The organism is Streptomyces sp. NPDC058326 (assembly GCF_042879855.1).
Taxonomy (GTDB): domain Bacteria; phylum Actinomycetota; class Actinomycetes; order Streptomycetales; family Streptomycetaceae; genus Streptomyces.
The window spans coordinates 56652-168254 of the sequence record NZ_JBHVZO010000009.1; the positions used below are offsets into that span (position 1 = coordinate 56652).

The following is a 111603-nucleotide window of genomic DNA, read 5'->3' on the forward strand; positions in this document are numbered from 1 at the left end:
GCCGCGGGAAGGCGACGTCGGGCGCGCCGATCTGGAGGGGCACCAGCTCGTTGGCGAAGCCGGCGAAGGTGGGCGTCGCGAAGAGCAGCAGCATGATCGTGCCGTGCAGGGTGAAGGCCTGGTTGAACTCCTGGTTCGAGACGATCTGGAGCCCCGGCCGGGCCAGCTCGGCCCGCATCAGCATGGCCATGAGCCCGGCGATCAGGAAGAAGACGAACGAGGTCCCGAGATAGAGGTGGCCGATCTTCTTGTGGTCGGTCGTGGTCAGCCAGTCGATCACCACGCGGCCGTGCCGCTGCCGGGCCGATTCGGCGGTCGCGGTCACTGTCCCGATGCCCATGGCTGCCTCCGCCTCGCCGTCGTCCCGGCTCCGCGTCTCCGGGCGTCCGGACAGCGTAAGCATTGTGTAAGGGAAGAGTGAGCGCCTCGCGTGCGCGTCGCCGACGCAATTCCGGTCGGGTGTCTGGGAAGAGGGAATGGGGCCTTTCCTGTCGGCGCTTCCGTGCCCGCTCAGGACCTCTTCGTGTGAACTGCCCGCGCTCTCGCGGAATTACTGGAGAAACGGCCGGAAACCGTCTCTCCGAGCGATGGCGCTCAAGCCGAACAGGTGTCGGTAACTTGTGACACAAGCGTGACCGCAGAGGTACTAACGTGAGGATCATGGCACCCACATCGCGCACTCCCGAACCGCCCCGCGACAGCCCCGAGTCCTATGTGGGCCTCGACGCGGAAGGCGCCGCCCAGCTCGCGAGGACGAGGGGCTGGAGCACGGTCAGGTCCCTGCCGCCGGGCTCGATCATCACGATGGAATACCTCGTCGGACGCATCAACTTCGAGGTCGAGGACGGCAGGGTCACCCGCTGCTGGGTCGGCTGAGAGACACGCGAAGGGCCCCGGCCGATGACGGCCGGGGCCCTTTCGTCGTGTGTCCCGCGCGAGGCGGTGGTGGTCAGCCGCGGGTCGCCGGGGTACGGCGGCCGGCCACTCCCACGGCCTCCCGGACCGGCTCCTCCGAGCCGGCCGGACGCGGCGGGAAGAATCCGGGGCGCGGGCCGCCGGAGGCCACGGGCAGCGAGGGCACCAGACGGCGGCGGTCCCGCAGCCGCTCCCGCATCCCGTCGCGCACCGCGAGGATCCACGACTCCGCCACGGCGAGGACCGGCTCGCACCAGGGCAGCGCGAGAAGGATGAGGAGCCCCGCCGCCCAGCCGAGGAGGACGTCGCTCAGCCAGTGCGTGCCCAGGTAGACGGTGGTGAGACCCACGCCGAGCGCGACCACGGCGGAGAGCGCCGACAGATAGCGCCTGGCCCGCGGCGTGGTCGCCAGATAGGCGAGGATGCCCCAGGTCACCACCGCGTTGGCGGTGTGACCGGAGGGGAATATATCGCCGCCCGCGAAGAGCTCGGCGGAGCCGACCTGGGTCGCGTAGTGCGGTCCGAGGCGGCCGAGCCCGAGCTTGACCGCGCCGACCGACACGTTGAGCAGCAGGAGGGCGGCGCCGAGGCACAGCAGGGGGCGGAGGGTGTGCTGGCGCCAGGAGCGCCAGCCCAGCCAGGCGGCCACCATGACGGCCGTGGGGCCGCGCTGACCTAGGACGACGTAGTAGTCGAGGAAGCCGTGGATCCCGGGCCACTGCTGGTACGGCCGGAAGAGCATGATCTTCCAGTCGAGGGTCACCAGCCAGGTCGACAGGAGCACGGCGATGACCATGGCGAGATAGAACGCCGACGTCCCGCCGAAGAGGGCGAGACGCGTGCGGGTCATCCGCGGGACCTCTATCTTCGGCGGTTCCGGCTCCCGGTCCAGCCGGGCAAAGATGTCGGTACGCACCCAATCGACGTTACAGGGAGTGAGAAGCAGACCCGGTCGATCCGCTCCCTTCGTGATGTTGATGTGATGTGGAGTAGGTCTCAGTGGGCGGCCTATTACCGACGTCCGTCGGGAAATCCGATGACCTTCCGCCCTATTGCCGCAAGGGTCATTCCGGAAGGGTGTTTGAACGCGCGGGAATTACGTCAAACAGACGTCCGTACGGAATTCCATGCGACGCGCGCGCCGCTCCGAGTGGCGTACGCCACACCCGCGGGGCCGCCGGGGTGAGAGCTGCACCACGCGCTCGGGCCTCGGACTCGCGTACGCTGACGGCTCACTCGCCCGTCGATGCCGGGCCGCTCCAGGGGCATAAGCCCTGGTCGGGGCCCGCCGAGCGCGAGAGCTTCACTGGGAGGTACGTACATGTCGCGGACGAACACGGCCCAAGAGCGAACGCCCGCCGCCGCCGGCGGAGTCAACCGCTGGGTCGTTCTCCTCGTCCTCTGTGTCAGCCTCCTCCTGGTCGCCCTCGACGCGACCATCCTCCACGTCGCCGTCCCCTCGCTCACCGAGGACCTGCGCCCCAGCTCCACCGCGCTGCTCTGGATCGTCGACGCCTACCCCCTGATCTGTGCCTCGCTCCTCATCCTCTTCGGCACCCTCGGGGACCGGGTCGGACGGCGGAGGATCCTCCTCCTCGGCTACGCGCTGTTCGGCATCGCCTCGGCGGTCGCCGCGCTCGCCACCGAACCCTCGGTCCTCATCGCGGCCCGCGCGCTGCTCGGCGTCGGCGGCGCCATGATCATGCCCGCCACGCTCTCCATCCTCCGGGCGGTCTTCCCCGACCGGCGGGAGCGCGCCACCGCCATCGGCGTCTGGACCGCGGTCGCCGCGGTCGGGGCAGCGGCCGGACCGGTCCTCGGCGGCTTCCTCGTCGAGCACTACTGGTGGGGCTCCGTCTTCCTCATCAACATTCCGCTGATGGCGCTGATCCTGCCGCTCGGCCGCCGCCTCCTCCCCGAGTCCAGGGGGGCCGCCGACGGACCCTGGGACGTCCTCGGCGCGCTCATGGCCGCCGCCGGTGTCCTCGGCTGTGTCCTCGGCGTCAAGCGCGCCGGGGCCGGCGACCCGTTCCTCGCCCTGCCGACCGCGGGGCCGCTGCTGCTCGGCGCCGTGCTCCTCGTCCTCTTCGTGCGGCGCCAGCGGCGGCGCCCGCACCCGCTGATCGACATGGGGCTGTTCTCCCGGGCGGCCTTCACCACCTCGGTCGGCTGCATCGTCATCGGCATGCTGGCCCTGGTCGGCCTGGAGCTGATCGCCGTCCAGTACCTCCAGCTGGTCCTGGGCCTCACCCCCCTGGAGACCGGGCTCCGGCTGCTCCCGCTCACCTTCGCCGCCATGGCCGCGGGCGCCACCGGCTCGTACACCCTGCGCAGGATCGGGCCGCGCCGGATGGTCGGCTGGGGCTTCGTCCTCACCGCCTCCGCCGTGCTGCTGCTCACCCTGATGGGGCAGCACGACCGGCCGCTGCTGCTCACGGTGGGCTTCGTCCTGCTCGGCTTCGGCCTGCAGACCACGCTCTTCTCGGCGTACGAGTCGATGCTGAGCGAGGCGCCGCAGCGCAGCGCGGGCGGTGCTGCGGCGATCGGCGAGACCTCGTACCAGCTCGGCGCGGGCATCGGCATCGCCCTGCTCGGCAGTGTGATGAACGCGGCCTACGGCCCCGGGCTCGCCGCCGTCCCCGGGGTGCCCGAAGAGGCGAGCAGGGCCGCCGCGAACTCGCTCGGCGAGGCCTACCAGGTCGCCGACCAGCTCGGCGGCGCGGCCGGCAGCGCGCTCCACCAGGCGGCCCGGCACGCTTTCGTGAACGGGCTGCACATCACGCTCTTCGTGAGCGCGGGGCTGCTGCTCCTGGGCGCGGTGATGGCGCGGCGGCTGCCCCGGGTGATGGAGTGCCCGGTCGATTCGGTCGATTCGGTCGATCCGGTGGCTTCGGTGGCTCGGGAAGAGACGGCGGAGCCGGTGGTGCGGGGTCTTTCGAAGCGGGTGGAGTGTTCGGGGCCCTCGGAACCTTCGGGGCCCCCGGCGGCGGTCGCCGCTGTGGGACCGGCCGGGCTCGCCCTGTCGTCCGAGCCGCGGGTGCCCGCGTCCCGGGAAGCGATCGAGCCCGCCGGCTCGGGGCGTCCGGCGCACTGACCCGATCGTTCGGGAGGTGCCCGGCCGTACCGGCGGACCCGCTCAGCTCTGGTTGAAGAAACCGTCCTGCCGACGTCGGCCCGTCTCGCCGGTGACGATCTGGGTGTCGGCCGGGGTCAGCAGGAAGACCCGCGTCGCCACGCGCTCGATCGATCCGCGCAGACCGAAGGCGAGACCGGCGGCGAAGTCGACCACGCGCTTGGCGTCGTTCGGCTCCATCGCGGTGAGGTTCACGATCACCGGAACCCCGTCCCGGAAGAGCTCGCCGATGCCCCGGGCGTCCCGGAAGCCGTCCGGGGAGACGGTGGCGATCCGGCGGCCCCGCTCCTCGGCGGTGTCCGTGGCCACCCGGACGCGGGGGTCCGTCACCCAGGTGTCGCCGCCCTCGGCACCGTCGGCGTACTCGTCGTCGTAGTAACGCTCGTCGTTGTCCTCGACGAGTCCCAGCCAGGCACTCGCCTTGCGCACCGATCCCATGGACGCCTCCTTTCGCGCGGTCACTTGTGGTTCCGCATGTCCCTATCGTCGTCCATGATGCGGATCGCGCGCCAAGTGGTTGGGCGCCGCGCTGGAGATTCGTGACGGTACTGGTGCAGAACGTGAGCACCGTCTTCTGGCGATTCGTCAGGAAACATGCGGTATGCGGGAGCTGGGAGTGAGCCATGTAGCTGAAAATATGAAAGTCGGGCTGGAAGGGTGACGATGGGCGCGTACGGGTGAACGCACCCGCTCGCTACCATGCCGCGAGGCCGCTCGGCGGCGCCGCGCACAGCCCACGGGGGAGTCTCTTGTTCGGAATCGTCAGGCCCTGCGCACATCGGCTGACCGACGGTCTCAAGGTCGAGTGGATGGCCCACCTCTGCGGCCTCTGCCTGGCACTTCGTGCCGACCACGGCCAGTTCGCCCGTGTCGTCACCAACTACGACGGGCTCATCGTCTCCGTCCTGACGGAGGCTCAGACCGGAGCGGTCACCAGCGGCCGCCGTACCGCGGGCCCCTGCCCGCTGCGCGGCATGCGGACCGCTCCCGTGGCCCAGGGCGAGGGCGCACGCCTCGCCGCCGCCGTCTCGCTCGTCCTCGCGTCGGCGAAGGTACGGGACCACGTCGCCGACCGTGACGGCCTGTTGGCCCGGCGGCCCGTCGCCGCCGCGGCCCGCCGGGTCGCCCGCTCCTGGGACCGGGCCGGAGCCAGGACCGGCCGCGCCCTCGGCTTCGACACCGCCGTGCTCGTCGACGCCGTCGACCGCCAGACCGGGATCGAGGCCCTCGCCGGGCCCGGCACCTCCCTGCTCGCCGTGACCGAACCGACCGAGACCGCGACCGCGGCCGCTTTCGCCCATACCGCCGTTCTCGCCGGACGGCCGGGGAACGCGGAGCCGCTCGCCGAGGCGGGCCGGCTCTTCGGTCGCCTCGCCCACCTCCTGGACGCCGTCGAGGACCAGGCCGCCGACGCGGCGAGCGGTGCCTGGAACCCGCTCACCGCGACCGGCACCTCCCGCGAGGAGGCCCGCCGGCTCGCCGACGACGCCCTCCACGGCATCCGGCTCGCGCTGCGGGACGCCGAGTTCGCCGACGGCAAGCTCGCCCACGTCCTCCTCGCCCACGAGCTCCGCACCTCGGTGAACCGCGCCTTCGGCACGACGAGCTGCTCGCACATGGCGCCCGGGGCTGAGGCGGGGCAGGGCCACGGAGCCGTCCACGGCCAGGGGCCGGTGCCGGGAAACCCGTACGCTCCGAACGGCCCCGGCCCCGTCCCGGGCAACCCGTACGCCCCCGGTCCCGGCGGGCCCGGCGGCCCCGGTGGACCGTACGCACCCGGCCCCGGCGGCCCCGGTGGTCCCGGCGGGCCGCTCCCGCCCGGACCGCCGAACCGGCGCGGACTGATCGCCGGATGCGCCCTCTGGGTCGGTCTGGCCTGCACCTGCCAGATGTGCTGCGGGTCCTTCGAGGACCCCTGGAGCCGTCAGCGGCGCGACGGACTCTGCCAGCAGTGCGACCCCGGCAACTGCTGCGACTGCTGTGACTGCTGCAGCAACTGCTCCTCCTGCTGCGAGGGGGAGGGCTGCTGCGGCGACTGCAGCTGTGGCTGCGACTGCTGACGGCGTGTTGGCGGAACCTGATGAGACGACGGCTCGCAGCGCGGACATCCTTGACAGCGGGCCGTGTTGAGCGCCTAGCCTCGAAGGGCGGATCGGGCTGAGGGGCCCGATCCGTGCTCAGTGCGTGTGAAGGCGCACCCCCGTGTGCGATCCGCCTCTGGCATCCACGGAGTCATCGCCATGTCCGCGACCCTCGTCAGAACCCTCTCCACGGCCCTCGGCCGGCGCCACGCCGAGCGGCACCGCGCCGAGCGGCGCCACGCCGAGCGGCGCCACGCCCGCGGCGCGGCCGGTGCCCGGTGAGCACCCGTCCGTCGATCGTGATCGTCGGTGCCGGGCCGCGGGGCACCGGCTTCCTCGAACGGCTCGCCGCCAACCTGCCCGAGCTGTACGGCGACAGCCCCCTCGACCTCCACCTCGTCGACCCGCACCCACCCGGGCCCGGCCGGATCTGGCGCACCGCGCAGTCCCCGCTGCTCTGGACGAACTCCCGGGCCGAGGACGTCACCATGTTCACCGACGAGACGGTGGACCTGGCGGGCCCCGTCCGGCCCGGACCCACGGTCGCCGAATGGGCCGGCATCGAAGGACGCGCCTTCCCCACCCGCCCCCAGCAGGGCGCCTATCTGCGCTGGGTGCACGAGCGGGCCCGCGCCGCGCTGCCCGCCTCCGTCACCGTCCACGACCACCGCACCACCGCCGTGCGGATCGGCGGCCCCCGCGAGGGACGCCAGCGGGTCTGGCTGGAGGGCGGCGCCGCGCCCCTCCTCGCCGACCTCGTCGTCCTCACCGTCGGCCACCTTGACGCCGAACCCGACCCGGAGCAGCGGGCCCTGAGCGACTTCGCCGCCCGCCACGGCCTCGTCCACCTGCCGCCCGGCTTCACCGCCGACGCCGACCTCACAGCGCTGCCCGCCGGCGAGTCCGTCCTCGTCCGCGGCTTCGGGCTCGCCTTCGTCGACCTGATGGTGCTGCTCACCGAGGGCCGCGGCGGGCGGTACGAGGGCGAGGGCGACGCGCTCGTCTACGTGCCCTCGGGCAAGGAGCCGGTGCTGCACGTCGGATCCCGGCGGGGAGTCCCGTACCACTCCAAGATCGGCTACGTCCTCGACGGCGAACGGCCCCCACTGCCCCGCTTCTTCGGTCCCGGGCAGACCGACGCCCTGCTGGGACAGCGCGTACCGGTCGACTTCCGGCGTGACGTGTGGCCCCTGGTCGACAAGGAGCTCGGCTGGGCCCACTACCACCGGCTCTTCGCCAGCCATCCCGAGCGGACCACGCTCGCCTGGTCCGACTTCGAGCGGGCCTACGAGGCGGCGCCGCCGCGCGGGGCGGAACTGGCCGCCCTCGTCGCAGCGGCCGTCCCCGACCCCGCCGACCGGCTCGACCTGGAGGCCCTCGACGACCCCCTGGACGGCATCCGCTTCACCTCGGCGCACGCCCTCCAGCACGGACTGCGCGCCTACGTCACCGACGACCTGATCCGCCGTCACGACCCCGCGCACAGCTCCGACGCCGCCGTCCTCGCCGGCCTGCTCTCCGTCCACGGACAGCTCCTGCGACTCGGAGACCGCATCGACCTCGGCGGCTGGTGGCACGGCTTCTTCAACTGTCTCGCCTCCGGGCCGCCCGGGCCCCGGCTGCGCCGGCTCCTCGCTCTCTCCCACGCCGGAGTCGTCCGCTTCCTCGGGCCCCGGGTCACCGTCGAGGCCGACGAGGCACGCGGACGCTTCCGGGCCGCGTCCGCAGCCGTACCGGGGGAGTGGACCGAGGCCCGCGCCCTCGTCGAGGCCCGGCTCCCCGGCCCCACCCTCGAACTCACCGGCAGCCCGCTCCTCCGCGCCCTGTACGAGGAGGGCACACGGGCCACCACCAGCGGCCTCCTCGTCGTCGACCCCGTCGACGGCCGGGTGCTGGAGCGCGACGGAATCCCGCACCCGCGCCGCTTCGCGCTCGGTCCGCACACCACCGCCCGCACCGACAGCGCCTTCACCCGGCCCCGTACCGGAGGGGTTCCCTTCCGGCAGAACGACGTCACCGCACGGGCCGCGCTGACGTTTCTGCGCGACCAGGGGTGCCGGATCCCGGCGCCGCCGAGCGGCTGATCCCGCACCCGTCCCGCGCGGGCGCTCCCGGAGGCGAACGGAGTACTCCGGCACGACGCTCCGGGAGCACCTCGGGCTTCCCCGGCCCGTATGGAAGGCTGGAACACCATGAGCACGGATCCACAGCAGGACTGGCAGCACTGGCACGAGCAGCGCGAGGCCGCGGTCTCCTCCTCGTACGGCCCGCTCTCCCTCACGGGCACCCACTGGCTCGCGGACTTCCCGGAGGGGAGGCTTCCGGCCGTTCCCGGTGAGTGGCGGGAGGACGGCGCCGAGGTGCTCCTGTCGGCGGGCGCCGAGGACGCGCTCACCGTCGACGGCAGGCCCTTCAGCGGCACGGTCAGGCTCACCGCCGACCACGGGCCGATCCATGAGTCCCGGGTGGAGTCGGCCGGACGGCGGCTCGTGGTCCTGCGGCGCGAAGGGCACTGGGCGGTACGGGACTTCGACCCCGGCTCGGAGGCGCGCCGCGCCTTCCGGGGCATCGAGGCCACTCCGTACGACGAGCGCTGGGTGGTGCCCGGCGTCTTCCGCCCGTACGGGGAGACCCGCAGTGTGCGGGTCGAGAACGCCGACGGCAGGGAGCGCGGTCTCGGCCTCTCCGGGGAGCTGGTCTTCGAGCTGCACGGCGGCGAGCACACCCTGCGGGTGGCCGTCGAGGACGACGGCTCCCTGTGGGCGGTCTTCGCGGACGCCACCAGCGGCAGGGACAGCTACCGCTTCCGTTTCCTTCGCCCGGCGGCCCCCGCGGCGGACGGTTCGGTGACGGTGGACTTCAACCGCGCGCTGTTGCCGCCGTGCGCCTTCGTCGACCACTTCATCTGCCCGTTCCCGCCGCCCGGGAACACGCTCGACACCGCCGTCCCGGCGGGGGAGCGGCGGCTGAACCCTTTCTGACCAGGGCTTCGACGGGAGGCGGCAGGGATGACGGGTGCCCCCGGCCGGGACGGCGGGGGCATCCGTCCGTTCTGCGGTCTTGTGCGTCCGCTCAGGGAGGGCCACTATCGCTGATGGTGCATGTCAGGAACACGTCACCTGATGGCGCCTCACGGGCCCGCCAACCCACGGGCCCCTCCGCTTTCCCAGAAGGAGAACTGTGAGGAGCACTGTGAGGAACACCCGCACCCGTCTGCTCGCCCTCGTCGCCGGAATCGCGGCCGTGACGGCCGTCGGTCTCCCCGGCGCCCAGGCCGCCCCCGTCCCCGGCCCGGCCGGAGCCGCCCAGCTCGCCCGCGCCGACGCCGCCGTCGACGCCGCCGATGTCGGCGGCACCGCCTGGTACGTGGACAGAGCGGCTGGCCGGGTCGTCGTCACCGCCGACTCCACCGTCACCGACGCGGGAATCGCGAAGATCCGCAAGGCGGCCGGTGCCGACGCCGGAGCCCTGCGGGTCCAGCGCACCCCCGGCGTCTTCAAGCCCCTCCTCGGCGCGGGCGACGCCATCTACGGCAGCGGCTACCGCTGCTCGCTCGGCTTCAACGTGCGCAGCGGCAGCACCTACTACTTCCTCACCGCCGGCCACTGCGGCAACGTCGTGAAGACCTGGTACGCCAACTCGGCCCAGTCCACCCTGATCGGCGCCACCGTCGGGTCCAGCTTCCCCGGCAACGACTACGCGCTCGTCCGCTACGACAACGCCTCGCTCGCCCACACCGGGGGCTTCACCGCCGCCGACGCCTACGTGGGGGAGTCCGTCAAGCGCTCCGGCTCCACCACCGGCACCCGCAGCGGCACCGTCACCGGCCTGAACGCCACCGTCCACTACTCCGGCGGCGGGACCGTCCGCGGCATGATCCAGACCAACGTCTGCGCCGAACCCGGTGACTCCGGCGGCGCGCTCTACGACGGCACCAAGGCGCTCGGCCTCACCTCGGGCGGCAGCGGCAACTGCTCCACCGGCGGCACCACCTTCTACCAGCCGGTTCCTGAGGCCCTCGCCAAGTACCGGGTCAGCCTCTACTAGCCGACACACGGCACACAGCCCCCGGGAGCACAGCGGGAGGCCCCCGGCGCACCGGCGCCGGGGGCCTCCCGTCCGCGTCTCAGGCCCTGACGCCGTTCAGCTCACCGGCGATCGGCTCCGCCTCCGGCTCGCGCCTCAGCGAGGACATCACCAGGGTGACCGCCGCGCCGACGACCGCCCAGGCCGCGAGGACCAGCATCGGGCCGGTCATGGCGTTGCCCTTGAAGTACGCGATCGAGCGCGCCGCCCAGGTGCCCGCGCCCGGGGGCAGGGCGGGGCCGATCGCGTTCCAGAACGGGGGCAGCATCGGCAGCGGGAAGGCGCCGCCCGCGCTGGGGTTGCCGGCGACCACGATCAGGAGGATCGCGAGGCCGATGCCGACGATCCCGAAGACCGACTGCAGGGCGAGGGTGGCGGCGCCGACGGCGAAGACGACCAGGGTGCCGAGGCCCCACAGGGCGGCGACGCTGCCGGGCAGGGCGCCCAGGACCGGGCCGACGATGACCGCGCCGCCGAGGCCGCCGAGGACCGAGTAGACGGCGAGCGCGCCGAGGCGGATGATCGCGCGCTCGCGGTTGGCGGGCCGGGAGCCCGCGCTGATCGCCAGGATCGCGGCGCAGATGTAGCCGCCGACGCACCAGCCGACGACGAGGTAGAAGGCCGAGAGCCCGTCGAAGTCCGCCGCGGAGGCGGGGGCCACGTCGACCGTCCGTACGGTGCGCTGCTGTGCCGCCTCCACCCGGGTGAAGATCGTCTCCAGGGCGGAGGAGAGCACGGTGCCGCCGCCGGAGGCGACGAGCAGGGTGTCGGTGCGGCCCCGGGGGTCGACGATCAGGGCGCCGTCGATGTCCCGGTTCAGGATCTGCCTCCGTGCCTCGGCCTCGTCGGCGACGGTACGGGGGGCGAGCGGTTCGCCGGGGAGCTTCTCCAGCTGCCCGAGGAGCTGGGCGGAGACCTGTCGCGGCGCGACGACGCCGAAGGGCACGTCTCTCGGCTTGGGGTGGTGCAGGGCTCCGACGTACGAGGCGATGAAGAGGAGCTGGAGGGCGAGGACGCCGACGACCAGGAGGGCGGCTCGGGGCGTGACGGCGCTTTTCAGTTCGTCGACGAGGCTCATGCCCTCACGCTCCGGGGCGGAGGGTGTTTCCGCAGGTGGGAGGCGCCCGAATGGCTGAAGGGAGAGGGGCCGGTCTCGATTATCGTACGGACGTTCGAAATGGGCTATGGTGAAGAGCGAGGGGGTGGGAACACACGTACGAATCGATGCGGGAGTGCGGGAGGTGCGCCATGCCGGGATTCACGCACCTGCACACCGCGTCGGGCTACTCCCTGCGCTACGGCGCCTCGCACCCCGAGCGGCTCGCCGCCCGCGCCGCCGAGCGCGGCATGGACGCGCTCGCCCTGACCGACCGCGACACCCTCGCGGGCACGATCCGCTTCGCCAAGGCCTGCGCGAAGGAGGGCGTCCGCCCCCTCTTCGGCGTGGACCTGGCGTACGAGGCGGTCGCGCCGGGATCGGCGCCCGGGCCCGCCGGTCCCGGGGGTGCGCGGGACGTACGACGGGTGCCCGTCCGGGGCGGCGCGTTCGTCGACGAGTCCGCGCCCCGCGCCGTCTTCCTCGCCCGCTCCCGCGCCGGCTGGGCCTCCCTCTGCGCGATGGTCACCGCCGCCCACGCCGGGGGAGGCGAGCGGCCCCTGCTGCCCTGGTCCGCTCTGCGCGACGACGACGTGTTCGTCCTGCTCGGCCCCGCGTCCGACGCCGGCCGCGCCCTCGCGGCCGGCCGCCCCGACCGGGCCGCCCGGCTGCTCGCCCCCTGGCGCGAGAGGTACGGCGACGCGCTGCGGCTCATGGCCGTCGACCACGGCCGGACCGGCGCGGGGCCCGGCTCCCTGCGGCTCGCCGCCCGTACCGTCGGCTTCGCCGCCGAGCAGGGCGTCCGGCCCGTCCTCGGCAACGCCGTCCGCTACGCCGACTCCGGCCAGGGCCCGGTCGCCGACGTCCTCGACTCCGCCCGCCGCCTGGTCCCCATCGACCCCCGCAAGGAGCTCGACAGCGGCGAGGCCTGGCTCAAGGGCCTCGAAGGACCCGACGGCATGCTGGCCGCCGCCGAGCGGATCGTCGAGGCCGCCGGCTTCCGCCGCGACACCGCCCACCGGCTCCTCGGGCAGACCGCGGCGGTCGCCGCCGCCTGCCTGGTCGACCCCGAGGACGACCTCGGCATCGGCTCCGCCCACTTCCCCGAACCGCACCTCGTCGGCGCCGAGCACCGCACCGCCCAGCGCGTCCTCACCTCCCGGGCCGCCGCCGGCATGGTCCTGAAGGGGTACGAGAAGCGGCGCGGCTACTGGGACCGGATGCACCGCGAGCTGGACGTCATCGCCCACCACGGCTTCGCCGCCTACTTCCTGACGGTCGCCCAGGTCGTCGACGACGTCCGGGGCATGGGTGTGCGGGTCGCCGCCCGCGGCTCGGGCGCCGGCTCCCTCGTCAACCACCTCCTCGGCATCGCCCACGCCGACCCGGTCGAGCACGGCCTGCTGATGGAACGCTTCCTCTCCAAGCGCCGCACCGTCCTGCCCGACATCGACATCGACGTGGAGTCCGCCCGCCGCCTGGAGGTGTACCGGGCGATCATCGACCGCTTCGGCACCGCCCGCGTCGCCACCGTCTCCATGCCCGAGACCTACCGGGTCCGCCACGCGGTACGGGACGTGGGCGCGGCCCTCTCCCTGGACCCGGCCGAGATCGACCGGATCGCCAAGGCCTTCCCGCACATCCGCGCCCGGGACGCGCTCGCCGCCCTCGACGAACTGCCCGAGCTGCGCGCGCTCGCGGGGGAGAAGGAGAAGTACGGCAAGCTCTGGGAGCTGGTCGAGGCGCTCGACGCGCTGCCGCGCGGCACCGCCATGCACCCCTGCGGGGTGCTGCTCTCGGACGCCTCGCTGCTCAGCCGTACCCCCGTGGTGCCCACCAGCGGGGAAGGCTTCCCGATGTCCCAGTTCGACAAGGAGGACGTGGAGGACCTCGGGCTGCTCAAGCTGGACGTCCTCGGGGTGCGGATGCAGTCCGCGATGGCCCATGCCGTCGCCGAGGTCGAGCGGGCCACCGGCACCCGGCCGGACATCGACGCGATCCCGGAGGGCGACCCCGAGACATACCGGCTCATCCGCTCCACCGAGACCCTCGGCTGCTTCCAGATCGAGTCGCCGGGCCAGCGGGACCTGGTCGGCCGGCTCCAGCCCGCGACCCTGCACGACCTCGTCGTCGACATCTCGCTCTTCCGGCCGGGGCCGGTCGCCGCCGACATGGTCCGCCCCTTCATCGAGGCCCGGCACGGCCGCGCCCCCGTCCGCTACCCGCACCCCGACCTGGAGGAGGCGCTGAAGGAGACGTATGGCGTGGTCGTCTTCCACGAGCAGATCATCGAGATCGTCCGGATCATGACCGGCTGCCGCCGTGACGAGGCCGACCAGGTCCGGCGCGCGCTCTCGGATCCCGAGTCGCAGGGCCGGATCAGGCTCTGGTTCACCCGGCAGGCCTCGGCGCGCGGATACGCGGACGAGGTCGTCGCCCGGACCTGGGAGATCGTGGAGGCCTTCGGTTCGTACGGGTTCTGCAAGGCGCACGCGGTGGCTTTCGCCGTGCCGACCTACCAGTCGGCCTGGCTCAAGGCGCACCACCCGGCCGCCTTCTACGCCGGGCTGCTCACCCACGACCCCGGCATGTACCCCAAGCGGCTGCTGCTCGCGGACGCACGGCGGCGCGGGGTGCCGGTGCTGCCGCTCGATGTGAACCGCTCGGCGGTCGCTCACCGTATCGAACTGGTGTCTGATTCGCCGGTGCGGTGGGGACTTCGGCTCGGACTCACCGACGTCCACGGCATCGGCGAGGCCGAGAGCGCCCGCATCGAGGCCGGACAGCCCTACGCCTCCCTCCTCGACTTCTGGGAGCGGGCCCGCCCCCGCGTCCCCGTCGCCGAACGGCTCGCCCAGGTCGGCGCGTTGGACGCCTTCGGCGCCAACCGCCGCGACCTCCTCCTCCATCTCACCGAACTCCGGCGCGTCCACCGGGGAGCCGCCTCCCACGGCGGACAGCTCCCGCTCGCCCAGGGCGGCAGGACCGCCCCCGTCGGCCTGCCCGACCTCGACGAGACGGAACGCCTCAGCGCCGAACTCGGCATCCTCGGCATGGACGCCTCCCGCCACCTCATGGACGACCACCACGCCTTCCTCGAAGAGCTCGGTGTCGTCTCCGCCCAGCGCCTCCGCGAGACCCCGCACGGCCGGACCGTCCTCGTCGCGGGCGCCAAGGCCGCCACCCAGACCCCGCCGATCCGCTCCGGCAAGCGGGTCATCTTCACCACCCTCGACGACGGCACCGGTCTGGTCGACCTCGCCTTCTTCGACGACGCCCACGAGCGCTGCGCCCACACCGTCTTCCACTCCTGGCTGCTCCTGGTCCGGGGCGTGGTGCAGCGGCGCGGCCCCCGCAGCGTCAGCGTGGTCGGCGCCGCCGCCTGGAACCTCGCCGAACTCGTCGAGCTGCGGGCGTCCGGCGGCCTCGACGCGGTGGGGGAGCGCCTCGCCGAACCCGAGCCGCCCGCCGCGTCCGCCCCGTCCGCGGGGAGCGGCGACTCCGGCCGCCGCATCACTATGCCCACCGGCTACGAGATGAACCCCTGGGCCGACCTCAAGCCGGCGGGCGAAGGAGCCCCGAGCGGAAGGAAGCTGTGGCACAGCAGCCCGGGGAGCGCGGGATGATCCTCTGTGTACGGTTCCGTCTCGAACCGATGTGGGAAGCCCTCCTCCCGCAACTGGTCGACCTCCTCGGCGAGTTCACTCCGACCGTCGAGGCGGCCCCGCCCGGTGAGGCGCTCGCCGACGTCCGCGGCGCCCTGCGCTACTTCGACCGGACCCCGGCCGAACTCGCCTCCGTCATCCGGGTCAGGGCGCTCGCCCTGTACGGCGTCGACTGCGTCATCGGCGCGGGACCCAACCCGATGCTGGCCCGGATGGCCGCCCGCGAGGCCCGGCCCGGCGCCACCCTCGTCGTCGACGACCCCGCGGCCTTCCTGCGCGACCGGCCGGTCGCCCTGCTCGACGGTGTCGGCCGCGCCACCGCCCGCACCCTCTGCGGCTACGGCCTCGACTCCGCCGGCCGCGTCGCGGACGCGCCGCTCGCCGTGCTCCAGCGGCTCGTCGGCGCGAAAGCCGGCCGCGAGGTGTGGGAACGGGCCCGGGGCGTCGATCGCACCCCCGTCGTCCCGCACGCCGCCTCCCGGTCCGTCGCGGCCGAACGCGCCTTCCCGCGCGACGAGACCGACCGGACGGAGCAGCGCAGGGCCCTCCTCTCGCTCGCCGAGGAGCTGGGCGCCCGGCTGCGGACCGAGGGGCAGGTGTGCCGCGGCCTCGCCGTCACCGTGCGGTACGCGGACCGGACCACGACCACCCGGAGCCGCACCCTGCCCGAACCCACCGCCCACTCGGCGGCGCTCACCACCCTCGCGTACGCCGTCCACGACTCCTTCGGCCTCCAGCGGGCCCGGGTCCGCGGCATCGCCCTGCGCGCCGAGGGGCTGACGGGCGCCGAGGGGGCCGCGCACCAGCTGTCCCTGGACCCGGCGGACGAGAAGGCCCGGCGGATCGAGGCGGTGGCCGACCGGGCACGGGCGAAATTCGGCCCGAAGGCGATCCTGCCGGGCTCGCTCGCGGCCTGACAGCCCTGGTACCACGCCTTCTTGACGACACATCACTTTTTACCGACGCGTAACTTCCCAGCCGAGGCTACCGGTGCGTAGCTTGGCTGAAGCGCATCCCCACTTGTGGTCCGGACCGCAGGGCGTCACACCCCACCTTTCCCCTTGAGCCGCAAGGAGATCGCCCGATGCTGCCCCGGAGCCCCCGCACCCCCTGGAAGCACGTCGTCAGAGCGCTGTCCGTCCTGCTCCTCACCGCCGCCGCCACCCTCGCCCCGACCACCGCCGCCTCGGCCCAGGCCGAGACCGCCACCACCAGCCGGGGCTGGAACGACTTCTCCTGCAAGCCCTCCGCCGCCCACCCGCGCCCCGTCGTCCTCGTCCACGGGACCTTCGGGAACTCCGTCGACAACTGGCTCGTCCTCGCGCCGTACCTGGTCAACCGCGGCTACTGCGTCTTCTCGCTCGACTACGGCCAGCTGCCGAACGTGCCGTTCTTCCACGGACTCGGCCCCATCGAGGCCTCCGCCGGACAGCTCGACACCTACGTCGACCGGGTCCTCGCCGCCACCGGCGCCCCCGAGGTGGACCTCGTCGGGCACTCCCAGGGCGGCATGATGCCCCGCTGGTACCTCAAGTTCCTCGGCGGCGCCGAGAAGGTGAACGCGCTCGTCGGGATCGCCCCCGACAACCACGGCACCACCCTGCTCGGCCTCACCGAGCTCCTGCCGTACTTCCCCGGCGCCGAGGACCTGATCAAGGCCGGCACCCCCGGGCTCGCCGACCAGATCGCCGGCTCGCCGTTCCTCACCAAGCTCAACGAGGGCGGCGACACCGTGCCGGGGGTCCGCTACCACGTCATCGCGACCCGCTACGACGAGGTCGTCACCCCGTACCGCTCGCAGTTCCTGAGCGGCCCGGACGTCACCAACGTCCTCATCCAGGACAAGTGCGCCCTCGACCTGTCCGAGCACGTGGCGATCGGCACGGTGGACCGGGTCACCTTCCACGAGGTGGCGAACGCCCTCGACCCGGCCCGCGCGACCCCGACCACCTGCCTCTCGGTGATCGGCTAGGACCTACCGGCTCGTCCGCCCCCGCCGGACGAGCCCGAAGAGCACGGCCGCGCCGAGCGCGAGCAGGGCGGCGCCGCTCACCGCGAGATACGAGGTGACGGTGTCGCCCCCGGTCTCGGCCAGCTCCGCACCGGAGCCCGAAGCGGCCGCGGGAACAGGCGCGTTGGGGGCGGCCTCCTGGGCGGGAGCCGTGGTGACCGTGGCCGACGGGACTGGAGCGGCCGTGGTGGCCGCCGGGGCCGGGGCCGCCGACGTCTCCCCGGCGCCCGTGGCCGGGTCGTCGTCCCCGTGCCCGCCGTGCTCGACCGAGGACTCGCCCTGGCCCGCCTCGATCTGCTCGTCGCTCGGCGCGGAGGCGCTCGGCGCAGGGGCCGTACCGCCGTCGTCCTCACCGAACACCACGTCCGAGCAGGTGTAGAACGCCTCCGGGGAGTCGGAGCGCTGCCAGACCGAGTAGATCAGGTGCCGCCCGGACCTCTTCGGCACTGTGCCCTCGAAGACGTAGTCACCGCTCTCCATCCGCGGGTCGGTCACCGTCGCGAACGGCTCCGCCTCCAGGTCCGACCACCTCAGCGGCTTCGACGGGTCGTACCCGTCCTTCGTCACGTACAGCGCGAACGTGCCCCGGTGCGGCGCCGTCCCCCGGTAACGGAAGGTGTGCGCACCGGACTTCATGCCGCTCGCCGGCCAGTCGGCCCGCGCCAGGTCGAGCCCGCGGTACTTGTCGTTGCCCGCGCTGCACAGCTCGCCGTCCGGGATCAGCTCCCGGTGCTTCCCCGCGGCGTTCGCGATGTTCACCGCGTTCCAGTCGTAGAACGCCTGCGCCCCGCTCGCCGCCACCGCCGCCTTGCAGGCCGCCGACCGCGGAGCCTCGGGCCCCTCCGCGTAACAGGCCGAGACCCGGCTCACCGGATCGGTCATCGACCCGTGCGCGGACGCGGGAACGGAAGCGAGCCCGGAGAACGCGAGCACGGTGCCGGCGGTGACGGCTGCGGCGGTACGACGAGAGGTCATGGGGGGACAGCTCCTTCACGAGGGTGAGGCGGGGGGCTGCAAGGAAGCTAGCCGCCGCCGTCCGCGAAAAAGCCGGTGAAGAAGGGGAGACGCCGATTCTTAGGACCGCTTTAAGGGACCGCTAAGCGAGGTCTGAGGAACCGGCCGCCTACCCCAGCCGCCGGTAGCGCCGCTCCGGGCGTCCCGTCCCTCCGTACCGCAGGGTGATCTCCGCGCGGCCCGTCTCGGCGAAGTACTCCAGATAGCGGCGGGCGCTCACCCGGGACAGGGAGCCGGCCTCCGCGCACTCCGTGGCCGAGAGGCCCTCCGGGTGGGCGCGGAGGACCGAGTCGACCAGATCGGCCGTATGGGCGGCGAGGCCCTTCGGGAGTTCCCGGGAGCCGCGGGGGCGGGTGCCGAAGATCTGGTCGACGTCCTCCTGGCGGGCCTCGTCCAGCTCGTCGAGGCGGCTGCGGAGCGAGGCCACGTGCCGCAGCTGCTCGTGCAGCGCCGCCTGGCTGAACGGCTTGATCAGATAGTGCAGCGCCCCCGCCCGCAGCGCCGCGCGGATCGTGCCCACGTCCCGCGCCGCCGTGATGAACAGCGCGTCCATGCCCAGGCCCGCCGCACGCAGCTCCCGCAGCACCTGGACGCCGTCCATGTCGGGCAGGAAGACATCGAGCAGCACCAGGTCGGGCCGCAGCCGCTCGGCCGCCCGCAGCGCCTCCGCGCCGCTGTGCGCGACTCCGGACACCGAGAAGCCCGCCACCGCCGACACATAGCGGCAGTGCAGCTTGGCGACCATGAAGTCGTCGTCGACCACCAGCACTCTCGTCACGCCGACCCACGCTAGGTCCCGACCACAACGACCACAACGTCCGTTGGTTGCGGAAGAGAGACAGCTTCTTAACGCCGGGGCAACATGTGGGCCACCTCACACCCCCTTTCCCCTTCAACCTGAGAGGCGGCACACGTGCGGTTGCGCACTCCCTTCGCCCTCCTCGGGGCCGCGCTGCTCGTCCTGGTGGCTCCGCCGCTGCTCAGCCCCGGCAGCGGCTCCGACACCGGCACCCGGATACCCGGCCTGCGTTTCATGGTCCCGAACACCCCCGGCGGCGGATACGACATCACCGCCCGTACCGCGGCGAAGAACGCCGAGGAGGCGGACCTCACCGGCGACATCGAGGTCTTCAACCTGCCCGGCGCGGGCGGCACCGTCGGCCTCACCCGGCTCGTCGGCGAACGCGGCAACGGCCGGCTCGCCATGTCCATGGGCCTGGGCGTCGTCGGCGCCGTCCACACCAACCAGACCCCCAGGACCCTCGCCGACACCACCCCGATCGCCCGGCTCACCGAGGAGCAGGACATCGTCGTGGTCGGCAAGAACTCCCCGTACAAGTCCATCCAGGACCTGCTCACCGCCTGGAAGAAAAACCCCGGCAAGCTGCCCGTCGGCGGCGGCTCCTCGCCCGGAGGCCCCGACCACCTCGCCCCGATGCTGATGGCCCAGGCCGCCGGGATCGCCCCGAAGGACGTGAACTACGTGCCCTTCGACGGCGGCGGCGAGCTGCTCGCCTCGATCCTCGGCGACAAGGTCGCCTTCGGCGTCTCCGGCGTCGGCGAGTACCTCGACCAGATCAAGGCGGGCGAGCTGCGCCTCCTCGCCGTCACCGGTCCGAAGCGTGTCCCCGGCCTCGACGCCCCCACGCTCCGCGAGGCCGGACTCGACACCGAGTTCACCAACTGGCGCGGCATCGTCGCCCCGCCGGGCCTCTCCGACGCCGAGCGCGAGAAGCTCGTCACGCTGGTCACCGCACTCCACGACTCCCCGCAGTGGCGCGAGTCGCTGAAGACCCACGGCTGGGACGACGCCTTCCTGCCCGGCGAGGAGTTCGGCACCTTCCTCGACGAGCAGGACCGGCGCGTCGGCTCCGTACTGAAGGAGCTCGGGCTGTGAAGACCCCAGTGACGTCCTGGCTGCGCGAGCGTTCCGAACTCGGCGTCGGCGCCCTCCTCTTCCTCCTCGGCGTCCTCGTCCTCGCCGACGCCCTCACCCTCGACGCCGACCTCACCGGTCGCGGACCCGTCGGCCCCGCCACCGTCCCCCTCGTCGTCGGCAGCGGCCTGCTCGTCGTCGCCGTACTCCTCTCCGTCGACGTCCTGCGCGGCGGGCGCGGCGAGGCCGAGGCCGGCGAGGACGTCGACCTGAGCGAGCCCGCCGACTGGCGTACGGTCCTGCTCCTCGCCGGCGTCTTCCTCGCCTTCGCCGTCCTCATCGGACCCGTCGGCTTCCCGGTCGCCGGAGCGCTCCTCTTCTGGGGCGCGGCCTACGCCCTGGGCAGCCGCCATCTCCCTCGCGACCCGCTGATCGCGGCGGTCCTCTCGCTCCTGACCTACGTCGTCTTCGACAAGCTGCTCGGTGTCCCGCTGCCCGGCGGCCCGCTGATGGGAGTGATCTGACCCATGGATTCCCTGAACTCCCTCATCGACGGCTTCGGGACCGCCCTCACGCCGATGAACCTGCTGTGGGCCGCGATCGGCGTGCTCCTCGGCACCGCCATCGGCGTCCTGCCCGGCATCGGCCCCGCCATGGCCGTGGCCCTGCTGCTCCCGGTGACGTACGGGCTCGAACCGACCGGCGCGTTCATCATGTTCGCCGGCATCTACTACGGCGCAATGTTCGGCGGCTCCACCACCTCGATCCTCCTCAACACCCCCGGCGAGAGCGCGGCCGTCGTCGCCGCCATCGAGGGCAATCCGATGGCCAAGGCGGGCCGCGGCGCGCAGGCGCTCGCCGCCGCGGCCATCGGTCACTTCGCCGGTGGCATGATCGGCACGATCCTGCTCGTCGCCCTCGCCCCGACGGTCGCCGCGCTCGCCGTCGACATCGGCGCCCCCGACTACCTCGCCCTGATGGTCCTCGCCTTCATCGCGGTGACCTCGGTACTCGGCTCCTCCCGCATCCGGGGACTCGCCTCCCTGCTCATCGGTCTCACGATCGGCCTGGTCGGCCTCGACCAGATGACGGGACAGCAGCGCCTCACCTTCGGTTCGCTCCAGCTCGCCGACGGCGTCGACGTCGTCATCGTCGCGGTCGGCCTCTTCGCCATCGGCGAGGCCCTCTGGGTCGCCGCGCACCTGCGCCGCACCGCGGGGGAGGCCATCCCGGTCGGACGCCCGTGGCTGGGCAGGGACGATGTGAAGCGCACCTGGAAGTCCTGGCTGCGCGGTCCGCTCATCGGCTTCCCGTTCGGCGCGATCCCGGCCGGCGGCGCGGAGATCCCGACGTTCCTTTCGTACGTGACGGAGAAACGTCTCTCGAAGCACAGGGAGCAGTTCGGCAAGGGCGCCATCGAGGGCGTGGCGGGGCCCGAGTCCGCCGCCTCCGCCTCGGCGGCGGGGACGCTCGTCTCCATGCTGACCCTCGGGCTGCCGACGACGGCCGTCGCCGCCGTGATGCTGGCCGCGTTCCAGCAGTACGGCATCCAGCCGGGACCGCTCCTCTTCGAACGGGAGCCCGACCTGGTCTGGGGCCTGATCGCCTCGCTGTTCGTCGGCATGGTGCTGCTGCTCGCGCTCAACCTGCCGCTCGCGCCCGTCTGGGCCAAGCTGCTTCGCATCCCGCGCCCCTACCTCTACGCCGGCATCCTCTTCTTCGCCGCCGTCGGCGCGTACGCGGTCGGCGGGGAGGCGCTCGACCTGGTCGTCCTGCTCGTCATCGGCCTGATCGGCCTGGGCATGCGGCGCTACGGCCTGCCGGTGCTGCCGGCCGTCATCGGCGTCATCCTCGGCCCGGCCGCCGAACAGCAGCTGCGCCGCGCCCTGCAGATCAGCGACGGCTCGGTGACGGGCCTGGTGAACACCCCGTTCGCGGTCACCGTGTACGCCGTCGTGGTGCTGCTCCTCGCCTGGCCCCTGCTGAGGAAGGTGATCATCCGCCGTCGTAATGTGACGGTATAACAGACGCCTTGATCCGTCCCGCCGTCGCCGCGGACGTGCCCGCCGTGAAGGCCGTGACCGACGCGGCCTTCCACCACTACATCGAACGGATCGGTCTCGTACCGGCCCCGATGGAGTACGACCACACGGCGAACGTGGCCGCGGGGCGGGTCTTCGTCACGGGCGACCCGGTGACCGGCCTCGTGGTGGTGATCCACGAGGCCGATCACCTCTATCTGGACGAGATCGCCGTCCACCCGGACGCCCAGGGCACGGGTCTGGGCCGGCTGCTGCTCGACTGGGTGGAGCGGCACGCCGGGGAGCTCGGCCTGCCCGAGGTGCGGCTGCTGACCAACGCGATGATGTGGGAGAACCAGAAGCTGTACGAGCGGTACGGCTACGAGGTCGTCGAGCGGCGTGCGGACGGACCGTACGACCGTATTCACTACCGAAAGTTCCTCAACGCGCCCCCGATGGGGTGAGTTTCGGACAAGCGGCGACCGGATCCGATATCCCTGGCGGGCAGCGTCATCCCCCACCCCGAAAGGACCCCGCTCATGCGCGTCCGACTCGCCCTCGCCACCGGCGCCCTGCTGGCCGCCGCCGTCCCCCTCGCCCACGCGGAAGGGGCCGACGACCTCTCCGTCTTCGGCTACGGAACCGTCGGCAAGGACAGCACGGTCACCCTCTCCGGCACCTACCGCTGCCTCGACGACAGCGCGGGCCCCGTCTTCGTCAGCTCCACCCTCGTCCAGGGCGACCGCTCCGCCGGAATCGGCGGCACCAGAGCCGTCTGCGACGGACACCTCCACGAGTGGATCAACACCTCCGTCGTGAAGGACCCCGCCTACCAGCCGGGCGCGGCCCAGGTGCAGGCCACCCTCATGCAGCTCACGACCGGCGCGTCGGGCCTGCCGGAGCCCAGGTTCCTCGTCGTCGAGGACTCGGCCGTCGAACTCCGCTGACGACGGGACCCGCTACCGCAGTAGGTCGATCAGGCCCTCACGGCCGAGCTCCTCCAGCTCGTCGAGGGCCACGACGGCACACGCCGCCGCCTCCGGGTCGGAGGCGGCGAGCCCGCTCGCCACGAACTCGTCCTCGTCGAGCCGCAGCACCTCGCTGCCGTCCGCCGACACCCACAGGTCCAGGTCCAGGTCCTCGACCAGCACGCCCTGGCCGTCGAACACGGCCGGCCGGGTGATGTCGCAGTACCAGCCCTTGAGGACGCCCTCGTCGGACCACACCTCCTTGACGGTGAACCAGCGGTCGCGCCAGTAGTGCTCCACGAAGACGTCCCCCGGCTGGAACCGCACGAAGCCGAAGTCCCGTACGCCCTCGGCCGCCCACGGAGCACGCACCGAGAGCCGGCCACCGTCCTCCGCGAGCACCTCCGCCGGATAACGGATCTTCGTCCGCCCCGCCTTCGTCAGGGTGACCTCAACCGATCGTCCGGACATGCCGTACCTCCCGCGCTCCGACCTCGTAACCGAACCACTTGTTGATCGCCAGCATCGGCTCGTTCCCGGTGTCGTTCCCGGTGAACGCCTCCGTGCAGCCCGCGGCCCGGGCCCGGTGCAGCGACGTGTTCTTGGCCAGCTTCGCGAGCCCGCGCCCCCGGAACGCCGGCCCGGTGCCGGTCATCCCCGAGTTGTACCGGCCCAGACCGTCCGTCTGCGCCGCACTGAACGCCGCCAGGACGCCGTCCACCACCACGACCGTCGTCAACGCCCGGTCGAGCAGCGGGTGCTCCCAGGTCGTCGCCCGCCAGTGCGCGAAGTCGTCCAGCTCGACGCCCACGTCGCCCGGCTCGTCGGCCGACGTCAGCGCGTCCAGCTCGAAGAGCGGCCGAGGATCGGCCGCGAAGTCCTCGGCCGTGAGCAGCTCGACACCGGCCGGCGGCGCCTGCAGCGGCGGCAGCTCGGCGGTGGTGAGGTCCAGCCGGAGGAAGTAGGCGGAACGGCTGGGGGAGTACCCCCGCCGCGCGGCCCAGGCGAGGTTCTCCGGCGCGTCCAGGGCCCAGCTGTACAGGGTCCGCGCCCCCCGCTCGGCCAGATACTCCTCGGCGGCGCGCAGCAGCAGCGTCCCCGCACCCTGCCCGAGGTGGGCGGGGTCCACGTACACGTTGGCGTAGCCGATCCCGGGCTTCGGCGCGTCGTGCGCGATGCCGACCTGGGCGGTCCCGACGATCCCGTCGGCCTCGGTCACGGCGACGAGCGGGCGGTAGTGGCTGTCGGGGTGGGCACGGGCCCAGTCGAAGACGAGCTGCTCGGCGGTGCAGAGCATAAAGGGGAGGGCCGCTCGACGCACCCGGGCGAAACCCTCGGCGTCCTCGGCCCGCACATCACGCACGATCACTGTCATGGGGTCGCACGCTACGGGCCGGGGGCCCGCCGCCGCCTCCCCTTTTCCGGTGGGGTGGGGGCAGAATCGGCGGGGTGACACTCACCATCGCCGTGGACCACGAATCCACCACCGCTCCCTACGAACAACTGCGTGCCCAGATCTCGGAGCGGGCCCGGTCGGGCAGACTGCCGGTCGGATACAAGCTGCCGACGGTACGAGGGCTCGCGGAGCAGCTGGGCCTCGCCGCGAACACGGTCGCCAAGGCGTACAAGGCGCTGGAGGCGGACGGGGTGATCGAGACGCGCGGTCGTCACGGGACCTTCGTCGCGGCGGCGGGCGACGCGGCGACCCGCAGGGCCGCCACCGCCGCCGCCCAGTTCGCCGAGGAGGCCCGCCGCCTCGGGCTCAGCCGAGAGGCCGCGGAGGCGGCGTTGAACGAGGCTCTGAGGGCCGCGTACGACAGCTGACCTCGCCCGCGTGCCGGCGTGCGGCGGCCGACCGCCGGCGGGGGCGGCTACAGGTACAGCCCCGCCCCCGCCGTGCGCGGTTCGGGGAGGCCCGTCGGGGGCGTTCCGCGGCGCAGTGCGAACAGCTCCGCCAGCGTCGCGCCCTCGCGCGGCACGTCCTCCTCGCGGCCGAGCCAGGACACCGACTCCGCCCGGGTCAGCGGGCCCACCTCGATGCGGGCCAGACAGCGGCCCGGGCGGACCACCGCCGGGTGGAGCCGCTCCAGGTCCTCGTTGGTGGTGACTCCCACCAGGACGTTGCGCCCCTGTCCGAGCAGACCGTCCGTCAGGTTCAGGAGCCGGGAGAGGGCCTGCCCCGCCGTGTGCTTCGCCTCGCCCCTGATCAGCTCGTCGCAGTCCTCCAGGAGCAGCAGCCGCCAGCGCCCTTTGGCCGTGCCCTCGTCCTCCCCGATGGCGATGTCCATCAGATAGCCGACGTCGTTGAAGAGCCGCTCCGGGTCGAGCACGCAGTCCACCTGGCACCAGTCGCGCCAGGACCGGGCCAGCGTCCGCAGCGCGGACGTCTTGCCGGTGCCCGGCGGGCCGTGCAGCAGCAGGAGCCGGCCGGCGATCGACTCGGGCGTCACCTTCATCAGCCGGTCCATGGACTCGGCCACCGGCGCCGAGTAGTTGGGCCTGACCTCCTCCCACGTCCCGGCGCTGATCTGCCGGGTCGTCCGGTGCGGGCCGCGCCGGGGCGACACGTACCAGAACCCCATCGTCACGTTCTCCGGCTGAGGCTCCGGCTCGTCCTTCGCCCCGTCGGTCGCCTCCTTCAGGACGCGCTCGGCGAGCTCCGCGTCGGCGGCCGTGACGGTGACGTCCGCGCCCCGGCTCCAGCGGGAGACGAGGAGCGTCCAGCCCTCTCCCTCGGCGAGCAGGGCACTCCGGTCGTCGTCCTTCGCGGCCCGCAGCACCGTGGCCCCCGCCGGGAGCAGGGTCGCCTCGGGCCTGACCCGGTCCAGGGTGGTGCTGTGCGCGTGGGGCTGTTCCCCGGTCGCGAAGCGGCCGAGGAACAGCGCGTCGACGACGTCCGAGGGAGAGTCGCTGTCGTCGAGGTTGAGCCGGATCGGCAGCGACCGCTGGGGCTCCGACGGTACCGGTGGGGTGTCAGCCATGGCGCCCATGATCCGGCAACCGGGCATGGCGTGCACCGGGTTTTGAAGGGGGCGTTCCCCCAAGTCCGCTGGTCCGGCGGTACGTCAGATCCAGTGGCCCCGCACCGCGCCCCGGGCGCGCCGCGCGAGCGCGTACCCCTTCGTCAGGGCACGGTCGGCCGCGAAGTTCCGCCCGATCGCCCGGCCCTCGACGAGCCGCGTGAACTCCTCGACATCCGTCGAACGCCGCACGGTGACCCGCTCAAGGGCGTACGGACCCTGGCGGCGTCTGGCCAGCGCGTTGCCGACGGCGAGCGCCTGGGTGAAGCCCGCCTCCCGGACGGTACGGCGGACCCGGCGGCTGGAGTACCCGTACGGGTAGGCGAAGGAGACCGGGGCGGTCCCGAGCTCCTCGCCGACGATCTCCCGGCAGCGCAGCGTCTCGAACCGGAGCCGCCGCGCGTCGAGCTGGTCGAGCTGCGGGTGGGTGTGGCTATGACCGCCGATCTCCGTTCCCGCGTCGGCGAGTTCCCGCACCTGCGCCCAGTCGAGCATGGTGTCGAGGGCGCCGCCCGTCGTGTGCCGGCCGGGCAGCCAGCCGGTGGAGACGAAGACGGTGCTCACGAAGGAGTGCTGGGCGAGCACCGGAAGCGCGTACCGGTGCACGCCCTCGTACCCGTCGTCGAAGGTGACGAGGAGCGGACGGGCGGGCAGCGGGCCGCCGGTGCGCCAGGCGGCGGCGAGCGCGGCGGTGGTCAGCGGGGTGAACCCCCGCTCGGCGACCACCTCCATCTGTGCCGCGAAGGCCTCGGGGGTGACGGAGAGCCCCAGGGTGGCGGGGGCGGGATCCGGGGCGACGGCGTGGTACATGAGGACGGGCACGGCGGTGGTGTCGTTCACTGGGCCCTCCTCCCTTCGGCGGCCCCGGCGCCGCCTTCTCCGGTGCCGCTTTCCACGGTGCCGCTTTCCACGGTGCCGCTTTCTCCGGCGCCGCTCTCGCCGGTGCCGTGACCGGCCTCCCCGCTGCCGACGTTCCCGTTTCCGGGCTCCCCGACCCCGGCCTCCCCGTTCGTGGTCTGTTCGATCGGTCCCCAAGCGAAGGTCGTTCCGCTCCGCCGGGCCCGGAGCGTGCCCAGCGCGTAGCCGCCGGCCGCGACCGTCACCCCGGTCACGATCGCCCCGGCGCGGCCCGCGCCCCCGGAGCGCCCGCGCAGTGCGTCGCGCACCCCGCGCAGGACGCCGGAGGGCAACACCCGTGTCGTGTAGCGCCGTTCGGACTCCAGGCCCTTCTGCGCGCCGACGCTCCGAGCGACGAGCGCCTTGGAGAGCCCCTCGGCGTAGACCCGGGTGCGGAAGTAGCCGAAGCGCTCGCGGACCTCGGGCACCTTGTGGTGGATGACGGCCCGGTCGTCGATGAGGAGGATCGCCCGCGGGAGCGCCTTGGAGAGCCGGATGCACAGTTCGGTCTCCTCGCCGCCGAGGGGCCGCCGGTCGCCGTCGCGCCCGATGCCCGTGGCGAAGCCGCCCGCCGCGTCGAAGGCCGTACGCCGGAAGGAGGCGTTGCCGCCGAGCACGTTCCGGACGGGGACGCGGCCCGGAGGAAGGCCCCGGTACGTACAGCCGACGACCCAGTCGAACTCCTCCGGGAACCAGGCCGGGCGTCGGCCGGACGCCCAGGCGGGCAGGGTCCGGCCGCCGACGGCCATGACCCGCGGGTCGTCGTAGGCGGCGGCGAAGTGGTGGAGCCAGTCCCGCTCGGCGACGGCGTCGTCGTCGAGGAAGGCCACGAACTCGCCGCGGGAGGCGGCGATCCCGGTGTTGCGGCCGGCGGAGAGGCCGCGGGGGCCCGCGTTGGCGAGCACCCGCACCTCCTCGTTGAGCCGCTGGTCCGCGTACTCCTCGGTGAGCCGGGAGAGGAGCCGCTCGTTGTGGTCGACCACGAGCAGCGTCTCCAGCGGCGGCAGTGACTGCTTCCGGACGGAGTCGACGGCGGCGAGGATGTCCTCCCACCGTTCCTCTGTGTAGACGCAGATCACCACCGAGAAGCCGTTCGGGGACGTGCGGTCGTTCAAGACACCTCTCCCCGGGGGATGTTGACCGAGAACGGGGCGGGCCGGCGGCGGGCCGCCTTGGCGAGGGACTTCTCCCTGAGGATGACCTTCAGGACACGGATGCCGTCGCGCACGGCGTTGAGGTTGCTGACGCCGTGGATGCGGTTGTACTCGTGGCTCGGTACCTCCTGCACCTTGAGACCGGCGGTGACGACCCGGATGTTGATCAGGGTCTCGATCTCGAATCCGGTGCAGTCGAGGGTGATCTTGTCGAGGCAGTGGCGCCAGAAGGCGTTGTAGCCGTAGCAGAGGTCGGTGTACCGGGCGCCGAACTTGCGGTTGACGAGGGTGCAGAGGGCCCAGTTGCCGAGTCTGCGAATGGTCGTCATGTCGTCGGTGCCGCCGCCGTTGGCGAAACGGGAGCCCTTGGCGAAGTCGGCGCCGCCGACGAGGGCGGAGACATAGGAGACGATCTCCTGACCGTCGGCCGAGCCGTCCGCGTCGACCATGACGATGATGTCGCCCGTGCAGGCCGCGAAGCCGCTGATCAGGGCGTCGCCCTTGCCCTTGCCGACCTGTTTGACGACTTTGACGTCCGGCCAGAGTTCACGGGCGACCTCCACCGTGTTGTCGGTGGAATTTCCGTCGACGAGGACGACTTCATGAATCCATTCCGGCAACGTCTTGAAGACGTACGGAAGATTTTCTGCTTCGTTCATCGCGGGAATGACGACGCTCACCGGCGGAGTGATCGCCAGATGCGAGGTGATGGCCCGGTACTGGGCCGCTATTCGACTCGGCTCGGTCAATTCTCGGCCCGTGGCGGTCGGGCGCAGGAACGAGCTCATGGGTCTGGTTTCCCTCTCGTCCGGTGGGCCGCCCACCCCTTGGGCGGTCCGATGGTGTGTCCGGTTCGAAAGGGGGGTTCTCGCCTTGCCCGCGCGGAAAGGAACTCCTTGCGGGATCGGTGAGTTGGCATGTCCGGCCGCGCGGCACCCGCGACTCGGCGCACGTACGAACACCGAGCACGGCACCCCCCTACCGCGCCCCACCCCGGATTCATCGCGACGCCTGGAGCCCTCCCCTGAGCCGCTGTGCGTGATGGTCCGGTGCGGGTGAGATGTACGACGGTATTGATGAATGGGACTGTATGGCAAGTCCCGGATCCGTGGCCCGCTTTTCCGTAGTTTGGCGAAGCTTCGCCGGTCAGAAGTGCAACCGTCCCGATCGGATTTGATCAATCCGTTTACCTGCGAGGAACAGTGGGGCGTGATCGCACTTCTGTGCATTGCTGTGTGAATGTGTCGCGATCTCGTTCGAGCGCACCGCGGGACCGGAGCCTCCGGTTCCCGAGCTGGCCTGATCTCGACGGTCCCTGACGGAGGATCGGAAGGCGTTCACCCCCAGTTTTGACATGAACACTTCCGGCGCGGCGGATCCGATGCTACTACCTGGTAGCGCAGAGATCCTGCTACAGGGAGGTTCCATGAGGCTGTCCCGTATCACCGCCCTTTCGTCCTCGCTCCTGCTCGGTGCCGTCCTCGCCCTCACCGGGGCGGGCGCCGCCCAGGCCGCCGAGACCGCCGCACTCGACTACGTGGCGCTCGGTGACTCGTACTCCTCCGGGGTGGGCGCCGGGAGTTACGACAGCGCCAGCGGTGACTGCAAGCGCTCCACGAAGGCCTATCCGGTGCTGTGGAAGAACGCGAACGCCCCCTCCTCCTTCGCGTTCACCGCCTGCTCGGGCGCCCGGACCGGTGACGTGACCGCCAATCAGCTGGGTCCGCTCTCCGCCGCGACCGACCTGGTCTCCCTCACGATCGGGGGCAATGACGCCGGATTCGCCGACGTCATGACGACCTGTGTGCTCCAGTCCGAAGCCACCTGCATCAGCCGGGTGAATCAGGCCAAGAGCTACGTGGACACCACGCTGCCCGGCAAGCTCGACTCCGTCTACACGGCCATCAGGAACAAGGCACCCGCCGCCCGCGTGGTCGTCCTCGGCTACCCGCGCTTCTACCAACTGGCCGGCAGCTGCGTCGCCGGCCTCACCGAGAACGAGCGGAAGGCCATCAACGGCGCCGCCGACCATCTCAACGCGGCGGTCGCCAAGCGCGCGGCCGACCACGGCTACACCTTCTCCAGCGTCGTCCCCGCCTTCACCGGACACGAGATTTGCTCCGGCTCCTCCTGGCTGCACAGCGTCAACTGGCTCAACATCGGCGAGTCCTACCACCCGACCGCCGCCGGACAGTCGGGCGGCTACCTGCCCTCGTTCAGAAACGTGGTGTAACCCCCGCCGCCGCCCGCACCCAGGGCGCCGGGCCCGGCCGGAGCGGTGCTCGTGACACCGACCGGACCGGGCCCGGCGCCACGGTCCTTCTCCCGTACCGCCTGATACGCGAGAGCCGCCGCGATGAGGAGCGCGCCGACCAGCCCGGCGAGGAGCACATGACTCCGGCGCGGTGACCGCCTCCGTTGTGGCTGAGCAACCGAACGCGGCGCCGCCGGAGGGCCGTTGGGGGCGTCCACCGCCTCCGGCCCGCCCGGCTCGCCACCGGTGGGAGCCCCGCCCACCGGAGCGCCGGACTCCGTCCGAGGGGGCCGCGCCCCGCCCCCGGCCACCCGGCGCAACTCCTCCTCGGCCCGGTCCGCCGTCAGTGGACGCGCCCGGTCCGGATGTGTGAGGCCCTCGACCACCGCGCGGAGCGCCACGGTCCGGTCGTCCGCCGAGGGCAGGGCGGACACCGCTCCGTCGAGAAGCTCTCCCAGGGACCGCAACTCCGCCTCCGGCTCCGGCGCGTCCCCCGGAGTCGCACCGAAGCCGGTCACGGCGATCCGCCCGTCGTTGGCGAGCAGGACGTGCCGCGCCCGCACGCCCCGGTGGGGGGCGCCGGCCTCCCGCGCCGCCCGGAGTGCGGAAAGGACCTCGGCGCCGGTGCGTGCGGCCTCGCGCACGGGCAGTGGGCCGGCGGCCTCCAGCGTCTCGGCGAGGGTGAGGCCCCGCACGAGCTCGGTCACGACCCAGGGCCGGCCGTCCTCGGTGACCACTCCGAGGACGCGTACGACAGCGGGGTGCGCGATCCGGGCGGCGGCCCGTGCCTCACGCTCGCGTCGCGCGTACAGCAGTGGCACCTTGTCCGCGGGAAGTCCGGCCGGGGCCCGGAACTCCTTGAGGGCCACGTCCTGGCCGCTCGTCTCGTCCAGGGCACGCCAGACGGTGCCCGCCGACCCCTCGGCGAGGACGTCCAGAAGCCGGTAACGACCCGCGATCACCGTCATGGATCCACGGTAGCCGAGGGGTGTCCCGCCGGCGCCGGTCCGTCGGCCGCGCGGTGGGAAGGATCTTGGTGGTGGAGATCACACGGGTCCGGGTTCCCGTGGACGAGGTCCCGGAGTGCAGGATGGTTCATGACGGTTCGGCAGATGTTCGAACCCTGTCCAACTCGCCCTGGAATCAGATGGATTCGGACAGTGACCGTCAACCCTCGTACGAGTGCGCTGCATACCGTCGGCGGGATACACGGGTGTCATGGCGGGGCGATAGGGTTAACCTGCCCTGGGTCGGGTGCCCTTGTACGGGTGGGGAGTGACATGGAACAGATAGCAATGCGCAGCAGGCCTCGCGTGCCTGCCATCACCTGCGGGAGCAGCGCGACCAGTTCGCGGCTCGACCGCCATCTCGCGGTGCTCGGCGGACCCGCCGTGCCCCAGCGTGAGGTGGCCGAGGCGACGCTGCTGATGCGGGAGTTGACGACGCGTACGCACGAGGCGCCGGTGCACGGTCACCGCAGCCGCAGCGCGCGGGTCTCGCTCTTCGCCCCGCTCCGCCGTCTGCGCCGCTCCCTCTTCGGAACGCGCCGCTAGGGGGTGTCTTGTCGATCAGGCCGGGCTCGCGGCGTCCGGCACCGCACCTCGCCGCGTTGTCGTCAGTCGGCATGGCTCCGCCATGCCTCCTTCCTCCGCCTTGCGATGCACGGCACCAGACGCCGCTCCCTGATCCGGCCTGACCGACAAGACACCCCCTAGGACGTCGCCGGGTCGCGGCACCCGAGGTTCCCGCCCGCCGCGCCCGTACGACTCCGACTGCGACACCGCCGGACGTGTCCCCGCCCGTCCGGCGCTCAGTCGTACCCGGTGAAGGCCCCGACAAGCAGCCCGCGCTGACGGCCCCGAGCAGGCAGCCCGCGAGCTGACGGCACCGTCAAGCAGCCCGCGCGGTGTCAGGCGATCACGCCCGCGCTCCTCAGCTCCTTCATCTCCGCCTCCGTCACCCCGAGCCCGGTGAGCACCTCGTCCGTGTCCTGTCCGAGGGCCGGGATCCGGTCCATCCGGGGCTCCGGCGCGTCCGGGAACACGATCGGCGGCAGCAGTGCCCGCAGCGGCCCGACCGGTGACCCCACCTCCCGCCAGCGGTCCCGCGCCGTCAGCTGAGGATGCTCCGCGAGCTCCGCGACCGAGTTGAGCCGGGCGCAGGCGATGCCCGCCGCGTCGAGCCGGGCCAGCGCCTCCGGCGCCGTCAGCGGGGCGAGCGCCTCCGCGACCACCGCGTCCGTCGCCGCGCGTCCTGCCACCCGTGCCGCGTTCGTCGCGAACGCCGGGGCGTGGGCGAGTTCCGGGCGTCCGATGACCTGCTCGGCAAGCCGCCGCCACTCCCGGTCGTTCTGCACGGAGAGCAGCACCAGGCCCCCGTCCGCCGTCGGATAGGCGTCGTACGGCGCGATCACCGCGTGCGCGAGCCCCGTACGCGCCGGGGGCGTGCCTCCATGCATCCTGTGGTGCAACGGATGCCCCATCCACTCGGCGAGGGAGTCGAGCAGGGAGACCTCCACCGCCCCGCCCCGGCCGGTCGTCCCGCGCCGTACGAGCGCGGCGAGAACGCCGGAGAAGGCGTACATGCCGGCCGCGATGTCGGCCGCCGGGATCCCCGACTTGACCGGCTGCTCCGGCGTACCGGTCACGGACACCAGGCCCGCCTCGCACTGGACGAGCATGTCGTACGCCCGCCTGTGCGCGTACGGGCCCGCCGCCCCGTACCCCGAGACGTCCACCGCGATCAGCCGCGGGTGCGCGGCGCACAGGGTGGCGGCGTCGAGGCCGAGCCTGGCAGCGGCCCCCTGGGCCAGGTTCTGGACGAAGACGTCCGCGCCGGCCACCATCCGCCGGGCGAGGGCGAGGCCGCGGGGGTCCTTGAGGTCGACCGCCACGGACTCCTTGCCCCGGTTGCACCACACGAAATGGGAGGCGAGGCCCCGGGCGGCCGTGTCGTACCCCCGGGCGAAGTCCCCGCCGTCGGGGCGCTCGATCTTGACGACGCGGGCGCCGAGGTCGGCGAGCTGCCGGGTGGCGAAGGGGGCGGCGACGGCCTGCTCGACGGCGACGACCGTGATCCCTTCGAGGGGGAGTGGCTGAGTGCTCATGGAAGCCCTGCCTACCCTGCGGGAGCGGTCCTTGTCACCGGGACGTGCGTCACGGGGACGTGTGTCACGGGGGCCGGGTCAGCCCCGGGCGTAACGGCGTACCGCGAGCGGCGCGAAGAGGGCGAGCAGGGCGAGCGACCAGAGCAGCGCCCCCGCGACCGGGTGGGCCACCGGCCAGGCCGCGTCCGCCGGTACGGGCGCGTTGCCGAAGAGGAGCCGTACCGCCGTGGTGACCGCCGAGATCGGGTTCCACTCGGCGACCGTGCGCAGCCACTCCGGCATGTTGTCCGTCGGGATGTACGCGTTGGACAGCAGCGGCAGCATGAACGTGGCGCTGCCGAGCTGCCCCGCCGCCTCCTCGCTCTTCGAGGCCAGGCCGAGCAGGATGCCCACCCAGGTCGTGGCGAAGCGGAAGAGCAGCAGCAGACCGAGGGCGCCCAGGGCCTCCAGGGCCGTTCCCTCGATGCGCCAGCCCATGGCGAGGCCGACCAGGAGCAGCGGGACCGTGCCGACGGCGCTGGTCACCAGATCGGCGAGCGCCTGCCCGAGGGGGACGGCGGCCCGGCTCACGGGCATGGTCCGGAAGCGGTCCATGACGCCCCGGTGGGCGTCCTGGGCGGCCTGGAACATGCCGGTCATGAGGCCGCCCGCGGCGGTCGCCACGAGCAGCCCCGGCACCAGTTGGGAGCGGTACTCGGCGCCCGGCATGGCGAGCGCGCTGCCGAACACGTACCCGAAGAACAGCAGGAACACGATCGGCATCGTCTGGGTCATGACGGTGATCGCGGGCGCGTGCCGGACGCGCTGGAGGTGACGGCCGAGGACGGCCGTCCCGTCGTGGACGAGGGCGCTCACGCGACGAGCTCCTTCCGGTCGGTGAGGCGCAGGAACACCTCGTCGAGAGTGGGCGGACGCAGGGAGGCGTCGATGATGAGGACTCCGGCGGCGTCGAGTTCACGGACGATCCGGGGGAGGGTGAGGGTGGTGTCCGTGGTCACCGCGCCGGCCGTGCCGCGCTCGGCGTCCAGGGCGGGGGCCGAGCCGGTCAGCTGGTCGAGGACGGCCGCGGCCGCGCCGAGGGAGGCGGGGTCGGCGACGACGACCTCGGCGTAGCTGCCGACGAGCGCCTTGAGTTCGGCCGGGGTGCCGCGCTGGGCGGCCCGTCCCTCGTCGATCAGGACGATGTCGTCCGCGAGCTGGTCGGCCTCCTCCAGGTACTGCGTGGTCAGCAGCACCGTCGTGCCCCGGGACGCCAGCTCCCGTACGGCGTCCCAGATCCCGTTGCGGCTGTGCGGGTCGAGCCCGGTCGTCGGCTCGTCGAGGAAGAGGACCCGCGGCGGTACGAGCAGGCTCGCCGCCAGGTCGAGCCGGCGCCGCATGCCGCCGGAGTACGTGCGGGCGGGCCGTCCTGCGGCGGCGGTGAGGCCGAACTGCTCCAGGAGTTCGTCGGCGCGGGCGCGGGGGGCGCGCAGGAGGCGGGCGAAGAGCCGCAGGTTCTCGGCGCCGGTGAGATCGCCGTCGACCGAGGCGTACTGCCCGGTGACGGCGATGCGCTTCCGCACCCCCGCCGGGTCGCGCACCACGTCGTACCCCGCGACCCGCGCGCTCCCGGCGTCGGGCGTGACGAGGGTGGTCAGGACGCGGACGGCGGTGGTCTTGCCCGCGCCGTTGGGGCCGAGGACGCCGCAGACGGAGCCCTCGGGAACGGCGAGATCGAGGCCGCGGAGCGCATGGACCTCGCCGTAACGCTTCTGCAGACCTTCACTAAGTACGGCGTACGTAGTTGTCATGATGTGACCGTACCGCACTCCGTACGGTGTACGTAACTAGGATGGGGGGCGAGGTGATGATCCATGACGGGCCGAACGGCCGAACCGGAAGTGATCTGGGCGCGCCCCGAGCGCGCGGGCCGAGGCCCGAAACCGGCGTACAGCCGGCGGGACATCGTGGACGCCGCCGTCCGCATCGCCGACACGGACGGCATCGACGCGGTCTCCATGCGCCGCGTCGCCGGCGAACTCGGCTGCGGTACCATGTCGCTCTACAACTACGTCCCCCGCAAGGAGGACCTCTACGAGCTGATGGTCGACGCGGTCAGCGGCGAGTACACGTACCCCGAGAAACCCAGCGGCGACTGGCGCGCCGACATGACCGCGATCGCCCACCAGGGCCGCGCGATCATGTACCGGCACCCCTGGCTCGCCCGGGTGATGACCACCGCCTACGGGTTCAGCCCCAACGCCCTCCGCTTCCTGGAGTGGTGCCTGAGCTGTCTCGAGCCCCTGGACGCCCCCGCCGGACTGAAGATGCAGCTGATCGCCATGGTCAACGGCACGGTCATGGTGACCGTCGCCAACGAGCAGGCCATTGCCGAGCGGGCCCGCGGCCTGCCCTGGTCCGAGGAGGAGGAGCAGGCGGTGCGCGGCGCCTATCTCGCGGGGCAGGTGGCGAGCGGACGGTACCCCCACCTCGCCCGGCTGCTCGCCGAGTCCCCCGCCCCCGTCGACGCGGACGAGATCTTCGCCCTGGGCATCGCCCGCCTCCTCGACTCGTTCGCACCCCCTGTCACAGGAGCATGAACTGCCCCTCCGGCCCCTCCTCCTGATGGTCCAGGACGGACGCGGGACGGCGGGATCCCGGCGGCGGGGGAAGCACCCCCGCCGCCCTCAGCTCCTCCCGGCCGGTCGCCCCCGCCGCGAAGGCGGCCCGCTCCGGCTCCCGGGCGCCGAGCAGCGCGAGAACCGTGATCAGGTCGAGCAGCTCCGACGTCCACTCCTGCGGCCAGGCCGCGGGACCGATCGCCTCCAGGGAACCGGGCTCGACCGGTGCGGTCCGGTGCGCGAACCACTGCTCAAGGACCCGCGCCCCGCCCACCCGGAACTCCCAGGCCTCCTCCGGTACGGGCGAGATCCGGCCCCCGTCCAGACACAGCGTCTCGTCCCCGGCCTCGTACGTCACCGTCGCCGGCCGTGCCGGGACCGCCGCCCGCACATAGGGGCGGCGCCCGCCCGGCAGTCGCGGCTTCGTCCCGCTCAGGGCGCCCCGTGCCTGCACGTCGAGGAGGTCCCGGCCGAGCGCCACGCCCGCCGCCCACACCTCCCGGTCCGCGGGGAGCGGTACACGGCACCCGGCGGGGGAGGGCCCGGCCGCCGCCACGGTCCACGCGAGCCACTCCAGGGCGTCGACCTCGTGCCCGTACCGTTCCCCGAGGAAGGCGAGGAGACCGGGCGCGACATTGGGCTCCCGGCCCCCGGGGCGCCGGAACAGCGGGCGGATACGGCCCGGCCGGCCCGCGGGGGAGCGGCCCTCGGGCAGCGCGGCCGTCACCAGGAGGGCGGGCCCCACCGCCCCCGGTACGTATCCCTGCTCGACTGCGAACAGCTGGGGATCCCCGGCGACCCGCCACAGCTCCGGCCGGGCGGTGTCGATCAGCCGGTGGTCGGGCAGCAGCCACTGCTCGTCGAACGGACCCCGCGCGACCCGTACGGGCTCCGGGCACGGCCCCGACTCGCGGGCCCAGCGCACGGTCCCGGTCCGCTGCCCGGGCAGCGCGGCCACCGCGCTCGCCGGGGTCCGCGCCCGGCTCGGCCGGAACAGGGCTTCCCGTTCGGCGCCCTCCGCCGCCACCAGGCGGTCCCAGCGGGACCGCAGCGTCCGCGCGTCCGGCGCCACGATCCACGAGCGGCCGAAACGCAGCGGCGCGACGGACCACGGCATGAGTTCGTCGAGGAGGGGCAGGTCGTCGTCGTTCGCTCCGGGGGCTTCCGTCACGCCCCGCATGCTAACGACCGCGGTGGGGCCTGGGCCGCCCCATGGGGTTACTGGGCTTCCACCGTCACCGCGAAGGAAGCCGGCTCGACTCAAGGGGGCTACTGGGCTTCCACCGTCACCGCGAAGGAAGCCGGCTCGACTCAAGGGGGCTACTGGGCTTCCACCGTCACCGTGAAGGAGAAGCGGTCGCCGCGGTAGCGGATGCGCGCCACGTCGACGACCCTGCCGTCCTCGGCATAGGTCACGCCGGTGTAGTGGAGGATCGGCGAGAGGAGCGGGACCTCGAGCAGAGCCGCCGTCTCCGGATCGGCGAGGCGGGCCTCGACCGTGTCCGTGATGCGGCTGATCCGCACCCCGACGACATCCCGCAGCACCTTCGTCATCGGCCAGCGCTCCAGATCGGCCGGGTCGATCGCGGCGGCGAGCCCGGGGAGCACCGCGTTCTCCGCCCAGTTCGTCGGCTCGCCGCTCTCCCCGTCGCGGCGCAGCCGCCGGTACGCCACGACCTCCGTCACGTCCGGGAAGTACTCCGCGAGCTCACCCGGCACCGGCGCGGTGCCGTGCCCGAGGACCGTCGTCCGCTCGCCCGACTGCTGGGCCACGATCGCGTCGATCGAGCCGAGCAGCCGGCGCGGGGTGGAGCGCCGGGCGCCCGGCTCGATGAAGGTGCCGCGCCGGCGGTGCCGGCTGATCAGGCCCTCCTCCTCGAGTTCCTTGAGGGCCTGGCGCATCGTGAGCACGCTCACGCCGTAGTGGGCGGCGAGCTGCTCCTCGGTGGGCAGCCGCAGCGAGGCGTCGGGCGTGCGCCCCAGTATCGAGGCGCGCAGCGACTGCGAGACCTGATACCAGAGCGGCAGCTTGCGGTTCAGGACCAGCGAGTCGGGAGCGAAGGCGGTCACGGGTTCTCCGTACGAAGGCTACGGGCTTACGGCCGAGACACTACGGCCGGAAGTGGCGCTCAAGACCCTGCCATACGTCGTCGTACCCCTTCTGCAGATGGTCGGCGTTCGCGGCCTGCGGGGTCGCCGTCACCGGCCAGCGGGTCTCGAACATGAAGGCCAGGCCGTCGTCGATCTTCTGCGGCTTCAGCTCCGCGGCGCTGGCCTTGTCGAAGGTCTCCCGGTCGGGGCCGTGCGCGGACATCATGTTGTGCAGCGAACCGCCGCCCGGCACGAAACCGCCCTTCCCGGCCGTCTTGGCGTCGTACGCGCCCTCGATCAGGCCCATGTACTCGCTCATCACGTTCCGGTGGAAGTACGGCGGACGGAAGGTGTCCTCACCGACCAGCCAGCGCGGGGCGAACACCACGAAGTCCACGCTCGCGAGCCCCGGGGTGTCGGAGGGCGAGGTGAGGACCGTGAAGATCGACGGGTCGGGGTGGTCGTACGAGATCGTCCCGATGACATTGAAACGGTGCAGGTCGTAGACGTACGGCGTGTGGTTGCCGTGCCAGGCGACGACGTCCAGCGGGGAGTGGCCGTACGTCGCCGACCAGAGGTTGCCGCAGTACTTGTTGACCACCTCGACCGGACCCTCGACGTCCTCGTAGGCGGCGACCGGGGCCCGGAAGTCGCGGGCGTTGGCGAGGCCGTTGGCGCCGATCGGGCCGAGGTCGGGGAGCTGGAACGGGGCGCCGTAGTTCTCGCAGACGTACCCGCGGGCACTCTCCTCGAGAAGTTCCACGCGGAAGCGGACCCCGCGCGGGATCAGTGCGACCTCACCGGGGTGGGCGGCGAGCAGGCCGAACTCGGTGCGCAGGAGGAGGCCGCCGCGTTCGGGGACGATCAGGAGCTCGCCGTCGGCGTCGCCGAAGACCCGCTCCATGGAGGCGTTGGCGTGGTACAGGTGCACGGCCATGCCGGTGCGCTGGGTCGCGTCGCCGTTGCCGCCGAGGGTCCACAGGCCGGCGAGCCAGTCGGTGCCCGGCGCGGGCTCGGGCAGCGGGTCCCAGCGCAGCCGGTTCGGGTCGGGCACGGTCTCGGTGAAGGGGGCGCCTCGCAGGGCGCCGTTGTCGGTCCGGGTGAACGGCGGATGCGCGGCCGAGGGGCGGATCCGGTACAGCCAGGAACGGCGGTTGTGAGCCCGCGGCTCGGTGAAGGCGCTGCCGCTGAGCTGCTCGGCGTAGAGGCCGAGAGGTGCCCGCTGCGGCGAGTTACGGCCGTGCGGCAGCGCGCCCGGGACCGCCTCCGAGCTGTGCTCGTTGCCGAAACCGGTGCTGTAGCTGAGCGCCTCGGCCGTCTTCCTGGCCTGCTCCGTGGTCATCGCCCGCTCCTGTCCTGAGCCCACAAGGGAATCCTATGGATGACCGTAGGATTCCGCGAGGCTCCCGTCAACGGGGCACGGGGAGAAGGGGCCGCCGATCGCCGTGTACGGATCTCTGCGCGAGGGGGTCAGAAAAGATGAACAATGCTCTACTCTCACGCGCATGTGCTGGACCCGAAGGTTCGTCCTCGCGCTCTCGGTCGTGCTCGCGGCGCTCGCCGCGGCCCTGCTCACCGCCCCCGGGGCCCAGGCCCACGAGGAGCGGCCCGTCACCTTCCCCGACGGCTCCGGCAGCGTGCCGAAGCTCCGCACCGGAGAACCCGACCTCGTCGTCTGCAAGACCGACAGGACCGAGTTCGAACGCCGGATCTCCGCCTTCCCCGCCCCGCTCAAGGCCCGCAACCTCGCCCTCCACGAGCGCTGTGTCCGGGACGGCTACCGTCACATCCAGCAGGCCGTCGACGCCGTCGACCGCCCCGGCCTCACCATCGCGATCCTCCCCGGCCTCTACGAGGAGGAGCCCTCACTGCCCCCGCCCACCGGGGCCTGCGCCACCCTCAGGGCCCCGAAGTCCGCGCTCGGCTACCAGATCCTCAGTTACGAGCAGCAGCGGCAATGCCCCCACAACCAGAACCTCGTCGCCATCCTCGGCAAGAAGAACCTCCAGATCGAAGGCACCGGAGCCTCCCGGCTCGACGTCGTCGTCGACGCCAAGTACCAGAAGCTCAACGCCCTCCGCGCCGACGGCTCCGACGGCGTCTACTTCCGCAACTTCACCGCCCAGCGCACCACGTTCAACTCGCTGTACGTGCTCGCCGCCGACGGCTTCGTCATCGACGACGTCCTCACCCGCTGGAACGACGAGTACGGCTTCCTCACCTTCGCCTCCGACCACGGCCTCTACAAGAACTGCGAGTCCTACGGCAACGGCGACTCCGGCATCTACCCCGGCTCTGCCTCCGACATCAACAACGGCCGCGGCTACGACGTCCCCCGCTACTCCATCGAGATCACCGGCTGCCGCAGCCACCACAACATGGTCGGCTACTCCGGAACCGCCGGAGACTCCGTCTGGGTCCACGACAACGAGTTCGACCACAACATGGGCGGCGCCTCCATGGACTCGGCCTTCCCCGGCCACCCCGGACTCCCGCAGAACCACGCGAAGTTCGAACGGAACCTGATCCACGACAACAACCAGAACTACTACCCGTACGTCGCCGACGGCACTTGCGCCAAGCCGCCCGTAGAACGCGGCTACGAGAACGGCGTCGTCTGCCCCCAGATCTCCATGCCCCCCGGCACCGGCATCATCACCGCGGGCGGCAACTGGAACCTGTACGAGGACAACTGGGTCTACGGTCACCAGCGTGCCGCCTTCTACCTGAGCGCCGTCCCCGCCTTCATCCGCGGCGAATCCGCCTGGGGCAAGCAGACCGACACCTCCCACCACAACCGTTACGCCGCCAACCACCTCGGCGTCGACCAGGCCGGAACCCCCCGCCCCAACCGCAGCGACGTCTGGTGGGACGGCCAGGGCAGCGGCAACTGCTGGCAGACCGACACCGGCGCCGCCACGCCCGGCGCCCTGCCCGGCTGCGGCGCCCAGCGCGGCGAGGTCTCCGGGAACACCGACCGACTCGTCGGCGAACCCGTCAAACTCGCCCAGCTCCTCGTCTGCGCCGACTACGACGTCCAGGCGCGCCGCCTCCCCGCCGGCTGCGACTGGTACGGCGCCCGCGGCCTCCAGCGCGTCGAGACCCAACTCGCCCTCGGCAGCGCCCTCGTGCTCGCCCTGGCCGGCCTCGCCCTCTGGTGGCGCCGCCTGCGCCACAGCCGACTCGCCGGCGCGGCCACCCTCATCGGCCTCACCGGCCTGGCCCTCGACGTGGCCGGCTCGACCCTCGCCCTCACCCCGACCGCCGTCCCGGCGCTCGCGCTGCTTCTCACCGGGGTCGGGTGGACCCTCCTCGGGCTCACGCTGCGCCCCGGCCGCCCCGTCCTCGCCTGGACCACCGTGACCCTCGGCGCCCTCACCCTGCTCGACGCCTTCGACAAGGCGGTCCTCATGATCCCCGGCATCCCCCTGAGCCCCGCCTGGCTCCGCCTCCTGCTCGGCGTCGTCTGGGTGCTGTGGGCGGTGGCGGCAGCGGGAACCCGACCCCCGGAAACCGCCGACCGGCCCCCGGCCTCCGGCCCCGCCCCGGCCTCCGGCCCCGCCCCGGCCTCCGGCCAGGCCTCGACCTCCCGGCAGGCCTCGGCCTCGGCCTCCGGAGAGACCCCGGTCTCGGGACAGAACCAGACCTCCCGACACGACCCGGCCCCCGGCGGTGCGGACGCGGGCTCTGGTTTCGGGCGCGGTGAGGCACGGCTGCTCGGCGAGGAACGGCCGCGTGGGGAGGGGACGGTGTGACGCGCCAGAACGGGGCCACGCCCCTCCTCACCCGGATACGGAGACGTTCCCGGAAGCCCCTCGGCACCCCGACGGCGTCCTGGGCGCTGATCCCGGCCGTACTCATGGCCGTAGCCATGGCGGTGGCGGGCTGTGGCGGCCGGGCCACCACCCATCACAAACCCGGCACCAGCCATCAGGAGGCCACCGGCAGTAGCGGCACCCTGTTGTCGGCCCGTGACGAAGGCGGGCACCGGCTCCGGGAGCTTCCGGCAGCGGACGCGCCCACCGTCAGGGCCGTGGCCCGTCCGGACAGCGAGGGCGGCTGGAACGTCCACCTCACGGTGGAGAGGTTCCGTTTCACCCCCGAAAGCACCGGCGGCGCGGCCCTCCCGGGCCGTGGCCATGCCCGCCTCCTGGTCGACGGCCGTGAGACGGGCCGCCTGTACGGCCCCTGGGCGTATGTACCGGCGGGCGTCCGCACCCTGACCGTCCGGCTCCACGCGGACGACCACACGGTCTGGGCCGCCGCCGGCACCCCCGTCCAGACCACCGTCCGTCTGGACGGCACCCCCGCCTCCTCGTTCCCCGCCCCCTCTTCCGCCGCTGCCTCGACATCCGCTCCCGCGACGTCCGCCCCGTCGACGCCCCCCTCCTCCGTGCCCGCGAGCCGCCGCCCGACCGTGCCCCGTCCACCCGACCCCGGCCGTACCGTCACCCTCACCGTGACCGGAACGACCGTCTCACCACCCCCTTCCCGCATCGAGTTGAAGAAGGGCGACCGTCTCACCCTCCGTGTCACCAGCGACCGCGCCGACACCCTCCATGTGCACGGCTACGACCGCGAACTGCCCCTCTCTCCCGGAACACCCGCCACCCTCACCCTGACCGCGGACCGCACCGGCCTCTTCGAGGTGGAGACCCACGAGTCCGGACTCGTGCTGACCCAACTCGTCGTCCGATGACCGGCATCCACGCCCACGCCGCCCAGGCCCCCGCGCTCGGCCTTCCGCTCGCCCACGGCGTGGGCTCCCGGCACGACCTCCCCCTCTCGCCCTTCTACGCCTACGCGGGCGCCTTCGCCGCGCTCCTCGTCTCCTTCCTCGCCCTCGGGCTGCTCTGGTCCTCCTCCCGCTTCCGTGGCGACCAGGCGGGACGCCCGCTCCCCGCCGCCCTCCAACGGGCCGCCGACGCCCCCGCCACCCGTACCGCGCTCCGCCTCGTCGGCGCCGCCGCCGCTCTCGTCTTCCTGCTCCACCTCCTTCTCGGCCCGGACGACCCGGACCGCAACCCCGCGCCCGGCGCCCTCTACGTCCTGCTCTGGGTCGGACTCGTCCCCGCCTCCCTCCTCCTCGGCCCCGTCTGGCGCCTCCTCAACCCCCTGCGTGCCCTGCTCGCCCTGCACCCGCCCCGGAACCCCCGCCCCGTGCCTGCCGCACTCGGCATCCGCCCGGCCGCCGTCGGCCTGTTCCTCTTCACCTGGCTCGAACTCGTCGCCCCTGACAACACCTTCTCCTCCACGCTTCTGATCGCCCTGACCGTCCACACCGGCGTCCAGCTCCTCGGCGCCGCCCGCCACGGCGACCGGTGGTTCGCCCACGCCGACCCCTTCGAGGTGTACTCCTCCCTTCTCGCCCGGCTCTCCCCGCTCGGCCGCCGTACCGACGGCCGACTGGTCCTGCGCTCTCCCTTCCACGGCCTCGACGCCACCCCGCAGACCCCTGGCCTCGTCGCCACCGTCTGTGTCCTCCTCGGCTCCACCGCCTACGACGGCCTCTCCGACAACCCCCGCTGGATCACCACCCTCCAGACCTCACCCCTCGGGCCGACCTCCACCGCCACGCTCGGCCTCCTCGCCGCCGTCGCCCTCGCCGCCGCCTGCTACGGACTCTGCGCCGGCGCCCTCCGCCTGATGAACCCCGTCCTCACCACTCCGCTCACCTCCTTCGCCCACTCGCTCCTGCCCATCGCCCTGGGCTATCTGACAGCCCACTACTTCTCGCTCCTCGTCACCGAAGGACCACGCACAGTCATCATGGCAGGGGGCACTGACAACGCCCTCGCACCCGCCTCTTTCCTGGGGCCCGCGGGCCTCGCGACGCTTCAGGTCGGCGCGATCGTCACCGGCCACGTCCTCGGTGTCATCGCCGCCCACGACCGGTCCGTGCGCCTCTTCCCGCCCCATCGCGCCGTCGCCGGCCAACTCCCCCTGTTCGCGCTGATGATCGCGTACACCCTCGGTGGCATCGGCCTGCTGATCGCCTGAACCCGCCGGGCGTCCGGCGCTCGCCTTCCTCGGCCCTCCCGCCCAGGCACTCGCCCCCGTCCGTCGCCCGACTCCGACCGGAGCGGCATCATGGTCCCCGTGCCCCAGACCCGCCCCCACACCCCGCCGGCCCTCCGCCGCGCACCGGTGCAGCAGCGCAGCGCCGAGCGGCTCGCCCGGATCCTCGACGCCTGTGCCGCGCTCCTCGACGAGACCGGCTACGAGCAGCTGAGCACCCGAGCCGTCGCCGGCCGTGCCGGAGTCCCCATCGGCTCCGTCTACCGCTTCTTCGGCAACAAGCGGGCGATGGTCGCCGCCCTCGCCCACCGCAACCTCGACGAGTACGCCCGGCGGGTCTCCGACCGTCTCGTCGAGGCACCGCTCCTCGACGCGTACGGGGCCATCGACGGCGTCCTGGACGAGTTCATCGCGATGAAGCGGACCGTCCCCGGTTTCGCGCTCGTCGACTTCGGGGTCCCCGCCACCGCACCCGGCGAAAGTGCGGGCGACGGCGACGGCATCGGCGACGGCTCGGGCGCCGTCGAGGACCCCAACCGGCTGGTGGCCGAACGGATCTGCGCTCTCCTCGCCACCCATCTGAACCGTCCCGCCGACGACGACCTGCGGCGGAAGGTCCTGGTCGGCGTCGAGACCGCCGACGCCCTTGTCCGGCTCGCCTTCCGTGCGGACCCCGCCGGCGACCCGGCGCTGATCGCCGAGACCCGTCACGTGCTCCACGCCTACCTGGCGCCCTCGCTCTCGTAACCACCCGCAGACCCCTCCCGTACGTGCCTACCGGTCGGTATGCTCGGCCACCCGACGCCGCTCCAGGGAGACGCCATGTCCACCGTCCCGCGCATCTGCCCCCTCTGTGAAGCGACCTGCGGACTGACCCTCACGATCGAGGGGACCCGCGTCACCGGAGCGCGCGGCGACCGCGACGACGTCTTCAGTCAGGGGTTCATCTGCCCCAAGGGGGTGGCGTTTCCCGAGGTCGACGCCGATCCGGACCGGCTCCGCGGCCCCCTCGTCCGCAAGGACGGGCGCCTCCAGGAGGCCACCTGGGAGGAGGCGTTCGACACGATCGCCGCCGGAATCCGTCCGATCATCGAGGAGTACGGGCCGGACGCCGTGGGTATCGTCCTGGGCAACCCCAATGTGCACACGATCGCCGGCGCCCTCTACCCGCCCCTGCTGCTCGGCGCGCTGCGCACCCGGAACCTCTTCACGGCGTCCACGCTCGACCAGATGCCCAAGCACGTCTCCAGCGGCCTGCTGTTCGGAGACCCCTTCGCCGTCCCCGTGCCGGACCTGGACCGCACCGATCACCTGCTGATCCTCGGAGCCAACCCGTTCGACTCCAACGGAAGTCTGTGCACGGCCCCCGACTTCCCCGGCAGGCTCAAGGCGCTGCGACGGCGCGGCGGCACCCTTACCGTCGTCGACCCCCGGCGGACCCGCACCGCACGGCTCGCCGACCGGCACGTCGCGATCCGCCCCGGCGCCGACGCACTCCTGCTCGCCGCGCTCGTCCACACCCTCTTCGAGGAGGGCCTCACCGACCTCGGCCCGCTCGCCGCCCAGGTGGAGGGCGTCGAGGAGGTACAGGCAGCGGTACGGGAGTTCAGCCCCGAGGCGGTCGCCGCCGCCTGTGACGTGGACGCGGACACCATCCGCGCCCTCGCCCGAGAACTCGCCGCCGCCCCCACCGCCGCCGTCTACGGGCGGATGGGCAGCTCGACCGTGGAGTACGGCACCCTCGGCAACTGGCTCGTCGACGTCCTCAACATCCTCACCGGCAACCTCGACCGGCCCGGCGGCGCCCTCTTCCCGCTCTCCGCAACCGCGCCCGCCCCGCGCCCCGCCGGGCCGGGCAGGGGCTTCGCCCTCGGGCGCCGCCACAGCAGGGTCTCCCACCACCCCGAGGTGAAGGGCGAGTTGCCGCTGGTCGCGCTCGCCGAGGAGATCGAGACACCGGGGGAGGGGCGCATCCGCGCGGTGATCACCATCGCCGCCAACCCCGTCCTCTCCGCGCCCGACGGGGACCGCCTCGACGCGGCCCTCGGCTCCCTCGACCTCATGGTCGCCGTCGACCCGTACCTCAACGAGACCACCCGCCACGCCGACGTCCTGCTGCCCCCGCCGCCCCCTTCCCGCAGCGCCCACTTCGACTTCGCCTTCAACGGCTTCGCCGTACGCAACCAGGTCCGCTACACCCCGGCGGCCGTCCCCCTCGAAGCGGACCGCATGGACGAGTGCGAGATCCACGCCCGGCTGATCCTCGCCGTCTCCGGCGCGGGCGAAGCCGGGGGCCCGGGGGAGGGCGGCCTCCCGCCGTCCGCCGTCGACCAGCTCGCCATCGACACCACCCTCGCCAAGGCCGTGACGCAGGAGCACTCGCCGGCGTACGGCGCCGACCCCCAGGAGTTCGCCGCCCGGCTCACCGGGGAGACCGGGGCCGAGCGCCGGCTCGACATGATGCTGCGCCTCGGCCCGTACGGGCTCACCCTCGACGAGCTGCGCGCCCACCCGCACGGCATCGACCTCGGCCCCCTGAAGCCGCGTCTTCACCAGGTCCTGAAGACCCGCAGCGGACGGATCGAACTGTTCCCCGCCCCCGTCGCCGCCGACCTGCCCCGGCTGCGCGCCGGACTCGACGCCGTACCCGACCCGGGCGCCCTCCGGCTCGTCGGGCGCCGCCACCTGCGCTCGAACAACAGCTGGCTGCACAACACCCCCGCGCTCGGCGGGGGTTCGAACCGCTGCACCCTCCAGGTGCATCCCGAGGACGCGGCCCGGTTGCGACTGGCCGACGGCGGCCGGGCCAGGGTCAAGGGTGAGGGCGGTGAGCTCGAGGTGCCGGTCGAGGTGACCGACGGGGTCCGCCCCGGAGTGGTGAGCCTCCCGCACGGCTGGGGCCACGACCGGCCGGGCACCCGGCTGTCCGTGGCGTCCGCACGCCCCGGCGTCAACGTCAATCAGCTGCTCGACGGCTCTCGGCTCGACCCCCTGTCGGGTACGGCCGTGCTGAACGGCTTCCCCGTCGAGGTATCACCCCTGCCGTGACGGCCGTCCTGCGCTCCCCGGTCCTGACCTGGGGTTTTGCTCGTATTGCTCACGCGTCAACATCTTGTTAACGGCAGAAGAGGGCACCTACCGTCATCCGGACCGCCGCTCGGCGGCAGTTCAACGGTGAACGTGAGGTGCCCTCCATGCTGACCGTCCTCGGCTTCGCCATGATCGCGACCTTCCTGGTCCTGATCATGATGAAAAGGATGTCGCCGATCGCGGCGCTCGTGCTGATCCCCGCACTCTTCTGCGTCGCGGTCGGGCAGGGGGCCCAGCTCGGCGACTACGTCATCGAAGGCGTCGGCAAGCTGGCGCCGACCGCCGCGATGCTGATGTTCGCCATCGTCTACTTCGGCGTCATGATCGACGTCGGCCTCTTCGACCCGATCGTCCGGGGCATCCTGCGCTTCTGCAAGGCGGACCCCGTACGGGTCGTCGTGGGTACCGCGGTGCTCGCCGCGATCGTCTCCCTGGACGGCGACGGCTCCACCACCTTCATGATCACCGTCTCGGCGATGTACCCGCTCTACAAGCGGCTCGGCATGAGCCTCGTGGTCATGACGGGTGTCGCCGCCACCGCCAACGGCGTCATGAACACCCTGCCCTGGGGCGGCCCCACGGCCCGGGCCGCGACCGCGCTGAAGCTGGACGCCGCCGACATCTTCGTACCGATGATCCCCGCGCTCGGCATGGGCCTGCTCTTCGTCTTCGCCCTCGCGTATGTCCTCGGACGCCGCGAGCGCAAGCGCATCGGCTACCTCACGCTCGACGAGGTCCTGGTGCCCGAGAAGGAGACCGAGACGGTGCTCGTCGCGGTGGGCGGCGGTGGCGTGGACCTCACCAAGAAGGCGGCGGGCGGCTCCGGCGACACGCCGGGCGCGACCACGCCCTCGGGCACGGGCGACGGCTTCCAGGGCCTCGACCCGCACCGTGCGACGCTCCGCCCCCGGCTGTACTGGTTCAACGCCGGTCTGACGCTCGCGCTGCTGACCGCGATGATCCTCGAACTGCTGCCGATCCCGGTGCTGTTCCTCCTCGGCGCCGCGCTCGCGCTCACCGTCAACTACCCGAAGATGGACGAGCAGAAGGCCCGCATCGCCGCCCACGCCGACAACGTCCTCAACGTCGCAGGCATGGTCTTCGCCGCCGCCGTCTTCACCGGGGTCCTGACCGGTACGGGCATGGTCAAGCACATGGCCGACTGGCTCGTCGGCGCCATCCCGGAGGGCATGGGCCCGCACATGGCTCTGGTGACCGGTGTGCTCAGCCTCCCGCTCACCTACTTCATGTCGAACGACGGCTTCTACTTCGGTGTGCTGCCGGTGCTCGCCGAGGCGGGCGCCGCCCACGGCGTGTCCCCCCTGGAGATCGCGCGTGCCTCGCTGGTCGGGCAGGCCCTGCACATGTCGAGCCCGCTGGTCCCCGCCGTGTACGTCCTCGTCGGCATGGCGAAGGTGGAGTTCGGCGACCACACCCGGTTCACGGTGAAGTGGGCCGCGCTGACCTCCCTCGTGGTGCTCGGGGCGGGTCTCCTCTTCGGGATCATCTGAGGGCCCGGTGGCCTGAGGGGTTCGGGGCGGTCTGGGCCGGACGGGGGAAACAGAGGGTGGCGACGCGCATGTCGCCACCCTCCGTGTCGGTTTCATGACTGATAGTCGGACTATCGGTTGAAATGTCCGACGACATCCTTCCCGGAGGAACCTCATGTCCGTTCGTCTCGCCCGGCCCCTGACCGCCGCCGCGGCCGCTCTCACCCTCAGTGGTCTCGCCTTCTCGGGCGCACCCGCCGCGTTCGCCGCCCCTGGTGACGACGGCGACGTCAAGATCCACCACGCCGGGCGCCCCGACGAGTCGCCGCGCACGTGGCCGACCGACCAGCGCAACGAGCCCAAGGTCTGCACCTTCTACGTCGCCGCACTCGGCTTCGACGGGCTCCCGCTGCTCAACTGGTCGATCGCGCCGCAGCCCCCGAAGGGCGGCGCGGTCAGAACCGGTGCGATCACCATCGACGCCGCGGGCAACGGGCTCACCCCGGACATCGAACTCCCCGACGGCATGTACAAGATCGAATGGACCTGGCCGACCCAGCAGGGCGCCAAGAAGAGCAAGGTCTTCAAGGTCGACTGCGACCACGTCAAGCCGCCGCACGGCAGCAACGGCGGCAACGGCAACGGTGGCAACGGCGGCCACCACAAGCCCCCGCACGGCCCGGTCGGCGCCGGTGGCGGCGGCAGCGCGGAGATCGCGGCTGAGGACTCCTCCGCCTTCGGCGTCGGGGCGGCCGTCGCCGCCGGTCTCGCCGGTACGGCCGGACTGGTCATGATCCGCCGCTCGCGCCGCCGCAACGATGGCGCCGCGTAGGTCCTCCCGCCTCACGCGCAGGCGTCGGCGCCTGTTCCGGCTCGCCAGGACCGTGACGGTCACCGTGGTCCTGGTGACCGGCGGAGTCTGGTGGGCCGGCGACGAGGAACCGGCCGGTCCGGCGCTCGCCGCCGGCCCGGCCGCTCCCGGCGGGCCCGGGCCGGCCGGAGCGCCGGCCGCTCTGGACCACAAGGCGCGGACCGCGCCCCCGCCGAAGGTCACCCCGCCGCCCCGGCCGGCGCCCCCGCCCGCACCGCTGGCCCGTTCGCGCCCGACCACCGTCGCCGTCCCGGCGATCACCATCGAGGCGCCCGTGATCGAGCTGGGTCTCGACGCGGCGGGGCGGCTCGCCACACCGCCGGTCGACAACCCCCAGGTCGTCGGCTGGTACGCGAAAGGCGCCACGCCGGGTGAGCGGGGGACCGCCGTCGTCGTCGGTCACCGCGACACCCGCACCGGGCCCGCGGTGTTCCTGAACCTCGACTCGCTCAGCCCCGGCAACACCATCCGGGTCGCCCGCGCCGACGGCAAGGTCGCCGTCTTCACGGTCGACCGCATCCGTACGTACACCAAGGCGGAGTTCCCCGACAAGGAGGTGTACGGCGCCACCGGGCGGCCCGAACTGCGGCTGCTGACCTGTGGTGGAGCCTTCGACCGGAAGACGGGCTACGAGGCGAACATCGTCGTTTTCGCCCACCTGACCGACATCGCCCAGAAGATCTGACCGGAGGGCCGCCGGGAGTTCCGTACCGAAGCTCGTCCGGCCACCGGTCCGACGGATCCCAGCCGCTCCGTCGGCCCCGCCCCTCCCCGCCGCGTCCGGCGGGCCCGCCCTCCGGCGTGCCCGCCGGGCGCGGTGGCGTGTGCGCGTTCCTGTCCAGGAGCCGGGGGCCAGATCCCGGGCCCGGTGGCTGTCCGGTCCCGCCGTGGACAGTGCCGCGCCGGGGCGGCACGATCGGTCCGGTACTGAGACCGGGGGCACGTTCCGGGACCCTGGCGCCACAAAACTAACGGCGCTAGTTTGGGTCGGTGCCGCCGAACCGGTCGGCCGGGTGAGGAGAGGGAAGCGCATGAAGGCCCACGACGCGCACGACGCGATGTACATCGGCGGGGAGTGGCGCCCCGCGTCAGGCCCCGACAGGATCGCCGTCATCAACCCGGCGGACGAACAGGCCATCGGACACGTACCGGCCGGCACGGCCGAGGACGTCGACGCCGCCGTACGCGCCGCCCGGGCCGCGCTGCCCGGCTGGGCCGCGACCCCGCCCGCCGAGCGCGGCGCCCGTATCGCCGCCCTGCGCGACGCGCTCGCCGCCCGCGCGGAGGAGATCGCCGCCACCGTCACCGCCGAACTCGGCGCGCCGCCGCAGCTCGCCGCCGCCGTCCACGCCGGACTGCCGATCGCCGTGGCCGGCTCGTACGCCGAACTGGCCGCCACCCACCCCTTCGAGGAGAAGGTCGGCAACTCGACCGTCTACTCCGAGCCGGTCGGTGTCGTCGCGGCGATCACCCCCTGGAACTACCCGCTCCACCAGATCGTCGCCAAGGTCGCCCCGGCTCTCGCCGCCGGCTGCACCACCGTCCTCAAGCCCGCCGAGGACACCCCGCTCACCGCTCAGCTCTTCGCCGAGGCCGCGCACGAGGCGGGCCTGCCCGCCGGTGTGTTCAACCTGGTCACCGGGCTCGGCCCGGTCGCGGGACAGGCCCTCGCCGAGCACCCGGACGTGGACCTCGTCTCGTTCACCGGCTCCACCGCCGTCGGCCGCCGCATCGGGGCCCTCGCCGGCGGGGCCGTCAAGCGGGTCGCCCTCGAACTCGGCGGGAAGTCCGCCAACGTGATCCTGCCGAGCGCCGACCTCCCCAAGGCCGTCGCCGTAGGCATCGCCAACGTGATGTCCAACTCCGGCCAGACGTGCAGCGCCTGGACCCGGATGCTGATCCCCGCCGACCGGTACGAGGAGGCGGTGGCGCTCGCCGCCGAAGCCGTCGCCAAGTACGTCCCCGGCGAGCGCGTCGGCCCGCTCGTCAACGCCAAGCAGCAGCAGCGCGTCCGCGGCTACATCGAGAAGGGCGTCGAGGAGGGCGCCCGGCTCGTCGCGGGCGGCCCCGAGGCCCCGCGCGAGACCGGCTACTACGTCTCCCCGACCGTCTTCGCCGACGTCACCCCGGAGATGACCATCGCCCAGGAGGAGATCTTCGGGCCGGTCGTCTCCCTCATCCGGTACGAGGACGAGGCCGACGCGCTCGCCATCGCCAACGGCACCGTCTACGGCCTCGCCGGAGCCGTCTGGGGCGAGCCCGAGGAGGCCGTGGCCTTCGCCCGCCGCATGGAGACCGGCCAGGTCGACATCAACGGCGGCCGGTTCAACCCGCTGGCCCCCTTCGGCGGGTACAAGCAGTCCGGCGTCGGCAGGGAACTCGGCGCGCACGGCCTCTCCGAGTACCTCCAGACCAAGTCCCTCCAGTTCTGAGCCCCGAGGAGCACCACACGTGAGCGTGATCCGCGCCGCAGTCCTGCCCGCCGTCGGCTCTCCGCTGGAGATCACCGGCATCGAGCTCCCGGAGCCCGGCCCCGGCCAGGTCCGGGTCCGGCTCGCCGCCGCCGGCGTCTGTCACTCCGACCTGTCCCTCTCCGACGGCACCATGCGCCTGCCGGTCCCCGCCGTCCTCGGCCACGAGGGCGCCGGCACCGTCGTCTCCGTCGGTGAGGGCGTCACCCATGTCGCCCCCGGGGACGGCGTCGTCCTCAACTGGGCGCCGTCCTGCGGACACTGTCACCCGTGCGCGCTCGGGGAGGTCTGGCTCTGCGCCGACGCCCTGGCCGGCGCCGCGAACGTCCACGCCCGCACCGAGGACGGCACGGAGCTCCACCCGGGGCTCAACGTCGGCGCCTTCGCCGAGGAGACGGTCGTCGCCGCGAAGTGCGTCCTGCCCGTCCCCGACGGCGTCCCGCTCACCGACGCGGCCCTGCTCGGCTGCGCCGTCCTCACCGGCTGGGGCGCGGTCCACCACTCCGCCCGGGTCCGCGAGGGCGAGAGCGTCGCGGTCTTCGGCGTCGGCGGGGTGGGCCTCGCCACCCTCCAGGCCGCCCGGATCGCGGGAGCGTCCACGATCGTCGCCGTCGACGTCTCCCCGGAGAAGGAGGCCCTCGCGCGGGCGGCGGGAGCCACCGAGTACGTCGTCGCCTCCGAGACCACCGCGAGGGAGATCCGGAAGCTGACGGGCGGCCAGGGCGTCGACGTCGCCGTCGAGTGCGTGGGCCGCGCCGTCACCATCCGCACCGCCTGGGACTCCACCCGGCGCGGCGGCCGCACCACGGTCGTCGGCATCGGCGGCAAGGACCAGCAGGTCACCTTCAACGCCCTGGAGATCTTCCACTGGGGCCGCACCCTCTCCGGCTGCGTCTACGGCAACTCGAACCCGGCCGAGGACCTGCCGGTCCTCGCCGAGCACATCAGGGCCGGCCGGTTCGACCTCGGCGCCCTCGTCACCGAGCGGATCACCCTGGATGGCATCCCCGGCGCCTTCGACAACATGCTCGCGGGCAAGGGCGGCCGCGCCCTGGTGGTCTTCGACTGACAGCACGCGAGCAGGCCCGTACCGGCGGATCAGCCGCAGCCGGTACGGGCCTGTGCGCCTGCGTCTCAGAGGTCCAGGACGAGCCGGGGGCCGCACGCGCGGCCCACGCAGAGCATCATCGTCGTACCCGAGGCCTTCTCCTCGTCGCTGAGGACGGAGTCGTGGTGCTCGGGCGTCCCGGCGATCACCTTCGTCTCACAGGTGCCGCACCAGCCCTCCTCACAGGAGTACGCGACACCCGGCACCACCTCGCGCACGGCGTCGAGCAGCGTCCGTCCGGGCTCCACGCGCAGAGTCCGTCCGGTCCGCCGCAGCTCGACCTCGAACGCGCCCGACGGCGTGGCCACCTCGGAGGGCGCCGCACCGAACCGTTCCGTGTGCAGAGGCCCGGGCCACCGCTCCTCCACCGCCCGGAGCAGCCCCTCGGGGCCACAGCAGTAGACGGCCGTCTCCGCGGACAGTCCGCCGAGGACACCGTCCAGGTCGAGCGGCCCGGCCGTGTCCTGGGGGACGAGCGTGACTCCCCGGAGCCCGGCGAGCTCCTCGCGGTACGCCATGGAGGCGAGGCTCCGTCCGCCGTACAGCAGTGACCACGATCCCGCCGGAAGGGAGCGGATCATCGGCAGGAGCGGTGTGATGCCGATGCCGCCGGCGATGAACAGATACCGCTCGGCGGGCACCAGCGGGAAGCGGTTGAACGGGCCCCGCACCCCGAGGACCGTGCCCTCCCCGACGGCCGTGTGGATCTCCTCGGAGCCTCCCCGGCCGGCCGGCTCGCGCAGCACCCCGAGCCGGTACGTGCTCCGGTCCGCCGGGTCGCCGCACAGAGAGTAGTGCCGGACCGTCCCGGACGGCAGCGTCACCTCCAGGTGCGCGCCGGGCTCCCACGGGGCGAGCTCCGCGCCCGCGGGGTCGGCGAGCAGCAGCCCCAGGACACCCTCGGCCTCCCGGACGGCCGACCGGACCGTCAGCATGGACATGGCATCACCTCGTAGTTCGTGACGGCGGCAGCAGCGGCTCCGGCCACACCCGGCACAGTGCCCCGTACAGCGCCGCCGCGACCAGGAAGGAGGCCGGCAGGCTCAGGTCGACACCGTCCGTCAGGCCGGTCAACGGCCCCGTGTAGAGCGGGTTGTTGACCCACAGCACCCCGACGACGGAGCCGGCCGCGAAGGCGGCGGCGGCCCGGGGGTTGATCCCGCCGTTGTACCAGTACCGGCCGCCCCCTCCGGTGGTGAAGGCGCGCAGCGCCTCCGCGTCGTACCGGCCCCGGTGGAGCACGTACCCGACGGAGAGCACGGCGGCCCACGGGGCGACGACCGTGAGCAGCAGCGTCACGAACGCCGACATCGCGTCCATGGCGTCGTACACCACCGCCCCGAGATAGAGCACCGCCGCCGCGAGGAGCGCGACCACCGTGGTCACGGCCGCCCGTGAGGAGCGCCAGAAGACCGAGTTGGCGGAGAGCCCGGCCGCGTACAGACAGAGCCCCGCCTGCGGCAGGGTGCCCGCGAAGCCGAAGAGCACGACGGCCACGGCGAACCAGCCGGGCACCGCGTCCGTCAGGCCCTGGAGCCACGGCTCGTCGGGGACGGGGAAGAGCGTCGTCACGTACGCGCCGGTGAGCAGCGCGGCGAGACTGCTGAGGAACATGGAGATCCCGCTGGCCCGCACGACCCGGCCGGTCGGCGTGGACGCGGGCATGAAGCGGGTGTAGTCGCCCTGGAAGGTCGCGTACGACAGGGGCACGGTGGCGGACGCGGTCGCCGCGAGCAGCCAGGTGTGGAAGGCGCTGTCGAGGGCGAGCGCCCCGCCGGCGTACCCCGCGTCGAAGTCCGGGGCGAGGACGAGCACGGTGGCGAGGAGGACCGCGCCGCCGGTGACCGCGGTCACCTTGTAGGTGCGTACCAGTGCCTCGTGGCCGCGTACGGCGACCAGCGCGACCGCCGCCGCCGTCACGAACATGGCGACGGTCAGCGCGCCGGGCCCCGTGGGGGTGGAGAGGAGACGGTGTCCCGCGACCATGACGGCGGTGCCGCCCGTCCACACGGCGATCGCGAAGAAGCCGAGCGCGGTCACCACGGTGAGGACGTTGCCGACGATCCTGCCCCGCACGCCGAAGTGCGCCCCGCTCGCCACCGGGTCGTTGGCGCCGGTACGGACGCCGAACCGGGCAAGCGGCGCGAGGAGCACCGTGCCGACGGCGACGCCCACGGCGATGGCGCTCGCGGAGGCCCACCAGCCGAGGCCGAAGACGACGGGCAGCGCGCCGAGGACGACCGTGCCGAAGGAGAACTGCGCGGAGGGCCAGATCCACCCGAAGTCGCCGGGTGCCGAGGTGCGTTCGGCCTCGGGGAGCGGGGCGATGCCGTCGTGGCCGGCCCCCGCACGGGGCGGCGTCACGACGGACACCGCCCCGGTCGGTGTGGTGGTCATGGAGCGCCCCCGGCCGTGCTCCGCCCGGAGGGCTGACGGTCCCCGGCCGCGCTCCGGTCGGTGGGCCGCCCGTCTCCGGCCTGCCCGGCGGGCCGGCCGTCCCCGGTCGGTCCCTGGCCGGAGAGCTCGCCGTCCCCGGAGAGCTCGCCGGGCAGTACGTCGACGACCCGGAGGGCCGCGCAGGCCGCCCCCGACAAGCGCTCCCCGCTCGTCAGGTCGAAGACCGTGTGGTGCAGGGGGCAGGTGATCCGCAGCCTGTCCCCGTCGACCCTGCCGTACTTGAGCCGGCCCCCGCGGTGCGGGCAGACGGCGGCCGCGAGGACCTTGCGGCCGCCGACCTCGACCAGCACGAGCTCCTCGGTCACCTGGCGGACGGTGGGCTCGTCGGAGCTCCGCCGCCCGGCGGGCACGGCCGTCACGCGACCGTCTCCCGCGCCCGGGCGACGGCCGCCTCCGTGGCCGTGCCGACGATGTCGGAGGCCAGCCGGACCCCCGCCCAGATCTTCGCCAGGTCCGGCTCCTCGAGAGCGCGGATCGCCGTACGCATGTGGTTGCTGTGGTACGAGTCGATGTAGAGGTGCTCGGTGTAGTAGGCGTCGTGGCTGATCCCGAGCCGCCGCGCGGCCCGCGCGAAGCTCTGGAAGGCGTACAGCACACTGGTCTCGAAGTACGCGTACGCGCCCAGGAAGTACTGGGGAGAGGGCGCCCGGCTCGCCAGCCAGTGGAACATGTTGACGTACGCGAAGCACTCCGGGACCGTCTCGTCGAGGTAGTCGTCGAGACGGAGGCTCATGCCGAGCTCCGTGAGCAGGTCCCGGTAGAGCTGGGAGTGGGCCTTCTCCTCGTTGCCGCAGCCGAGTTCGTCGATGAGCACCCGGAAGACCGCCATCGCCGAGCGGTACGGCAGCCGGGGCACGACGGGCAGCAGCGACTCGGACTCGGTGAGACCGTCCAGGGCGAACTGCCCCACCACGATCTTGAACTGGTCGAGCGTCGCGTGCTCGGCGAGGAAGGTCGCGCTCTCCGGGATCGCGGCCTCCTCCTCGCCCAGGAACCCCTTGAGCGCCTGGAGCAGTTCGCCGGCCGAGCCGAACGGCGGCGCCGAGGCCTCGTACGCCCGCGCCTTCGGCAGGATCCACCGCTCCTCGATCGCGGCCATCGACCCGTAGTCGCCGAGGTTGGGCACCCGCCGGTAGAGGCTGTGCAGTTCGCGCTGCGCGGTCGCGGCCGGGGCCGTGACCGAGTGCGCGGCCACCGGCACGGACAGGTGGGACGAGGGCGTGCTCATGCCGCCTTCGCCTCCTCGTGCGTGGTGGGGGAGGAGATCACGCCGCGCCGGTGCAGTTCCTTCTTCACCCAGCGGTACCAGTCGTCGCGGAAGACTCCGTACCGCTCGCAGACGGTGTTGATCTCCGCCTGGCGGTCCGGGGTCGGGTCGACCAGCATCGCGTTGCACAGGCCGGGTTCGAGGTTGGCCAGCGGGCCGATGAAGCCCTGGATGCCGCGGGCGTCGACGAGCAGGTTCTCCCAGCCCTCGAAGACCGGGATGCCGGTGCCGGCCTCGGCCATCTTCCGGGTGAAGGCGGCGTCGCCGCTGGACTCCTTGATGCCGACGATCCCGGGGATCTCGCAGATCCGCAGCAGGGTGTCGAACTCGATGCGGTTGCCCGACAGCGCCTCCTCGTTGTAGAGGAAGAGCGGTATGTCGAGGGCCGCGCGGATCGCCCGGTAGTGGTCCACGATCTGGTCCTGCGTCACGTCCGCGCCGAACGGCGTCGTGACGACGACCGCGTCGGCGCCGATCTCGGCGGCCGTGCGGGCCCGGTCGATCACCGATGCGGTGTCGGGGAGCTGGATGCCGGCGAGCACGGGGAGGCCCGCGGCGTGCTTGACGGTGTACGTGACGATGTCCTGCCACTGCCGGGCGTCGAGCTTCCAGCCCTCGCCGGAGGTCAGGGCCGGCATGAGGCCGGAGACCTCGGCCCGGACGTGGTCCAGGAGGCGGGCGACGCTCTGCTCGTCGACGGTGCCGTGCTCGTCGAGGGGGGTGATCAGCGGGACGACGGTCCCGGAGTAGGTGTCAGGCATGAGAGGGGTGCCCTTCGGAATGTCTTCAGAGGTTTTCGGAGACGACCGTCAGCACCAGCGACCGCTGGTAGAGGTCTTCCAGGTACGCGGGGAACGAGGCCTCCCCGGCAGGGCCGCGAGCGCCGGCCGGCACGGCCGGGACGACGGGCAGGCCGGTCGTGCCGGTCAGCCGGGGGCTCGCCGTGTGCAGGACGCCGCCGCGGCCGATGACCTGGGCGAGCAGCAGCCGCTCGTGCATGGGCAGGCCGTCGAGCGCGGGGGTGGTGAGGGCCCGGCGGACGTCGGATTCGTCGTAGCCGATCCGCTCGATGGTGAGGTCGGTGTGGAGGACGTCCATGAAGGGGTAGTAGTCGTCCTGCACCCCCCGCTCGTACGCCCACACCAGGTCGTCGCAGCGGCCGACCTGCTCCCAGCTCATCAGGACCCGCCCGGCGTCCCCGGCGGCCAGCCGGCCGGCGAAGAAGGCCTTGGCGGCCAGGCGGACGGCGTCGTCCTTGCTGTGCATGCCCATGAAGAGCGTGGCGTCGACGAACACCACCGGGTCCGCGTCAGCCCGCATAGCGCTCGAGCACCTTCCGCATCCGCTCCATCGCGCCGGCGAACACCTCGGGCTCGCGGGCCAGGGCGAGGCGGACGAAACGCTCGCCCTTCTCCTTGGTGTTCCAGTAGAAGAAGGTGCCGGGCAGGACGTACACCTCCTCGTCGAAGAGGACGGCCTGGAGCTGGGTCGCGGTCAGGTGCTCCGGCTTGATGCGGAACCAGGCGACGCTGGTGCCGACGACCGGCTCCTGGAACTCCAGGATGGAGCCGCTGAGGGCCTCGCGGGCGGCCTCGCCGTTGGTCCGGATGATGTCGCGCACGGAGGCGAAGCCGTCGGAGATGGAGTCCTCGACGTACTGGGTGACCATGTTGAGGACGAAGGGCGAGACGTTCAGGAGGACGCTGGTGTGGAGGTTGTAGACCTCCTCCTGGATGTCCCGGCTCGCCGTGATCATGGCGCACTTGGCGTCCTGGATCGGCCAGGTCTTGCCGGTGTCCTCCATGACCATGTACGTGACGCCGGACTCCTCCAGGAGCTGGTAGATGTCGACCCGGCCGATGCCCTCGTCGCAGAGCGCGAAGGAGGCGAAGCAGAAGTCCATCACCAGGACCTTGCCGTGGTCGACGCAGTAGCGGACGACCTCCCGGAAGCCCTCCAGCTTCTCGGCGAGCAGGGTGAACCCGGTGGGGTTGTTGGGGTCGACCAGGTAGATCGCGTCCGCGTCGACCTGCTCCACGAGCCGCTCGTAGATGGCGTCCTTCTCGTGCAGCGCCGACTCGGCGAGCGGGGAGATCGGCACCTGCATGTTGCGCAGCAGGTCGACCAGGTTGTCGAAGCACGGCTCGACGAGCTGGACGGACATCCCGCGCTGCTTGAGGAACATGCCGGCGACCATGGTCGAGACGCTGGCGGAGTAGGAGAGGAGCGTGCGGTCCATCGCACGGGCGGTGGGCTGCTGGTGCAGTCGGAAGAAGGCGTCGAGGAACTGGCGCTCGAAGTGTGCCTGCTGCTTCGACTCGGACTCGTGCCAGAGCTCGGGGAGACGCGAGACGATCCGCTCCTGGGACGCGGACTGACGCTGGTGGGTGTGCGCGTCGGCCAGGTTGAACCGGGTCTTCAGGGCTTCGATCTCGTGCTGGGTGAGGTCGACGAACGTGCTGACGTCTGCCTTGTCGGTCAACGACATGAGAACTCCCGCTGTCGATACGAATCTCCGTCCGGAATTCCGGCGGCGTGAACGACTGTAGGAGCTTCGAGCGGCCTTGCGAATAACGGCCGGGTCACGCAATTAATAATCACCGCGATGTTCTGCCGGCGGAAAAAAGGAACGACGGCCAGGCATTCCTCGATCAGGAATGCCTGGCCGTCGTTCTCGTATCGTCCGCCGCTTTTGGCGACGTTTTCAACTATTCAGTGGCGGCCTTCAGGAGGATGTCCTCGTATACCTTCGGGTCGTCCGAGTGGATCACCGGCCAGCCGATGCCGTACGAGCCCTCCCAGCCCACGTCGACACCGGGGTTGGCCTGGTCGGAGCCGTCGGGCAGGAACAGGTGGGGGCTGCAGTTGATCCGGTCGGTCCCGGACTGGGCGGCCTGGTCCGCGAGCGCCCGGCGCGCGCGCCCGTCGTCCAGCGCCTCGGTGAGGGCGTCGACGTCGACGGCGCCGGTGTCCGCGGCCACGTCCAGGATGACCTTGCGGTGGCTGATGCAGCGCGACTCGGCCCAGAAGGCCCGGCGCAGCCCGAGGTCGAGCTGCTCGGAGGCCTTCAGGCTCTGCTCCTTGGCGGCGAGCACCGCCTCCAGGGCGGGCAGGGTCGTCGAGGGGTAGAGCCAGTCCTTGGCCTGCCACAGCTGCCAGCCGGCGGCCGGCTCGAGGCTCGCCATCCGGGCGACCTCGCTGTCCGTGCCAGGCCGCGGGCTCGGAGCGTCGTTGAGCAGTTCGAGGGGGAAGGCGCGCAGGTCGAAGGAGACCTGCTCCTCCAGACCGAGCCGGGCCCGGGTGGTGTGCAGCCGGTGGACGGCGATGTGCGCGAAGGAACACCAGATGTCGGAGAAGACGGTGATGACTCCGCGCGGCGGGGTCAGATCGGCGGTGGTCGGGTCGTACATGGTTCTCCTCGTTCGTACGCGGCGGAGCGGGGCTCAGCCGGCGGGTGTCTCGATGGCGTCGAGCGCCGCCTCGAGATCGAGGTCGGCGTCCGGCAGCCAGGCGGGCAGGGAGGGGATGCGGGCCATCGCGTCGAGGAGCCGCGGTACGGCGGCCTCCCGGACGGTCGGCCCATGGGCGCTCAGCAGTCGCGCGGGACGCAGGGCGGCCAGCTCGCGCACCGGCCGGAGGAACTTCGCCTCGTCGACCAGCGCGGTCCACGGGGCTATCGCACGGTTCAGGACGTCGAAGCCGTGGAAGAATTCCTCCTCGGAAATTTCGGTGAACTCCTGGCGTATTTCCTCGACGACGGTCCCGAAACTGTCGGAGCTGTAGAGCGTTCCATCGGAATGGTCGAACACGGCGAGTGTGCCGGGTGAATCAAAAGTGGGGGGCCGGTGAAAACTCAGCTCACGGTCTCCGACTTTCACCCGGCTTCCCGGGTTCGCGGTCACCACCCGGTCACCGGGAATGCTGAACTCCTCCGATATTCGCGTCACCGATATCGCGTTCGCGAGCACCTTCGCGTGCGGCGCGGCCGCCAGGACGGCGGCGAGGGCGCCCGTGTGGTCGCGGTCGTCGTGGGTGACGACGACCCAGCGCAGATCCGCCGGGTCGATCAGCGACCAGAGGGAGTCCAGGAAGTCCTCCCGGTCCACGGGCATGCCGGTGTCCACGAGGACCGGTTGGCGGGACCGCAGGAGGAAGGCGTTGACCGGCTGGTCGCCGAGACCCGGTATGGGCAGCGCCGAGGGGAGGACGTGGATGTCCGGCCCGGCGGTGTAGGACGCTTTCATGACACACCTTTCATGACGCACCGAGCGGGCCGTGGTCCCCGGGCGTGCTCCTGGGGAGGGCGTGGCCCGGGTCAGACGAGCTGGATGGTCAGGGAGCCGGCGATCAGCAGGCCGAGGCCCAGGGCGCGCGGCTTCGTGAGGGAGCGCTGCGGGAGCTTGAACAGGCCCTTGTGGTCGATCAGCGCCGAGGTGAGCTGCTGTCCCGTCACGGTGAGCGCGATGGTCACCGCCGCTCCGATGGAGGGGATGAGCAGGAAAGTGCCGGTGACGTAGGCGGCGGCGCAGGCGCCACCGAGCCAGCCCCACCAGGGCATCTTCTTCAGCGGAGCGATCTTCGGCTTGGGGGTGCGCCGGGTCGCGTAGAGCACGAGCAGGACGACGGCGATGGTGAAGGTCGCGACGGCGAAGCTGATCACGGCGACGGTGATGGGCTCCTGGAGCTGGGCGCGCAGCTGGGCGTTGACCGCGCCCTGCACCGGCAGCACGGCGCCGGCGATGACGCCGAGGGCGAGCCAGCCGGCGCGCCCGGCGCCCGACATCTTCGGGGCGCCGGGAGGGGCGGCGGCCTTCATGCCGCGGATGATCACGACGATGCCGGCGAGCACGGCGAGGGCGCCGATGACGATCCCGGCGCTGAGGTCCTTCTGCTCCAGACCGAGGAGGCCGAAGAGGTCGAGCGCGAGCGAGGCGAACATCTGGCCGGTGACGAAGAGCCCTACGGCGGCGAGGGCTCCGAGCCGCGGGAAGAGCAGGATGCCGCTGGTGATGTAGAGCGGACTGGCCAGTCCGCCCAGGAGCTGCCAGGGCTCGACGTCGGGCAGCTTGCCGAGCGCGCCGAGTGCCCCGGCCACCACCGCGAGCACAGTCAGCAGACCGGTCGCGACGCCGAGCTGGATGGTCGAGGCGCCGTACGGAGTGCCGACGGCCGAGTTGAGCTGGAGGTTCACCGAGGCCTGGACGGCCAGGAGGCAGCCGACCAGCAGGGCCGCGGCGAGAAGCGCGGTGTGCATCTTGATCTCCCTGGGGCGGGGATGGTGAGCGGTTAAGTGGACACTGAGTCCGTTTAGCATGCCACGGGAGACACCAAGCGGACAAGGTGTCCACTTAGCTTGGAGGGAAGTAAGGTCTGGTCCATGAGCGACGACGAGCAGCGCGGACGCGGGTCCGCCTCCGTGCACCGGGTCGGCGGGCTCCTCGGCGATCTTCAGGCGGCCGAGGAGCAGCCGGTCGCCCCCCGCAGGCGTGCGGACGCGGAACGCAACCGCGCCCAGATCCTGTCCGCGGCCGAGCGGCTCTTCGCCGAGCAGGACCCGCGGGCGGTCACCATGGACAAGATCGCCAAGGCCGCCGGAGTGGGCCGTGCCACGCTCTACCGGAGCTTCCCCGATCCGTCGTCGGTCGCCGTCGCGCTCCTCGACGAGCACGAGCGCCGGCTCCAGGGGCAGCTCATCTACGGCCCTCCGCCGCTGGGCCCCGGCGCCCCCGCGGGAGAGCGGCTCGCCGCGTTCTACCTGGCGATGCTCGACCTGCTCGAACGGCATCTGCCGCTGGCGCTCGGGGCGGAGACCGGCCCCGCGCGCTTCCGGACGGGCGCCTACGGTTTCTGGCGCGTGCACGTCCGCGTCCTGCTCGTCGACCACGGCGTCCGGGACCCGGACCCGATGATCGACATCGCGCTCGGCCCGCTGTCACCCGAGCTCTTCCAGTTCCAGCGCCAGGAACTCGGCCTCTCGACCGAGCGCATCGGCCGCGCCCTCGCGGACTTCGCCCGCCACCTGCTGCGCTCGGGGGTGTGAGGGAGGGGCTGCGGGCGCGGCAGGGCGGGGGGCGGCGCAGTGTGTGGCCCGGGGACGCCCGGGGCGGGTTCGGTGTGGCCGGGCCTTCGTGCCGTACGGCGGGGCTCGGGCGCCTCCATGCGGTACGGGCGGGGCTTCGGCGCCTCCAAGGCGTACGGGCGGGCTCCGGTGCCTCCATGCCGTACGGGTGGCGCGGGCGGATCGAGGGCCTGAGGGCCGAGCGGGCTTCGGCGGATCGAGGGCCTGAGGGCCGAGCGGGCTTCGGCGGATCGAGGGTCTGAGTGCCGAGCGGGCCTCGGCGGACCGGGGGCCGGAGCGCCCGGCGGCCTCAGCCGCCGGGCGGTCTCGTCCTACGCGCCGTGCTGGCCCGCGGCCGGCGGGACCAGGCCCAGCCGCCGTGCGGTGTCCGCGGCCGGGTGGATCAGGCCGGGGAGGATCAACTCCCAGATGCTCCCGAGTCGTTGTTCGGCACGGCAGTGCAGAACGCCGCTCTCGGTGGTGAGGGACTCCTCGACGGACCAGAGCTCGTCCGTCGGCGTGCGGGGGCAGCGCATCTCCAGTTCGACCCCGGTGATCACATAGCCGATGAGCGCCGCGACCGCCGTCGCGTCCACGCCGGGGCGCAGGGCCTTCTCGGCCGCCGCGTTACGCGCCAGACGCGCCACCTCGCGCCGCCAGGGGCAGTCACCGGAGAGCCCCGGATCGGTCAACTGCAGCTCTCTCGCGAGCCGTTCGCCCGCACGCGCCATGGGATCCGTCTCGAAGAGCCGGATCAGCGCGTGCGTGGCGATCACTAACTTGTCGATCGCGGTGCCGCCCACCCCCTCGGTGGACAGGCAGGCCGATTCGACCGTGACCTGGGTGACCGCACGGGCCCGCCCGCGGACCGCCGTCGCCAGATCCGCCTTCGTCGCGAAGTGGAAGACGAGCGCTCCGGTCGTCACCCGGGCCTCGCCGGCGATTCTGGCGAGAGACGCCCGCTCGTACCCCAACCCGTCGAACACCCTCGCGGCTGCCGACAGGATGTCCTGTCTTGTGCGTTCCGCCCGCTGCTGTATCGCCATGAGATCCCCCGTCGGCTTGCGAGAGCGTGCCGGAGCGTTATGTTCCGGCCCACGCCTGTGACCGACTCGAAACTATCCGGCCGGGCGGCCACGAAACGTGGGTTCTCGTCCGAGGGGCCGAAACGGGGGCTTGACGGGCGTCTCCTCTCCAGGTCGCGGGGGGTCTCCGCGCGCCGGCCGTCCGCGAAGTGACCGGAACCGGGGGTATGGCCTGTCAGGTGGATTCAGCCGTTCCGGCGGCGGCGACAGCCCGCGGCCGAGAGCGGGAAACGGCCACACCGGCCAGACACAGCGCACCCCCGGCGAGTGTGAGCAGCCCCGGCAACTCGCCCAGGAGCAGCCAGGCGAGGAGGACGACGAGAGCGGGTACGGCGTACGTCGTGGCGCCCATCCTGCCCGCGGTCGTACGCGCCAGGGCGTAGGCCCAGGTGGTGAAGGCGAGCGCGGTCGGGAACACGCCCAGATAGACCATGTTCAGGGTCGCCGACAGCGGGGCACGGCCCGCCTCGTCGACCAGCTGCCCGGCGAAGGGCAGACAGGCCACCGCCCCGACCAGACATCCGAAGGTCGTCACCTGGAGCGCGCTGCCGTGCGCGAGCGCCGGCTTCTGCGCCACGACCCCGCCCGCGTACGCCACCGCCGCCACGAGGCAGAGCACCACCCCGAGCACCGAGGCGTGCCCGCCGGAGGAGGTGCGGGACATCGAGAGGCCCACGGCCACGGCGCCCGCGAAGGAGACCGCCATGCCGGCGAGCAGCCGCGGCGGCAGCGACTCCTTGAGGAAGCGTGCGCCGAGCAGGGCGATCAGGACCGGCCCGATGTTCACCACCATCGCCGCCGTGCCCGCGTCCACCTCCTGCTCGCCCCAATTGAGCGCCACCATGTAGACCCCGAACCAGAGCAGGCCCGAGATCACGATCCCCGGCCAGGCCGCCCGGGGCGGCAGTCCCTCCCGCCGGACCAGGAGGACGGCGCCGAGGACCAGGGTCCCCGCGAGCAGCCGCCCGAGCGCGAGGGCGCCGGGGGAGTAGGCCGCCCCGGCGCTGCGGATGGAGACGAAGGCGGAGGCCCACAGGACGACGGTGACACCGGCGGCGGCGAGGGCGAGCCGCGAGGATTGCTTCTGCATGGCTCGACCGTAGGACGCGGACGCTTCGGCGTTCACCGCAATATCGCCGGCGCCCCCGCCCCGGGCTGTCACCCGTCCCGCCCGGCCCCCCGGCTCACCGCAGCTCCGCCGCCGGGATCCCCAGGGACGCGTACAGCGCGCACTCGCCCTCCTCGGTCACCCTCACCGCCCGCTCCGAGCCGATCCGTACGCACCATCCGGCGTCCAGCGCGTGCCGGCACAGCGCGGCGCCCGCGAGCCCCGCCAGGTGGGGTCTGCGCTCGGTCCAGTCGAGGCAGCCGCGCGCGACGGGCCGCCGCCCCTGGCACACGAGGGGAGCGCCCAGCTCGTCGAACCAGGCCAGACCCCGGTCCGTGAGCGCGAATCCGGTGTCCTGGCGCAGCAGTCCGCGCGCGGTCATCGCCTCGGTGACGACGATGCCGAGCCGTCCGGCGAGGTGGTCGTAGCAGGTGCGCCCCCTGGCCATCGCCCGGCCGGCGTTCGCGGCCCGCAGCGAGCGGGGCGGCGGGGCCACCGCCGGCTCGGCGCGGGCGGCCAGGTCCTCGACGAGGTGCGCGATCCCGGTGTCGGCGAGGCGTACGTACCGGTGGCGCCCCTGCCGCTCCTCCGCGAGGACCCCGCCGGCGACCAGCTTCCCGAGGTGCTCGCTGGCGGTGGACGGCGCGACGCCCGCGTGCCGGGCGAGTTCCCCGGCGGTCCAGGCCCGGCCGTCGAGCAGGGCGAGCAGGAACGCGGCGCGGGTCTCGTCCGCGAAGAGCGCCGCGAGCGCGGCGAGGTCACTGGCTGCCATGAGCCCAGCTTCCCGCACTCACGCTTCGGCGGCGGCCGAAGTGTCGAGCGGGTTCCCGGGCCGGCGGGCGAGCGCCTCGTACTGGAGCCGCAGCCCGTCCAGGAGGGCCCGCAGGCCGGTGGAGAAGGCGCCCTCGTCGACCTTCTGCCGGTGCTCCGCGAGGAGGTGGGCCTGGCCGAGGTGGGGGTAGTCGGCCGGGTCGTAGGCCGACTCGTCGTCCACGAAGCCACGGGCGAAGGAGCCCAGGGCGGAGCCGGTGATGAAGTACCGCATGAGCGCGCCGATGGAGGTGGCCTGGGCCGGCGGCCAGCCCGCGCGGACCATGGCGCCGAAGACGGCGTCAGCGACGCGCAGGCCCGCCGGGCGGCGGCCGGGGCCCTGCGCGAGGACCGGGACGATGTGCGGGTGGTCGGCGAGGGCGGCGCGGTAGGAGACGGCCCAGTCGTGCAGCGCCGTGAGCCAGTCGCGGCCGTCGCCCTCCGCGAACATCGACAGGTCGATCTTCGCGCTCACCGCGTCGGCGACGGCGTCGAGGATCTCGTCCTTCGTGCGGAAGTGGTTGTAGAGCGAGGGTCCGCTCACCCCGAGCTCGGCCGCGAGCCGGCGGGTGGAGAGCGCGCCGAGCCCCTCCGCGTCGACCAGCGCGCCCGCCGTCTCGACGATGCGGTCTCGGCTGAGCAGGGGCTTGCGCGGTCGGGCCATGGCGCACATAGTAGGCCTGCACCTGAAAACTAGCAGTGGTAATTAACGAGCGGCCGGGCGGCGACCCGGGTGAGGGGTGACACGGTGGATCTGGCACTGAGCGAGGAGCAGGACGCCGTACGGCGGCTCGCCGAGGACTTCGTCGCCCGGGAGGTGACCCCGCACGCCGTGGAGTGGGACCGCGCGGAGGAGGTGGACCGGGGAATCGTGAAGAAGCTCGGCGCCGTCGGCTTCCTCGGACTCACGATCCCGGAGGAGTACGGCGGCTCCGGCGGCGACCACCTCGCGTACTGCCTCGTGACCGAGGAACTCGGACGCGGCGACTCCTCGGTGCGCGGCATCGTCTCCGTCTCCCTCGGCCTGGTCGCCAAGACGATCGCCTCCTGGGGCAGCGAGGAGCAGAAGCGCGCATGGCTGCCCCGGCTCGCCGCGGGCGAGGCGCTCGGCTGCTTCGGCCTCACCGAGCCCGGCACCGGCTCCGACGCCGGGAACCTCGCCACCCGGGCCGTCCGGGACGGCGCCGCTGGTGACTACGTGCTCAACGGCACCAAGATGTTCATCACCAACGGCACCTGGGCCGATGTCGTGCTGCTCTTCGCCCGCACCAACGACACCCCCGGACACAGGGGCGTCTCCGCCTTCCTGGTCCCCGCCGACACCCCGGGCCTCACCCGCCGCCCCGTCCACGGCAAGCTCGGCCTGCGCGGCCAGGCCACCGCCGAACTGGTCCTGGAGGACGTCCGCGTCCCGGCCGGCGCGATGCTCGGCCCCGAGGGCAAGGGCTTCACCGTCGCCATGTCCGCCCTCGCCAAGGGGCGCATGTCCGTCGCCGCCGGCTGCGTCGGCATCGCCCAGGCCGCCCTCGACGCCGCCGTGCGGTACGCGGGGGAGCGCGAGCAGTTCGGAAAGCCCATCGCCTCGTACCAGCTCGTCCAGGAACTCATCAGCGACATCGCCGTCGACGTGGACGCCGCCCGGCTGCTCACCTGGCGGGTCGCCGACCTGGTCGACCGGGGCCAGGAGTTCGCGACCGCGGCCTCCAAGGCGAAGCTGTACGCCTCCGAGGCTGCCGTCCGCGCCGCGAACAACGCCCTCCAGGTCTTCGGCGGCTACGGCTACATCGACGAGTACCCGGTCGGCAAACTCCTCCGGGACGCCCGCGTGATGACCCTGTACGAGGGCACCAGCCAGATCCAGAAACTCATCATCGGACGGGCGCTGACGGGGGTGTCGGCCTTCTGACGCCCTTCGGCCCCCCTGCTTCGGAACCTCCCGCTTCTGAGTACGTCCCTGAGTACGCCGACGGATGTGGCACCCGCCACATCCGTCCGATGCTGTCCTCATGAGCGACACAGCCGTCAAGCAGCAGAACACCGCCGCCTACTACACACAGGCCGTCCTCTCCTTCGGGATCGCCCTCGCGGCCGTGGCCATCGGGATCTTCCAGCTGGAGGCCAGCGCCTGGGTGCGGGCCTTCCTGGCGGTCGCGGTCCTCTACCTCACGACCTCGGCGTTCACGCTCGCCAAGGTCGTCCGTGACCGCCAGGAGGCCGGCCAGATCGTCAGCCGGGTCGACCAGGCCCGCCTCGAGAAGCTCCTCGCCGAGCACGACCCCTTCCAGAAGCTCTGAGCCGCCGGACCCCGGGTCGCCGAGCGCCTGCCGGTGATCTTCGGGCCGCCGATCTCTAAGCGCTTGCTCACCCTCGTTGTATGGTGTTCGTCCTGACGGGGTCGAGAAGGAGTGCGGGATGAGCGTGGCGGAGGAGACGCCCGGGGCCGAGGACATGCCCTGGGGCGAGGTCACGCCCGAGGCCGCCCGGCGGCTGCTGGTGGCCGCCGTCGAGGCGTTCGCCGAGCGGGGCTACCACGCCACGACCACCCGGGACATCGCGGGCCGCGCCGGGATGAGCCCGGCGGCGCTCTACATCCACTACAAGACCAAGGAAGAGCTGCTCCACCGGATCAGCCGGATCGGTCACGACAAGGCCCTGGAGATCCTCCGGGCCTCGGCCGACGGCCCCGGCACCGCGGCCGAGCGCCTTGCCGACGCCGTCCGCTCCTTCGTCCGCTGGCACGCCGAGCGCCACACCACGGCCCGGGTGGTCCAGTACGAGCTCGACGCGCTCGGCCCCGAGCACCGCGCCGAGATCGTCGAGCTGCGCCGGGAGTCCGACGCGGCGGTGCGGCGCATCATCGAAGAGGGTGTGGCGGCGGGCGAGTTCGACGTGCCGGACGTCGCCGGCACGACGGTCGCCGTGCTCTCCCTCTGCATCGACGTCTCGCGCTGGTTCAACACCCAGGGCCGCAGGACGCCCGACGAGGTCGGCGCGCTCTACGCCGACCTCGTCCTCAGGATGGCCGGCGTTCAGAAGTAGTAGCGGGAGACCGACTCCGCGACGCAGACCGGCTTGTCGCCGCCCTCGCGCTCCACGGTCACCGCGGCCGTCACCTGCACACCGCCGCCGGCCTCCTCGACCTTCGTCAGGACGGCCGTCGCGCGCACCCGCGAGCCCACCGGCACGGGTGCGGGGAAACGCACCTTCTCCGTGCCGTAGTTGATGCCCATCTTCATGCCCTCGACCCGCAGCACCTGCGGGACGAACAGCGGCAGCAGCGACAGGGTCAGATAGCCGTGCGCGATCGTCGTGCCGAAGGGGCCGGAGGCGGCGCGCTCCGGGTCCACGTGGATCCACTGGTGGTCCCCGGTCGCCTCCGCGAAGAGGTCGATCCGCTTCTGGTCGACCTCCAGCCAGTCGCTGTGCCCCAACTGCTCGCCGACTCCCGCGCGCAGCTCCTCGGCGGAGGTGAAGATCCTCGGCTCGGCCATGTTCCTGGTCCCTTCTGGTACGGGCATACCCAACGGTCGGTATCTAAGCGCTTGCTCAGCATGTGGGGTGAGGGGGCCGCTGTCAACGGACCAGTAGGGTCGCGGGGTGCCGCAGATTCCAGAGAAGATTCACGAGCTGACCGTCGGCCAGCTCTCCGCCCGTAGCGGGGCCGCCGTCTCCGCCCTTCACTTCTACGAGGCGAAGGGGCTCATCAGCAGCCGCCGCACCACCGGCAACCAGCGCCGCTACAGCCGCGACACCCTCCGCCGGGTCGCCTTCGTCCGGGCCGCCCAGCGCGTCGGCATCCCGCTGGCCACGATCCGCGACGCGCTCAGCCAGCTTCCGGAGGAGCGCACCCCCACCAACGAGGACTGGGCCAGACTCTCGCGCGCCTGGCGCACGGAACTCGACGAGCGCATCAAACAGCTCGGACGGCTCCGCGACCACCTGACGGACTGCATCGGCTGCGGCTGCCTGTCGCTGGAGACCTGCGTCCTGTCCAACCCCGACGACGTCATCGGCGAACGGATGGCGGGCTCCCGCCTGCTGCCGGTACGCAGGACCGCCCCGGACGGTACGCCCGAATCCTGAGGCCCCGCGGCCTCCTGCCGCCGCGCCGGACGTCCCGTCAGGTCCTCGGGGGCCGCCCTCGCCCGCCCGGCGCCGGAGCGTGCCGGTGTGCCGTCCCGCCAGACGAGGGCGTCCCCACCTCCGGCCCGGCGGGACCGGGCCCGGCCGTGTCCGCCACCGCGCTCACGCCGCCGAGGCCAGCGACCGGCTCCGCGCCTCCCGGGCGCGGGCCAGCGCCCCCGAGGTGAGCACCGCACGCGGCACGCCCACCCCGCAGTCCCCGCAGACCGGGCCGTGCCACGGCTCTCCCGGGCCCGCCCATTCGATCCGCGGCCCCGCGCACACCGGGCATCCCTCGCCGGGTCCGCGCTCCAGGGCCGTGATCAGCCGCCGCAGCACCTCGGGCAGCGGGTCCGACGGGTGCACCGCGGGATCGCCGCACCGGACCACCCCGTTGCCGCCCCAGACCCGCCGGTGCCAGTCGTCGAGCGCCCCGAGCCCGCGCAGGCCCTCCTGCTTCTCGCGCCGCCGCCGGGCGGCGAACTCCTCCTCGTACGCGAGCCACACGGCCCGCGCCTCCTCCAGCTCGTCGAGCGCGGCGATCAGCCGCCCGGGGTCGAGCTCCCGGTCCTCGGGTCCGAATCTGTGCCTGCGGCACAGGTGGTCCCACGTAGCCCGGTGCCCGTACGGCGCGAACCGCTCCAAACACTTGCGCAGCGAGTACCTGCGCAGCGCCGTGTCGCACCCCGGATCGCGCACCTGTCTCGCGAGACTCCGGAAACCGGCCATCCCTCGCCACCTCCGTCGCTGGTCATTCCGCGATATCAGAGGGACGAACGAGCGCGCCGCCGTGTTCCATCGAAATTCGTATGGCAGCCATCAGTGGCGCGGAAAGACCCCCTGGAGCCCGACCGAACCCATGCGCCCGGTCGGCCCCGGCAGGCCTCTGACCAGGAGTCCTAACGGCCCGCCCGGGCCGCGGACACCACCAGACGTGCCAGCTCGGGGTGGCGGATGTCGCTGTGCGAGAGAATCACCTCGGCCGCGTCCACGCTCACGCACCCGGAGGCCGGCACCCCTTCGCGCAGGACCGCCGCCAGGGTCCGGACCACCGTCCCCCGCACCGCCTGGACGCCGTCGTACCCGATCGCGCCCCAGCGCGGATCGCCCGCCCCGGGCAGCCCCGGCAGGCCCCCGAACGACTCGGAGTCGCGCGCGAGCCTGGACGCCAGCGGGTACATCACCCGCAGAGCCGTGTCGTGCCGCGAGTAGCAGGCCACGAGCGGCCCCCGGACCCGCAGCTGCATGTCCCGCAGCGAGCCGGACCGCCCGGGATCGTGCGGCAGCCGCCCCGCGAACGCGTAGTGCGAGAAGGAGCCCTGGAGGAGCGTCACCGAGGCGACGGGGCGGGCCCCCGACGGCAGCCCCTTCAGCGCGTACGCGACGAGCCGGGCGCCCATGCTGTGGCCGACCAGGTGGACCCGGAGGCCGGGAGCGGCGCGGGCGACCTCGCCGAGCAGAGGCCCGAGGCCCGCCTCGCCCACCCGTCCGGCCCGCTTCTTCATCACGTAGTAGGTGGCCTGCCGCAGGGCCTCCCTGGCCCCCTTCCAGTACCGCCCGAGCCCCTCGCCGAAGCCCTCCGTCGGGACGCCGCCCTCGCCGAAGCCCCCCGCCGGGACGGTCTCCGTCTCCAGCGCCTCCGTGAACAGGGCGCAGACCTCCACCGTGTCCGTCACCAGGAACTCCGGCACCGGCTCGCCGGACCCGGCGGCGCCCTCCGGGACACCCCCGCCGGCCACGTCCGTCAGCTCCCGCAGCAGCGCCCCGAACTCGGCGAACGCGCCCTCCTCGGCGGGCGCCGTCGCGAGGAGTTCCGTCAGCCGGTCGAGGACCGGTTCCTTCTCCGGGAGGACTGTCACGAGGGCCCGGTAGTCGGGCACCGGCTCACCGGTGAACATCATCGACGGCCACATCACGCCCGCGTACCCGGCCTCGACGCCGGGAGCGAGGAGAGCGGGGAAGGGAGCGAAGAACTCGGAGCAGAGACGGGTGGCGCCGGACGGTGAGCTGTTCCATCCGTGCGCGAACACCACCAGGTCGGTGACCCCCTGGCGGGCCAGTGCGGCGAGGGACGCGGACTGCCCCGCCGGTCCGTCGCCCTCCTTGTCGAAGGTGATCTCCCGGTACGGTTCCACACTCATCCCGGTCAACGGCCCGACCGTCCCTCCACGTCGAGGGGGCCGCAACGCCGGGTGCGCCCGTGCGCGGGCGGCGGCTCCATGGCCAGCATGCCCGCGCACGGCGCCGTCCAGACGTACGAGGCGGCCTCAGCGCAGCCTGGCCGCCGTGATCCGGGGGAAGTGGAGGAGGAGGTCGTACGCGGTGGAGAGCCGGACCGGGACCACGGCACCCGGCCAGGGGTACGCGGTCCCGATGGTCCGGTTCGGCCGGTGGGTGCCGAGCCAGTCACGGGAGGCCGGTGTCGCGCGCCGCATGTCCAGGTAGAAGGGGTCCGGCGAGACCCGGTCCAGGGTGTGGGCGTTGCTGTCGGGGCCGAGCGTGCCGACGGTGAAGGACCGGAGCGGTTCGCCCGGGGCCCCGGTGTCGTGCGCGTTGAAGGAGCCCTGTCCGAACGAGGTGCCGACGGTCACGTAGTCGCGGCCCAGGGCGTCGCGGAGGAAGGCGCCCTGGACGCGCGGGTACTGGTCCGCCTTCGCGGTCTCGTAGCCCACGTGCATGTTGTGCGCGGCGAGCACGATCCGGTCGCCGGTCCGCCGCTGCCACCAGACGGTGTTCTCGGCCATGACCCGGTCCCGGTAGAGCATCGCGTCGGCGATCCCGGTGTCCGAGAGGATGTCGTGCGCGTACTCGGTGCCGACCTGGGCGATGGCCCGCGCGTGCTGGACCGCCCACGCCGCGTCCTCGCGCGCGCGTGCGCCCTTCCCGGGCCGCTGCCGCTCCAGGAGGGCGAGGGCGGTGTTCACCTCGCCGGCCATCCGCCGCCGCTCGGGGAGCGGCCTGGTCATGTACCCCTTCATCCACGCCTCCACCTCGCCCGTGGGGCGCGAGGCCCGGTACAGCTCCTGGAAGCGGGGAAGGAGCGCGGGGTGGGTGCGGGCCACGTACGAGGTGACCTCGTCGAAGAGGTTCGCGCCCGCGTAGCCGAGGTCGTTGCCCATGAAGCGGACCTGGTGGCCGGGGTGGAGCTGGTTGTGCCGCCGCATCCAGCGGAACAGGTCGAGGTACTCCTCGGTGTTCCAGAGGCGGTACGACTCCTGGAACTCGTCCCGCATGATCGCCCGGATGTCGCCGCGGCCGGTGCGGACCCAGGCGTCGACGAGGAGTCCGGTGGACCAGTTGGCCTCCAGGGCGAAGGTGGTGAAGCCCCGCCGCTCCACGAGGTGTTCGAAGATCCGGTGCCTGGTGGCGAAGAACTCGGCCGAGCTGTGGGTGGCCTCGCCGATGCCGACGACCTTGGCCGAGCCGATCATCCGGTCGAGCGGGCGCAGGTCGGTCAGCGGCTGGGCCGTGCGGGCGAGTTCACGAGCGGGGTCGGGTGCGGCGGGAGCAGGGGCGGCCCCGGCGGCGGGTGCCAGGGTGCCGAGGCAGGCGGCGACCAGGAGTCCCACGAGGGGCAGGCGGCGTCGTAAGGAGAGGTTCATGGGACCAGCGTGGTCGGCGGGGCACCCCGGGGGACATCCCGCCCGCACCCTTGTCGACCGGGGGACAACCCCCGGTCGACACCGGTCCCGCACCGGTCGACGGCGTTCCAGCCGCCCTCACCGGCCGACACCGCTCCAGCAGCCCCAACGGTCGACCGCGCCCCAACGGCCCTCACCGGTAGAGCAGATACTCCTCCCGCACCGCCCGGAAGGCCGCCAGGTCCGTCCGCCACGCCCCCACGGTCTCGTCGACGCCCGCGCCCGCGTCGATCAGCGTCCGCACCCGGGTCGAGCCGGTCAGCCTGTCGATCCAGTGGTCCGCCCGCCAGGCGAAGCCGGACCACGAGCTCCGCGCGGTGACCAGGAGCCCGATCCCCGTCCGTACCGGGTCGAAGGAGTCCCGGTCATGGACGTGCAGCTGCACCCCGCCCACCGTCCTCCCCTGGAACTTGGAGAAGGTCGGCGCGAAGTACGCCTCCCGGAACCGGACTCCGGGCAGGGCGAGCGCGTTCGCCGCCTCCGCCCAGCGGCGGTCGATCCCCTCGGCGCCGAGGAGTTCGAAGGGGCGGGTGGTGCCCCGGCCCTCGGACAGGTTGGTCCCCTCGAAGAGGCAGGTGCCGGAGTAGACGAGCGCGGTCTCCGGCGTGGGCATGTTCGGGCTCGGCGGCACCCAGGGCAGCCCGGTCGCGTCGAAGAACTCCGTGCGCCGCCAGCCCGTCATCCGTACCGTCTCCAGGGCGACCGGCCGGGTCAGGAACTCGCCGTTGAACAGCAGGGCCAGCTCGGCCACCGTCATGCCGTGCGCCTGCGCGATCGGCTCGCGTCCGACGAACGTGGCGAACGCCCGGTCGAGGACGGGTCCGAGCGCGGCCCGCCCGGTCACCGGGTTCGGCCGGTCCAGGACCACGAACCGTTTCCCGGCCAGGGCGGCGGCGACCATGCAGTCGTACAGGGTCCAGATGTAGGTGTAGAAGCGGGCGCCGACGTCCTGGATGTCGAAGACGACCGTGTCCACGCCGGAGGCGGTGAAGACGTCCGCGAGCGGCTGCCCGCTCTTCAGGTACGTGTCGTAGACGGGCAGTCCGGTCGCGGGGTCGTCGTACCGCCCCTCGGAGCCGCCCGCCTGCGCGGTGCCGCGGAACCCGTGCTCCGGGCCGAAGACGGCGATCAGGTCGACCCGCTCGTCGGCGTGCATCACGTCCACGACGTGCCGGGCCTCCCGGGTGACCCCGGTCGGATTGGTGACGACGCCGACCCGCTCGCCGGCCAGGAGTGCGTACCCGTCGGCCGCGAGCCGCTCGAAGCCGGTCCGTACGCGGCCGTGCCCGGGGGCGGCGGACGCGGTGGGCGCGGTGGCCGCCACCGCCCCGAGCGCGCCTCCGGCGACCAGCAGACTCCGTCGCGACAGGCCCATGGAACCTCCTCGGGGTGACATGGGCACGCACGCTAGCGCTCCTGGCGGCCCCGGGGAACGAGGCGTGCGGAACGGGTCTTCCCCCTTTCCATACCGACTGGTTAGTCTGTCCGGGTCGTCACAGCCGAGAGGTGGGTCCATGAACGCGGACACGAACGAGCTCCAGGGCCGGGGAGTCGTCGTCACGGGAGCGGGCGGCGGCATCGGAGCCGCCCTCGCCCGGAGGTTCGCCGCCGAGGGGGCCAGGGTCGTCGTCAACGACCTCGACCCCGTCCGCGCCAAGGCCGTCGCCGAGGAGATCGGCGCCTTCGCCGTCCCCGGGGACGCCTCCGCCGTCGTCGACGAGGCCCGAGAGGCCCTCGGCGGCACCGTCGACATCTGGTGCGCCAACGCCGGCCTCTCCTCGCCCGGCGACGCCTTCGCCGACGAGGACGTCTGGGCCGCCGCCTGGGACGTCAACGTCATGGCACACGTCCGCGCGGCCCGCGCGCTCCTCCCGGGGTGGCTGGAGCGCGGCAGCGGCCGGTTCGTCTCCACCGTCTCCGCCGCCGGCCTGCTCACGATGATCGGCGCGGCGCCGTACAGCGTCTCCAAGCACGGCGCGTACGCCTTCGCCGAGTGGCTCTCCCTCACCTACCGGCACCGCGGCCTCTCGGTCCACGCCATCTGCCCGCAGGGCGTCCGTACGGACATGCTCACCGCGGCGGGAACCGCCGGCGAACTCGTCCTCGCCCCCACCGCCATCGAGCCCGAGGACGTCGCCGACGCCCTCCTCGACGCCATCGCCGCCGACCGTTTCCTCGTCCTTCCGCACCCCGAGGTCGCCGGCTACTACCGCAACCGGGCCACCGATCCCGAGCGCTGGCTCACCACGATGAACCACGTCCAGCAGGCCTGGGAGACCGGTACCCGTTAACCGGTGCCACGATCGATGGGAAGATCTACCGGCGGGAACGCGTTCCCGTGACCGAAAACGATCACCAAGGAAGGCGGCGGAGCATGGCCAGGACGACGGACGGGAGCGGTACACCCGTCCCCCAGAGGCTCCTCGCCGCCGCCACCCGGCTCTTCGCCGAGCAGGGTTACGACCGCACCTCCGTCCAGGAGATCGTCGAGGCCGCAGGGGTCACCAAGGGCGCCCTCTACCACTACTTCGGCTCGAAGGAGGACCTCCTCCAGGAGGTCTACGCGCGCGTACTCCGCCTCCAGCAGGAACGTCTTGACGCCTACGCCGACGCAGACGCGCCCATCGAGGACCGGCTGCGCTCCGCCGCCGCCGACGTGGTCGTCACCACCATCGAGAACCTCGACGACGCCGCCATCTTCTTCCGCTCCATGCACCACCTCAGCCCGGAGAAGAACAAGCAGGTCCGGTCCGAGCGCCGCCGCTACCACGAACGGTTCCGCGCCCTGGTCGAGGAGGGTCAGCGCACCGGAGTGTTCTCCTCCGCGACCCCCGCCGACCTGGTCGTCGACTACCACTTCGGCTCGGTGCACCACCTCTCCACCTGGTACCGCCCGGACGGCCCGCTCACCCCCGAACAGGTCGCCGGCCACCTCGCCGACCTCCTCCTGCGGGCCCTGCGCCCCTGAGGCGCGCCCATGACGAAGGGGCCCACGACCCAGCCGGTCGTGGGCCCCTCCGCCGTGCCGCTACAGGTACTTCTTCAGCTCCCGGCGCGCCAGCGACCGCTGGTGCACCTCGTCCGGCCCGTCCGCGAGCTTCAGCGTCCGCGCCGCCGCCCACAGCTCGGCGAGCGGGAAGTCCTGCGACACCCCACCCGCCCCGTGCGCCTGCACGGCCTTGTCGATGATGTCGACGACCGCGCGCGGGGTCGCGATCTTGATGGCCTGGATCTCGGTGTGCGCGCCCCGGTTGCCGACGGTGTCCATGAGCCAGGCCGTCTTGAGGACGAGGAGCCGCAGCTGCTCGATCGTCACCCGGGCGTCCGCGATCCAGTTCTGCACGACGCCCTGCTGGGCGAGCGTCTTGCCGAAGGCGGTACGGGAGACCGCGCGCCGGCACATCAGCTCGACGGCCCGCTCGGCCATCCCGATGAGCCGCATGCAGTGGTGGATGCGGCCGGGGCCGAGCCGCGCCTGAGCGATGGCGAAGCCGCCGCCCTCCTCGCCGATCAGATGGGCGGCCGGGACCCGGACGCCGTCGAAGATCACCTCGGCGTGGCCGCCGTGGGAGTGGTCCTCGTACCCGTACACCCGCATCGCCCGCCGCACCTCGACGCCCGGGGTGTCGCGCGGCACGAGGATCATCGACTGCTGGCGCCGGGGGTCGGCCCCCTCGGGGTCGGTCTTGCCCATGACGATGAAGACCTTGCAGTCGGGGTTCATCGCCCCGGAGATGTACCACTTGCGTCCGTCGACGACGTACGAGTCGCCGTCCCGCCGGATCCGCGTCTCGACATTCGTCGCGTCGGAGGAGGCCACCTCGGGCTCGGTCATCGCGAACGCCGACCGGATCTCGCCCGCGAGGAGCGGCTCCAGCCACTGCTTCTTCTGCGCCTCGTCGCCGAACTGGGCGAGCAGCTCCATGTTCCCGGTGTCGGGGGCGGCGCAGTTGAGGGCGGTGGGGGCCAGATGAGGGCTGCGGCCGGTAATCTCGGCGAGCGGCGCGTACTGGAGGTTGGTGAGCCCGGCCCCGTACTCCGCGTCGGGCAGGAAGAGGTTCCAGAGGCCCTGCCGCCCGGCTTCGGCCTTGAGCTCCTCGACGACCGCCGGGGTGTCCCACGGGGAGGTGAGCAGTGCCCGCTGCTCCTCGGCGACGGTCTCGGCCGGGTACACGTGCTCGTCCATGAAGGCGAGGAGTTTCGCCCGCAGTTCCTCGGTGCGGGCGTCGTAGGCGAAGTCCATGGTGGTTCAGCCCTCCTGAAGGGTGGTCAGGCCGTGCTCGATGAAGACGGGGACGAGGTCGCCGATGCGGTCGAAGCCCGCGCCGACGGTCTGCCCGAGGGTCCAGCGGTAGTGGATGCCCTCCAGGATCACCGCGAGCTTGAACCAGGCGAAGGCCGTGTACCAGGCGAGGGCGGAGGTGTCGCGGCCCGAGCGGGCCGCGTAGCGCTCGACCAGCTCGGCGGCGCTCGGGTGGCCGGGGGCCGTGGCTGTGGTGGAGACGGGGGAGTCCGGCAGGCCGAGCGGCGTGCTGTACATGACGAGCAGGCCGAGGTCGGTGAGCGGGTCGCCGAGGGTGGACATCTCCCAGTCGAGGACGGCCCGGATGCGGTCGTCGCCGTCGATGAGGACGTTGTCGAGCCGGTAGTCGCCGTGGATCACGGTGGGCGGCGGCGAGGACGGCAGCGACCGGCCGAGGGCGGCGTGCAGTTCGTCGATCCCGGCCAGGTCGCGGCCGCGCGAGGCGTCGAGCTGCTTGCCCCAGCGGCGCAGCTGCCGGTCGAGGAACCCGTCGGGGCGCCCGAAGTCGCCGAGCCCCACGGCGGCCGGGTCCACGGCGTGCAGGTCGACGAGGGTGTCGACCAGGCCGAGGACGGCGGCGCGGGTGCGCTCCGGGCCGAGCGGGGCGAGCTCCCGGGCCGAGCGGTACGGCGTCCCCTCGACGAACTCCATGACGTAGAAGGGCGCCCCGAGCACGGACTCGTCCTCGCAGAGCAGCAGCGTCTCCGGGACGGGCACGTCCGTGGTGTGCAGCGCGCTGATGACGCGGTGCTCGCGCCGCATGTCGTGGGCGGTGGCGAGGACGTGGCCGAGCGGCGGCCGGCGGACGACCCAGCGGCCGGTGCCGTCGGTGACGACGTACGTCAGGTTCGACCGGCCGCCCTCGATCAGCCGGGCTTCGAGAGGGCCGGACACCAGGCCGGGGCGCTCGCGGTCGAGAAAGCGGCGCAGCCGCTCGGGGTCGAGACCTGGCGGCGGGGCGGAACTCATACGTGCGTACCTCCGGATCGACTGCGGTCGGCGTTCATGATGACCGACCAGTCGGTATGTCGTCCAGGGGGAGCGCGGAAAGCACCTCCCGCACTCTGGTCTCCGGTCGTGTCCCTGAATAGGGTTCACATATGGATGCGAAGCTGATCGTCGAGGAAGTCCGCCTGACCCCGATCCTCATCTCCGACCCGCCCCTGCTCAACGTCCAGGGGGTCCATCAGCCCTATACGCCCCGGCTCGTGGTCGAAGTGATCACCAGGGGAGGGGTGAGCGGTCTCGGCGAGACGTACGGCGACACCGTCTACCTGGACCTGGCCCGCCCGCTGGCCGACGCTCTGCCGGGCCACTCGGTCACGGACGTGAACGCGCTCTTCGCCCTGGCCGCAGCGGTCGATCCGGCGGTCCGCCGGTCGGCGGCCGTTCCTGCCAAGGGACCGGCAGCCGACCCGGCAGCCGTCGATCCGGCGGCGGCTCACCCGGCCGGGGCCGTCGACGAGCCCGACGCGGGAGTGAACGCCGGCGGACTGCGCGGAGTCCGCACCGCCGACAAGCTCCGCCTCTCCGTCGTCTCCGCATTCGAGACCGCCTGTCTCGACGCGCTCGGCAAGACCCTCGGCCTGCCCGTCCACGCCCTCCTCGGCGGCAAGGTCCGCGACACCGTCGAGTACAGCGCCTACCTCTTCTACCGGTGGGCCGCCCACCCGGGCGCGGGCACCCCGGCGGACGACTGGGGCCCGGCCCTCGACCCGGCCGGCATCGTCGCCCAGGCCCAGCGCTTCGACCGCGCCCACGGCTTCCGGTCCTTCAAGCTGAAGGGCGGCGTGTTCGAACCCGAGCGGGAGGTCGCCGCCATCCGCGCGCTCGCCGAGGCGTTCCCCGGCCGACCGCTCCGCCTCGACCCCAACGGCGCCTGGTCCGTGGAGACCTCGCTCGCCGTGGCCCGCGAACTCAAGGACGTACTGGAGTACCTGGAGGATCCCGCGAGCGGCACCGGCGCCATGGCCGAGATCGCCGCCCGCACCGACGTGCCGCTCGCCACCAACATGTGCGTGACCACCTTCGAGGAGGTCCCGGAGGCCTTCGCGAAAGGAGCGGTACGGATCGTCCTCTGCGACCACCACTACTGGGGCGGACTGCACCGCACCCGCGAACTGGCCGCGCTCTGCCGCACGTACGGCATCGGGCTCTCCATGCACTCCAACACCCATCTGGGCATCAGCCTCGCCGCCATGACCCAGGTCGCCGCCACCCTCCCCGAGCTCCACCACGCCTGCGACACCCACTACCCGTGGCAGACCGAGGACGTCGTCACCACCCGCCCCGTCTTCCGGGACGGGCGGCTCGCCGTCTCCGACGCTCCCGGCCTCGGTGTCGACCTCGACCGGCCCGCCCTCGCCGCCCTGCACCGCCGCTGGCTCGACGACGACGGCACCCTGCGGGACCGCGACGACGCGGCGGCGATGCGCGCCGCGGCCCCGGACTGGACCCCGGGCAGGTGGTAGCCCACGGCGGAGCGGGCAGGCCCCCGCCGCCTGCCGGGCAACGCGGCGAGGTGCGGTGCCGGACGCCGCGAGCCCGGCCTGATCGACAAGACACCCCCTAGGCGTGGCAGGCCACCGGCTCCCCGCCGTTCATCGCCGCCATGTCCCCGAAGACCGCCACGGGGTCGAGCGGAGCCCCCTCCGGAAGACCCTCCAGCTCCGCGTACGCCCGGTGGAGGTTGGCCACGAGCCGCTCGCTCTCGCGCCACCCCGCGAACTCCCCGAGCTCCGCCCGCCGCGCCGTCTCCAGCGGCGTCGCTCCCCGCGCGCAGCCCTCTGCGGCCAGCTCCCGTACCCACGTCAGATACCGCTCCGTGGCGTCGTACGCCGAGGGGCCGGTCACCCGCCCGTGCCCCGGCACCACCGTCGGCGCGTCCAGCGAGCGCAGCAGGGCGAGCGCCCGGAGCGACCCGGCGAGCGAACCCATCGGCAGGAAGGGCGTCCCGCCGTGGAAGACCAGGTCGCCCGTGAAGACCACGCCCTGCTCGGGGAGGTGGACGATCGAGTCCCCTGTGGTGTGCGCCGGACCCGGGTGGATCACCCGTACCTCGATGTCCCCCACGTACAGGGTCAACCGGTCCCGGTAGGTGACCGACGGAGGCAGGATGTCGACCTTCCCGAAGTCGGTTCCGGGCCACAGGAGATGGAGCTGGTGGCCGGCCGCGAGCTGCTCGCTCCGGCAGTTCTCGTGCCCCACGATCCGCGCCTCCGGCAGGAACACCCCGTTGCCGTAGGTGTGGTCGCCGTGGTGGTGGGTGGAGACGACGGTCCCCGGCAGCGGAAGCCCCTCGGCGAGCACCGCCCGGCGCAGCAGCCGCGCCCGGCGCTCGGTGGCGGCGGTGTCGACGAGCAGTGACTCACGCGCGTCGCCGAGGAAGCCGGCGTTGTTCAGACACCAGCCGCCGTCGGGCTGGACGAAGGCGTGGACATGCGGAGCGAGCGTGACCACATAGGGATCGGTGGTGGCGGACAAAGGGATTCCCCCGGTGGAGAGTCTGACCGGACAGGGGAAGAGTGCCAGTCGGCCGAGCCCACGGGAAAGCCACGCCCGCGCCCGCGTGCCACGACCGGCCACACACCGCACCGCCCCAGCACCGTCCCGCCGGTCACGTCCACCGTCACCAGATCATCGCCGCCCCGAACACGGCGAGCGCGAGGGTGCACACCGCCGCGAGCAGCGCGCCCCGGTGGGAGAGGGGAGCTGGTCTGACCGCGCTCAGGGTCCGGATCCGGCGGTGGGCGACGGCCAGGAACCCGATCCACACCAGGGCGGACAGCGCGAGCCCGGTGAGTCCCACCGCCGTGATGTCGTCGTGGAGGGCCACCTTGACGGCGAGCACCGCGACCACCGTGCACGACAGGGTCGTACGCCGCCAGGCGAGCCGCGTCCGCTCCGGCTGGAGCCCGGGATCGCGAGCCTCGACCACCGGCGTCGTCACCGCTCCGCCCAGCCGAAGAGCACGACGACCACCATCGTCAGCGCCACCACCGCCACGGCGAGGCTCAGGACCGCAGGGAACCGGGACCCGGGCAGGTCCTCGCCGCGCCGCATCGCCCGCTCGCAGCGCACCCAGTGGTTCACCGCGCGCAGGGCGCACAGCACCCCGGCCGCGAGGAGGGCGAGCGCGAGCCCGACCCGGACGCCCCAGCGCAGGTCCGGCAGGAACTGGTCCACGGCGAACCCGCCGCCGACCAGCGCCAGCGCGGTCCGGATCCAGGCGAGGAAGGTCCGCTCGTTGGCGAGGGAGAAACGGTAGTCGGGGGTCTCTCCCTCGTCCCGGATCCGCTGCGGTGCGAACCACAGCCGCAGGCTCTGTACGAAGTTGCTCACCCCTGCACCCTAGGGGCAGGGCCGCCCGTCTCGCGGGCCTTCAGCAGCTCGTACGCGGCAAGGCCGTCCGGCACCCACTCCCAGGTGAGCAGTCGACCGGCGAGCTCCTCCTCCGTGAGGAAGGCGTGCCAGGCGACCTCCTCGGCCTGCGGGGCCACGGGCAGCTCGCACCGCACCTCGTACACCGCCGACCACCACTTCCCCGCCACGCCCCCGGAGTCGTACAGGAAACGCAGCACCGGTTCGGGGCGGGGGAGCCCGGAGACGCCCAGCTCCTCCTCGGCCTCGCGCAGAGCCGCCTCCTCGTAGGACTCGCCCGCGCCGACTACGCCGCCGACGAACATGTCGTACATCGAGGGGAAGACCAGCTTCGTCGGCGTCCTGCGGTGGACGAAGACCCGGCCCTCGGCGTCCCGGACGCGGATGAAGACGCAGCGATGGATCAGACCCCGCGCGTACACCTCGCCGCGCGGGGCCTGTCCGATCACCCGGTCGTGCTCGTCGACGACGTCAAGGATCTCTTCGGCGCTCATGCCGTCATCCAACCAAACGGCCCGGCGACCGGACGCACCCGCGGGCTCACTGCCCCATGACGTACTTGACCGTCGGGCCGGTGGTCCAGCCGCCGTCGACCGCGAGCTCCGCGCCGGTCACGTACGAGGCGGCGTCCGACAGCAGGAAGACGACGGCGCCGGCGATCTCGTCGGCCTCGCCGACGCGGCCCATCGGCGTGTTCGGGTACTTCCCCTCGCCGCGCTCGATGCCGACGGACGCCGTCATCGGGGTGTACGTCATGCCCGGGTGGACGGAGTTGACGCGGATCCCCGCCGTGCCGAGCTCGACCGCACCGATCTTCGTGAGACCGCGCACACCCCACTTGGAGGCGCCGTATCCGGCGGTCAGGGCGAGGCCCATCAGGCCCGCGGCCGAGGAGATGTTGACGATCGAGCCGCCGCCGGCCTCCTTCATCGCCGGGATCGCGGCCTTCATGCCGATGAAGACACCGGTCAGATTGATGTCGAGGACCTTGCGGAAGTGCTCGACGGACTCGGCCTCCAGGAAGGCGCCGGTGGAGATGCCCGCGTTGTTGACCAGACCCTGCAGCCCGCCGAACTCCGCCACCGCGTACGCGACGGCCGCCGCCCACTCTTCCTCGGAGGTCACGTCGTGGTGGAGGAAGCGGGCCCGCTCGCCGAGCGCGTCGGCGGTCGCCCTGCCGTCCTCGTCGAGGACGTCGGTGAGGACGACGTTCGCGCCGGCGGCCACCGCCTGCCGGGCGGCTTCGGCGCCCAGGCCACGGGCGCCGCCGGTGATGAGGACGGTCCTGCCGGTGAGGTCGTTCATGAAGGGTCCCTTCGCTGGTGCGCCTGCTCCGGCTGCGCGGCGCGCAGCAGGGCGGTGGTGGTCTCGACGAGATCGGCGAGGAAGAGCGCCTCTCCGGTGAGCGGTTCGGTGCCGTCGAGGTACTGCCGGGCCCGGTCCGCCATCGCCGCGCCGACCAGGGTGAGTGCCAGGTCGAGGCGTTCCAGGAGCAGGGGCTCGGGCAGTCCGCCGGCGGCCAGGCGGTCCGCGATCCGCTCGATCAGCCGCCAGTAGCCGGTGCCGGCGAGCGCGGGATGCGGGGTCCGGGTGCGTACGCCGCTCTCGTGGCTGAGCTGCGCGGAGATCCGCAGGCAGCGACGGCCCCGGTCGGTGCGCAGCTCGCTCGCCTCGGCCGTGACGAGGGCCGCGACCAGGGCGCGCAGCTCGTCGGGGGCGGCCGCGAGCAGCGGGGCGAGCGCTCTCTCGGTCCTCGCCTGGCGGCCGGCCATCACCGCGTCGAGCAGTCCGTCGCGCGAACCGAAGTGGTACTGCACGGCGGAGGGATTGGCCTGGCCGGCACGGGCCACGACGTCCCGCAGCTGGGCGCCGTGGACGCCGTGGGCGGCGAAGAGCTCCTCCGCCGAGCGGATCAGTTTCTCCCGGGTCTCAGGACCCGATGTTCTCGCCATGCGCCCATATTAATGCTCGACATTAGAAGACGGGAGGGGCGGGAGACCGGAGAAACGGTTGACTGGATACATCCGTGTATCCAAGATGCGGTCCATGTCCTACGACGCTGATGTGATCGTGATCGGGGCCGGCCTCGCCGGCCTCGTCGCCACCGCCGAGCTGGTCGACGCCGGCCGCACCGTGATCCTCCTCGACCAGGAACCCGAGCAGTCCCTCGGCGGCCAGGCCCACTGGTCCTTCGGCGGCCTGTTCCTCGTCGACTCGCCCGAACAGCGCAGGATGCGCGTCAAGGACAGCCACGCCCTCGCCCTCCAGGACTGGTACGGCACCGCCGGCTTCGACCGGACCGAGGACCACTGGCCCAGGAAGTGGGCCGAGGCGTACGTCGACTTCGCCGCCGGCGAGAAGCGCTCCTGGCTCCACGCGCGCGGGGTGCGCTTCTTCCCCGTCGTCGGCTGGGCCGAGCGCGGCGGCTACGACGCCAACGGACACGGCAACTCCGTCCCCCGCTTCCACATCACCTGGGGTACGGGCCCCGGCCTCGTCGCCCCCTTCGAACGCAAGGTCCGCGAGGGCGTCGCCCGCGGCCTCGTCCAGCTCCGCTTCCGCCATCGGGTCACCGCCCTCGGCCGCACCGCGGGAGCCGTCGACACCGTCACCGGCGAGATCCTGGAACCCTCACCCGCCGCCCGCGGCACCGCCAGTACCCGCACACCCACGGGCGCCTTCGCGCTGCGCGCCCAGGCCGTGATCGTCACCTCCGGCGGCATCGGCGGCAACCACGACCTGGTCCGCGCGCAGTGGCCCGAGCGCCTCGGCACCCCGCCCGCGAGGATGCTCTCCGGAGTGCCCGCGCACGTCGACGGACTGATGCTCGGCGTCGCCGAGAAGGCCGGCGCCCGCCACATCAACCGCGACCGGATGTGGCACTACACCGAAGGCATCGAGAACTGGAACCCCATCTGGGCCCGGCACGGCATCCGCATCCTGCCCGGCCCGTCCAGCCTCTGGCTGGACGCGACCGGCAAGCGGCTGCCCGTCCCCCTCTTCCCCGGCTTCGACACCCTGGGCACCCTCGAACACATCATGCGGACCGGCCACGACCACACCTGGTTCGTCCTCGACAAGCGGATCATCGGCAAGGAGTTCGCCCTCTCCGGCTCCGAACAGAACCCCGACCTCACCGGCAAGTCCGTCCGCGACGTCCTCGGCCGCGCCCGCGCCGACGTGCCGGGCCCGGTCCAGGCGTTCATGGACAAGGGCGTCGACTTCGTCGTCGAGAACGACCTCTCCGCCCTCGTCCGCGGCATGAACGCACTCACCGACGAGCCGCTGATCGACGAGGCCGCCCTGCGCCGCGAGATCACCGCCCGCGACCGCGAGATCGCCAACCCCTTCACCAAGGACCTTCAGGTCACGGCGATCCGAGGCGCCCGCAGATACCTGGGCGACAAGCTCATCCGCACGGCGAGCCCCCACCGCATCCTCGACCCCGAGGCGGGCCCGCTGATCGCCGTACGCCTCAACATCCTCACCCGCAAGTCCCTCGGCGGCCTGGAGACCGACCTCGACTCCCGCGTCCTGACCGAGGGCGGCGAGCCCCTGGAGGGCGTCTACGCGGCCGGCGAGGCGGCCGGCTTCGGCGGCGGCGGCGTCCACGGCTACCGCTCCCTCGAAGGCACCTTCCTCGGCGGCTGCATCTTCTCGGGCCGCGCGGCGGGCCGGGCCGCGGCGAAGCAGGTCGGCTGACGCGGAGGCGACGACGGGGAGACGGCGAGCCCGCGACAGGGGCAAGATGACGGGGTGACAAAACGCTTACTGCTCACCGTCATCGGTGTGGTTCTGTCCCTGGGCGGCCTGGCCGGCTTCCTCGTCCTCCAAGGCCTGGACGAGGCCGACAAGTGGAGCAGCGTCCTCAGCCTCTTCTTCACGGTGGCGGGCTTCGCCCTCGCTCTCGCGGGCTTCGTCACGCGGGGCTCCACCCAGTCGGCGGACCACGCCGTGACAGGCGGCTCCCTGCATCAGATCCGCAACGTCACGGGTGACGTGGTCATCGCCGGCGCGGGCGGCACGGGCGGCACACCTTCCACCGCCCCGCCGGCGGAGGGCCCGGGCGGCGGAACGCAGTCGGCCCACGGGGTCCGTACGGCGGGGGACGTGCACCAGATCGACGGGGTGGACGGTTCGGTACGCATCGAGCCGCCGAGGCCCACGCCGTGAGGCGTTTCCTCAGCCGCTGGAAGAGATCCCCGTCGACGACCCAGTCGGCAGCGGGAGCCACGACCCAGGGCCCGATCACCCTCATCCAGGGCGTCCGGGGAGACGTCACGGTCGTCGCCGCGCCCCAGCCGACTCCGGCGGGAGCACCCGAGATCGAGACGGCCCGCGCGCGGTACGCCATCCGGCTGCGCCAGCGCTACGGCCGCCTGGACCTCGAAGTCCTCACCCCTCTCCGGGAACAGGGCGAGGACCCGGTCGTCCACCTCGGCGACGTCTTCGTCCCCCAGTCCGTACGTGCCGACCCGCCGCCCGTCGAACTGCCCCAGGAACTCCTGCGCCGCCTGATGGAGCCGGCCGAGGCGGAGCTCCTGGACCTGCCGCCCGGCATCGACCGGAAGACGGTCGAACGCGTCCGCCGCGCCTACCAGGAGCGTCCGCCCCAGGACGTTCTCGACGTCCTGGCCGCGCCCGAGCACGACCGCGTCGTCATCCTCGGCCACCCCGGGTCGGGCAAGTCCACCCTGGCCCGCTACCTGACGCTGGCCCTCACGGCCCCGGAACCGCGACCGGGACTCGAGGCACTGCACGGCAGGCTTCCGCTGATCGTCGAACTCCGCAGCTACGCGCAGGCCGCCTGGCGGGAGCGCGGCTTCGAGGACTTCCTCGCCCACCAGTACGCTACGGAGGGTCTGGGCCTCCCGCCCGACATGCTGACGGCCTTCCTCGACGGCAGGGGCCCGTACAGCGCTCTCGTGATCTTCGACGGCCTCGACGAGCTCTTCGAGAGGGACGTCAGGGACGCGGTCGCCCGCCGCATAGCCGGCTTCGCCGCCCGCCACCCGCAGGCCCGGATCGTCGTCACCTCACGCGGGTACGGCTACCAGCGCACGGTCCTCGACGGCGCGGGATTCACCAACTTCATGCTCCAGGACCTCGACCGGGAACAGATCGGTGCCTTCGTGGAGCGGTGGTTCGCCGTCGCGTGCCATGACGGCCCCGGTGTGCCGAGGCTGATCGAACGAGTGACATCGGCCGTGGACAGCTCGTCCTCCGTCCGGGAGCTCGCGGGCAACCCGCTCATCCTCACGATCCTCGCCATCATCGGCCGGCGCCGCGAACTCCCGCGCGACCGGCGCACGGTGTACGAACACGCCGTCGACGTCCTCGTCGAGCACTGGGACCCGAGCAAGTACCTCAAGGACCGTCAGGTCGAGGAACACCTCCCCTACCTGGCCGCCGAGGACAAACGTGAACTCCTGAGGCTCATCGCCCGCCAGATGCAGGAGGGCCACGGAGGCATCTCCGGCAACCACATCGCGGGCCCCGATCTCCTGAAGAGCTTCGAGGAGTACCTGAAGGACCGCTACGCGCTGCCTCCGGACCGTGCGGCCACCGCGGCCCGGGTGATGCTGGACCAGTTCCGCCACCGCAACTTCATCCTCAGCCGCTTCGGCGGCGAGATCTACGGCTTCGTCCACCGCACGTTCCTGGAGTACCTCACGGCGACGGACCTGGCCCACCGCTTCAACTACCGGCGCGAGATCTCGGAGGCGGACCTCCAGGACCTCTTCGCGACGAAGGTCCACGACCCTGCCTGGCACGAGGTCCTGCTCCTGCTCGTGGGCCTGTTGCACGAGCGCTTCGTGGCGGGTGTGATCGACCGGCTCCTGGCACCGCGCGACGTCCGTGTGCCGCTCCAGCAACGAGGCGACAAGGCATTCACCGAGGTCGCGTTCGTGGCCCGCTCCCTGGCCGAGGTCCGCCGGCTCGGTGCGCTCGCCCCGCAGAGCGTGGCGATGGTGCGGGAGGTGATCCGGCTGCTCACCCTCTCCGACGCGCTGGGAGTGAGCTCGTTCAACCCCTGGCAGAACGTCGCTTCTCTGGGGCCGTCCTTCGCCGCCCTGGGGCCGCACTGGGAGGGCCGGGACGTGTACCTCTCGTGGCAGGCGGCACGGCACGACAGTGCGGGGACCCGGCGTCTCCGGTATCTGCCGGCCAACAGCGCGGAACACCTCATGGTGGACATCACGCTGTTCCTGCGCGGCGGCGAGGAGACGTCCCGAACCGAAGAGCTCGTGTCCCTCGCGACCAGGAGTGCGAGCCCGGTGGTGAGGATCGCCGCCGTACGCCATCTCCTGAGCCGTCTCGGCGACGACCCCGCCGTGTGGGACTGCGTGCGGCGGCGCCTGCGGGAGGAGGAGAACCACACCGTGCGGGTGGAGATCCTGGAGCACATGAGGAACGTCCGCCACGGCGACGCCGAGACGAGGACCTTCCTCGCCCTGGACCGACTCGCCCATGACGACAGCGCGGACGTCCGCTGCGCCGCCGTCGACTCGCTTCCCCACCAGCGCCTGGACGTCCACGACGTCAGGGCCGGGCTCGACTCCGCCCTGCGGGACCCGGACCCAGGTGTCCGGTACCGGGCGGTCCACTGGCTCGTAGGGAACAAGGAGGACCCGGCCGAAGCCGCGGCGGCCCTGCGGACGGCTCTGGCGGACGCGGATCCCGGAACCCGGGCAGCGGCACTGGACGCCGTGGACGAGGTCGGGGGGCGCGATCCCGGCGTGCGCGGCCTGCTCTTCGACAGTGTGTGGAACGAGGAGATCCCTCACGTGACGGCGGCCGGTGTCAGGGCCCTGCGACACGTCAGGGCGGACGATCCGACCGTGCGCACGCTGCTCCACGAGCTTTGCGGACACAAGGAGTCCGAGGTGCGTACGGCTGCGATGGGATGTCTCGCGGACCGTGGGGACACGGGCGGGGAGTCGTTCGACCTCATCGTCGAGCGGATGCGGAACGACGAGGTCGAGGGCGTCCGAGCCGCTGCCGTGGGGGCCCTGGGGCGGCGGCTGAGGTTCGGTGAGCCGGCCCTGCGCGACCTGCTGCTTGAGCGTGCCGGACGCGACCCGAGCGGCGATGTCCAGCTCCGCGCCCTCCGGTACCTTTCCGAGATCGCGGACGGCGAGGCATGCGACGCTCTTCGGCACCGGGCCGAACACGACGCCGACGACCTCGTCAGATGGACGGCGTGCCACCTGCTGCTGGCCGGATACGGCGACGATCCGGTAGCCGTCCGGCAGGTTCTCGCAAGGGCCGCCGAGGACGACTACGTGACGGTGCGGGCGGGCGCCCTGCGCGAACTCGGCAGGCGGCGCGGCGACAGGACCGAGGTGCTGGACCTCGCCCGGGACCGCCTGGCACACGACCCGGATCCGGATGTCAGACGCGACGCCCTGCGTATCCTCGCCGACGTCCGACGCGACGACCCGGAGTTCCTCGCCCTGCTCAGGCGCGAGGCCGGGACGGCGACGGCCGATGTCCGCGTGTTCGCCGAGCGACTCCTCGCCGTCCTCGACCCTCAGCCCTCCTGAAGCGTCTCCACCACCCGGAACCGCTCCACCACCACCATCGTCGCGTCGTCCACCACGAACCCCGGGTCCCCGAGCGCCTCCCGCATCTCCGCACCGTGCCAGAAGCGCTCGTGGGCCTCCCGCCACTGTGCGACCGACAGGAAGCCCTCGCCCTCGTCGCGCGCGAGCCGGAGGTCCGCCTCGCCCAGGGGCAGCACGCGGACCTCCGTGACCTCCACGACCGCGACCTCACGTCCGTCCGAGTCGATGAGCGCCGAGCGCTCGCCCGCCTCCGGCAGTTCCTCGTTCTCGATCTCGTACTCCACGAGGAGCCCGGTCGTGGCGGTCTTCTCGCCGGAGAGGACGGCGGCGACGAGCCGGTCGCGGAGCGGGCCGGGAAAGGCGAGGAGGAACGGCTTGAGCGCGTGAGGGCCGGTCATGGCCGACAGTCTGTCAGCCACGACCGGCCCTCACGCCCGGTTTCGCCCAGCCCTCGGGGAAGGGGCTACAGCACCAGCGACAGCAGCAGCACGAACACGATGCCCACGACCGAGATGATCGTCTCCATCACCGACCAGGTCTTGATCGTCTGGCCGACGTTCATCCCGAAGTACTCCTTCACCAGCCAGAACCCCGCGTCGTTGACATGGCTGAAGAAGAGCGAACCCGCACCGATGGCGAGTACCAGCAGTGCCGTCTCGCTCGTCGACATGCCCGCGGCCAGCGGAGCGACAAGGCCGGCGGCCGAGATGGTCGCCACCGTCGCGGAGCCCGTCGCGAGCCGGATCGCGACCGCGATCAGCCAGGCGAGCAGCAGCGCCGGGATGGACCAGTTCTTGGAGAAGTCCAGGATCATCTGGCCGACGCCGATGTCGATCAGGGTCTGCTTGAAGCCGCCGCCCGCGCCGACGATCAGCAGGACGCCCGCGATCGGGGCGAGGGACTTCTCGACGGTCGAGGACAGCCGCTCCTTGGTGAAGCCGGCCGCCCGGCCCAGGGTGAAGAGGGCCACTATGACGGCGGCGAGCAGCGCGATCAGCGGCGAGCCGATGACGTCGGTGACCTTCTGCACGCCGTTCTCGGGGTCGTCGACGACGATGTCGACGAGCGCCTTGACCAGCATCAGGACGACGGGCAGCAGCACGGTCACGACGGTGACGCCGAAGCCGGGGCGCTTCTCCAGGTCCTCGGAGGGACGGGCCGGGATCATGTGCTCGGGGGCCGGGATGTCCACCCAGCGGGCGGCGTACCGGGAGAAGACCGGGCCGGCGATGATCACGGTCGGGATCGCGACGACCAGGCCGAGGGCGAGGGTGACGCCCAGGTTGGCGCCGACGGCGTCGATCGCGACGAGCGGGCCGGGGTGCGGCGGGATGAGCCCGTGCATCACCGACAGGCCGGCCAGGGCCGGGATGCCGATCCGCATCAGGGAGTAGTTGCCGCGCTTGGCGACCATGAGGACCACCGGGATCAGCAGCACGATGCCGACCTCGAAGAAGAGCGGCAGGCCGATCACGGAGGCGATGAGGACCATCGCCCAGGGCATGGCCTTGCCGCTGGCCCTGGCCAGGATCGTGTCGACGATCTGGTCGGCGCCGCCCGAGTCGGCGAGCAGCTTGCCGAGGATGGCGCCGAGCGCGATCAGGACGCCCACGCCGGCGACGGTGCTGCCGAGGCCGGTGGTGAAGGACTTGATGGCGTCCGCGAGCGGTGCCCCGGCGAACGCGCCGAGGGCGAGCGACCCGATGGTCAGCGCCAGGAACGCGTGCAGCTTGAACTTGGTGATGAGCAGGACGATGACGGCGATGCCGGCGAGCACGGCGATCCCGAGCTGGGCGTTGCCTGCCGAGGTGATCGGCTCGGCGGCGTCCGCTGCCAGGATCTCGACGCTGAGACTGGTCACGGTGGGTTCCTCTGCGGTCAGTGGGTGAGCCGGCGCAGCGCGGCGACGGCCCTGGCGGTGATTTCTTCCGGCGTGCCGGAGACGTCGACGGCGACGCCGGCCTCGTCGTCCTGCAGCGGCTGCAGGGTGGCGAACTGGGAGTCGAGAAGCGCCGTGGGCATGAAGTGGCCCGTGCGGGAGCCCATGCGCCGCTCGATGAGCTCCCGGTCGCCCGTCAGATGGAGGAAGACCACGCCGGGGGCCGCGGCGCGCAACCGGTCCCGGTAGCTCCGCTTCAGCGCCGAGCTGCTCACCACGCCGCCGCGCCCGGCCCGCTCGTGTGCCCAGGCACCGATGGCGTCGAGCCAGGGCTCCCGGTCGGTGTCGTCCAGGGGGGTGCCGGCGGACATCTTGGCCACGTTCGCCGCCGGGTGGAAGTCGTCGCCCTCCGCGTAGGGGAGGCCCAGCGCTTCGGCGACCAGCGGGCCGATCGTCGTCTTGCCGGTCCCGGCGACGCCCATCACGACGACTACCTGCGGGTGGGGGGTGGTGCTCATGGTGGTGCCTCGCTGTCTTCTTCGACATCGATCCGTCGCGCTCATGAAACCCATTGGGTACGACGTATTCAAGAGGCTGTGACATAAAAGTAGTACTTTTAATTCCCGATGTGATCACCGAGCCGGGCCCGCATAGGCTTGCCACCATGACGACACCGGCCCAGGGACTCCACTCCCACGTCCTCGCCACCCTGGGCCTCGCGATCACCGCGGGGGAGTACCCGCCCGGCACCGTGCTGCGCACAGACGAGCTGGCCCAGCGCTTCGACGTCTCCCGGACCGTAATCCGCGAGGTCGTCCGGGTCCTCGAGTCCATGCACCTCGTCGAGTCCCGCCGCCGCGTCGGCGTGACCGTCCTCCCCACGGCGAGCTGGAACGTGTACGACCCCCAGGTCATCCGCTGGCGCCTGGCCGGCGCAGACCGCCCCCGCCAGCTCCGCTCGCTGACCGTGCTCCGCTCGGCCGTCGAACCGGTCGCCGCGGGCCTGGCCGCCGTGAACGCCACCCCCGAGCAGTGCCGGCAGCTCACCGAGCAGGCCCTCGGCATGGTCGCCACCTCGCGCGGCCGGCGCCTGGAGGAGTACCTCGTCCACGACATCGCCTTCCACCGGGTCGTGCTCAACGCCTCGGGCAACGAGATGTTCGCCCGCCTCGGCGACGTCGTCGCCGAGGTCCTCACCGGTCGCACCCATCACCACGTCATGTTCGAGGACCCCGACCCGGCCGCTGTCACCCTCCACGTCCAGGTCGCCGAGGCCGTTCGGGAGCGGGACGCGGCCCGCGCCGAGGAGCTGACCCGCCAGATCGCGGTCGGCGCCCTCCAGGAACTGGACGTCCTCGCTCCGTAAGACCCCCGTCGCGACGCCGTAAGAGGCCCGTAAAGCTCTGAACTAGCTCAAATATGGGCGTTCAGTGACATGCGCCACAGTCAGGTGGTGCCCCTTGCCGTGAGGATGTCCGCTGGCCGTGCCGGGAGACCCCCACGAGGCACGGCCGGGTACCGCTCTGCCCCCCTCACGAAGGCGAACAACTCCATGAGTGACCGCGTCACCGCGGCCGACCCGCTGTCCGCCGCACCGGCGAACCCGGCCGCCCCCCACGTCGACGCCGGCGACGCCGGATACCGCAAGGACCTCAAGTCCCGGCACATCAACATGATCGCCATCGGCGGCGCCATCGGCACCGGCCTCTTCCTGGGCGCCGGCGGCCGGATGTCCCAGGCGGGACCCTCCCTCTTCATCGCCTACGCCGTCTGCGGCGTCTTCGCCTTCTTCGTGGTGCGCGCCCTCGGCGAGCTGGTGCTCTACCGCCCCTCCTCCGGTGCCTTCGTCTCCTACGCCCGTGAGTTCATGGGCGAGAAGGGCGCCTACACGGCCGGCTGGCTGTACTTCCTCAACTGGTCGACCACCGCCGTCGCCGACATCACCGCGGCCGCCACCTACGCCCACTTCTGGGCGATGTTCAGCGACGTCCCGCAGTGGATCCTCGCCCTGATCGCCCTCGCGGTCGTCCTCGCCGCCAACCTCATCTCCGTGAAGTACTTCGGCGAGATGGAGTTCTGGTTCGCGATCATCAAGGTCGGCGCCCTCGTCGCCTTCATGCTCATCGGCATCTTCCTCATCGTGACCTCGCACGACATCGGCGGTCACACCCCGGGCATGGCCACCATCACCGACAACGGCGGCATCTTCCCCAGCGGCGTCATGCCGATGCTGCTGCTCATCCAGGGCGTCGTCTTCGCCTACGCCTCCGTCGAGCTCTGCGGCGTCGCCGCCGGTGAGACCGAGAACCCCGAGAAGATCATGCCGAAGGCGATCAACTCGATCATGTGGCGCGTCGGCCTCTTCTACGTCGGCTCGGTGATCCTGCTCGCCCTGCTCCTGCCGTACACGGCCTACTCGGGCGACCAGAGCCCCTTCGTCACCGTCTTCGACAAGCTGGGCATCCCCGGCGCCGCCGGCGTGATGAACCTCGTGGTCCTCACCGCGGCCCTCTCCAGCCTCAACTCGGGCCTGTACTCCACCGGCCGCATCCTGCGTTCCATGTCGCTGGCCGGCTCCGCGCCCAAGTTCACCGGCGTCATGAACAAGGGCGGCGTGCCCTACGGCGGCATCATGCTCACCGCCGGCTTCGGCGTCCTCGGCGTGGGCCTCAACTACGTCATGCCCGACGACGCCTTCGAGCTGGTCCTGAACTTCGCCTCCATCGGCATCATCGGGACCTGGGCCATGATCATGGTCTGCTCGCTCCTCTTCTGGCGCCGCGCCCAGGAGGGCAGGGTCACCCGCCCCGGCTACAACCTGCCCTGGGCTCCGTACACCCAGATCGTCACCCTGGGCTTCCTCGGCTCCGTCCTCGTCCTCATGTGGATGGACGGCGGCGTCGGCCGCACCACCGTCGCCTGCCTGCCGCTCATCGCGGCGGCCCTCGTCGGCGGCTGGTTCCTGGTCCGCCGCCGGGTCCGTACGACCGCCGCGTCCCACCAGGACTGACCTCCCCCCACGGGACCGGGCGAGACCCCCGCAGGCACAGCCTGCGGGGGTCTCGCCTTTTGTCAGGAGATAGTGGTACGCAGGAGCCTTACAAGATCCGGTCGGAGGAAGGGAAGTTCGCGATGCCACAGCACGTACAGGGGGTCATCGCCCCCGGCAGGAACGAACCGGTACGGGTCGAGACGATCGTCATCCCCGACCCCGGCCCCGGTGAGGCCGTCGTGAAGATCCAGGCCTGCGGCGTCTGCCACACCGATCTCCACTACAAGCAGGGTGCCATCAACGACGAGTTCCCCTTCCTCCTCGGCCACGAGGCCGCCGGAATCGTCGAGTCGGTCGGCGAGGGAGTCACCGACGTGACCCCCGGCGACTTCGTGATCCTCAACTGGCGTGCGGTGTGCGGCACCTGCCGGGCCTGCGAGCGCGGCCGCCCCTGGTACTGCTTCGACACCCACAACGCCCGGCAGAGGATGACCCTCCTCGACGGCACGGAACTCTCCCCGGCCCTCGGCATCGGCGCCTTCGCCGAGAAGACCCTCGTCGCCTCCGGCCAGTGCACCAAGGTCGACCCCGCCGTCGCCCCCGAGGTCGCGGGCCTCCTCGGCTGCGGTGTGATGGCCGGCATCGGCGCCGCGATCAACACCGGGAACGTCGGCCGCGGCGACACGGTCGCCGTCATCGGCTGCGGTGGCGTCGGCGACGCGGCCGTCGTCGGCTCCCGCCTCGCCGGAGCCGCGAAGATCATCGCCGTCGACATCGACGACCGGAAGCTGGAGACCGCGAGGGCGATGGGCGCGACCCACACCGTCAACTCCCGCTCCACCGACCCCGTCGAGGCGATCCGCGAACTCACCGGCGGCTTCGGCGCCGACGTCGTCATCGAGGCCGTCGGCCGCCCCGAGACGTACCAGCAGGCCTTCTACGCCCGCGATCTCGCCGGCACCGTCGTCCTCGTCGGCGTCCCCACCCCCGAGATGAAGCTGGAACTCCCGCTCCTCGACGTCTTCGGCCGCGGCGGCGCGCTCAAGTCCTCCTGGTACGGCGACTGCCTGCCCTCCCGCGACTTCCCGATGCTCATCGACCTGCACCAGCAGGGCCGCATCGACCTCGCCGCCTTCGTCACCGAGACCATCGCACTCGGCGACGTCGAGAAGGCCTTCGCCCGCATGCACGAGGGCGACGTCCTCCGCTCGGTGGTGGTGCTGTGATGGCCGCCCGCGTCGACCACCTCGTCACCTCCGGCACCTTCAGCCTCGACGGCGGCACCTGGGACGTCGACAACAACGTCTGGATCGTCGGCGACGACACCGAGGCCATCGTCATCGACGCCGCCCACGACGCCCGGGCCGTCCTCGCCGCGCTCGACGGCCGCGCCCTGCGGGCCATCGTCTGCACCCACGCCCACGACGACCACATCGACGCGGCCCCGGCGCTCGCGGCCGCCACCGGCGCCCGCATCCTGCTCCACCCCGCCGACCAGCCGCTGTGGAAGCTGACCCACCCCGACCACAGCCCCGACGGCGAACTCGCCGACGGCCAGGTCCTCACCATCGCCGGCACCGACCTCACGGTCCTGCACACCCCGGGTCACGCGCCCGGAGCGGTCTCCCTGTACGCCCCCGAGCTCGGCACGGTCTTCACCGGCGACACCCTCTTCCAGGGCGGCCCCGGCGCCACCGGCCGGTCCTTCTCGGACTTCCCGACGATCGTCGGCTCGATCCGCGACAAGCTCCTGACCCTGCCGCCCGAGACGGTGGTGCGGACCGGCCACGGCGCGACGACGACGATCGGCGCCGAGGCCCCGCACCTGGAGGAGTGGATCAAGCGAGGGAGCTGAGTGCCAGCCGGCTCTCGAAGCGCATCGCGCGCCCCGTGAGAGGGTCGGAGAACTCCAGCGTCCGCGCCAGCAGCTGCAGCGGACGCGAGAAGTCCTCCGGCCCGTCCTCACGCACGACGGGATAGACCGGATCGTGCAGGAGCGGCAGCCCCAGGGCGTTCATGTGCACCCGCAGCTGATGCGTCCGCCCGGTCACCGGCACCAGCCGGTACCGTCCGCGCCCCCCGGAGTGTCCGACCAGCTCGATCCGGCTCTCGCTGTTCGGCTCGCCCGGCACCTCCCGGGCGGCCATCACCCCGCGCTCCTTCTCGATCCGGCTCCGCACCGTCGCCGGCAGCGCGACCGCCGGATCGTACGGCGCCACCGCCTCGTACTCCTTGCGCACGAGCCGGTCCCGGAACAGCGTCTGGTACGCCCCCCGGTCCTCTGCCCGTACGACGAACAGCACGAGCCCCGCGGTCAGCCGGTCCAAGCGGTGCGCGGGCTGCAGAGACGGCAGGCCGAGCTCCCGCCGCAGCCGGGCCGTCGCCGTCTCCGTGACGTGCCGCCCCCGCGGCATCGTCGCCAGGAAGTGCGGCTTGTCGGCGACCACGATCCGCTCGTCCCGGTGCACCACCCCGATCGGGAAGGGCACCGGCGTCTCGTCGGGGAAGTCACGGTGGAACCAGAGGTACCGCCCCACGGCGTACGGCTCGTCGCCGCCGACAGGGCCGTCCGTCCCCACGAAACGGCCGCTCAGCAGCATGTCCTCGACCCGCCCGGCACCGATGGCGCCCGCGTACCGGTCGAGCAGATGCTCCCGTACGGTTCCCCAGACCCCCTCGGGATCCTCCGGCAACCGCACCCGCACCGGATCGATCCCGTCCCGCTGGGGGAGGGGCGAGGAGGGGGCCTTGGATCTGCGTCGCACCGGGTCCTACCGCCGAAACCGCCGTAACAAGAAAGACCCCACATCATGTGGGGTCTTTCGCTGGTGTCCGAGGGGGGACTTGAACCCCCACGCCCGATAAAGGGCACTAGCACCTCAAGCTAGCGCGTCTGCCATTCCGCCACCCGGACAAGGTGTCTGTCTTCCTGGCCGCTGGGCCCTTCCGACGAGGAAAACCATAGCAAACATTCGGGGTGGCCGATCACCACCCCGGTCGGCCCCCGACATGTGACAGGAGCATGCCGGGGGAGGGGCGCCCTTGGGCCGGGAGCGGGCCACGCGGGAGGATGGGGCGAGCACCGAAGCAACCACGTGGGGCACGTAGTGGGAGGAAGCAGCGTGAGCGAGTCGAACACGGGCCGGAGTGTCAGCGCCGAGACCGCCGAGAACGAGGTCGTGGACCTCTGCAGCGAGCTCATCCGCATCGACACCAGCAACTACGGCGACCACTCCGGCCCCGGCGAGCGCGCGGCGGCCGAGTACATCGCCGAGAAGCTCGCGGAGGTCGGCCTGGAGCCGCAGATCATCGAGTCGCACCAGGGGCGGGCCTCCACCGTCGCCCGCATCGAGGGCGAGGACCCGTCGCGGCCCGCCCTGCTCATCCACGGCCACACCGACGTCGTCCCGGCCAACGCCGAGGACTGGACCCACCATCCCTTCTCCGGGGAGATCGCCGACGGCTGCGTCTGGGGGCGCGGTGCCGTCGACATGAAGGACATGGACGCGATGACCCTCGCGGTCGTACGCGACCGGCTGCGCAGCGGCCGCAAGCCTCCGCGCGACATCGTCCTTGCCTTCCTCGCCGACGAGGAGGCCGGCGGCACCTACGGCGCCAGGCACCTGGTCGACAAGCACCGGGACCTCTTCGACGGGGTCACCGAGGCCATCGGCGAGGTCGGCGGCTTCTCCTTCACCGTCAACGAGAACCTGCGTCTCTACCTGGTCGAGACGGCCCAGAAGGGCATGCACTGGATGCGGCTCACCGTCGAGGGCACGGCCGGTCACGGGTCGATGACCAACGACGACAACGCGATCACGGAGCTCTGCGAGGCCGTGGGCCGCCTCGGCCGCCACCAGTGGCCGGTGCGGGTCACCAAGACCGTGCGCTCCTTCCTCGACGAGCTCTCGGACGCGCTCGGCACCCCCCTCGACCCCGAGGACATGGACGGCACCCTCGCCAAGCTCGGCGGCATCGCCAAGATGGTCGGCGCCACCCTGCGGAACTCGGCCGCCCCCACCATGCTCGGCGCCGGCTACAAGGTGAACGTGATCCCCGGCCAGGCCACCGCGCACGTCGACGGGCGCTTCCTGCCCGGCTACGAGCAGGAGTTCCTCGCCGATCTCGACCGGATCCTCGGGCCGAAGGTGAAGCGCGAGGACGTCCACGGCGACAAGGCCCTGGAGACCGACTTCGACGGCGCCCTGGTGGACGCCATGCAGCTGGCGCTGCGCGCCGAGGACCCGATCGCCCGCGCCGTGCCGTACATGCTCTCCGGCGGCACCGACGCGAAGTCCTTCGACGACCTCGGCATCCGCTGCTTCGGCTTCGCCCCGCTCCAGCTGCCGCCGGAGCTCGACTTCGCCGGCATGTTCCACGGCGTGGACGAGCGGGTGCCGGTGGACGGCCTGAAGTTCGGCGCCCGGGTCCTGGACCGCTTCATCGACGCCTGCTGAATTCGCGCGCGCGTTTGTATATGACCAGAAAGAGTGAATGAACACGGGGGCTCGTAGCTCCCTCCCATCCCCCTCGTTACAGGTGGTGCGGTCCGCGGCTGGGGCCGCATTGCCAACTAGGAGGAATAATGATCAAGAAGGTCGTCGCTGCTGCGGCTGCCGCCAGCGGTCTCGTTCTCGCGGGTGCGGGCATGGCCGCCGCCGACGCGGGCGCCCAGGGTGCCGCTTTCGCTTCCCCCGGCATCCTCTCGGGCAACGTCGTCCAGGTGCCGGTGCACATTCCGGTGAACGTGTGCGGCAACACGGTCTCCATCATCGGCCTGCTGAACCCCGCCTTCGGCAACACCTGCGTCAACGCCTGACGTTGAGCCTCGCCCCGTGAGGGTGTGAGCCGGTCCGGCCCCGGAGTGCGTGCCATGCACTCCGGGGCCGGTCGCCATTTCCGCCCCGGGCGTTCCGCCCGGTGGCAGTCTTTCGAAGCCGAGCAGGCAGGGAACGAACTATGCGACAGGTCACCCGCAAGGGCCTTATCACCGTTGCGGCCGCCGGAGGCGTCTTCGCCGCGGTCGGCGGCGGTTACGCGCACGCCGATTCCGGCGCGCACGGTACGGCCACGAATTCGCCGGGCATCGCGTCCGGAAACACCGTCCAGGTTCCGGTCCACGTACCGGTGAACGCCTGCGGAAACACCGTCAACCTCGTCGGACTGCTGAATCCGGCGATGGGCAACACCTGTGCCAACACCTCGAAGCCCGGCAAGCCGGGCGGCGGCTCCTCCGCCGGCGGGCACACCAGCGACTCGCCGGGCGTGGGCTCCGGCAACACCGTGGAGGTGCCGGTCGACGTTCCGGTGAACGCGTGCGGCAACAGCGTCACGGGCATCGGCCTCGGCAACGCCGCCGGGGGCAACGACTGCGCGAACGGCGGGGACACGGGGTACGGCGAGGAGGAGCCGGGCAACCCCGGAAATCCGGGCAACCCGGGGAACCCCGGGAACCCCGGTAACCCGGGGAACCCCGGCAACCCGGGGAACCCCGGGAACCCCGGGAACCCCGGTAACCCCGGGAATCCGGGCAACCCCGGGAATCCCGGCACCCCGGGTAACCCTGGCACCCCCGGCGATGACGGCGGCTCGAACACTCCCGGTGAGCACGGCGTCACTCCGCCCCGTGCCGTCGAGGAGCTCGCCGAGACCGGTTCGGGTCCGCTCGGCGTGGTCCTCCCCGCCGGTGCCGGTCTGCTGCTCGCCGGCGCGCTGATCTACCGCCGCGCCCGCAACGCGGCCTGAGTCCGACGCACCACGCACAGGGGCCCCGCAGACCGCGGGGCCCCTTCCGGTTTGTCCTCTTCTCGCTACCAGGTCGCCCGGACCTGGCGGATGATCCGCCGCTTCAGCCGCACTCTGCGGCTCCCGTCCCGGTGCAGGCTCAGACGGTCCAACTCCCAGTGTCCGTACTCGGCATGGTCGGTCAACAGCCGCGTCGCCTCCTTGCGGGAGACACCTCGCGGCACGTACACGTCGACAAATTCGTATTCCGGCATCGCATCTATTGTGCGGGCACCGGCCCGGTACGGATAGCGTCTGTCCCATGTCTGATGCTGCGCAGCCCACCGCTGCCGAGGTACGTGCCGCCGCCGAGGCGGTCAAAGCCGCACTGGACCGTCACCTCGCGGCGGTCGAACGCCGCACGGGGGACGACGACACGGCCGTCTACGAAGCCTTCAACGCCCTCGCCACGGCGGCCGAGGCGTACGACGAACTCCTCTACGACCGCTACGACGAGGTCACTCCCTTCGAGATCCCCGGAGCGGACGGCGCCCTGCCGCCCTACGCCGGACCTGACGAACCCCATGCCGTCAGCCTTCTGATCCGACGCGACTACGCCGTGGCGGAACCGCAACGACTGCTCGCCCAGGCCCGCCGCGTCGCCGAGATCGAGGGCGACACGGACACCCCGGGACCGGCCGCCAGGGCCGGTGTCTCGCCACTCGCCGCGCTCGGCGTGCTCTTCGGCGAGTACGAACCGGACGAGATCGCCTCCCGGCACAAGGAGTTCGGCCTGGAGGAGGGCGACTCCACGCTCTGGGTCACCGCCGCCGACGAACTCCCGGAACCGGGGGAGTGGCTCAACGCCCCCTTCGAGCACGCCGACCCCGAGCGGATCGTCTGCCGCTTCGACGTCAGTGCCGTCTTCGACGAGGAAGAGGACGAAGGGGACCGCGACGAGGAGGAAGGGGCCGGCGGCTCCGGCTCCTGAGGGGGAGACGGCGGAGGGCCGGGACACCGCGATCGGTGCCCGGCCCTCCGCCGTTCCGCCCCGGCTACTCCGCCGGCGCGGCCAGCAGCGCCTCCAGGAGCGGCCGCAGCCGCGTCGTACGTTCCGGAGCCACCCCCTCGGACACGGCGCGGGGCAGCGCCTGGTCGACACCGTGCACGACCGACAGATGACGCTCCGCCCGGCCGAAGGCCGTGTACACCCAGGGCCTGCTCAGGCCTCCGGCCGCGTCACCGGGCAGCACCACGACCACCGCCGGCCAGCGCGTCCCGGCCGCCTGGTGCGCGGTGACCGCCCAGCCGTGCCGCAGCGCCGACCCCACCCGCTCCTTCGGTACGAGGAACGCCTCGTCCCCGCACCGCAGCCGCAGCCCCTCGGCGTCGGCCGACAGCACCGTGCCCGTCACCGTCCGGCCCGGCGCCGGCGCGTACGCCACCCGGTCGCCGATGTCATAGCCGCCGAAGCGGCCGGGGCCAGGGTTGAGCCGCTGCTTGAGGGCGGCGTTCAGCGCGCGCGTACCGGCCGAGCCGCCGTGTCCGACCGTCACCACCTGCGTCTGCTCGGACGGCACCCCGATCGCCCGGGGCACCGAGTCGGCCACCAGCTGGACCGTACGGTGCACGGCCTCGGCCGCGTCCCGCACCGGGACGATCACGATCTCCTTGCCCGGCGCCTCGACCTGGTTCAGCTCGCCGGCGCCGATGCCCGAGACCAGCTCGCCGAGCGGCCCCGGGTCGGGCAGGCGCGAGGCGATCCGCGGGCACACCCGGGCAGCGAGCACGTCGGCGAAGACCTGGCCCGCGCCCGGCGCGCCGAGCACCTCCGGGTCGCCGCTCAGCACCAGTCGGCAACCGTCGGGCAGCGACTCCAGCAGTACGGCGGCCGTCTCCACGTCCAGCTGCGGGGCGTCGAGCACCACGAGGAGGTCGAGGGCGAGGGCGCCCTCCTCGTCGCGGCCGGGACCGACCGCACCGGAGAGCAGATCGGCGACCGTGACCACGTTCACCCCGGCGGCGTCGGCCGTGCGCCGCCCGTCGCCCGCGTGGACGGTGATCAGGGTGCGAAGGCCGCGGGCCCGGGCCGCCACGGCGAGCGCCACCGGCTCGGCGCGGGACGCCTCGCCGCCCGTGTGCAGGACGAGGCCGTGCGCGCCGGCCGCGCGCTCCAGCTCGGATCCGTCCCACTCCGCGGGCGTCACCGTCCTGACGAGCCGGGCGAGCGCGTCCGCGAGGCTCTCCTCGGCCAGCGCGTACCGGTCGAGCCCGAGCAGCACGGGCGCGGCCGGCTCCCCGGTGCCGGCCTCCGCCGGCTGCGAGTCCCCTTCGCTCTCCTCGTCCTCTTCGGGCTGCTCCTCCGCCGTCTCCTCCTCCTGGAAGACGAGGACGGCGCCCGCCGAGACCGCCTCCTCGACGGCGGACTGCGGATCCGGCACCGCGTGCCCGGCGAGTCCGGCGCGGACGGCCTGGATCTCCAGCGCCGTGTGGCCCTGGAGCGCGGCCCGCTCCAGGAGCCACACGGTCAGGGCGACCGTCCGGCGCGGGTCGCCGGGGCCGCACGCGGGGCCGAGCAGCGCCCGCGCGAAGCCGTCGGCCTGCTCCGGGCGCACGCCGGGGACCGCGAGCAGCAGCCACGGGTCGTCGAGCAGGGCCGCGGCCGCGGCCTCGCCGAGCGCGGCGGCGACCTGCCCGGCCAGCGCCTCGGGGGCGCCGCCCTTGGCGAGGACCTCCCGCACGGCGGCCGTTGTGCCGGGCGCGGGCTCGGACGACTGGACCGGTGCCGGGGGCCGTACGGTCACGGCCGGGGCCGTCTCGGGAGCGGGGCGCCGGGGCGCGGGCTCGGGGGCCTCGTAGAAGGCGCTGCCCGACGCGGCGCCGCCCTCCACGGCCCGGACGGCCGCGAGCAGGTCCGCCGCCGTGCCGCTCAGCTTGGCGCCGCTCGCGAGGGGCCCCTCCTTCTCGGCCTTCCGCGCCTCGATCCTGGCCCGCAGCTCCCGCTGCGCGGCCAGCTCGGCCTGCGCGTCGCTCAACTCGGCCGCGGCGGCGGCCTCGGCCGCACCCGACCCACCGGCCGGTTCCTCGGCGGGTCCGGGCTCCTCGGCCGTGCCCGCCGGCTCGGTCGGCTCCTCGGCGGGTCCGGGCTCCTCGGCCGTACCGGCCGGCTCGGTCGGCTCCTCGGCCGTACCGGCCCCCTCGGCCGGCTCCTCGGCGGACCCGGGCTCCTCGGCCGTGCCCGGCTCCTGGGTCGCGTCGGGCTCCTGGGTCGCGTCGGGCCCCGGGGCCGGGGTCCCGGTGGCTCCCTCCTGCAGGTCCTCGGCGGGCTCCACGGCCTCGGGCGCGGTCTCCCCGGAAGGCTCGGTCACAAGGTGCTCCAGTCGTGATCCGGATAGCGGTGCACGGGCGCCGACACATCGTCCAGCGCCCGACAGATCTCGTCAGGAAGACTAAGGGTCTCCACCGACAACGCGGCCGTGAGCTGCCGCGCCGTGCGCGCGCCGACGATCGGGGCGGTCACGCCCGGCCGGTCACGGACCCAGGCGAGTGCCACGTGCAGCGGGGTCGTCGCGAGTCCGTCGGCCGCCGTCGCGACCGCTTCCACGATGCGGCTCGCCGCCACGTCGAGGTACGGCTCCACGAACGGCGCCATCGTCTCCGACGCGCCCCGCGAGTCCGTGGGGGTCCCTCCGCGGTACTTGCCCGTCAGGACTCCGCGTCCCAGCGGCGAGGACGGCAGCAGGCCTATCCCGAGGTCCTGCGCGGCCGGCAGCACCTCGCGCTCCACACCGCGCTGGAGCAGCGAGTACTCCAGCTGCGCCCCCGCGAGCCGGGTCCGGTCACCGCCGAGCTGCCACGTGCCCGCCTTGGCGAGCTGCCAGCCGCAGAAGTTCGCCACGCCCGCGTACCGCGCCCGACCGCTGCGTACGGCGATGTCGAGTGCCTGGAGAGACTCCTCCAAGGGTGTGTGCGGGTCGAAGGCGTGCAGCTGCCACAGGTCCACGTGGTCGGTGCCGAGCCGGGCGAGGGACGCGTCGAGCGCGGCGAGCAGATGGCCGCGCGAGCCGTCCGTCCGCCGGTCGGGGTCCGGCACGCTGCCCGCCTTGGTCGACAGGACGAGGTCCTGCCGGGGGACGAGCCGCTCCATGAGGCGGCCGAGCAGGTACTCCGCCTCACCCCCGCCGTACACGTCGGCGGTGTCGACGAGTGTGCCTCCCGCGTCCCAGAACGACTTCAACTGCTCGGCGGCGTCGTGCTCGTCGGTGTCCCGGCCCCAGGTGAGGGTGCCGAGTCCGATGCGCGACACACGCAGGCCGGTACGTCCGAGATGCCTCTGCTCCATGGCCGCGAGATTACTGGCCAGGGCACCACGCGGAGAGAGCCTGTGGACAACCGCGTCCTGACGGATGGCCCGACCGCGCGCTAGAGTCCGGCCCACAGGGACGTTACCGATGGGTAAGGGGTGCGTGGACATGCGGCTCGGCATCAACCTCGGCTACTGGGGCGCCGGTATGGACGGCGACAACCTCGCCGTCGCCCAGGAGGCGGACCGCCTCGGCTACGACGTCTGCTGGGCCGCCGAGGCCTACGGCTCCGACGCCCCCACCGTCCTCGCCTGGGTCGCGGCGAAGACCGAACGCATCGACGTCGGCTCCGCGATCATGCAGATCCCCGCCCGGCAGCCCGCCATGACGGCGATGACCGCCGCCACCCTCGACTCGCTCACCGGCGGCCGTTTCCGCCTCGGACTCGGCGTCTCCGGGCCGCAGGTCTCAGAGGGCTGGTACGGCGTCAAGTTCGACAAGCCGCTCGCCAGGACCCGCGAGTACGTCGAGATCGTCCGCAAGGCGATGTCCCGCGAGCGCCTCACCCACGACGGCGAGCACTGGACCCTGCCCCTCCCCGACGGCCCCGGCAAGCCCATCAAGCTCACCGTCCACCCGCAGCGCGAGCACATCCCGCTGTACATCGCCGCGATCGGCCCCAAGAACCTGGAGCAGACCGGCGAGATCGCCGACGGCGCCCTGCTGATCTTCCCCTCCGCCGCCCACCTGGAGGAGACCGCGCTCCGGCCGCTGCGCGCCGGCCGGGAGAAGGCCGGTCTGACGATGGACGGCTTCGACGTCTGTCCCACCGTGCCGCTCGCCCTCGGCGACGACGTCGAGGCCCTCGCGGACGTGTTCCGCCCGTACACCGCGCTCTACGTCGGAGGCATGGGCAGCCGCAAGCAGAACTTCTACAACCAGCTCGCGCGGCGCATGGGCTATGAGAAGGAGGCCGCCGAGATCCAGGACAAGTACCTGGCCGGCGACAAGACGGGCGCCGCGGCCGCCGTTCCCCACAGCCTCATCGACCAGACCGCGCTGCTCGGCTCCGTCGAGCGGATCGCCGACCGGATGACGGCCTACGCCGAGGCCGGGGTCACCACCCTCACCCTCGCCCCGGCCGGCTTCACCCTGGACGAGCGGGTGACGGCCCTGCGGGCGGGCGTGGAGGCCATGGAGCGGGCGGGCCTCGCGTAGCCCCGGAGGGAAGCCTGCGGCCGTGGTGGGGGCTCGGGGGTCTTCCCCGCCACGGCCGTCACGCAGCACAACGGCTCCGGCGTGCCCCCGGTTACGCCCCCGGGACTCACTCTTTCGGCCGAGTCGCACGGCCCCCCTGTTGCCCGCCGCCCCGGGCCGTCTTTGACTCGTTCTGTCCCGGGGGCGTACGGAGTGCGGACGACGCGCACGGAGGTGGCGGCGATGCTCACGGCCAAGGGTCTCTTCCAGGAGATCATCGACAACGACGAGGCCTTCCGGCTCTTCTGCTCCATCGCGGCGAGCGGTGAGACCCAGGGCGGCTGGGAGAACGCCAGGATCGCGGCCCTCGTCGCGCCCGGCATGCGGGAGCTGACACCCAAGATCACCCGGCACGGGGCCGACGAGGACAAGCACGGCCGGATCTTCAACGCGTTGATGAGGAAGCGCGGCCTCGAGCCGGTCCCCGTACCACCCGACACCGACTACACGATGCTGCTCGAACAGCGTGGCATCGGCCTCGCGCACGACAAGCTGCGCCGCGACGAGCCGCTCACCGAGCGGGACATCGTCGTCTACCTCGCCCACAGCCGGGTCACCGAGCAGCGGGCCGCCGACCAGATGGACATGCTCGTCACGTACTTCGGGGACCATCCCGAACTCGGCAAGGCCATCCACATGATCGACAACGACGAGGCGAACCACCTCGCCTACTGCCACGAGGAACTGCTCCGCCTCGCCCGCGAGGGCCACGGCCGGCTCATCCACCGGACCCTGCGCGAGTCAGCCCTCGTCGAGATCCAGGTCTACCGCGACGTCAGCCTCGCCGTGATGCGTCACATGGGGCGGATCCTGCGCTGGCCCCGGCCCAAGGGCGCGGCCCTCGCCGCCGGCATCCGCGGCATGTACGCGTACGAGCGCGCCGCCGGGTGGCACAGGATGGTCGACCTGCGGATGCCCGACCGGCTCGACGCCCTCGGCGGACCCGCGACCCCGGCCCCCGTCTTCTGAGCCCCGGGAGCCCCCCCCGAGAGCCCCGGGGCCCCACGGGCTCCCGGGGCGGGGCCTCACATCCAGCCGCGCCGCTTGAACAGCCGGTACAGCCCGAGGACGATGCCCGTCATCACGACGATCACCACCGGATACGAGCCCACCCAGCGCAGCTCCGGCATGTGGTCGAAGTTCATGCCGTAGATCCCCGCGACCATCGTGGGGACCGCCGCCATGGCCGCCCACGCCGAGATCTTCCGCATGTCGTCGTTCTGCCGCACCCCCATCTGTGCGAGATGGGCCGACAGCACGTCGGACAGCAGCCGGTCGAGCCCCTCCACCTGCTCGTTGGAGCGCAGCAGATGGTCGTTGACGTCCCGGAAGAACGGCTGCGAGCGCTCGTTCACGAACGGCACCGAACCGGCCGTGAGCCTGGCCAGCGGCCCCGCGAGCGGACCGCTGGCCCGCCGGAACTCCAGGACCTGGCGCTTCGCCGTGTAGATCCGCTCCGCGGTGTTCGCCGGGTTGCCCCCGGTGGGCGCGAAGACGTCCGCCTCCAGCTCCTCCAGGTCCACCTGGAGCTCACCCGCCACATCGAGGTAGTGGTCCACGATCGCGTCGCTCACCGCGTACAGCACCGCCGTCGGCCCGTGCTTCAGCAGCTCCGGATCGGCTTCGAGACGGCGGCGCACCTCGGCGAGCGGCGCGCCCTCGCCGTGCCGGACCGTCACGACGAACGAGTCGCCCACGAACAGCATCAGCTCGCCCGAGGAGACCCGGTCGCTCGCCGGTTCGTACACGATCGGCTTGAGCACCGCGAACAGGCTGTCGTCGTAGACCTCCAGCTTGGGCCGCTGGTGCGCCTTCAGGGCGTCCTCCACGGCCAGCGGGTGCAGTGCGAACTCGGAGCTGACGTGGTCGAACTCCGCCTCCGTCGGCTCGTGCAGCCCGACCCAGAGGAAGGCGTCACCGGCGGCCCGCGCCTCGTCCAGGGCGTCCGAGAGGTCGGCGGGCCCGTCCGTACGGCGCCCGTCCCGATAGATGGCAGAGTCGACGATCACGCGCCGCATTCTCCCCCCGAACGGCCGCGTCATGCACACGCGGAGCCCTCCGGATCCTCCTCCGCCCGGTTTCGAGGGGCCACCGCCTAGGCTGGCCGCCATGGCCACGTTGATCCTCGTCCGGCACGGACGCTCCACCGCCAACACCTCCGGGGTCCTCGCCGGGCGCACGCCCGGGATCTCCCTCGACGAGCGGGGGGCCGCGCAGGCCGCCGCCCTCCCCGGGCGCCTCGCGGACGTCCCGCTCGCCGCCGTCGTCTCCAGCCCCCTCCAGCGCTGCCGGGAGACCGTGCGGCCCCTCCTCGACGCCCGCCCGGACCTCCCGCTGCACGTCGAGGACCGGATCAACGAGTGCGACTACGGCGACTGGTCGGGCCGCAAGCTGGCCGAACTGAACGACGAGCCCCTGATGGAGGTCGTCCAGGCACACGCCTCAGCCGCCGCCTTCCCCGGCGGCGAGTCCATGCGCGCGATGCAGGCCCGCGCCGTCGACGCCGTACACGACTGGAACGCGCGGATCGAGGCCGAGTACGGCGAGGACGCCTGCTACGTCATGTGCTCGCACGGCGACATCGTCAAGTCGATCGTGGCGGACGCCCTCGGCCTCCACCTCGACCTCTTCCAGCGCCTCCACGTCGACCCCTGCTCGGTCACCGTCATCCGCTACACGCGCCTGCGTCCCTTCCTCGTCCGCCTCGGCGACACCGGCGACTTCGGCGGATTCGCCCCCAGGGACCACCCCGACAGCAGTGGGACGGCCGAGGTCGGGGGCGGTGCGGGCGCACCGTGATCCCTTCGCGCAGTAGGGTGGACGCGCCGCTGTAGTACGACTGTCGAGACGCAAGGGAGCCGGGAAACGTGTCCCGTCAGGTGTTCCTCTACGACCCACCGGAGCGGTTCGTGGCCGGCACGGTCGGACTGCCTGGCCGCCGTACGTTCTTCCTCCAGGCGTCCGCCGGCGGCCGGGTCACCAGCGTCGCCCTGGAGAAGACGCAGGTCGCGGCCCTCGCCGAACGCATGGACGAACTCCTCGACGAGGTCGTGCGCCGCACCGGGGGCAACGCGCCCGTGCCCGCCGTCGCCCCCGCCGAGGTGGCCGACACCGCCCCCCTCGACGTGCCCGTCGAGGAGGAGTTCCGGGTCGGCACCATGGCACTCGCCTGGGACGGCGACGAGCAGCGCATGATCGTCGAGGCGCAGGCGCTCGTCGAACTCGACGTGGACTCCGAGGAGGACCTCGCGGAGGCCGAGGAGCGGCTGCTCCAGGACGAGGAGAACGGCCCGCCGATGCTCCGGGTCCGCCTCAGCGGCGCCCAGGCGCGCGCCTTCGCCAAGCGGGCCCTGGACGTCGTCAACGCGGGCCGGCCGCCGTGCCCGCTGTGCAGCCTGCCGCTCGACCCCGAGGGGCATGTCTGCCCGCGCCAGAACGGATACCGCCGCGGAGCATGAGCAGCAGCCCCCCGACGCCGCCGGACGCCGAGCTGCTCGCCCGCGGTGAGCTGACCGTGCGCGGCCAGGTCCGTGAGGCCTCCAACGCCGTCCTGTACTGCTCCGTCGCCTACGAGGGCCGGGAGGCCTTCTGCGTCTACAAGCCGGTCGCGGGAGAGCGGCCGCTGTGGGACTTCCCCGACGGAACCCTCGCCCAGCGCGAGGTCGCGGCCTACGAGATCTCCGAGGCCACCGGCTGGGGCCTGGTCCCCCCGACCGTGCTCCGCGACGGGCCGTACGGGGAGGGCATGGTCCAGCTGTGGATCGAGGCCGACCCGGAGGCGCGCCTGCTCGCCCTCACCGAGGACCCGGAGGCGGGCGCGGGCTGGAAGGCGGTCGGGCCCGCCCGGCTCGACGAGGAACGCACCGCGCTCCTCGTCCACGCGGACACCCCCGAGCTGCGCCGGCTCGCCGTCCTGGACGCGGTCATCAACAACGGTGACCGCAAGGGCGGTCATCTGCTGCCGGCGCCCGACGGCCGTCTCTACGGCATCGACCACGGCGTCAGCTTCCACATCGAGGACAAGCTGCGCACCCTGCTGTGGGGCTGGGCGGGCGAGCGGCTGCCCGCGGAGGCGGCCGGGGTGCTCGACGCGCTCGACGGCTCCCTGGCGCCGGGAGGGCCCCTCGCCGCCCGTCTGGCGGAACTGCTCACCGCCGCCGAGGTGGCGGCGGTACGCGCCCGCGTGGGCGCGCTGCGGGCCACCGGACGGCACCCGGAGCCCTCGGGGCAGTGGCCCGCGATCCCCTGGCCGCCGGTCTGAGCGGGGGCCGAAAGGTTTCGGCCAAGGTCAATGGAGGGCCCTCCACCCCCAGGGGGTATGCACGCACGCCTCCGACCCGCAAGAGCGCCTAATCGGTCAAGATCCCGGATCCGGTTCGTATCCGGAACACCTGTCCGGTTACGCTCGGGGCATGCATGCCTGGCCCGCTTCTGAGGTCCCCGCCCTTCCTGGCAAGGGCCGCGACCTCCGGATCCACGACACCGCGACCGGTGGACGAGTGACCCTCGCCCCCGGCCCCGTCGCCCGTATCTACGTCTGCGGCATCACGCCGTACGACGCGACCCACATGGGTCACGCGGCGACCTACAACGCGTTCGACCTCGTTCAGCGCGTGTGGCTCGACACCAAGCGGCAGGTGCACTACGTCCAGAACGTCACGGACGTGGACGACCCGCTCCTGGAGCGCGCGATCCGCGACGGCATCGACTGGGTCGGCCTCGCCGAGCGCGAGACCGCGCTCTTCCGCGAGGACATGACCGCCCTGCGGATGCTGCCCCCGCAGCACTACATCGGCGCCGTCGAGGCCATACCCGGCATCGTCCCGCTCGTCGAGCGCCTCCGGGACTCCGGCGCCGCCTACGAGCTCGAAGGCGACATCTACTTCTCCGTCGACGCCGACCCGCACTTCGGGCAGGTGTCGAACTACAGCACCGAGCTGATGCGCCACCTCTCCGCCGAGCGCGGCGGCGACCCGGACCGCCCCGGCAAGAAGAACCCGCTCGACCCGATGCTCTGGATGGCCGCCCGCGAGGGCGAGCCGAGCTGGGACGGCGCCAGCCTCGGCGCCGGCCGCCCCGGCTGGCACATCGAGTGCGTCGCCATCGCCCTCGACCACCTCGGCATGGGCTTCGACGTGCAGGGCGGCGGATCCGACCTGATCTTCCCGCACCACGAGATGGGCGCCTCCCACGCCCAGACCCTCACCGGCGAGTTCCCCATGGCCAAGGCGTACGTCCACGCCGGCATGGTCGCCCTCGACGGCGAGAAGATGTCCAAGTCCCGCGGGAACCTGGTCTTCGTCTCCAAGCTCCGCCGGGACGGCGTCGACCCGGCCGCCATCCGGCTGGCGCTCCTCTCCCACCGCTACCGCGACGACTGGGAGTGGACCGACCAGGTCCTCCAGGACGCCGTGGAGCGACTCGGCCGCTGGCGTGCCGCCGTGTCCCGGCCCGACGGCCCGCCGGCCGACGCGCTCGTCGAGGAGCTCCGCGAGGCCCTCTCCGACGACCTCGACACCCCCACCGCGCTCGCCGCGGTCGACCGCTGGGCCGCGCTCCAGACGGCCGGGGGCGGCACCGACGACTCCGCCCCGGGTCTCGTCTCCCGCGCC

108 protein-coding genes and 1 tRNA gene (2 of these 109 running past the window's edge) are annotated in these 111603 nt (G+C 72.5%); 54 read left to right on the forward strand and 55 right to left on the reverse strand.

The window, feature by feature from the left end:
• On the reverse strand, positions 1-340 hold the 5' portion of the coding sequence (gene ctaD / locus ACFVYX_RS18335) for a cytochrome c oxidase subunit I (RefSeq protein WP_389682599.1). Its footprint begins 1373 nt before the window's first position; the window shows 340 of its 1713 coding nt (coding positions 1-340); the start codon lies at positions 338-340; the stop codon falls past the left edge of the window.
• 320 nt (positions 341-660) lie between these two features.
• On the opposite strand from ctaD, the gene ACFVYX_RS18340 reads away from it, so the two are divergent.
• A complete protein-coding gene (locus tag ACFVYX_RS18340; protein WP_384115167.1) occupies positions 661-876 on the forward strand; it encodes an I78 family peptidase inhibitor in 216 nt (71 codons plus the stop codon).
• A 73-nt stretch (positions 877-949) separates the two neighbouring features.
• Here ACFVYX_RS18340 and ACFVYX_RS18345 read toward each other — a convergent pair whose 3' ends face one another.
• Positions 950-1831 carry a phosphatase PAP2 family protein gene (locus ACFVYX_RS18345; protein WP_389682405.1) on the reverse strand — a complete coding sequence of 294 codons (882 nt, stop codon included), beginning with the start codon at positions 1829-1831 and terminating at the stop codon, positions 950-952.
• A gap of 405 nt (positions 1832-2236) precedes the next feature.
• Here ACFVYX_RS18345 and ACFVYX_RS18350 point away from each other — a divergent pair, with 405 nt between their 5' ends.
• Positions 2237-4009 (forward strand): MFS transporter, encoded by a 1773-nt coding sequence (locus ACFVYX_RS18350; RefSeq protein ID WP_389682406.1) that lies wholly within the window; start codon positions 2237-2239, stop codon positions 4007-4009.
• A gap of 42 nt (positions 4010-4051) precedes the next feature.
• Here the strand turns inward: ACFVYX_RS18350 and ACFVYX_RS18355 are convergent, their stop codons facing one another.
• Positions 4052-4486 carry a cell division protein SepF gene (locus ACFVYX_RS18355; RefSeq protein ID WP_389682407.1) on the reverse strand — a complete coding sequence of 145 codons (435 nt, stop codon included), beginning with the start codon at positions 4484-4486 and terminating at the stop codon, positions 4052-4054.
• Positions 4487-4797: 311 nt separating this feature from the next.
• Between ACFVYX_RS18355 and ACFVYX_RS18360 the strand changes: the two genes are divergently transcribed.
• From ACFVYX_RS18360 to ACFVYX_RS18380, 5 genes are all read left to right on the forward strand, one after another.
• Positions 4798-6108 carry a DUF5685 family protein gene (locus ACFVYX_RS18360; RefSeq protein ID WP_389682408.1) on the forward strand — a complete coding sequence of 437 codons (1311 nt, stop codon included), beginning with the start codon at positions 4798-4800 and terminating at the stop codon, positions 6106-6108.
• 180 nt (positions 6109-6288) lie between these two features.
• Positions 6289-6411, forward strand: coding sequence for a hypothetical protein (locus ACFVYX_RS18365; RefSeq protein WP_389682409.1), 123 nt, complete (start codon positions 6289-6291; stop codon positions 6409-6411).
• Positions 6408-8213 carry an FAD/NAD(P)-binding protein gene (locus ACFVYX_RS18370; RefSeq protein ID WP_389682410.1) on the forward strand — a complete coding sequence of 602 codons (1806 nt, stop codon included), beginning with the start codon at positions 6408-6410 and terminating at the stop codon, positions 8211-8213. Before ACFVYX_RS18365 ends, ACFVYX_RS18370 begins: the two co-directional genes overlap by 4 nt.
• Before the next feature lie 108 nt (positions 8214-8321).
• On the forward strand, positions 8322-9110 hold the full coding sequence (locus ACFVYX_RS18375; protein WP_389682411.1) for a DUF1684 domain-containing protein: 789 nt from the start codon (positions 8322-8324) through the stop codon (positions 9108-9110).
• 199 nt (positions 9111-9309) lie between these two features.
• Positions 9310-10176 (forward strand): S1 family peptidase, encoded by an 867-nt coding sequence (locus tag ACFVYX_RS18380; RefSeq protein ID WP_389682413.1) that lies wholly within the window; start codon positions 9310-9312, stop codon positions 10174-10176.
• 79 nt (positions 10177-10255) lie between these two features.
• Here the strand turns inward: ACFVYX_RS18380 and ACFVYX_RS18385 are convergent, their stop codons facing one another.
• On the reverse strand, positions 10256-11293 hold the full coding sequence (locus ACFVYX_RS18385; protein ID WP_389682414.1) for a DUF3533 domain-containing protein: 1038 nt from the start codon (positions 11291-11293) through the stop codon (positions 10256-10258).
• Between the two features lie 170 nt (positions 11294-11463).
• Between ACFVYX_RS18385 and ACFVYX_RS18390 the strand changes: the two genes are divergently transcribed.
• The 3 genes from ACFVYX_RS18390 (at position 11464) to ACFVYX_RS18400 (ending at position 16948) form a co-directional block, all read left to right on the forward strand.
• The gene (locus ACFVYX_RS18390; RefSeq protein ID WP_389682415.1) at positions 11464-14937 is read left to right on the forward strand and encodes a DNA polymerase III subunit alpha; all 3474 of its coding nucleotides are present in this window, start codon (positions 11464-11466) and stop codon (positions 14935-14937) included.
• The gene (locus ACFVYX_RS18395) at positions 14934-15893 is read left to right on the forward strand and encodes a hypothetical protein (RefSeq protein ID WP_389682416.1); all 960 of its coding nucleotides are present in this window, start codon (positions 14934-14936) and stop codon (positions 15891-15893) included. The genes ACFVYX_RS18390 and ACFVYX_RS18395 overlap by 4 nt, the downstream gene beginning before the upstream one ends.
• A gap of 167 nt (positions 15894-16060) precedes the next feature.
• Complete coding sequence (locus ACFVYX_RS18400; protein ID WP_389682417.1) at positions 16061-16948, forward strand: esterase/lipase family protein; 888 nt, start codon at positions 16061-16063, stop codon at positions 16946-16948.
• 3 nt (positions 16949-16951) lie between these two features.
• Here ACFVYX_RS18400 and ACFVYX_RS18405 read toward each other — a convergent pair whose 3' ends face one another.
• A complete protein-coding gene (locus ACFVYX_RS18405) occupies positions 16952-17962 on the reverse strand; it encodes a lytic polysaccharide monooxygenase (protein WP_389682418.1) in 1011 nt (336 codons plus the stop codon).
• 148 nt (positions 17963-18110) lie between these two features.
• Positions 18111-18779 carry a response regulator gene (locus tag ACFVYX_RS18410; RefSeq protein ID WP_389682419.1) on the reverse strand — a complete coding sequence of 223 codons (669 nt, stop codon included), beginning with the start codon at positions 18777-18779 and terminating at the stop codon, positions 18111-18113.
• Positions 18780-18914: 135 nt separating this feature from the next.
• Between ACFVYX_RS18410 and ACFVYX_RS18415 the strand changes: the two genes are divergently transcribed.
• From ACFVYX_RS18415 to ACFVYX_RS18435, 5 genes are all read left to right on the forward strand, one after another.
• Positions 18915-19898: a Bug family tripartite tricarboxylate transporter substrate binding protein gene (locus tag ACFVYX_RS18415; protein WP_389682420.1), complete on the forward strand. Its 984-nt coding sequence runs from the start codon at positions 18915-18917 to the stop codon at positions 19896-19898.
• Entirely contained in the window at positions 19895-20401 is a 507-nt protein-coding gene (locus ACFVYX_RS18420) for a tripartite tricarboxylate transporter TctB family protein (RefSeq protein WP_389682421.1), read from the forward strand. The genes ACFVYX_RS18415 and ACFVYX_RS18420 overlap by 4 nt, the downstream gene beginning before the upstream one ends.
• Before the next feature lie 3 nt (positions 20402-20404).
• Positions 20405-21901 (forward strand): tripartite tricarboxylate transporter permease, encoded by a 1497-nt coding sequence (locus tag ACFVYX_RS18425; protein ID WP_389682422.1) that lies wholly within the window; start codon positions 20405-20407, stop codon positions 21899-21901.
• Complete coding sequence (locus tag ACFVYX_RS18430) at positions 21898-22362, forward strand: GNAT family N-acetyltransferase (RefSeq protein ID WP_389682600.1); 465 nt, start codon at positions 21898-21900, stop codon at positions 22360-22362. The genes ACFVYX_RS18425 and ACFVYX_RS18430 overlap by 4 nt, the downstream gene beginning before the upstream one ends.
• Before the next feature lie 75 nt (positions 22363-22437).
• Positions 22438-22845 carry a DUF6299 family protein gene (locus ACFVYX_RS18435; protein ID WP_389682423.1) on the forward strand — a complete coding sequence of 136 codons (408 nt, stop codon included), beginning with the start codon at positions 22438-22440 and terminating at the stop codon, positions 22843-22845.
• A gap of 12 nt (positions 22846-22857) precedes the next feature.
• Here the strand turns inward: ACFVYX_RS18435 and ACFVYX_RS18440 are convergent, their stop codons facing one another.
• On the reverse strand, positions 22858-23337 hold the full coding sequence (locus ACFVYX_RS18440; protein WP_389682424.1) for a DUF402 domain-containing protein: 480 nt from the start codon (positions 23335-23337) through the stop codon (positions 22858-22860).
• Complete coding sequence (locus tag ACFVYX_RS18445) at positions 23318-24241, reverse strand: GNAT family N-acetyltransferase (protein ID WP_389682425.1); 924 nt, start codon at positions 24239-24241, stop codon at positions 23318-23320. The genes ACFVYX_RS18440 and ACFVYX_RS18445 overlap by 20 nt, the downstream gene beginning before the upstream one ends.
• 74 nt (positions 24242-24315) lie before the next feature.
• On the opposite strand from ACFVYX_RS18445, the gene ACFVYX_RS18450 reads away from it, so the two are divergent.
• Positions 24316-24690, forward strand: a complete 375-nt coding sequence (locus tag ACFVYX_RS18450; protein ID WP_389682426.1) for a GntR family transcriptional regulator — start codon at positions 24316-24318, stop codon at positions 24688-24690.
• Between the two features lie 47 nt (positions 24691-24737).
• Here the strand turns inward: ACFVYX_RS18450 and ACFVYX_RS18455 are convergent, their stop codons facing one another.
• The 4 genes from ACFVYX_RS18455 to ACFVYX_RS18470 all read right to left on the reverse strand — a co-directional run bounded on the left by ACFVYX_RS18455 (position 24738) and on the right by ACFVYX_RS18470 (position 28725).
• A complete protein-coding gene (locus tag ACFVYX_RS18455; protein WP_389682427.1) occupies positions 24738-25856 on the reverse strand; it encodes a DUF5925 domain-containing protein in 1119 nt (372 codons plus the stop codon).
• 75 nt (positions 25857-25931) lie between these two features.
• Complete coding sequence (locus tag ACFVYX_RS18460) at positions 25932-26696, reverse strand: polysaccharide deacetylase family protein (RefSeq protein WP_389682601.1); 765 nt, start codon at positions 26694-26696, stop codon at positions 25932-25934.
• A gap of 26 nt (positions 26697-26722) precedes the next feature.
• Complete coding sequence (locus ACFVYX_RS18465) at positions 26723-27898, reverse strand: glycosyltransferase family 2 protein (RefSeq protein WP_389682428.1); 1176 nt, start codon at positions 27896-27898, stop codon at positions 26723-26725.
• Positions 27895-28725: a glycosyltransferase family 2 protein gene (locus tag ACFVYX_RS18470; RefSeq protein ID WP_389682429.1), complete on the reverse strand. Its 831-nt coding sequence runs from the start codon at positions 28723-28725 to the stop codon at positions 27895-27897. The genes ACFVYX_RS18465 and ACFVYX_RS18470 overlap by 4 nt, the downstream gene beginning before the upstream one ends.
• A gap of 638 nt (positions 28726-29363) precedes the next feature.
• On the opposite strand from ACFVYX_RS18470, the gene ACFVYX_RS18475 reads away from it, so the two are divergent.
• Complete coding sequence (locus ACFVYX_RS18475) at positions 29364-30170, forward strand: SGNH/GDSL hydrolase family protein (RefSeq protein WP_389682430.1); 807 nt, start codon at positions 29364-29366, stop codon at positions 30168-30170.
• Here ACFVYX_RS18475 and ACFVYX_RS18480 read toward each other — a convergent pair.
• Entirely contained in the window at positions 30140-31159 is a 1020-nt protein-coding gene (locus ACFVYX_RS18480) for a protein kinase (protein ID WP_389682431.1), read from the reverse strand. The two genes, ACFVYX_RS18475 and ACFVYX_RS18480, sit on opposite strands and share 31 nt — an antisense overlap.
• A 312-nt stretch (positions 31160-31471) precedes the next feature.
• On the opposite strand from ACFVYX_RS18480, the gene ACFVYX_RS18485 reads away from it, so the two are divergent.
• Positions 31472-31744, forward strand: coding sequence for a hypothetical protein (locus ACFVYX_RS18485; protein WP_030551510.1), 273 nt, complete (start codon positions 31472-31474; stop codon positions 31742-31744).
• Between the two features lie 356 nt (positions 31745-32100).
• Here the strand turns inward: ACFVYX_RS18485 and ACFVYX_RS18490 are convergent, their stop codons facing one another.
• The 3 genes from ACFVYX_RS18490 to ACFVYX_RS18500 form a co-directional block, all read right to left on the reverse strand.
• Positions 32101-33297, reverse strand: a complete 1197-nt coding sequence (locus ACFVYX_RS18490; protein WP_389682432.1) for a CaiB/BaiF CoA transferase family protein — start codon at positions 33295-33297, stop codon at positions 32101-32103.
• A gap of 78 nt (positions 33298-33375) precedes the next feature.
• Complete coding sequence (locus ACFVYX_RS18495; RefSeq protein WP_389682433.1) at positions 33376-34152, reverse strand: ABC transporter permease; 777 nt, start codon at positions 34150-34152, stop codon at positions 33376-33378.
• Positions 34149-35087, reverse strand: a complete 939-nt coding sequence (locus ACFVYX_RS18500; RefSeq protein WP_389682434.1) for an ATP-binding cassette domain-containing protein — start codon at positions 35085-35087, stop codon at positions 34149-34151. The genes ACFVYX_RS18495 and ACFVYX_RS18500 overlap by 4 nt, the downstream gene beginning before the upstream one ends.
• 63 nt (positions 35088-35150) lie before the next feature.
• Between ACFVYX_RS18500 and ACFVYX_RS18505 the strand changes: the two genes are divergently transcribed.
• Entirely contained in the window at positions 35151-35876 is a 726-nt protein-coding gene (locus tag ACFVYX_RS18505; RefSeq protein WP_389682435.1) for a TetR/AcrR family transcriptional regulator, read from the forward strand.
• Here ACFVYX_RS18505 and ACFVYX_RS18510 read toward each other — a convergent pair.
• The 3 genes from ACFVYX_RS18510 to hmgA form a co-directional block, all read right to left on the reverse strand.
• Positions 35863-37077 carry a type ISP restriction/modification enzyme gene (locus ACFVYX_RS18510; RefSeq protein WP_389682436.1) on the reverse strand — a complete coding sequence of 405 codons (1215 nt, stop codon included), beginning with the start codon at positions 37075-37077 and terminating at the stop codon, positions 35863-35865. The genes ACFVYX_RS18505 and ACFVYX_RS18510 overlap by 14 nt on opposite strands.
• 140 nt (positions 37078-37217) lie before the next feature.
• Complete coding sequence (locus tag ACFVYX_RS18515) at positions 37218-37967, reverse strand: GntR family transcriptional regulator (protein ID WP_389682437.1); 750 nt, start codon at positions 37965-37967, stop codon at positions 37218-37220.
• Between the two features lie 40 nt (positions 37968-38007).
• Complete coding sequence (hmgA, locus tag ACFVYX_RS18520) at positions 38008-39330, reverse strand: homogentisate 1,2-dioxygenase (protein ID WP_389682438.1); 1323 nt, start codon at positions 39328-39330, stop codon at positions 38008-38010.
• 163 nt (positions 39331-39493) lie between these two features.
• Between hmgA and ACFVYX_RS18525 the strand changes: the two genes are divergently transcribed.
• From ACFVYX_RS18525 to ACFVYX_RS18570, 10 genes are all read left to right on the forward strand, one after another.
• Positions 39494-41743: a right-handed parallel beta-helix repeat-containing protein gene (locus tag ACFVYX_RS18525; RefSeq protein WP_389682439.1), complete on the forward strand. Its 2250-nt coding sequence runs from the start codon at positions 39494-39496 to the stop codon at positions 41741-41743.
• A 104-nt stretch (positions 41744-41847) separates the two neighbouring features.
• On the forward strand, positions 41848-42687 hold the full coding sequence (locus ACFVYX_RS18530) for a hypothetical protein (RefSeq protein WP_389682602.1): 840 nt from the start codon (positions 41848-41850) through the stop codon (positions 42685-42687).
• Positions 42684-43988 carry a hypothetical protein gene (locus ACFVYX_RS18535; RefSeq protein ID WP_389682440.1) on the forward strand — a complete coding sequence of 435 codons (1305 nt, stop codon included), beginning with the start codon at positions 42684-42686 and terminating at the stop codon, positions 43986-43988. The genes ACFVYX_RS18530 and ACFVYX_RS18535 overlap by 4 nt, the downstream gene beginning before the upstream one ends.
• 90 nt (positions 43989-44078) lie before the next feature.
• Positions 44079-44753, forward strand: a complete 675-nt coding sequence (locus ACFVYX_RS18540) for a TetR family transcriptional regulator (protein ID WP_389682441.1) — start codon at positions 44079-44081, stop codon at positions 44751-44753.
• A gap of 75 nt (positions 44754-44828) precedes the next feature.
• Positions 44829-47054 carry a molybdopterin oxidoreductase family protein gene (locus ACFVYX_RS18545; RefSeq protein WP_389682442.1) on the forward strand — a complete coding sequence of 742 codons (2226 nt, stop codon included), beginning with the start codon at positions 44829-44831 and terminating at the stop codon, positions 47052-47054.
• 146 nt (positions 47055-47200) lie between these two features.
• On the forward strand, positions 47201-48607 hold the full coding sequence (locus ACFVYX_RS18550) for a CitMHS family transporter (protein ID WP_389682443.1): 1407 nt from the start codon (positions 47201-47203) through the stop codon (positions 48605-48607).
• Positions 48608-48761: 154 nt separating this feature from the next.
• Positions 48762-49418 (forward strand): hypothetical protein, encoded by a 657-nt coding sequence (locus ACFVYX_RS18555; protein ID WP_389682444.1) that lies wholly within the window; start codon positions 48762-48764, stop codon positions 49416-49418.
• A complete protein-coding gene (locus ACFVYX_RS18560; RefSeq protein ID WP_389682445.1) occupies positions 49405-50142 on the forward strand; it encodes a class F sortase in 738 nt (245 codons plus the stop codon). The genes ACFVYX_RS18555 and ACFVYX_RS18560 overlap by 14 nt, the downstream gene beginning before the upstream one ends.
• 346 nt (positions 50143-50488) lie before the next feature.
• Positions 50489-51889 carry an aldehyde dehydrogenase family protein gene (locus ACFVYX_RS18565; protein ID WP_389682446.1) on the forward strand — a complete coding sequence of 467 codons (1401 nt, stop codon included), beginning with the start codon at positions 50489-50491 and terminating at the stop codon, positions 51887-51889.
• 25 nt (positions 51890-51914) lie between these two features.
• Positions 51915-52997, forward strand: coding sequence for a Zn-dependent alcohol dehydrogenase (locus ACFVYX_RS18570; protein ID WP_389682603.1), 1083 nt, complete (start codon positions 51915-51917; stop codon positions 52995-52997).
• Positions 52998-53062: 65 nt separating this feature from the next.
• Here ACFVYX_RS18570 and ACFVYX_RS18575 read toward each other — a convergent pair whose 3' ends face one another.
• The 10 genes from ACFVYX_RS18575 to ACFVYX_RS18620 form a co-directional block, all read right to left on the reverse strand.
• Entirely contained in the window at positions 53063-53977 is a 915-nt protein-coding gene (locus ACFVYX_RS18575; protein WP_389682447.1) for a PDR/VanB family oxidoreductase, read from the reverse strand.
• A 4-nt stretch (positions 53978-53981) separates the two neighbouring features.
• A complete protein-coding gene (locus tag ACFVYX_RS18580) occupies positions 53982-55433 on the reverse strand; it encodes a purine-cytosine permease family protein (protein WP_389682448.1) in 1452 nt (483 codons plus the stop codon).
• Complete coding sequence (locus ACFVYX_RS18585; RefSeq protein ID WP_389682449.1) at positions 55430-55852, reverse strand: Rieske (2Fe-2S) protein; 423 nt, start codon at positions 55850-55852, stop codon at positions 55430-55432. The genes ACFVYX_RS18580 and ACFVYX_RS18585 overlap by 4 nt, the downstream gene beginning before the upstream one ends.
• Positions 55849-56721: an iron-containing redox enzyme family protein gene (locus ACFVYX_RS18590; protein ID WP_389682450.1), complete on the reverse strand. Its 873-nt coding sequence runs from the start codon at positions 56719-56721 to the stop codon at positions 55849-55851. Before ACFVYX_RS18590 ends, ACFVYX_RS18585 begins: the two co-directional genes overlap by 4 nt.
• Positions 56718-57521, reverse strand: a complete 804-nt coding sequence (locus ACFVYX_RS18595) for a dihydrodipicolinate synthase family protein (RefSeq protein ID WP_389682451.1) — start codon at positions 57519-57521, stop codon at positions 56718-56720. Before ACFVYX_RS18595 ends, ACFVYX_RS18590 begins: the two co-directional genes overlap by 4 nt.
• Before the next feature lie 25 nt (positions 57522-57546).
• The gene (locus tag ACFVYX_RS18600) at positions 57547-58080 is read right to left on the reverse strand and encodes a DUF6190 family protein (protein WP_389682452.1); all 534 of its coding nucleotides are present in this window, start codon (positions 58078-58080) and stop codon (positions 57547-57549) included.
• The gene (locus ACFVYX_RS18605) at positions 58070-59248 is read right to left on the reverse strand and encodes a pyridoxal phosphate-dependent aminotransferase (RefSeq protein WP_389682453.1); all 1179 of its coding nucleotides are present in this window, start codon (positions 59246-59248) and stop codon (positions 58070-58072) included. Before ACFVYX_RS18605 ends, ACFVYX_RS18600 begins: the two co-directional genes overlap by 11 nt.
• 220 nt (positions 59249-59468) lie before the next feature.
• Entirely contained in the window at positions 59469-60170 is a 702-nt protein-coding gene (locus tag ACFVYX_RS18610; RefSeq protein WP_389682454.1) for a DsbA family protein, read from the reverse strand.
• Between the two features lie 33 nt (positions 60171-60203).
• The gene (locus ACFVYX_RS18615; protein WP_389682455.1) at positions 60204-61004 is read right to left on the reverse strand and encodes an MBL fold metallo-hydrolase; all 801 of its coding nucleotides are present in this window, start codon (positions 61002-61004) and stop codon (positions 60204-60206) included.
• A 71-nt stretch (positions 61005-61075) separates the two neighbouring features.
• Positions 61076-62014: a DMT family transporter gene (locus ACFVYX_RS18620; RefSeq protein WP_389682456.1), complete on the reverse strand. Its 939-nt coding sequence runs from the start codon at positions 62012-62014 to the stop codon at positions 61076-61078.
• Positions 62015-62137: 123 nt separating this feature from the next.
• On the opposite strand from ACFVYX_RS18620, the gene ACFVYX_RS18625 reads away from it, so the two are divergent.
• Positions 62138-62800, forward strand: a complete 663-nt coding sequence (locus ACFVYX_RS18625) for a TetR/AcrR family transcriptional regulator (RefSeq protein WP_389682457.1) — start codon at positions 62138-62140, stop codon at positions 62798-62800.
• Positions 62801-63150: 350 nt separating this feature from the next.
• Here ACFVYX_RS18625 and ACFVYX_RS18630 read toward each other — a convergent pair whose 3' ends face one another.
• The 4 genes from ACFVYX_RS18630 to ACFVYX_RS18645 form a co-directional block, all read right to left on the reverse strand.
• Positions 63151-63864 carry a TetR family transcriptional regulator gene (locus tag ACFVYX_RS18630; RefSeq protein WP_389682458.1) on the reverse strand — a complete coding sequence of 238 codons (714 nt, stop codon included), beginning with the start codon at positions 63862-63864 and terminating at the stop codon, positions 63151-63153.
• 214 nt (positions 63865-64078) lie between these two features.
• Positions 64079-64993, reverse strand: coding sequence for a DMT family transporter (locus ACFVYX_RS18635; RefSeq protein WP_389682459.1), 915 nt, complete (start codon positions 64991-64993; stop codon positions 64079-64081).
• Positions 64994-65087: 94 nt separating this feature from the next.
• Positions 65088-65783, reverse strand: coding sequence for an ArsR/SmtB family transcription factor (locus tag ACFVYX_RS18640; RefSeq protein WP_389682460.1), 696 nt, complete (start codon positions 65781-65783; stop codon positions 65088-65090).
• Positions 65784-65801: 18 nt separating this feature from the next.
• A complete protein-coding gene (locus tag ACFVYX_RS18645) occupies positions 65802-66494 on the reverse strand; it encodes a TetR/AcrR family transcriptional regulator (RefSeq protein WP_389682461.1) in 693 nt (230 codons plus the stop codon).
• Between the two features lie 75 nt (positions 66495-66569).
• Here ACFVYX_RS18645 and ACFVYX_RS18650 point away from each other — a divergent pair, with 75 nt between their 5' ends.
• The 3 genes from ACFVYX_RS18650 (at position 66570) to ACFVYX_RS18660 (ending at position 68860) form a co-directional block, all read left to right on the forward strand.
• Entirely contained in the window at positions 66570-67727 is a 1158-nt protein-coding gene (locus tag ACFVYX_RS18650) for an acyl-CoA dehydrogenase family protein (RefSeq protein WP_389682462.1), read from the forward strand.
• Between the two features lie 100 nt (positions 67728-67827).
• A complete protein-coding gene (locus tag ACFVYX_RS18655; protein WP_389682463.1) occupies positions 67828-68115 on the forward strand; it encodes a YiaA/YiaB family inner membrane protein in 288 nt (95 codons plus the stop codon).
• Positions 68116-68233: 118 nt separating this feature from the next.
• Positions 68234-68860 (forward strand): TetR/AcrR family transcriptional regulator, encoded by a 627-nt coding sequence (locus tag ACFVYX_RS18660; RefSeq protein ID WP_389682464.1) that lies wholly within the window; start codon positions 68234-68236, stop codon positions 68858-68860.
• Here ACFVYX_RS18660 and ACFVYX_RS18665 read toward each other — a convergent pair.
• Positions 68851-69312 carry a MaoC family dehydratase gene (locus tag ACFVYX_RS18665; RefSeq protein ID WP_389682465.1) on the reverse strand — a complete coding sequence of 154 codons (462 nt, stop codon included), beginning with the start codon at positions 69310-69312 and terminating at the stop codon, positions 68851-68853. The genes ACFVYX_RS18660 and ACFVYX_RS18665 overlap by 10 nt on opposite strands.
• 106 nt (positions 69313-69418) lie before the next feature.
• Here ACFVYX_RS18665 and soxR point away from each other — a divergent pair, with 106 nt between their 5' ends.
• A complete protein-coding gene (soxR, locus tag ACFVYX_RS18670) occupies positions 69419-69904 on the forward strand; it encodes a redox-sensitive transcriptional activator SoxR (protein ID WP_389682466.1) in 486 nt (161 codons plus the stop codon).
• A 162-nt stretch (positions 69905-70066) separates the two neighbouring features.
• Here soxR and ACFVYX_RS18675 read toward each other — a convergent pair whose 3' ends face one another.
• The 4 genes from ACFVYX_RS18675 to ACFVYX_RS18690 all read right to left on the reverse strand — a co-directional run bounded on the left by ACFVYX_RS18675 (position 70067) and on the right by ACFVYX_RS18690 (position 74959).
• Entirely contained in the window at positions 70067-70672 is a 606-nt protein-coding gene (locus ACFVYX_RS18675) for a hypothetical protein (RefSeq protein ID WP_389682467.1), read from the reverse strand.
• Positions 70673-70842: 170 nt separating this feature from the next.
• Positions 70843-72084: a serine-threonine protein kinase gene (locus ACFVYX_RS18680; RefSeq protein WP_389682468.1), complete on the reverse strand. Its 1242-nt coding sequence runs from the start codon at positions 72082-72084 to the stop codon at positions 70843-70845.
• Between the two features lie 126 nt (positions 72085-72210).
• The gene (locus ACFVYX_RS18685; RefSeq protein ID WP_389682469.1) at positions 72211-73545 is read right to left on the reverse strand and encodes an erythromycin esterase family protein; all 1335 of its coding nucleotides are present in this window, start codon (positions 73543-73545) and stop codon (positions 72211-72213) included.
• A 172-nt stretch (positions 73546-73717) separates the two neighbouring features.
• Positions 73718-74959, reverse strand: coding sequence for an exo-beta-N-acetylmuramidase NamZ domain-containing protein (locus ACFVYX_RS18690; protein ID WP_389682470.1), 1242 nt, complete (start codon positions 74957-74959; stop codon positions 73718-73720).
• Positions 74960-75098: 139 nt separating this feature from the next.
• On the opposite strand from ACFVYX_RS18690, the gene ACFVYX_RS18695 reads away from it, so the two are divergent.
• Together ACFVYX_RS18695 and ACFVYX_RS18700 are read left to right on the forward strand one after the other, a co-directional pair.
• Positions 75099-75875 carry an SDR family oxidoreductase gene (locus tag ACFVYX_RS18695; RefSeq protein ID WP_389682471.1) on the forward strand — a complete coding sequence of 259 codons (777 nt, stop codon included), beginning with the start codon at positions 75099-75101 and terminating at the stop codon, positions 75873-75875.
• Between the two features lie 83 nt (positions 75876-75958).
• Positions 75959-76552: a TetR/AcrR family transcriptional regulator gene (locus ACFVYX_RS18700; RefSeq protein WP_389682472.1), complete on the forward strand. Its 594-nt coding sequence runs from the start codon at positions 75959-75961 to the stop codon at positions 76550-76552.
• Positions 76553-76612: 60 nt separating this feature from the next.
• Here the strand turns inward: ACFVYX_RS18700 and ACFVYX_RS18705 are convergent, their stop codons facing one another.
• Both ACFVYX_RS18705 and ACFVYX_RS18710 read right to left on the reverse strand, forming a co-directional pair.
• Positions 76613-77827, reverse strand: a complete 1215-nt coding sequence (locus ACFVYX_RS18705) for an acyl-CoA dehydrogenase family protein (protein WP_389682473.1) — start codon at positions 77825-77827, stop codon at positions 76613-76615.
• Between the two features lie 6 nt (positions 77828-77833).
• Positions 77834-78856, reverse strand: coding sequence for a phosphotransferase family protein (locus ACFVYX_RS18710; RefSeq protein ID WP_389682474.1), 1023 nt, complete (start codon positions 78854-78856; stop codon positions 77834-77836).
• A gap of 131 nt (positions 78857-78987) precedes the next feature.
• Here ACFVYX_RS18710 and ACFVYX_RS18715 point away from each other — a divergent pair, with 131 nt between their 5' ends.
• Positions 78988-80358, forward strand: coding sequence for an enolase C-terminal domain-like protein (locus ACFVYX_RS18715; RefSeq protein ID WP_389682476.1), 1371 nt, complete (start codon positions 78988-78990; stop codon positions 80356-80358).
• A gap of 97 nt (positions 80359-80455) precedes the next feature.
• Here the strand turns inward: ACFVYX_RS18715 and ACFVYX_RS18720 are convergent, their stop codons facing one another.
• The 6 genes from ACFVYX_RS18720 to ACFVYX_RS18745 all read right to left on the reverse strand — a co-directional run bounded on the left by ACFVYX_RS18720 (position 80456) and on the right by ACFVYX_RS18745 (position 84219).
• A complete protein-coding gene (locus ACFVYX_RS18720) occupies positions 80456-81370 on the reverse strand; it encodes an MBL fold metallo-hydrolase (protein WP_389682477.1) in 915 nt (304 codons plus the stop codon).
• A gap of 145 nt (positions 81371-81515) precedes the next feature.
• Positions 81516-81836 (reverse strand): DUF202 domain-containing protein, encoded by a 321-nt coding sequence (locus tag ACFVYX_RS18725; protein ID WP_389682478.1) that lies wholly within the window; start codon positions 81834-81836, stop codon positions 81516-81518.
• Positions 81833-82228: a YidH family protein gene (locus tag ACFVYX_RS18730; RefSeq protein ID WP_389682479.1), complete on the reverse strand. Its 396-nt coding sequence runs from the start codon at positions 82226-82228 to the stop codon at positions 81833-81835. Before ACFVYX_RS18730 ends, ACFVYX_RS18725 begins: the two co-directional genes overlap by 4 nt.
• On the reverse strand, positions 82225-82761 hold the full coding sequence (locus tag ACFVYX_RS18735) for an NUDIX hydrolase (protein WP_389682480.1): 537 nt from the start codon (positions 82759-82761) through the stop codon (positions 82225-82227). Before ACFVYX_RS18735 ends, ACFVYX_RS18730 begins: the two co-directional genes overlap by 4 nt.
• A 46-nt stretch (positions 82762-82807) precedes the next feature.
• Positions 82808-83572, reverse strand: a complete 765-nt coding sequence (locus ACFVYX_RS18740) for a glucose 1-dehydrogenase (protein ID WP_389682481.1) — start codon at positions 83570-83572, stop codon at positions 82808-82810.
• Positions 83569-84219, reverse strand: a complete 651-nt coding sequence (locus ACFVYX_RS18745; RefSeq protein WP_389682482.1) for a TetR/AcrR family transcriptional regulator — start codon at positions 84217-84219, stop codon at positions 83569-83571. The genes ACFVYX_RS18740 and ACFVYX_RS18745 overlap by 4 nt, the downstream gene beginning before the upstream one ends.
• Before the next feature lie 94 nt (positions 84220-84313).
• On the opposite strand from ACFVYX_RS18745, the gene ACFVYX_RS18750 reads away from it, so the two are divergent.
• The 3 genes from ACFVYX_RS18750 to ACFVYX_RS18760 are packed head-to-tail and all read left to right on the forward strand — an operon-like array spanning position 84314 to position 89814.
• Complete coding sequence (locus tag ACFVYX_RS18750) at positions 84314-85969, forward strand: FAD-binding dehydrogenase (protein WP_389682483.1); 1656 nt, start codon at positions 84314-84316, stop codon at positions 85967-85969.
• A gap of 54 nt (positions 85970-86023) precedes the next feature.
• The gene (locus ACFVYX_RS18755; RefSeq protein ID WP_389682484.1) at positions 86024-86440 is read left to right on the forward strand and encodes a hypothetical protein; all 417 of its coding nucleotides are present in this window, start codon (positions 86024-86026) and stop codon (positions 86438-86440) included.
• On the forward strand, positions 86437-89814 hold the full coding sequence (locus tag ACFVYX_RS18760; RefSeq protein ID WP_389682485.1) for a HEAT repeat domain-containing protein: 3378 nt from the start codon (positions 86437-86439) through the stop codon (positions 89812-89814). The genes ACFVYX_RS18755 and ACFVYX_RS18760 overlap by 4 nt, the downstream gene beginning before the upstream one ends.
• On the opposite strand, the gene ACFVYX_RS18765 is transcribed toward ACFVYX_RS18760, so the two are convergent.
• The 3 genes from ACFVYX_RS18765 to ACFVYX_RS18775 all read right to left on the reverse strand — a co-directional run bounded on the left by ACFVYX_RS18765 (position 89802) and on the right by ACFVYX_RS18775 (position 92232).
• Positions 89802-90233, reverse strand: coding sequence for an ASCH domain-containing protein (locus tag ACFVYX_RS18765; protein WP_389682486.1), 432 nt, complete (start codon positions 90231-90233; stop codon positions 89802-89804). The genes ACFVYX_RS18760 and ACFVYX_RS18765 overlap by 13 nt on opposite strands.
• A 65-nt stretch (positions 90234-90298) precedes the next feature.
• Positions 90299-91696 carry a GntP family permease gene (locus tag ACFVYX_RS18770; RefSeq protein WP_389682487.1) on the reverse strand — a complete coding sequence of 466 codons (1398 nt, stop codon included), beginning with the start codon at positions 91694-91696 and terminating at the stop codon, positions 90299-90301.
• 17 nt (positions 91697-91713) lie between these two features.
• A complete protein-coding gene (locus ACFVYX_RS18775) occupies positions 91714-92232 on the reverse strand; it encodes a gluconokinase (RefSeq protein ID WP_389682488.1) in 519 nt (172 codons plus the stop codon).
• Between the two features lie 146 nt (positions 92233-92378).
• On the opposite strand from ACFVYX_RS18775, the gene ACFVYX_RS18780 reads away from it, so the two are divergent.
• From ACFVYX_RS18780 to ACFVYX_RS18795, 4 genes are all read left to right on the forward strand, one after another.
• Positions 92379-93080 (forward strand): FadR/GntR family transcriptional regulator, encoded by a 702-nt coding sequence (locus tag ACFVYX_RS18780; RefSeq protein ID WP_389682489.1) that lies wholly within the window; start codon positions 92379-92381, stop codon positions 93078-93080.
• A 186-nt stretch (positions 93081-93266) separates the two neighbouring features.
• Positions 93267-94724 carry an amino acid permease gene (locus tag ACFVYX_RS18785; RefSeq protein ID WP_389682490.1) on the forward strand — a complete coding sequence of 486 codons (1458 nt, stop codon included), beginning with the start codon at positions 93267-93269 and terminating at the stop codon, positions 94722-94724.
• Between the two features lie 122 nt (positions 94725-94846).
• Entirely contained in the window at positions 94847-95932 is a 1086-nt protein-coding gene (locus tag ACFVYX_RS18790; RefSeq protein ID WP_389682491.1) for an S-(hydroxymethyl)mycothiol dehydrogenase, read from the forward strand.
• Positions 95932-96561 (forward strand): MBL fold metallo-hydrolase, encoded by a 630-nt coding sequence (locus tag ACFVYX_RS18795; protein ID WP_389682492.1) that lies wholly within the window; start codon positions 95932-95934, stop codon positions 96559-96561. Before ACFVYX_RS18790 ends, ACFVYX_RS18795 begins: the two co-directional genes overlap by 1 nt.
• Here the strand turns inward: ACFVYX_RS18795 and ACFVYX_RS18800 are convergent.
• Positions 96545-97471, reverse strand: coding sequence for an RluA family pseudouridine synthase (locus tag ACFVYX_RS18800; protein WP_389682493.1), 927 nt, complete (start codon positions 97469-97471; stop codon positions 96545-96547). The genes ACFVYX_RS18795 and ACFVYX_RS18800 overlap by 17 nt on opposite strands.
• A 61-nt stretch (positions 97472-97532) precedes the next feature.
• Positions 97533-97620, reverse strand: a tRNA-Leu gene (locus tag ACFVYX_RS18805).
• Positions 97621-97828: 208 nt separating this feature from the next.
• Between ACFVYX_RS18805 and ACFVYX_RS18810 the strand changes: the two genes are divergently transcribed.
• The 3 genes from ACFVYX_RS18810 (at position 97829) to ACFVYX_RS18820 (ending at position 100451) form a co-directional block, all read left to right on the forward strand.
• The gene (locus ACFVYX_RS18810) at positions 97829-99163 is read left to right on the forward strand and encodes a M20/M25/M40 family metallo-hydrolase (RefSeq protein ID WP_389682494.1); all 1335 of its coding nucleotides are present in this window, start codon (positions 97829-97831) and stop codon (positions 99161-99163) included.
• A 128-nt stretch (positions 99164-99291) separates the two neighbouring features.
• Complete coding sequence (locus ACFVYX_RS18815; RefSeq protein ID WP_389682495.1) at positions 99292-99525, forward strand: chaplin; 234 nt, start codon at positions 99292-99294, stop codon at positions 99523-99525.
• Between the two features lie 140 nt (positions 99526-99665).
• Positions 99666-100451 (forward strand): chaplin, encoded by a 786-nt coding sequence (locus ACFVYX_RS18820; protein ID WP_389682496.1) that lies wholly within the window; start codon positions 99666-99668, stop codon positions 100449-100451.
• Positions 100452-100516: 65 nt separating this feature from the next.
• On the opposite strand, the gene ACFVYX_RS18825 is transcribed toward ACFVYX_RS18820, so the two are convergent.
• Positions 100517-100705: a DUF5703 family protein gene (locus ACFVYX_RS18825; RefSeq protein ID WP_015032473.1), complete on the reverse strand. Its 189-nt coding sequence runs from the start codon at positions 100703-100705 to the stop codon at positions 100517-100519.
• 47 nt (positions 100706-100752) lie between these two features.
• On the opposite strand from ACFVYX_RS18825, the gene ACFVYX_RS18830 reads away from it, so the two are divergent.
• On the forward strand, positions 100753-101421 hold the full coding sequence (locus tag ACFVYX_RS18830; RefSeq protein ID WP_389682497.1) for a hypothetical protein: 669 nt from the start codon (positions 100753-100755) through the stop codon (positions 101419-101421).
• Positions 101422-101485: 64 nt separating this feature from the next.
• Here the strand turns inward: ACFVYX_RS18830 and ACFVYX_RS18835 are convergent, their stop codons facing one another.
• Both ACFVYX_RS18835 and ACFVYX_RS18840 read right to left on the reverse strand, forming a co-directional pair.
• Positions 101486-103798 carry a helix-hairpin-helix domain-containing protein gene (locus tag ACFVYX_RS18835; RefSeq protein WP_389682498.1) on the reverse strand — a complete coding sequence of 771 codons (2313 nt, stop codon included), beginning with the start codon at positions 103796-103798 and terminating at the stop codon, positions 101486-101488.
• Positions 103795-104772 carry an aldo/keto reductase gene (locus ACFVYX_RS18840; RefSeq protein ID WP_389682499.1) on the reverse strand — a complete coding sequence of 326 codons (978 nt, stop codon included), beginning with the start codon at positions 104770-104772 and terminating at the stop codon, positions 103795-103797. The genes ACFVYX_RS18835 and ACFVYX_RS18840 overlap by 4 nt, the downstream gene beginning before the upstream one ends.
• 130 nt (positions 104773-104902) lie before the next feature.
• Here ACFVYX_RS18840 and ACFVYX_RS18845 point away from each other — a divergent pair, with 130 nt between their 5' ends.
• Both ACFVYX_RS18845 and ACFVYX_RS18850 read left to right on the forward strand, forming a co-directional pair.
• The gene (locus ACFVYX_RS18845) at positions 104903-105952 is read left to right on the forward strand and encodes an LLM class F420-dependent oxidoreductase (RefSeq protein ID WP_389682604.1); all 1050 of its coding nucleotides are present in this window, start codon (positions 104903-104905) and stop codon (positions 105950-105952) included.
• A gap of 222 nt (positions 105953-106174) precedes the next feature.
• Positions 106175-106960, forward strand: a complete 786-nt coding sequence (locus tag ACFVYX_RS18850) for a ferritin-like domain-containing protein (protein WP_389682500.1) — start codon at positions 106175-106177, stop codon at positions 106958-106960.
• Positions 106961-107016: 56 nt separating this feature from the next.
• Here the strand turns inward: ACFVYX_RS18850 and ACFVYX_RS18855 are convergent, their stop codons facing one another.
• Positions 107017-108009, reverse strand: a complete 993-nt coding sequence (locus ACFVYX_RS18855) for a magnesium and cobalt transport protein CorA (protein ID WP_389682501.1) — start codon at positions 108007-108009, stop codon at positions 107017-107019.
• A gap of 91 nt (positions 108010-108100) precedes the next feature.
• Between ACFVYX_RS18855 and ACFVYX_RS18860 the strand changes: the two genes are divergently transcribed.
• From ACFVYX_RS18860 to mshC, 4 genes are all read left to right on the forward strand, one after another.
• Positions 108101-108790 carry a histidine phosphatase family protein gene (locus ACFVYX_RS18860; protein WP_389682502.1) on the forward strand — a complete coding sequence of 230 codons (690 nt, stop codon included), beginning with the start codon at positions 108101-108103 and terminating at the stop codon, positions 108788-108790.
• Between the two features lie 68 nt (positions 108791-108858).
• Entirely contained in the window at positions 108859-109449 is a 591-nt protein-coding gene (locus ACFVYX_RS18865; RefSeq protein ID WP_389682503.1) for a DUF3090 domain-containing protein, read from the forward strand.
• Entirely contained in the window at positions 109446-110252 is an 807-nt protein-coding gene (locus ACFVYX_RS18870; RefSeq protein ID WP_389682504.1) for an SCO1664 family protein, read from the forward strand. The genes ACFVYX_RS18865 and ACFVYX_RS18870 overlap by 4 nt, the downstream gene beginning before the upstream one ends.
• Positions 110253-110403: 151 nt before the next feature.
• Positions 110404-111603: the 5' portion of a cysteine--1-D-myo-inosityl 2-amino-2-deoxy-alpha-D-glucopyranoside ligase gene (mshC, locus tag ACFVYX_RS18875; RefSeq protein ID WP_389682505.1), read on the forward strand. Its footprint extends 30 nt past the window's final position; 1200 of the gene's 1230 nt are visible here — the first part of the coding sequence; it begins with the start codon at positions 110404-110406; its stop codon lies beyond the right edge, outside the window.

Coding starts and splice junctions, on each gene's coding strand:
- ACFVYX_RS18340 (WP_384115167.1), top strand. CDS start 661: ATGGCACCCACATCGCGCACTCCCGAACCGCCCCGCGACAGCCCCGAG.
- ACFVYX_RS18350 (WP_389682406.1), top strand. CDS start 2,237: ATGTCGCGGACGAACACGGCCCAAGAGCGAACGCCCGCCGCCGCCGGC.
- ACFVYX_RS18355 (WP_389682407.1), bottom strand. CDS start 4,486: ATGGGATCGGTGCGCAAGGCGAGTGCCTGGCTGGGACTCGTCGAGGAC.
- ACFVYX_RS18365 (WP_389682409.1), top strand. CDS start 6,289: ATGTCCGCGACCCTCGTCAGAACCCTCTCCACGGCCCTCGGCCGGCGC.
- ACFVYX_RS18375 (WP_389682411.1), top strand. CDS start 8,322: ATGAGCACGGATCCACAGCAGGACTGGCAGCACTGGCACGAGCAGCGC.
- ACFVYX_RS18385 (WP_389682414.1), bottom strand. CDS start 11,293: ATGAGCCTCGTCGACGAACTGAAAAGCGCCGTCACGCCCCGAGCCGCC.
- ACFVYX_RS18390 (WP_389682415.1), top strand. CDS start 11,464: ATGCCGGGATTCACGCACCTGCACACCGCGTCGGGCTACTCCCTGCGC.
- ACFVYX_RS18395 (WP_389682416.1), top strand. CDS start 14,934: ATGATCCTCTGTGTACGGTTCCGTCTCGAACCGATGTGGGAAGCCCTC.
- ACFVYX_RS18400 (WP_389682417.1), top strand. CDS start 16,061: ATGCTGCCCCGGAGCCCCCGCACCCCCTGGAAGCACGTCGTCAGAGCG.
- ACFVYX_RS18405 (WP_389682418.1), bottom strand. CDS start 17,962: ATGACCTCTCGTCGTACCGCCGCAGCCGTCACCGCCGGCACCGTGCTC.
- ACFVYX_RS18425 (WP_389682422.1), top strand. CDS start 20,405: ATGGATTCCCTGAACTCCCTCATCGACGGCTTCGGGACCGCCCTCACG.
- ACFVYX_RS18435 (WP_389682423.1), top strand. CDS start 22,438: ATGCGCGTCCGACTCGCCCTCGCCACCGGCGCCCTGCTGGCCGCCGCC.
- ACFVYX_RS18440 (WP_389682424.1), bottom strand. CDS start 23,337: ATGTCCGGACGATCGGTTGAGGTCACCCTGACGAAGGCGGGGCGGACG.
- ACFVYX_RS18445 (WP_389682425.1), bottom strand. CDS start 24,241: ATGACAGTGATCGTGCGTGATGTGCGGGCCGAGGACGCCGAGGGTTTC.
- ACFVYX_RS18455 (WP_389682427.1), bottom strand. CDS start 25,856: ATGGGCGCCATGGCTGACACCCCACCGGTACCGTCGGAGCCCCAGCGG.
- ACFVYX_RS18460 (WP_389682601.1), bottom strand. CDS start 26,696: ATGTACCACGCCGTCGCCCCGGATCCCGCCCCCGCCACCCTGGGGCTC.
- ACFVYX_RS18470 (WP_389682429.1), bottom strand. CDS start 28,725: ATGAGCTCGTTCCTGCGCCCGACCGCCACGGGCCGAGAATTGACCGAG.
- ACFVYX_RS18475 (WP_389682430.1), top strand. CDS start 29,364: ATGAGGCTGTCCCGTATCACCGCCCTTTCGTCCTCGCTCCTGCTCGGT.
- ACFVYX_RS18480 (WP_389682431.1), bottom strand. CDS start 31,159: ATGACGGTGATCGCGGGTCGTTACCGGCTTCTGGACGTCCTCGCCGAG.
- ACFVYX_RS18485 (WP_030551510.1), top strand. CDS start 31,472: ATGGAACAGATAGCAATGCGCAGCAGGCCTCGCGTGCCTGCCATCACC.
- ACFVYX_RS18490 (WP_389682432.1), bottom strand. CDS start 33,297: ATGAGCACTCAGCCACTCCCCCTCGAAGGGATCACGGTCGTCGCCGTC.
- ACFVYX_RS18500 (WP_389682434.1), bottom strand. CDS start 35,087: ATGACAACTACGTACGCCGTACTTAGTGAAGGTCTGCAGAAGCGTTAC.
- ACFVYX_RS18505 (WP_389682435.1), top strand. CDS start 35,151: ATGACGGGCCGAACGGCCGAACCGGAAGTGATCTGGGCGCGCCCCGAG.
- ACFVYX_RS18510 (WP_389682436.1), bottom strand. CDS start 37,077: ATGCGGGGCGTGACGGAAGCCCCCGGAGCGAACGACGACGACCTGCCC.
- hmgA (WP_389682438.1), bottom strand. CDS start 39,330: ATGACCACGGAGCAGGCCAGGAAGACGGCCGAGGCGCTCAGCTACAGC.
- ACFVYX_RS18525 (WP_389682439.1), top strand. CDS start 39,494: ATGTGCTGGACCCGAAGGTTCGTCCTCGCGCTCTCGGTCGTGCTCGCG.
- ACFVYX_RS18530 (WP_389682602.1), top strand. CDS start 41,848: ATGGCCGTAGCCATGGCGGTGGCGGGCTGTGGCGGCCGGGCCACCACC.
- ACFVYX_RS18535 (WP_389682440.1), top strand. CDS start 42,684: ATGACCGGCATCCACGCCCACGCCGCCCAGGCCCCCGCGCTCGGCCTT.
- ACFVYX_RS18540 (WP_389682441.1), top strand. CDS start 44,079: ATGGTCCCCGTGCCCCAGACCCGCCCCCACACCCCGCCGGCCCTCCGC.
- ACFVYX_RS18545 (WP_389682442.1), top strand. CDS start 44,829: ATGTCCACCGTCCCGCGCATCTGCCCCCTCTGTGAAGCGACCTGCGGA.
- ACFVYX_RS18550 (WP_389682443.1), top strand. CDS start 47,201: ATGCTGACCGTCCTCGGCTTCGCCATGATCGCGACCTTCCTGGTCCTG.
- ACFVYX_RS18555 (WP_389682444.1), top strand. CDS start 48,762: ATGTCCGTTCGTCTCGCCCGGCCCCTGACCGCCGCCGCGGCCGCTCTC.
- ACFVYX_RS18560 (WP_389682445.1), top strand. CDS start 49,405: ATGGCGCCGCGTAGGTCCTCCCGCCTCACGCGCAGGCGTCGGCGCCTG.
- ACFVYX_RS18565 (WP_389682446.1), top strand. CDS start 50,489: ATGAAGGCCCACGACGCGCACGACGCGATGTACATCGGCGGGGAGTGG.
- ACFVYX_RS18575 (WP_389682447.1), bottom strand. CDS start 53,977: ATGTCCATGCTGACGGTCCGGTCGGCCGTCCGGGAGGCCGAGGGTGTC.
- ACFVYX_RS18580 (WP_389682448.1), bottom strand. CDS start 55,433: ATGACCACCACACCGACCGGGGCGGTGTCCGTCGTGACGCCGCCCCGT.
- ACFVYX_RS18590 (WP_389682450.1), bottom strand. CDS start 56,721: ATGAGCACGCCCTCGTCCCACCTGTCCGTGCCGGTGGCCGCGCACTCG.
- ACFVYX_RS18595 (WP_389682451.1), bottom strand. CDS start 57,521: ATGCCTGACACCTACTCCGGGACCGTCGTCCCGCTGATCACCCCCCTC.
- ACFVYX_RS18600 (WP_389682452.1), bottom strand. CDS start 58,080: ATGCGGGCTGACGCGGACCCGGTGGTGTTCGTCGACGCCACGCTCTTC.
- ACFVYX_RS18605 (WP_389682453.1), bottom strand. CDS start 59,248: ATGTCGTTGACCGACAAGGCAGACGTCAGCACGTTCGTCGACCTCACC.
- ACFVYX_RS18610 (WP_389682454.1), bottom strand. CDS start 60,170: ATGTACGACCCGACCACCGCCGATCTGACCCCGCCGCGCGGAGTCATC.
- ACFVYX_RS18615 (WP_389682455.1), bottom strand. CDS start 61,004: ATGAAAGCGTCCTACACCGCCGGGCCGGACATCCACGTCCTCCCCTCG.
- ACFVYX_RS18620 (WP_389682456.1), bottom strand. CDS start 62,014: ATGCACACCGCGCTTCTCGCCGCGGCCCTGCTGGTCGGCTGCCTCCTG.
- ACFVYX_RS18625 (WP_389682457.1), top strand. CDS start 62,138: ATGAGCGACGACGAGCAGCGCGGACGCGGGTCCGCCTCCGTGCACCGG.
- ACFVYX_RS18630 (WP_389682458.1), bottom strand. CDS start 63,864: ATGGCGATACAGCAGCGGGCGGAACGCACAAGACAGGACATCCTGTCG.
- ACFVYX_RS18635 (WP_389682459.1), bottom strand. CDS start 64,993: ATGCAGAAGCAATCCTCGCGGCTCGCCCTCGCCGCCGCCGGTGTCACC.
- ACFVYX_RS18640 (WP_389682460.1), bottom strand. CDS start 65,783: ATGGCAGCCAGTGACCTCGCCGCGCTCGCGGCGCTCTTCGCGGACGAG.
- ACFVYX_RS18645 (WP_389682461.1), bottom strand. CDS start 66,494: ATGTGCGCCATGGCCCGACCGCGCAAGCCCCTGCTCAGCCGAGACCGC.
- ACFVYX_RS18655 (WP_389682463.1), top strand. CDS start 67,828: ATGAGCGACACAGCCGTCAAGCAGCAGAACACCGCCGCCTACTACACA.
- ACFVYX_RS18660 (WP_389682464.1), top strand. CDS start 68,234: ATGAGCGTGGCGGAGGAGACGCCCGGGGCCGAGGACATGCCCTGGGGC.
- ACFVYX_RS18665 (WP_389682465.1), bottom strand. CDS start 69,312: ATGGCCGAGCCGAGGATCTTCACCTCCGCCGAGGAGCTGCGCGCGGGA.
- ACFVYX_RS18675 (WP_389682467.1), bottom strand. CDS start 70,672: ATGGCCGGTTTCCGGAGTCTCGCGAGACAGGTGCGCGATCCGGGGTGC.
- ACFVYX_RS18680 (WP_389682468.1), bottom strand. CDS start 72,084: ATGAGTGTGGAACCGTACCGGGAGATCACCTTCGACAAGGAGGGCGAC.
- ACFVYX_RS18685 (WP_389682469.1), bottom strand. CDS start 73,545: ATGAACCTCTCCTTACGACGCCGCCTGCCCCTCGTGGGACTCCTGGTC.
- ACFVYX_RS18690 (WP_389682470.1), bottom strand. CDS start 74,959: ATGGGCCTGTCGCGACGGAGTCTGCTGGTCGCCGGAGGCGCGCTCGGG.
- ACFVYX_RS18695 (WP_389682471.1), top strand. CDS start 75,099: ATGAACGCGGACACGAACGAGCTCCAGGGCCGGGGAGTCGTCGTCACG.
- ACFVYX_RS18700 (WP_389682472.1), top strand. CDS start 75,959: ATGGCCAGGACGACGGACGGGAGCGGTACACCCGTCCCCCAGAGGCTC.
- ACFVYX_RS18705 (WP_389682473.1), bottom strand. CDS start 77,827: ATGGACTTCGCCTACGACGCCCGCACCGAGGAACTGCGGGCGAAACTC.
- ACFVYX_RS18710 (WP_389682474.1), bottom strand. CDS start 78,856: ATGAGTTCCGCCCCGCCGCCAGGTCTCGACCCCGAGCGGCTGCGCCGC.
- ACFVYX_RS18715 (WP_389682476.1), top strand. CDS start 78,988: ATGGATGCGAAGCTGATCGTCGAGGAAGTCCGCCTGACCCCGATCCTC.
- ACFVYX_RS18735 (WP_389682480.1), bottom strand. CDS start 82,761: ATGAGCGCCGAAGAGATCCTTGACGTCGTCGACGAGCACGACCGGGTG.
- ACFVYX_RS18740 (WP_389682481.1), bottom strand. CDS start 83,572: ATGAACGACCTCACCGGCAGGACCGTCCTCATCACCGGCGGCGCCCGT.
- ACFVYX_RS18745 (WP_389682482.1), bottom strand. CDS start 84,219: ATGGCGAGAACATCGGGTCCTGAGACCCGGGAGAAACTGATCCGCTCG.
- ACFVYX_RS18750 (WP_389682483.1), top strand. CDS start 84,314: ATGTCCTACGACGCTGATGTGATCGTGATCGGGGCCGGCCTCGCCGGC.
- ACFVYX_RS18765 (WP_389682486.1), bottom strand. CDS start 90,233: ATGACCGGCCCTCACGCGCTCAAGCCGTTCCTCCTCGCCTTTCCCGGC.
- ACFVYX_RS18775 (WP_389682488.1), bottom strand. CDS start 92,232: ATGAGCACCACCCCCCACCCGCAGGTAGTCGTCGTGATGGGCGTCGCC.
- ACFVYX_RS18780 (WP_389682489.1), top strand. CDS start 92,379: ATGACGACACCGGCCCAGGGACTCCACTCCCACGTCCTCGCCACCCTG.
- ACFVYX_RS18785 (WP_389682490.1), top strand. CDS start 93,267: ATGAGTGACCGCGTCACCGCGGCCGACCCGCTGTCCGCCGCACCGGCG.
- ACFVYX_RS18790 (WP_389682491.1), top strand. CDS start 94,847: ATGCCACAGCACGTACAGGGGGTCATCGCCCCCGGCAGGAACGAACCG.
- ACFVYX_RS18795 (WP_389682492.1), top strand. CDS start 95,932: ATGGCCGCCCGCGTCGACCACCTCGTCACCTCCGGCACCTTCAGCCTC.
- ACFVYX_RS18815 (WP_389682495.1), top strand. CDS start 99,292: ATGATCAAGAAGGTCGTCGCTGCTGCGGCTGCCGCCAGCGGTCTCGTT.
- ACFVYX_RS18820 (WP_389682496.1), top strand. CDS start 99,666: ATGCGACAGGTCACCCGCAAGGGCCTTATCACCGTTGCGGCCGCCGGA.
- ACFVYX_RS18825 (WP_015032473.1), bottom strand. CDS start 100,705: ATGCCGGAATACGAATTTGTCGACGTGTACGTGCCGCGAGGTGTCTCC.
- ACFVYX_RS18830 (WP_389682497.1), top strand. CDS start 100,753: ATGTCTGATGCTGCGCAGCCCACCGCTGCCGAGGTACGTGCCGCCGCC.
- ACFVYX_RS18840 (WP_389682499.1), bottom strand. CDS start 104,772: ATGGAGCAGAGGCATCTCGGACGTACCGGCCTGCGTGTGTCGCGCATC.
- ACFVYX_RS18845 (WP_389682604.1), top strand. CDS start 104,903: ATGCGGCTCGGCATCAACCTCGGCTACTGGGGCGCCGGTATGGACGGC.
- ACFVYX_RS18850 (WP_389682500.1), top strand. CDS start 106,175: ATGCTCACGGCCAAGGGTCTCTTCCAGGAGATCATCGACAACGACGAG.
- ACFVYX_RS18855 (WP_389682501.1), bottom strand. CDS start 108,009: ATGCGGCGCGTGATCGTCGACTCTGCCATCTATCGGGACGGGCGCCGT.
- ACFVYX_RS18860 (WP_389682502.1), top strand. CDS start 108,101: ATGGCCACGTTGATCCTCGTCCGGCACGGACGCTCCACCGCCAACACC.
- ACFVYX_RS18870 (WP_389682504.1), top strand. CDS start 109,446: ATGAGCAGCAGCCCCCCGACGCCGCCGGACGCCGAGCTGCTCGCCCGC.